At 56.4% G+C, this 115,343-nt stretch carries 103 protein-coding genes, 1 tRNA gene and 5 pseudogenes (2 of these 109 only partly in view); 48 read left to right on the top strand and 61 right to left on the bottom strand.

Features of this window, described 5'->3' with window-relative positions; translation table 11 throughout:
• On the top strand, positions 1-1,257 hold the 3' portion of the coding sequence (gene pdxR, locus AC4OVU_RS03465) for a MocR-like pyridoxine biosynthesis transcription factor PdxR (protein ID WP_047637749.1). It extends 132 nt beyond the left edge of the window; only the last 1,257 of its 1,389 coding nucleotides appear in the window; its start codon lies beyond the left edge, outside the window; the stop codon is at positions 1,255-1,257.
• Between the two features lie 85 nt (positions 1,258-1,342).
• Here pdxR and AC4OVU_RS03460 read toward each other — a convergent pair whose 3' ends face one another.
• Entirely contained in the window at positions 1,343-1,504 is a 162-nt protein-coding gene (locus AC4OVU_RS03460; RefSeq protein WP_015572572.1) for a DUF1127 domain-containing protein, read from the bottom strand.
• 176 nt (positions 1,505-1,680) lie between these two features.
• On the opposite strand from AC4OVU_RS03460, the gene AC4OVU_RS03455 reads away from it, so the two are divergent.
• Positions 1,681-3,096: an aminotransferase-like domain-containing protein gene (locus AC4OVU_RS03455; protein WP_032668118.1), complete on the top strand. Its 1,416-nt coding sequence runs from the start codon at positions 1,681-1,683 to the stop codon at positions 3,094-3,096.
• 76 nt (positions 3,097-3,172) lie between these two features.
• Here the strand turns inward: AC4OVU_RS03455 and foxA are convergent, their stop codons facing one another.
• The 3 genes from foxA to AC4OVU_RS03440 form a co-directional block, all read right to left on the bottom strand.
• Positions 3,173-5,281, bottom strand: coding sequence for a ferrioxamine B receptor FoxA (gene foxA / locus AC4OVU_RS03450; RefSeq protein WP_103557149.1), 2,109 nt, complete (start codon positions 5,279-5,281; stop codon positions 3,173-3,175).
• A gap of 121 nt (positions 5,282-5,402) precedes the next feature.
• On the bottom strand, positions 5,403-6,359 hold the full coding sequence (locus tag AC4OVU_RS03445) for a helix-turn-helix domain-containing protein (protein WP_017694577.1): 957 nt from the start codon (positions 6,357-6,359) through the stop codon (positions 5,403-5,405).
• A 135-nt stretch (positions 6,360-6,494) separates the two neighbouring features.
• A complete protein-coding gene (locus AC4OVU_RS03440) occupies positions 6,495-6,728 on the bottom strand; it encodes a DUF2171 domain-containing protein (protein WP_003863067.1) in 234 nt (77 codons plus the stop codon).
• 219 nt (positions 6,729-6,947) lie between these two features.
• On the opposite strand from AC4OVU_RS03440, the gene AC4OVU_RS03435 reads away from it, so the two are divergent.
• Positions 6,948-7,133 (top strand): hypothetical protein, encoded by a 186-nt coding sequence (locus AC4OVU_RS03435; RefSeq protein WP_015572568.1) that lies wholly within the window; start codon positions 6,948-6,950, stop codon positions 7,131-7,133.
• 38 nt (positions 7,134-7,171) lie between these two features.
• On the opposite strand, the gene AC4OVU_RS03430 is transcribed toward AC4OVU_RS03435, so the two are convergent.
• Together AC4OVU_RS03430 and AC4OVU_RS03425 are read right to left on the bottom strand one after the other, a co-directional pair.
• Positions 7,172-8,293 (bottom strand): ribosomal protein uL16 3-hydroxylase, encoded by a 1,122-nt coding sequence (locus AC4OVU_RS03430; RefSeq protein ID WP_023303029.1) that lies wholly within the window; start codon positions 8,291-8,293, stop codon positions 7,172-7,174.
• 134 nt (positions 8,294-8,427) lie between these two features.
• Positions 8,428-9,033 (bottom strand): annotated as a pseudogene (locus AC4OVU_RS03425) (ATP-dependent Clp protease proteolytic subunit); the annotation flags it as partial.
• An 85-nt stretch (positions 9,034-9,118) separates the two neighbouring features.
• Between AC4OVU_RS03425 and AC4OVU_RS03420 the strand changes: the two are divergent.
• Together AC4OVU_RS03420 and AC4OVU_RS03415 are read left to right on the top strand one after the other, a co-directional pair.
• Positions 9,119-9,505 carry a VOC family protein gene (locus AC4OVU_RS03420; protein WP_017383871.1) on the top strand — a complete coding sequence of 129 codons (387 nt, stop codon included), beginning with the start codon at positions 9,119-9,121 and terminating at the stop codon, positions 9,503-9,505.
• Between the two features lie 179 nt (positions 9,506-9,684).
• Entirely contained in the window at positions 9,685-10,302 is a 618-nt protein-coding gene (locus AC4OVU_RS03415; protein ID WP_103270104.1) for a response regulator transcription factor, read from the top strand.
• 3 nt (positions 10,303-10,305) lie between these two features.
• Here the strand turns inward: AC4OVU_RS03415 and AC4OVU_RS03410 are convergent, their stop codons facing one another.
• The 5 genes from AC4OVU_RS03410 to AC4OVU_RS03390 form a co-directional block, all read right to left on the bottom strand.
• Entirely contained in the window at positions 10,306-15,891 is a 5,586-nt protein-coding gene (locus tag AC4OVU_RS03410) for a trifunctional serine/threonine-protein kinase/ATP-binding protein/sensor histidine kinase (RefSeq protein WP_110292473.1), read from the bottom strand.
• 9 nt (positions 15,892-15,900) lie between these two features.
• Positions 15,901-16,281 (bottom strand): response regulator transcription factor, encoded by a 381-nt coding sequence (locus tag AC4OVU_RS03405; RefSeq protein WP_045348380.1) that lies wholly within the window; start codon positions 16,279-16,281, stop codon positions 15,901-15,903.
• A gap of 23 nt (positions 16,282-16,304) precedes the next feature.
• On the bottom strand, positions 16,305-16,565 hold the full coding sequence (locus AC4OVU_RS03400) for a XapX domain-containing protein (RefSeq protein WP_003863056.1): 261 nt from the start codon (positions 16,563-16,565) through the stop codon (positions 16,305-16,307).
• Complete coding sequence (locus AC4OVU_RS03395; RefSeq protein ID WP_017383875.1) at positions 16,562-16,783, bottom strand: DUF1427 family protein; 222 nt, start codon at positions 16,781-16,783, stop codon at positions 16,562-16,564. Before AC4OVU_RS03395 ends, AC4OVU_RS03400 begins: the two co-directional genes overlap by 4 nt.
• A 61-nt stretch (positions 16,784-16,844) precedes the next feature.
• Positions 16,845-17,531, bottom strand: coding sequence for a hydrolase (locus AC4OVU_RS03390; protein WP_015572562.1), 687 nt, complete (start codon positions 17,529-17,531; stop codon positions 16,845-16,847).
• A gap of 220 nt (positions 17,532-17,751) precedes the next feature.
• Here AC4OVU_RS03390 and AC4OVU_RS03385 point away from each other — a divergent pair, with 220 nt between their 5' ends.
• The 4 genes from AC4OVU_RS03385 to AC4OVU_RS03370 are packed head-to-tail and all read left to right on the top strand — an operon-like array spanning position 17,752 to position 22,498.
• Positions 17,752-19,623, top strand: a complete 1,872-nt coding sequence (locus AC4OVU_RS03385) for an amidohydrolase (RefSeq protein WP_110292475.1) — start codon at positions 17,752-17,754, stop codon at positions 19,621-19,623.
• A complete protein-coding gene (locus tag AC4OVU_RS03380; RefSeq protein WP_017383877.1) occupies positions 19,623-20,030 on the top strand; it encodes a DoxX family protein in 408 nt (135 codons plus the stop codon). Before AC4OVU_RS03385 ends, AC4OVU_RS03380 begins: the two co-directional genes overlap by 1 nt.
• Complete coding sequence (locus AC4OVU_RS03375; RefSeq protein ID WP_110292476.1) at positions 20,027-21,646, top strand: MFS transporter; 1,620 nt, start codon at positions 20,027-20,029, stop codon at positions 21,644-21,646. The genes AC4OVU_RS03380 and AC4OVU_RS03375 overlap by 4 nt, the downstream gene beginning before the upstream one ends.
• 30 nt (positions 21,647-21,676) lie before the next feature.
• Positions 21,677-22,498: an alpha/beta fold hydrolase gene (locus AC4OVU_RS03370; protein WP_023295858.1), complete on the top strand. Its 822-nt coding sequence runs from the start codon at positions 21,677-21,679 to the stop codon at positions 22,496-22,498.
• A 39-nt stretch (positions 22,499-22,537) separates the two neighbouring features.
• Here AC4OVU_RS03370 and AC4OVU_RS03365 read toward each other — a convergent pair whose 3' ends face one another.
• Together AC4OVU_RS03365 and AC4OVU_RS03360 are read right to left on the bottom strand one after the other, a co-directional pair.
• Entirely contained in the window at positions 22,538-23,932 is a 1,395-nt protein-coding gene (locus tag AC4OVU_RS03365; RefSeq protein ID WP_047062287.1) for an MFS transporter, read from the bottom strand.
• Positions 23,933-23,977: 45 nt separating this feature from the next.
• The gene (locus AC4OVU_RS03360; RefSeq protein ID WP_017383880.1) at positions 23,978-25,066 is read right to left on the bottom strand and encodes a cellulase family glycosylhydrolase; all 1,089 of its coding nucleotides are present in this window, start codon (positions 25,064-25,066) and stop codon (positions 23,978-23,980) included.
• A gap of 185 nt (positions 25,067-25,251) precedes the next feature.
• Between AC4OVU_RS03360 and AC4OVU_RS03355 the strand changes: the two genes are divergently transcribed.
• Positions 25,252-26,262, top strand: coding sequence for a LacI family DNA-binding transcriptional regulator (locus tag AC4OVU_RS03355; RefSeq protein WP_110292477.1), 1,011 nt, complete (start codon positions 25,252-25,254; stop codon positions 26,260-26,262).
• 194 nt (positions 26,263-26,456) lie between these two features.
• Entirely contained in the window at positions 26,457-27,458 is a 1,002-nt protein-coding gene (gene trpS, locus AC4OVU_RS03350; protein WP_110292478.1) for a tryptophan--tRNA ligase, read from the top strand.
• 43 nt (positions 27,459-27,501) lie between these two features.
• On the opposite strand, the gene AC4OVU_RS03345 is transcribed toward trpS, so the two are convergent.
• A complete protein-coding gene (locus AC4OVU_RS03345) occupies positions 27,502-27,957 on the bottom strand; it encodes a SymE family type I addiction module toxin (protein WP_110292479.1) in 456 nt (151 codons plus the stop codon).
• Positions 27,958-28,257: 300 nt separating this feature from the next.
• Here AC4OVU_RS03345 and AC4OVU_RS03340 point away from each other — a divergent pair, with 300 nt between their 5' ends.
• From AC4OVU_RS03340 to AC4OVU_RS03330, 3 genes are all read left to right on the top strand, one after another.
• Entirely contained in the window at positions 28,258-29,127 is an 870-nt protein-coding gene (locus AC4OVU_RS03340) for a phosphorothioated DNA-binding restriction endonuclease (protein ID WP_110292480.1), read from the top strand.
• A 162-nt stretch (positions 29,128-29,289) separates the two neighbouring features.
• On the top strand, positions 29,290-30,516 hold the full coding sequence (locus tag AC4OVU_RS03335; protein WP_040118269.1) for a site-specific integrase: 1,227 nt from the start codon (positions 29,290-29,292) through the stop codon (positions 30,514-30,516).
• 292 nt (positions 30,517-30,808) lie between these two features.
• Positions 30,809-31,480: an EAL domain-containing protein gene (locus tag AC4OVU_RS03330; protein ID WP_108367475.1), complete on the top strand. Its 672-nt coding sequence runs from the start codon at positions 30,809-30,811 to the stop codon at positions 31,478-31,480.
• A 33-nt stretch (positions 31,481-31,513) separates the two neighbouring features.
• On the opposite strand, the gene AC4OVU_RS03325 is transcribed toward AC4OVU_RS03330, so the two are convergent.
• From AC4OVU_RS03325 to AC4OVU_RS03280, 10 genes are all read right to left on the bottom strand, one after another.
• A complete protein-coding gene (locus AC4OVU_RS03325; RefSeq protein ID WP_045355681.1) occupies positions 31,514-32,191 on the bottom strand; it encodes a phage baseplate protein in 678 nt (225 codons plus the stop codon).
• Positions 32,192-34,057, bottom strand: a complete 1,866-nt coding sequence (locus AC4OVU_RS03320) for a hypothetical protein (protein WP_045355680.1) — start codon at positions 34,055-34,057, stop codon at positions 32,192-32,194.
• A 332-nt stretch (positions 34,058-34,389) separates the two neighbouring features.
• Positions 34,390-35,421 carry a major capsid protein gene (locus tag AC4OVU_RS03315; protein ID WP_022649287.1) on the bottom strand — a complete coding sequence of 344 codons (1,032 nt, stop codon included), beginning with the start codon at positions 35,419-35,421 and terminating at the stop codon, positions 34,390-34,392.
• Between the two features lie 16 nt (positions 35,422-35,437).
• Positions 35,438-35,800, bottom strand: coding sequence for a hypothetical protein (locus AC4OVU_RS03310; protein ID WP_023306398.1), 363 nt, complete (start codon positions 35,798-35,800; stop codon positions 35,438-35,440).
• Positions 35,797-36,015: a hypothetical protein gene (locus AC4OVU_RS03305; RefSeq protein WP_045355679.1), complete on the bottom strand. Its 219-nt coding sequence runs from the start codon at positions 36,013-36,015 to the stop codon at positions 35,797-35,799. Before AC4OVU_RS03305 ends, AC4OVU_RS03310 begins: the two co-directional genes overlap by 4 nt.
• A 631-nt stretch (positions 36,016-36,646) precedes the next feature.
• Positions 36,647-37,003 (bottom strand): hypothetical protein, encoded by a 357-nt coding sequence (locus AC4OVU_RS03300; protein ID WP_045355678.1) that lies wholly within the window; start codon positions 37,001-37,003, stop codon positions 36,647-36,649.
• Complete coding sequence (locus AC4OVU_RS03295; protein ID WP_193852811.1) at positions 36,996-37,379, bottom strand: hypothetical protein; 384 nt, start codon at positions 37,377-37,379, stop codon at positions 36,996-36,998. Before AC4OVU_RS03295 ends, AC4OVU_RS03300 begins: the two co-directional genes overlap by 8 nt.
• 108 nt (positions 37,380-37,487) lie before the next feature.
• Positions 37,488-37,766 (bottom strand): hypothetical protein, encoded by a 279-nt coding sequence (locus tag AC4OVU_RS03290; RefSeq protein ID WP_045355676.1) that lies wholly within the window; start codon positions 37,764-37,766, stop codon positions 37,488-37,490.
• 11 nt (positions 37,767-37,777) lie between these two features.
• Complete coding sequence (locus AC4OVU_RS03285; protein ID WP_032625258.1) at positions 37,778-38,557, bottom strand: helix-turn-helix domain-containing protein; 780 nt, start codon at positions 38,555-38,557, stop codon at positions 37,778-37,780.
• A 101-nt stretch (positions 38,558-38,658) separates the two neighbouring features.
• A complete protein-coding gene (locus AC4OVU_RS03280) occupies positions 38,659-38,826 on the bottom strand; it encodes a hypothetical protein (RefSeq protein WP_022649293.1) in 168 nt (55 codons plus the stop codon).
• Between the two features lie 2,039 nt (positions 38,827-40,865).
• On the opposite strand from AC4OVU_RS03280, the gene AC4OVU_RS03275 reads away from it, so the two are divergent.
• The 4 genes from AC4OVU_RS03275 to AC4OVU_RS03260 are packed head-to-tail and all read left to right on the top strand — an operon-like array spanning position 40,866 to position 42,124.
• Positions 40,866-41,426 carry a tyrosine-type recombinase/integrase gene (locus AC4OVU_RS03275; RefSeq protein WP_023304377.1) on the top strand — a complete coding sequence of 187 codons (561 nt, stop codon included), beginning with the start codon at positions 40,866-40,868 and terminating at the stop codon, positions 41,424-41,426.
• Positions 41,427-41,436: 10 nt separating this feature from the next.
• Complete coding sequence (locus AC4OVU_RS03270; RefSeq protein ID WP_023304378.1) at positions 41,437-41,631, top strand: hypothetical protein; 195 nt, start codon at positions 41,437-41,439, stop codon at positions 41,629-41,631.
• A gap of 5 nt (positions 41,632-41,636) precedes the next feature.
• Positions 41,637-41,834, top strand: a complete 198-nt coding sequence (locus tag AC4OVU_RS03265; protein ID WP_023304379.1) for a hypothetical protein — start codon at positions 41,637-41,639, stop codon at positions 41,832-41,834.
• Positions 41,816-42,124, top strand: coding sequence for a hypothetical protein (locus tag AC4OVU_RS03260; RefSeq protein WP_180238192.1), 309 nt, complete (start codon positions 41,816-41,818; stop codon positions 42,122-42,124). Before AC4OVU_RS03265 ends, AC4OVU_RS03260 begins: the two co-directional genes overlap by 19 nt.
• Positions 42,125-42,516: 392 nt before the next feature.
• Here AC4OVU_RS03260 and AC4OVU_RS03255 read toward each other — a convergent pair whose 3' ends face one another.
• The 5 genes from AC4OVU_RS03255 to rraB form a co-directional block, all read right to left on the bottom strand.
• Positions 42,517-42,885 (bottom strand): hypothetical protein, encoded by a 369-nt coding sequence (locus AC4OVU_RS03255; protein ID WP_029497222.1) that lies wholly within the window; start codon positions 42,883-42,885, stop codon positions 42,517-42,519.
• A 545-nt stretch (positions 42,886-43,430) separates the two neighbouring features.
• A tRNA-Leu gene (locus AC4OVU_RS03250) sits at positions 43,431-43,512 on the bottom strand.
• A gap of 104 nt (positions 43,513-43,616) precedes the next feature.
• Positions 43,617-44,339, bottom strand: coding sequence for a topoisomerase II (locus AC4OVU_RS03245; protein ID WP_110293121.1), 723 nt, complete (start codon positions 44,337-44,339; stop codon positions 43,617-43,619).
• A 30-nt stretch (positions 44,340-44,369) separates the two neighbouring features.
• Positions 44,370-45,128 carry a tRNA isopentenyl-2-thiomethyl-A-37 hydroxylase MiaE gene (miaE, locus tag AC4OVU_RS03240; RefSeq protein WP_058677508.1) on the bottom strand — a complete coding sequence of 253 codons (759 nt, stop codon included), beginning with the start codon at positions 45,126-45,128 and terminating at the stop codon, positions 44,370-44,372.
• 46 nt (positions 45,129-45,174) lie between these two features.
• On the bottom strand, positions 45,175-45,600 hold the full coding sequence (gene rraB, locus AC4OVU_RS03235; protein ID WP_017694625.1) for a ribonuclease E inhibitor RraB: 426 nt from the start codon (positions 45,598-45,600) through the stop codon (positions 45,175-45,177).
• Between the two features lie 99 nt (positions 45,601-45,699).
• On the opposite strand from rraB, the gene argL reads away from it, so the two are divergent.
• The 4 genes from argL to xynR all read left to right on the top strand — a co-directional run bounded on the left by argL (position 45,700) and on the right by xynR (position 48,599).
• On the top strand, positions 45,700-45,795 hold the full coding sequence (gene argL / locus AC4OVU_RS03230; RefSeq protein ID WP_213083700.1) for a putative translational regulatory protein ArgL: 96 nt from the start codon (positions 45,700-45,702) through the stop codon (positions 45,793-45,795).
• Positions 45,765-46,769, top strand: coding sequence for an ornithine carbamoyltransferase (argF, locus tag AC4OVU_RS03225; protein ID WP_110293122.1), 1,005 nt, complete (start codon positions 45,765-45,767; stop codon positions 46,767-46,769). Before argL ends, argF (AC4OVU_RS03225) begins: the two co-directional genes overlap by 31 nt.
• Before the next feature lie 453 nt (positions 46,770-47,222).
• The gene (locus AC4OVU_RS03220) at positions 47,223-47,657 is read left to right on the top strand and encodes a DUF3828 domain-containing protein (protein WP_032670691.1); all 435 of its coding nucleotides are present in this window, start codon (positions 47,223-47,225) and stop codon (positions 47,655-47,657) included.
• Positions 47,658-47,840: 183 nt separating this feature from the next.
• Positions 47,841-48,599 (top strand): DNA-binding transcriptional repressor XynR, encoded by a 759-nt coding sequence (gene xynR / locus AC4OVU_RS03215; RefSeq protein WP_109937767.1) that lies wholly within the window; start codon positions 47,841-47,843, stop codon positions 48,597-48,599.
• 4 nt (positions 48,600-48,603) lie between these two features.
• Here xynR and AC4OVU_RS03210 read toward each other — a convergent pair whose 3' ends face one another.
• The 5 genes from AC4OVU_RS03210 to AC4OVU_RS03190 form a co-directional block, all read right to left on the bottom strand.
• A complete protein-coding gene (locus tag AC4OVU_RS03210; RefSeq protein WP_110293123.1) occupies positions 48,604-50,214 on the bottom strand; it encodes a glycoside hydrolase family 43 protein in 1,611 nt (536 codons plus the stop codon).
• A gap of 11 nt (positions 50,215-50,225) precedes the next feature.
• On the bottom strand, positions 50,226-51,608 hold the full coding sequence (locus AC4OVU_RS03205) for an MFS transporter (RefSeq protein ID WP_032652345.1): 1,383 nt from the start codon (positions 51,606-51,608) through the stop codon (positions 50,226-50,228).
• A gap of 226 nt (positions 51,609-51,834) precedes the next feature.
• A complete protein-coding gene (gene yagF, locus AC4OVU_RS03200; RefSeq protein ID WP_045344401.1) occupies positions 51,835-53,802 on the bottom strand; it encodes a xylonate dehydratase YagF in 1,968 nt (655 codons plus the stop codon).
• Between the two features lie 14 nt (positions 53,803-53,816).
• A complete protein-coding gene (gene yagE / locus AC4OVU_RS03195) occupies positions 53,817-54,725 on the bottom strand; it encodes a 2-keto-3-deoxygluconate aldolase (RefSeq protein WP_032647056.1) in 909 nt (302 codons plus the stop codon).
• Positions 54,726-54,961: 236 nt separating this feature from the next.
• A complete protein-coding gene (locus AC4OVU_RS03190) occupies positions 54,962-55,414 on the bottom strand; it encodes a YhcH/YjgK/YiaL family protein (RefSeq protein ID WP_110293230.1) in 453 nt (150 codons plus the stop codon).
• A gap of 675 nt (positions 55,415-56,089) precedes the next feature.
• Between AC4OVU_RS03190 and arcA the strand changes: the two genes are divergently transcribed.
• The 5 genes from arcA to AC4OVU_RS03165 all read left to right on the top strand — a co-directional run bounded on the left by arcA (position 56,090) and on the right by AC4OVU_RS03165 (position 61,367).
• Positions 56,090-57,310, top strand: coding sequence for an arginine deiminase (gene arcA / locus AC4OVU_RS03185; RefSeq protein ID WP_015572525.1), 1,221 nt, complete (start codon positions 56,090-56,092; stop codon positions 57,308-57,310).
• Between the two features lie 10 nt (positions 57,311-57,320).
• Positions 57,321-58,232, top strand: coding sequence for a carbamate kinase (gene arcC, locus AC4OVU_RS03180; RefSeq protein WP_110292712.1), 912 nt, complete (start codon positions 57,321-57,323; stop codon positions 58,230-58,232).
• 120 nt (positions 58,233-58,352) lie between these two features.
• On the top strand, positions 58,353-59,357 hold the full coding sequence (argF, locus tag AC4OVU_RS03175) for an ornithine carbamoyltransferase (RefSeq protein WP_003863360.1): 1,005 nt from the start codon (positions 58,353-58,355) through the stop codon (positions 59,355-59,357).
• Between the two features lie 46 nt (positions 59,358-59,403).
• On the top strand, positions 59,404-60,807 hold the full coding sequence (locus AC4OVU_RS03170; protein WP_022646882.1) for a YfcC family protein: 1,404 nt from the start codon (positions 59,404-59,406) through the stop codon (positions 60,805-60,807).
• 80 nt (positions 60,808-60,887) lie between these two features.
• Positions 60,888-61,367, top strand: a complete 480-nt coding sequence (locus AC4OVU_RS03165; protein WP_003863366.1) for an arginine repressor — start codon at positions 60,888-60,890, stop codon at positions 61,365-61,367.
• Positions 61,368-61,370: 3 nt separating this feature from the next.
• On the opposite strand, the pseudogene AC4OVU_RS03160 reads toward AC4OVU_RS03165, so the two are convergent.
• Positions 61,371-61,488: pseudogene (locus AC4OVU_RS03160) on the bottom strand (hypothetical protein).
• On the opposite strand from AC4OVU_RS03160, the gene AC4OVU_RS03155 reads away from it, so the two are divergent.
• The 5 genes from AC4OVU_RS03155 (at position 61,468) to gbpA (ending at position 65,059) form a co-directional block, all read left to right on the top strand.
• Positions 61,468-61,572 carry a pyrBI operon leader peptide gene (locus AC4OVU_RS03155; protein WP_071524139.1) on the top strand — a complete coding sequence of 35 codons (105 nt, stop codon included), beginning with the start codon at positions 61,468-61,470 and terminating at the stop codon, positions 61,570-61,572. The pseudogene AC4OVU_RS03160 and the gene AC4OVU_RS03155 overlap by 21 nt on opposite strands.
• A 34-nt stretch (positions 61,573-61,606) precedes the next feature.
• A complete protein-coding gene (gene pyrB / locus AC4OVU_RS03150) occupies positions 61,607-62,539 on the top strand; it encodes an aspartate carbamoyltransferase (protein ID WP_003863368.1) in 933 nt (310 codons plus the stop codon).
• A gap of 12 nt (positions 62,540-62,551) precedes the next feature.
• Positions 62,552-63,013 (top strand): aspartate carbamoyltransferase regulatory subunit, encoded by a 462-nt coding sequence (gene pyrI, locus AC4OVU_RS03145; RefSeq protein ID WP_003863370.1) that lies wholly within the window; start codon positions 62,552-62,554, stop codon positions 63,011-63,013.
• A gap of 73 nt (positions 63,014-63,086) precedes the next feature.
• The gene (gene ridA / locus AC4OVU_RS03140; protein ID WP_003863373.1) at positions 63,087-63,473 is read left to right on the top strand and encodes a 2-iminobutanoate/2-iminopropanoate deaminase; all 387 of its coding nucleotides are present in this window, start codon (positions 63,087-63,089) and stop codon (positions 63,471-63,473) included.
• A gap of 137 nt (positions 63,474-63,610) precedes the next feature.
• On the top strand, positions 63,611-65,059 hold the full coding sequence (gbpA, locus tag AC4OVU_RS03135; protein ID WP_047731181.1) for an N-acetylglucosamine-binding protein GbpA: 1,449 nt from the start codon (positions 63,611-63,613) through the stop codon (positions 65,057-65,059).
• An 85-nt stretch (positions 65,060-65,144) separates the two neighbouring features.
• On the opposite strand, the gene AC4OVU_RS03130 is transcribed toward gbpA, so the two are convergent.
• Both AC4OVU_RS03130 and mgtA read right to left on the bottom strand, forming a co-directional pair.
• Positions 65,145-67,529 (bottom strand): beta-N-acetylhexosaminidase, encoded by a 2,385-nt coding sequence (locus tag AC4OVU_RS03130; RefSeq protein ID WP_129541595.1) that lies wholly within the window; start codon positions 67,527-67,529, stop codon positions 65,145-65,147.
• A gap of 202 nt (positions 67,530-67,731) precedes the next feature.
• Positions 67,732-70,440 (bottom strand): magnesium-translocating P-type ATPase, encoded by a 2,709-nt coding sequence (gene mgtA, locus AC4OVU_RS03125; protein WP_110292713.1) that lies wholly within the window; start codon positions 70,438-70,440, stop codon positions 67,732-67,734.
• A gap of 386 nt (positions 70,441-70,826) precedes the next feature.
• Here mgtA and treR point away from each other — a divergent pair, with 386 nt between their 5' ends.
• From treR to AC4OVU_RS03105, 4 genes are all read left to right on the top strand, one after another.
• Positions 70,827-71,774 (top strand): trehalose operon repressor TreR, encoded by a 948-nt coding sequence (treR, locus tag AC4OVU_RS03120; protein ID WP_015572520.1) that lies wholly within the window; start codon positions 70,827-70,829, stop codon positions 71,772-71,774.
• Positions 71,775-71,901: 127 nt separating this feature from the next.
• Positions 71,902-73,320 carry a PTS trehalose transporter subunit IIBC gene (gene treB, locus AC4OVU_RS03115; protein WP_020480548.1) on the top strand — a complete coding sequence of 473 codons (1,419 nt, stop codon included), beginning with the start codon at positions 71,902-71,904 and terminating at the stop codon, positions 73,318-73,320.
• Positions 73,321-73,371: 51 nt separating this feature from the next.
• Positions 73,372-75,027 carry an alpha,alpha-phosphotrehalase gene (treC, locus tag AC4OVU_RS03110; RefSeq protein WP_110292710.1) on the top strand — a complete coding sequence of 552 codons (1,656 nt, stop codon included), beginning with the start codon at positions 73,372-73,374 and terminating at the stop codon, positions 75,025-75,027.
• A 134-nt stretch (positions 75,028-75,161) separates the two neighbouring features.
• Positions 75,162-75,908 (top strand): oligogalacturonate-specific porin KdgM family protein, encoded by a 747-nt coding sequence (locus tag AC4OVU_RS03105; protein WP_017694639.1) that lies wholly within the window; start codon positions 75,162-75,164, stop codon positions 75,906-75,908.
• Positions 75,909-75,916: 8 nt separating this feature from the next.
• On the opposite strand, the pseudogene AC4OVU_RS03100 reads toward AC4OVU_RS03105, so the two are convergent.
• Positions 75,917-76,504, bottom strand: a pseudogene (locus AC4OVU_RS03100) (MurR/RpiR family transcriptional regulator); the annotation flags it as partial.
• 58 nt (positions 76,505-76,562) lie between these two features.
• Between AC4OVU_RS03100 and AC4OVU_RS03095 the strand changes: the two are divergent.
• Positions 76,563-77,588, top strand: coding sequence for an IS630 family transposase (locus tag AC4OVU_RS03095; RefSeq protein ID WP_040118421.1), 1,026 nt, complete (start codon positions 76,563-76,565; stop codon positions 77,586-77,588).
• A gap of 2 nt (positions 77,589-77,590) precedes the next feature.
• Here AC4OVU_RS03095 and AC4OVU_RS03090 read toward each other — a convergent pair.
• Positions 77,591-77,674 (bottom strand): annotated as a pseudogene (locus tag AC4OVU_RS03090) (MurR/RpiR family transcriptional regulator); the annotation flags it as partial.
• A gap of 179 nt (positions 77,675-77,853) precedes the next feature.
• On the opposite strand from AC4OVU_RS03090, the pseudogene AC4OVU_RS03085 reads away from it, so the two are divergent.
• The 5 genes and pseudogenes from AC4OVU_RS03085 to nrdG all read left to right on the top strand — a co-directional run bounded on the left by AC4OVU_RS03085 (position 77,854) and on the right by nrdG (position 85,509).
• A pseudogene (locus AC4OVU_RS03085) lies at positions 77,854-79,250 on the top strand (PTS fructose transporter subunit IIC).
• A gap of 10 nt (positions 79,251-79,260) precedes the next feature.
• Positions 79,261-81,858, top strand: a complete 2,598-nt coding sequence (locus AC4OVU_RS03080) for a glycoside hydrolase family 38 N-terminal domain-containing protein (protein ID WP_023295818.1) — start codon at positions 79,261-79,263, stop codon at positions 81,856-81,858.
• A 1-nt stretch (position 81,859) separates the two neighbouring features.
• Positions 81,860-82,432, top strand: coding sequence for a PTS sugar transporter subunit IIA (locus AC4OVU_RS03075; protein WP_015572515.1), 573 nt, complete (start codon positions 81,860-81,862; stop codon positions 82,430-82,432).
• A gap of 368 nt (positions 82,433-82,800) precedes the next feature.
• Positions 82,801-84,939 (top strand): anaerobic ribonucleoside-triphosphate reductase, encoded by a 2,139-nt coding sequence (nrdD, locus tag AC4OVU_RS03070; protein WP_110292709.1) that lies wholly within the window; start codon positions 82,801-82,803, stop codon positions 84,937-84,939.
• A 105-nt stretch (positions 84,940-85,044) separates the two neighbouring features.
• Complete coding sequence (nrdG, locus tag AC4OVU_RS03065) at positions 85,045-85,509, top strand: anaerobic ribonucleoside-triphosphate reductase-activating protein (protein WP_023302982.1); 465 nt, start codon at positions 85,045-85,047, stop codon at positions 85,507-85,509.
• 32 nt (positions 85,510-85,541) lie between these two features.
• Here nrdG and AC4OVU_RS03060 read toward each other — a convergent pair whose 3' ends face one another.
• The 10 genes from AC4OVU_RS03060 to AC4OVU_RS03015 form a co-directional block, all read right to left on the bottom strand.
• On the bottom strand, positions 85,542-87,452 hold the full coding sequence (locus AC4OVU_RS03060; RefSeq protein ID WP_017383912.1) for a BglG family transcription antiterminator: 1,911 nt from the start codon (positions 87,450-87,452) through the stop codon (positions 85,542-85,544).
• Positions 87,453-87,471: 19 nt separating this feature from the next.
• The gene (locus AC4OVU_RS03055; RefSeq protein ID WP_032652328.1) at positions 87,472-88,608 is read right to left on the bottom strand and encodes a lactonase family protein; all 1,137 of its coding nucleotides are present in this window, start codon (positions 88,606-88,608) and stop codon (positions 87,472-87,474) included.
• Between the two features lie 119 nt (positions 88,609-88,727).
• Positions 88,728-89,468 carry a 2-dehydro-3-deoxy-phosphogluconate aldolase gene (gene dagF, locus AC4OVU_RS03050; protein ID WP_040117131.1) on the bottom strand — a complete coding sequence of 247 codons (741 nt, stop codon included), beginning with the start codon at positions 89,466-89,468 and terminating at the stop codon, positions 88,728-88,730.
• Positions 89,465-90,583: a DgaE family pyridoxal phosphate-dependent ammonia lyase gene (locus tag AC4OVU_RS03045; RefSeq protein WP_110292708.1), complete on the bottom strand. Its 1,119-nt coding sequence runs from the start codon at positions 90,581-90,583 to the stop codon at positions 89,465-89,467. Before AC4OVU_RS03045 ends, dagF begins: the two co-directional genes overlap by 4 nt.
• A complete protein-coding gene (locus tag AC4OVU_RS03040; RefSeq protein ID WP_023302980.1) occupies positions 90,567-91,700 on the bottom strand; it encodes an amidohydrolase/deacetylase family metallohydrolase in 1,134 nt (377 codons plus the stop codon). Before AC4OVU_RS03040 ends, AC4OVU_RS03045 begins: the two co-directional genes overlap by 17 nt.
• 42 nt (positions 91,701-91,742) lie before the next feature.
• A complete protein-coding gene (locus tag AC4OVU_RS03035) occupies positions 91,743-92,384 on the bottom strand; it encodes a DUF4310 family protein (protein ID WP_110292707.1) in 642 nt (213 codons plus the stop codon).
• Between the two features lie 13 nt (positions 92,385-92,397).
• Positions 92,398-93,174: a DUF4311 domain-containing protein gene (locus AC4OVU_RS03030; RefSeq protein WP_006810337.1), complete on the bottom strand. Its 777-nt coding sequence runs from the start codon at positions 93,172-93,174 to the stop codon at positions 92,398-92,400.
• Between the two features lie 22 nt (positions 93,175-93,196).
• Positions 93,197-93,496, bottom strand: a complete 300-nt coding sequence (locus AC4OVU_RS03025) for a DUF4312 family protein (protein ID WP_006810338.1) — start codon at positions 93,494-93,496, stop codon at positions 93,197-93,199.
• 2 nt (positions 93,497-93,498) lie between these two features.
• Positions 93,499-93,861, bottom strand: a complete 363-nt coding sequence (locus AC4OVU_RS03020; RefSeq protein WP_006810339.1) for an SFCGS family glycine-rich protein — start codon at positions 93,859-93,861, stop codon at positions 93,499-93,501.
• A gap of 10 nt (positions 93,862-93,871) precedes the next feature.
• Complete coding sequence (locus AC4OVU_RS03015; RefSeq protein WP_026080657.1) at positions 93,872-94,210, bottom strand: PRD domain-containing protein; 339 nt, start codon at positions 94,208-94,210, stop codon at positions 93,872-93,874.
• Positions 94,211-94,626: 416 nt separating this feature from the next.
• Between AC4OVU_RS03015 and AC4OVU_RS03010 the strand changes: the two genes are divergently transcribed.
• Positions 94,627-94,782: a Hok/Gef family protein gene (locus AC4OVU_RS03010; protein ID WP_017383916.1), complete on the top strand. Its 156-nt coding sequence runs from the start codon at positions 94,627-94,629 to the stop codon at positions 94,780-94,782.
• A 70-nt stretch (positions 94,783-94,852) separates the two neighbouring features.
• Here the strand turns inward: AC4OVU_RS03010 and cybC are convergent, their stop codons facing one another.
• Complete coding sequence (cybC, locus tag AC4OVU_RS03005; RefSeq protein WP_010427378.1) at positions 94,853-95,239, bottom strand: cytochrome b562; 387 nt, start codon at positions 95,237-95,239, stop codon at positions 94,853-94,855.
• 43 nt (positions 95,240-95,282) lie between these two features.
• Positions 95,283-96,635: a metalloprotease PmbA gene (pmbA, locus tag AC4OVU_RS03000; protein WP_015572506.1), complete on the bottom strand. Its 1,353-nt coding sequence runs from the start codon at positions 96,633-96,635 to the stop codon at positions 95,283-95,285.
• 95 nt (positions 96,636-96,730) lie between these two features.
• On the opposite strand from pmbA, the gene yjgA reads away from it, so the two are divergent.
• On the top strand, positions 96,731-97,282 hold the full coding sequence (gene yjgA / locus AC4OVU_RS02995; RefSeq protein WP_003856072.1) for a ribosome biogenesis factor YjgA: 552 nt from the start codon (positions 96,731-96,733) through the stop codon (positions 97,280-97,282).
• Positions 97,283-97,386: 104 nt separating this feature from the next.
• On the opposite strand, the gene mpl is transcribed toward yjgA, so the two are convergent.
• Positions 97,387-98,760 carry a UDP-N-acetylmuramate:L-alanyl-gamma-D-glutamyl-meso-diaminopimelate ligase gene (gene mpl / locus AC4OVU_RS02990; RefSeq protein WP_017694649.1) on the bottom strand — a complete coding sequence of 458 codons (1,374 nt, stop codon included), beginning with the start codon at positions 98,758-98,760 and terminating at the stop codon, positions 97,387-97,389.
• 179 nt (positions 98,761-98,939) lie between these two features.
• On the opposite strand from mpl, the gene fbp reads away from it, so the two are divergent.
• Entirely contained in the window at positions 98,940-99,938 is a 999-nt protein-coding gene (gene fbp, locus AC4OVU_RS02985; protein WP_110292706.1) for a class 1 fructose-bisphosphatase, read from the top strand.
• Between the two features lie 37 nt (positions 99,939-99,975).
• On the opposite strand, the gene AC4OVU_RS02980 is transcribed toward fbp, so the two are convergent.
• From AC4OVU_RS02980 to ytfQ, 5 genes are all read right to left on the bottom strand, one after another.
• Positions 99,976-101,544 carry a methyl-accepting chemotaxis protein gene (locus tag AC4OVU_RS02980; RefSeq protein ID WP_045341478.1) on the bottom strand — a complete coding sequence of 523 codons (1,569 nt, stop codon included), beginning with the start codon at positions 101,542-101,544 and terminating at the stop codon, positions 99,976-99,978.
• A gap of 93 nt (positions 101,545-101,637) precedes the next feature.
• A complete protein-coding gene (gene yjfF / locus AC4OVU_RS02975) occupies positions 101,638-102,639 on the bottom strand; it encodes a galactofuranose ABC transporter, permease protein YjfF (protein ID WP_017383921.1) in 1,002 nt (333 codons plus the stop codon).
• Positions 102,626-103,651: a galactofuranose ABC transporter, ATP-binding protein YtfT gene (ytfT, locus tag AC4OVU_RS02970; RefSeq protein ID WP_181419218.1), complete on the bottom strand. Its 1,026-nt coding sequence runs from the start codon at positions 103,649-103,651 to the stop codon at positions 102,626-102,628. The genes yjfF and ytfT overlap by 14 nt, the downstream gene beginning before the upstream one ends.
• Positions 103,652-103,661: 10 nt before the next feature.
• Complete coding sequence (gene ytfR, locus AC4OVU_RS02965; protein ID WP_110292704.1) at positions 103,662-105,164, bottom strand: galactofuranose ABC transporter, ATP-binding protein YtfR; 1,503 nt, start codon at positions 105,162-105,164, stop codon at positions 103,662-103,664.
• Between the two features lie 103 nt (positions 105,165-105,267).
• The gene (ytfQ, locus tag AC4OVU_RS02960) at positions 105,268-106,224 is read right to left on the bottom strand and encodes a galactofuranose ABC transporter substrate-binding protein YtfQ (protein ID WP_110292703.1); all 957 of its coding nucleotides are present in this window, start codon (positions 106,222-106,224) and stop codon (positions 105,268-105,270) included.
• Positions 106,225-106,533: 309 nt separating this feature from the next.
• Here ytfQ and ppa point away from each other — a divergent pair, with 309 nt between their 5' ends.
• Positions 106,534-107,064 (top strand): inorganic diphosphatase, encoded by a 531-nt coding sequence (gene ppa, locus AC4OVU_RS02955; protein ID WP_006810347.1) that lies wholly within the window; start codon positions 106,534-106,536, stop codon positions 107,062-107,064.
• A gap of 157 nt (positions 107,065-107,221) precedes the next feature.
• Here the strand turns inward: ppa and AC4OVU_RS02950 are convergent, their stop codons facing one another.
• From AC4OVU_RS02950 to tamA, 3 genes are read right to left on the bottom strand one after another with little or no spacing between them, the layout of a single operon-like run.
• Positions 107,222-107,566 carry a gamma-glutamylcyclotransferase family protein gene (locus AC4OVU_RS02950; RefSeq protein WP_017383925.1) on the bottom strand — a complete coding sequence of 115 codons (345 nt, stop codon included), beginning with the start codon at positions 107,564-107,566 and terminating at the stop codon, positions 107,222-107,224.
• A 2-nt stretch (positions 107,567-107,568) separates the two neighbouring features.
• Complete coding sequence (gene tamB, locus AC4OVU_RS02945) at positions 107,569-111,345, bottom strand: autotransporter assembly complex protein TamB (RefSeq protein WP_047732957.1); 3,777 nt, start codon at positions 111,343-111,345, stop codon at positions 107,569-107,571.
• The gene (tamA, locus tag AC4OVU_RS02940; protein WP_017694656.1) at positions 111,342-113,075 is read right to left on the bottom strand and encodes an autotransporter assembly complex protein TamA; all 1,734 of its coding nucleotides are present in this window, start codon (positions 113,073-113,075) and stop codon (positions 111,342-111,344) included. Before tamA ends, tamB begins: the two co-directional genes overlap by 4 nt.
• A 224-nt stretch (positions 113,076-113,299) precedes the next feature.
• Between tamA and msrA the strand changes: the two genes are divergently transcribed.
• Positions 113,300-113,941, top strand: coding sequence for a peptide-methionine (S)-S-oxide reductase MsrA (gene msrA / locus AC4OVU_RS02935; protein ID WP_006810351.1), 642 nt, complete (start codon positions 113,300-113,302; stop codon positions 113,939-113,941).
• Here the strand turns inward: msrA and AC4OVU_RS02930 are convergent, their stop codons facing one another.
• The gene (locus AC4OVU_RS02930; RefSeq protein ID WP_045333416.1) at positions 113,942-115,000 is read right to left on the bottom strand and encodes a LacI family DNA-binding transcriptional regulator; all 1,059 of its coding nucleotides are present in this window, start codon (positions 114,998-115,000) and stop codon (positions 113,942-113,944) included. It abuts the gene before it with no gap.
• 192 nt (positions 115,001-115,192) lie between these two features.
• Here AC4OVU_RS02930 and AC4OVU_RS02925 point away from each other — a divergent pair, with 192 nt between their 5' ends.
• Positions 115,193-115,343, top strand: partial view of a Gfo/Idh/MocA family protein gene (locus tag AC4OVU_RS02925; protein ID WP_045141844.1) — the start only. The gene runs 1,001 nt beyond the window's last position; the window shows 151 of its 1,152 coding nt (coding positions 1-151); the start codon lies at positions 115,193-115,195; its stop codon lies off the right edge, out of view.

The raw sequence follows: 115,343 nt of genomic DNA, 5'->3' as shown, positions 1-115,343 counted from the left end.
GAAACAGCCTATGCCATTCTGACGGGGGAAGGATATCTGGTAAGCCAGGGTGCGCGCGGGACGCGGGTGAATCCGGATCTTCTGCTGCCCGCGCAAAACGCTCCGGCAGAACAAGCGACCGGCACGCTGCCGGCGTCGTTGATTAGCCAGCGCGAACGGGCCGGTTTTCTGCGCCCCGGCATTCCCGCGCTCGACAGCTTCCCCTATAAAAAATGGCTGCTGCTGGCAGGCCAGGCGACGCGCGCCATGCGTCAGGATGAAATGCTCAACCCGCCGGTGCTGGGCTGGTATCCGCTGCGCGAGGCAATTGCCCGCTATCTCAATATCTCGCGCGGGTTGTCCTGCACCGCAGAACAGGTGCTGATCACCAGCGGCTACAGCGGCAGCCTGCGCCTGATCCTCGACACGCTCGCCAGCCGCAGCGATAAGGTGGTATTTGAGGATCCGGGCTACTTTATGGGCCAGCAGTTGCTCAAGCGCATTGTGCCCCGCCTGCACACCGTGCCGGTCGATCGCGCAGGGATGGATACGGACTACCTGCTGCGTAATCACCACGATGCCCGCTTCGCCATCGTTACCCCGTCGCACCAGAGCCCGCTGGCGGTGACGCTCTCCCTGCCGCGCAAGCAGCAGCTGCTCGACTGGGCGTCACAAAACGAGGCGTGGATTATCGAAGATGACTATGACGGCGAATTTCACTACACCCGCAAAGTGCTGCCGTCGTTGAAAAGCCTCGACCAGCATGACAGGGTGATCTTTATGGGCACCTTCAGCAAAACCATCATGCCTTCACTGCGCATGGGCTACGTGGTGATGCCCGCCAGCACCGTCGGCGCGTTTACCGACAGCGCGGACATCCTCACCAGCGGCCAGCCGGTGCTGACGCAAAAGATCCTCACAGCCTTTCTCAACGAGGGGCATTTTTTCCGTCATCTGAAAAAGATGCGCGCGCTCTATCAAACCCGCCGCGACTGGATGATTGCCGCCCTGCGTGAGGTCTATGGTGATCTGTTCTTCACCGAGCAAAACGACGGTGGAATGCATATTGTCGCGTTCCTCGCAAAGGGAAGCGCTGACCGGGAGATCGCCCGCTGCTGGCAGGAACAGCAATTGCAGGTCAATGCGCTTTCGGCGTGGTATCGCGGGTCGGGCAAACGCTACGGGCTGGTGATGGGCTATAACAACGTGCGGTCATATCAGGAGGCGGTTGAGCTGCTGGAAAGGCCGAAACGGCAGACGCTTACGCTGTTGAGCTGAAAACCGCCGGGTGGCGGCTGCGCCTTACCCGGCCTACGGTCTCCTGTAGGCCCGGTAAGCGTAGCGCCACCGGGCAACCCTATGCTCACACATCATATCGCGATAACCCGACGTCCTTGAGCTGCTCGTCGCTCATCTGGCTCAGAATACGGCGGGTACGGTTGATGCGATACCAGTTACGCAGCGTTTTCGCTATCCAGACAAACGCGATAAACGGACGTTTTGAACGATTCTCGTAGAATTCCATGATGCTCTCCTCGCTGTGCCAGTGGAGTTATCATCATGGAAAACGGCCAGTACAATACAGATTCAAAAACCGCTTTTGTTTACCATACAGATCCGCTAAAACGGTATCTGCATGGTGGTTTACCCATCAATCTGTACTGGTTTAATGCTCTGTATGGTGAAAAAAAAGGATACAGCATGACGCGCTATCAACATCTGGCCAACCTCCTGGCGGAACGTATCGAACAAGGGCTGTATCGCAGCGGTGAACGTCTGCCGTCGGTACGCACGCTGAGCCAGGAGCACGGCGTGAGCATCAGCACCATACAGCAGGCCTACCAGATCCTCGAAAACCGCCAGCTGATTACGCCTCAGCCGCGCTCCGGCTATTTTGTCTCGAAACGCAAAGCCCAGCCGCCCGTCCCGGCGATGACGCGCCCGGTACAGCGCCCCGTGGACGTCACCCAGTGGGACGAAGTGATGATGCTGCTGGACGCCCGCGCCGACAAAGAGATGATCTCCTTTGGCGGCGGCTCACCGGACATTAACCAACCGAGCCTGAAGCCGCTGTGGCGTGAGATGAGCCGCATTGCGCAGCATAATCCGGGCGAAATGCTGAGCTATGACGTGCTCGACGGGCGCCTGGAGCTACGCGAGCAAATCGCCCGTCTGATGCTGGATGGCGGCTCCACCGTGGCGGCAAACGAGATTGTCATCACCAACGGCTGCCACGGCGCGCTGTCGATCGCTCTGCTCTCGGTGTGCAAGCCGGGTGACATCGTGGCAGTCGAGTCACCATCGTTTCACGGCACCATGCAGATGCTGCGCGGCTTTAACATCAAGGCCATTGAAATTCCCACCGATCCCGAGACCGGGATCAGCATCGAGGCGTTAGAGCTGGCGCTGGAGCAATGGCCGATCAAGGCGGTGATCCTGGTGCCGAACTGCAATAACCCGCTCGGGTTTATCATGCCGGAGTCTCGCAAGAAGCAGGTCTTAGCCCTGGCACAGCGGCACGATATCGTGATTGTTGAGGATGACATTTACGGCGAGCTGGCGGCGGAGTACCCGCGTCCGCGCACCATTCATTCTATGGACATAGATGGCCGCGTGCTCTTATGCAGCTCGTTTACCAAAACCGTGGCGCCGGGCCTGCGCGTCGGCTGGATCGTGCCGGGGCGCTATTACGACCGGGTGATGCACATGAAGTACGCCGCGGGCGGGTTTAACGTGCCGGGCACGCAGATGGCGGTGGCGGCGTTTATTCGCGACGGCCATTACCATCGCCACGTGCGCCGTATGCGTCAGATTTATCAGCAGAATATGGAAACCTATACCTGCTGGGTGCGGCAGTATTTTCCGGCAGAGATATGCGTCACCCGCCCGCAAGGAAGCTTCCTGCTGTGGGTTGAGCTGCCGGAGACGGTCGATATGGTGTGCGTCAGCAAGCAGCTGTGCCGTCTGAAGATCCAGGCTGCGGCCGGGTCGCTGTTTTCTGCCTCCGGGAAGTACCGCAACTGCCTGCGGATCAACGTGGCGTTGCCGCCGACGGAGAAGAACCGCGAAGCGCTGAGGAAGATGGGCGAGGCAATTGTGATTGCGATGGAGGAGTAGTGCGGCCTGTTGCCCTCACCCCAACCCTCTCCCAAAGGGAGAGGGTGGAAACCGCCACCGGGCAATGGTCAACGACTCAGAACTTCCACGAAACGCTGCCCACAATGCTGCGTTCTGCACCGAAGTAGCAGTAAGAGAGCGAGTTACACGCCGCGACGTAGCTTCTGTCCGTCAGGTTATTGACGTTCAACTGCGCGCTCACGCCCGTGAGCCCCACTTTCGACAGGTCATACCCCACGGTCATATCCACCAGCGTGTACGACGGAAGCGTATGGGTGTTCTGGCGATCGCTGGCGATCCCGTTGACATAGCGCACGCCGGAGCCGACGGTCAGGCCATCCAGAGGGCCGGTTTTGACGTCGTAACTCAGCCAGGCGCTGGCCATGTTACGCGGGGCATAAACGGCGCGCTTGCCCTCCTCTTCCGGGCTGCTCTTCTTGTAGCGAATATCCGTGTAGGTGTACGCGGCCTGCATACGCAGGCTGTCGGTCAGCTGACCAATCGCCTCCAGTTCAACGCCTTCGGATTCGATTTCACCGATGGAACGGTACGGATCGGTCGGCTCCTCTTTAGTGGCAATGTTCTTCTGGTTAATGCGGAACACCGAGGCGCTGAACTGGCTGTTCATCCCCTCCGGCTCATACTTCACACCCGCTTCCCACTGCTTGCCCTTCATCGGATCCAAAATGTTGCCCTGCTCGTCGGCAAAGCTGGTCGGCGTAAAGGCGGTAGAGTAGCTGACGTACGGCGCGACGCCGTTATCAAACAGATACAGCAGCGCCGCGCGGCTGCTGAAGTTATTTTTATCCAGATCGCTGCGGGTGTGGTTGAAGTTGTCGACGTTCGACACGCTCACCTGGTCGTAACGCCCGCCCAGCGTGAGGCGCCAGCGGTCAATGGACATCTGATCCTGTAGGTAGTAGCCGGTCTGGCGCAGCTTGTGTTTTTCCCTGCTGTACTGGGTGATGTAGTCCGGCTTCGCGCCGTAAACAGGATGGAAAGCGTCAATCGGCGGGAAGCCGCCGTAGTAGCCAGTGACGTTGTTGGTGCGGTCCTGGTAGTCCATGCCGATCAGCACGCGGTGGTTTACCGCCCCGGTATCGAAGCTGCCGTCGACCTGGTTATCCAGGGTGATGGCGTTCATCTTCTCGTCGGAGCCGGAATAGCCGCGGTTCAGCTCGGTGTCATTCAGCCAGCCTGCGGCATACACCTGGTTCAGCTCGACTTTGGTGTGCAGGTAGCGCAGCTTCTGGCGCACGGACCAGCCGCTGTCAAACAGGTGCTCGATGTTATAGCCGACCATGTTTTCCCGACGATCGTACTTGTCGTAATCGTCCTCGCCCTCGAAGAAGGTGTTGGAGATTTTCTTACCGCTGTGCGGTACAACGGTGCCCTCATATGGCAGGCCGGAGTGGCTGCCGCCTTCCGGATCGCGGTGCAGGTAGGCCATCAGATCCAGACGGGTGTTGTCGGTGATACGCCAGGTCAGGCTCGGCATCAGGGCGTAACGCTCTTCCTTCAGCGGATCGAACTGGGAATCGGCATAGCGGGTCATCCCGCTGAGGCGCACCGCCACGCGGTCGTTATCATCAACCGGGCCAGTGACGTCGAACATCGCCCCACGCTGGTTATTGTTACCGGCGAAGAGCTTGATCTCCCCGCCAGGATCGAACGATGGCTTACGGGAGGTGAGCGCCACAATCCCGCCCGGCGATGAGCGACCATAGAGCACGGAGGCCGGACCGCGCACGACTTCGATACTGTCCAGGAACCACGGGTCAACCACCAGCGAGCTGTGGGAGTTGGTGTCGCCCATCATCTTCAGGCCGTCGAGGTAGACGTTATCCAGGCTGCCGTCCGAGAAGCCGCGCAGCACCATGTAGTCAAAGCGGTTTGACGCCCCGATCTGGTTGCTGTAGACCCCCGGCGTGTAGCTCACGGCCTGACGCACGCTGGTTGCGCCCTGCTCTTCGAACTGCTCGCGAGTGACGATAGAGACCGACTGCGGGGTTTCAATATCCGGTGTTTCAAGCTTGGTGGCCGCAGACTGCATCTGCGAGGTCACCACCACGGTGTCAGTTTTTTGGGCATCCTGCGCCAGTAAAGGAAAAGCAACGCTACCGGTAACCCATCCCACCAGCAGTGCCAGACGCGATTTAACAAACATAACCCTCTCCAGAGATATTTCTTATTGTTAATAAGAATTATTACCTTTTTGAGAGTGCAAACGGCTATGCGTGCCGCCAGGTTACGTATGCGCGATGCTAAACCACACGAAATGCATTCGCGCGACAGGAGAAATTACGTTAGCGGAGTTTGCGCACGTCCCCCGGTGAAATCCCGTAATGACGACGAAACGCGGTGGCAAAGTTGGTGGCATGCTGATACCCGCACATCCAAGCCGCCTGCTGCACGCTGTGGCCTTCCAGCAGATAGCGGCGCGCCAGCGCAAGGCGACAGTCGCGAAGGTAATCGAAGAGCGTGCAGCCGTAGCGCTGACGGAACTTGCTGCGCAGGCTGCTTGGGCTCATTGCGGCAAGGGCTGCCAGCTGCGCGAGAGTATGATCCCGTTCAGGAGACTGTTCCAGCAGGCTCCGCACGCGTTCAAGACGCGCATGCTCAGGCCGGCGCGGGCAAGGCTGCTGGCGCTGGTTGAGGCCATGGCCGAGCAGCTGATACATCAGCCCCTCCAGCAACAGCTTGCGTGAGAGCACGCTTCCCCCCTGCCGCTGCGCATGCAGAATACCTGACATCACAAACTCGGGAACCTGCCAGACAAACGCGGGTGCATTCAGGCTTTGCCATTCCAGAAGCAATGACTCAAGCAGGGCTTCACGTCCGGCATCGTGCGGGTAGACGCCAAACGAGAGCGTTTTCAGCGTGCTGTCGGCATCGTGACGCGCGCTCATCACCTGATCTTCACTCAGACGTGAGCTGAACGCCATGCCCGGGCGGACGGGATAATTGATACCATTGAGCGTGAGCGTGACGCACCCTTCCAGCACCACCAGCATATAGAGCGGGCTGCTGTGGCGAGAGGTGGTTTCATAGGGCTGTAATACACGTACGTCGGAGTGGGTCAGCGAAATGCCGGACGAGAGCATCATCTCTTCAACATTCCCCTGCAACACGGGGCTACCGCTGACCTGCGCCTCTTTTAACTGGGGGAAACGGTAGTCGATGCCGTAGCGCTCGCCGAATACCTGAAAATCTTCAACAAAAAATATGCGTTTCGCTGATCTATTTTCACTCTGGAGCATCATTCGGGGCCTGCATTAGGGAAAGGACAGGCAAAACAGTACCATCCATTTGTAATGGCAGCAATCACCGGGCGCAGACACTATTACGCTCCGGACGAAGCCGGAGCGAAGGCATATATTTCCTTGCGAGAAATATATTTATGCTTCCTGCCACTCAGCAAAAACCTCTTTATGGTTTTTGGTCAGGACAACTTTATTATCTTCGACCTTATCAACCCAGCCGAGAGGAATAAAGTGGTGCTTGCCGCCCGATTCCGGATCGCTCTTCGCAAGCTTGATACGCTCACCATCAAGATGGTCCACAACCCCGACGTGCGTTCCGCAGCTGGCGACAACCTGAGTGTGATCCTTAATTGCGCTTTTATCTACCATAATTATTCTCCTGTTTCGGTTATTTGCCTGTTGCACGAAATTAACTGTAGCGCATAAATTCAGGCTTAAACGTCTTATTAGCATTTTGAAACATCATTGACAGAACCGAATATTAAGTCTACTTAACGCCGAAATGAAAAAATAAGAATGAGATGAATTATTACCGACTGATTATTTCCCGTTCATAATTAAATTATCGCAACCAACGAGGAGGTATTTATGACGATTCGCAATAATCGGGCAGAAATTTCACTGGCTCTTGGTGAAGCGGTTTTAGACATCGTGCAAAAAGGCCATGAAGTATCGCGAGAAAATCTTGCCCGGGCGATGAAAATCAAAGCGGAGAAAGAGCGCGACGATGAGCGGCTTCTTAACTACTGGAAGGCCTGTAATATGCTGGTCTGAACCTGGCGGCGTTTAGCCTGACTAAACGCCGCCTGCTGTTACTCGTCGAAGAACCAGTAGCCCTGGTTAATCAAACCGGTCAGCTCTTCCACAAACGCCGGATTATTCAGCGCATCGCCCAGCTCAGCCTGGCCGAGCTCGGTGAAGCGGCACAGCGCATCCGCACCGTTCACATCCGCCGTTTCCAGCTGTTCGCTGTTGATAAAGACGCTGCCGTTGATGTTCAGCACGCGCAGCCCGCTCAGGCGGGAGAGCGTTTCGCCCCCTTGCAGCGCGTCGAGCACCTCTTCTACGGAATACGGCGGCTCGGCGGCGGCAATATCCAGCTCGTGACGCGGCGTGGAGACGAAGCTGCCAAACCATTTCGTAAAATCATCTGGCTTGCTAATCATGTCGATCATCATCTGGCGAATGCGATCGAGCTCGTACTGCTCCACGCGGCCAGGGTGTTCGCGGCAGGTCAGATCCGGATCGCTGTAATGTTCGCCGCCCAGATCGTTCTCCAGGGCGTAGTCGGCAAAGCTGCTGATCAGATCGCGACCGTTCGGCCCGCGGAAACCGACAGAGTAGTTGAGCGCGGTTTCATGGGTGAAGCCGTCATGCGGGAATCCAGGCGGAATGTAGAGGATATCGCCCGGGGCCAGATCTTCGTCGATGATCGGCTCAAACGGATCGACATGCAGCAGGGCCGGATGCGGACAGAACTGACGCATCGGCAGCTTGTCCCCCACGCGCCAGCGGCGGCTGCCCATCCCCTGGATAATAAACACATCGTACTGATCGATATGCGGCCCAACGCCGCCACCCGGGACGGAGAAGGAGATCATCAGGTCATCAAGACGCCAGTCCGGCAGGACGCGGAACGGACGCACCAGCTCTGCTGCGGGCATATGCCAGTGGTTCACCGCCTGCGCCAGCAGGGACCAGCCGGTTTCACCGAGGTTATCGAAATGCTCAAACGGGCCATTGCTCGCCTGCCACTTGCCGTTAGCATGGCTTACCAGGCGGCTATCAACTTCCGGCTCCATAGCCAGACCCGCCAGTTCATCAGGGGTAATGGGGTCGACAAAATTCGGGAAGGCATTTTTCAGCACAACGGGTTGTTTTTGCCAGTATTTTTCAAGAAATTCCGGCCAGTTCAGGTTCAGTTGATACGCCATGGGTAGCACCAGTGAGAGGGGAGACAGGCGCGATTATAGAAGAGACAGCGAGGGGGGAACTTGTCATGGGTCAATCGAGCGCGCGTAGGTCGGGTAAGGCGAAGCCGTCACCCGACGCACACGCCGGCTTAAACTTAATCCAGGTTCAGCTCGTCATAATGGGTAATCAGTTTACCCACGATGCCGTAGTCCAGCGCTTCCGCCGGTGACATCCAGAAGTTACGGTCGGTGTCTTTCTTCACTTTCTCCAGCGGCTGGCCGGTGGCGTCAGCAATCAGCTTGTTCACGCGCTCCAGCATGCGGATGATCTCGCGCGCTTCGATTTCGATATCCGTTGCCTGACCGCGCACGCCGCCCAGCGGCTGGTGGATCATAAAGCGGGTATTCGGCAGAGCGTAGCGGTGCTCTTTTTTCGCCGCCAGGAAGATGGTGATCCCGGCGCTCGCCACCCAGCCGGTGCCGATCACATGCACTTCCGGACGGATAAACTTAATGAAGTCGTGGATGGTGTCGCCCGCTTCTACATGGCCGCCCTGACTGTTGATGTACAGCTTGATCGGATCGTTGCTGACGCTTTGCAGCAGGATCATCTGAGTGATGACCTTCTGGGCCAGCTCCTGGTTAATCTCTCCGGAGATGACAATCGAACGGGATTCCAGCAGTTTTTGCTGTAGAGCGCCCGCGCCGTTTGTTCCTTCCGCTTTTTCCTTGTCGCTTTCTTTCAGTGTGTAGTGCATTGTTGTTTCCTCAGCTTGTCGCGCTCAAAACCAGAGTGTAGCCTGTTTTACCGGTGAAAGTCCTCACAGACAAATAACGAGGGATCTTATGAATATTGCACATGTCGCACTCTGGACCCGCAGCCTGGACGCGCAGGTTCAGTTCTGGGAAACGGTGTTTGGCGGCCGCAGTAATGACCGCTACGTCAGCAAAAATCGTCCGGGGTTTAAATCTCACTTTATTACCCTGGATGACGGGCCGACCATCGAGCTGATGACGCTGCCGGGCCTGCCCAGTGCACCTTCGCACCCGGAATTTGTCGGCTGGGCGCATATCGCCATCAACGTCGGCAGCAAAGCGCAGGTGGACAGTATGGCAGCGCAGGCGCAGGCAAGCGGCTCCCTGCTCAGCGCCCCGCGTATGACCGGGGACGGTTTCTATGAAGCGGTGATTGCGGACCCGGACGGCAACCGTATTGAGCTTGTCGGTGCATAAAAACAGCGTTTCGTTCCTTCATCGCCTCCGCTCAAGCTCGCTATACTTCATATGGTTATCATATTGCTAAATGATAATGATATTTAATGTGTTAAGATGAAAGTCAGCATAAACAGTCTCTTACGTAGCCATAGTGACTGTTTACATCCTCGACATTTAAATCAACACCGGGGCGGTGAATGGAACACATTGTTTATGTGGTTGATGACGATGACACAGTCAGGCAGTCCGTTGTCAGGCTGCTGGAATCTGCGGATATACATGCCCTTGGCTTTTCCTCAGCAGAAGCCTTTCTCAGCCATCCCTTTGAGGATCTGCCCTCCTGCGTGATCCTCGATATGCAAATGCCCACGATAACCGGGTTTGATGTCGCAGATGCGCTGAAAGACAGCGGGCGGGAAATACCGATCATCTTTCTCACCGGCCACGGCACCATCCCTATGTCCGTCCGGGCGATCAAAGGCGGGGCCTACGAATTTCTCACTAAGCCCGTTGAATCCAGCGCGCTCATCGGCTCCATCGAATCCGCGCTCAGGCTGGCACAGCACAACGCCGCCCGCGTCAAAGAGTACTACGCCCTGAAACAGCGCCATCTGTCCCTCACGCCGCGCGAGCATGAGGTGCTTGAGCTGGCCGTCAGCGGCAAGCTCAACAAGCAGATCGCCGCCGAGCTGGGCGTCAGTGAGATTACGGTGAAAGTGCACCGCCGCCGGGTGATGGAGAAAATGCAGGTCCGCTCCGTGGCTGAACTGGTCAGGGCCGTCGAGCGCCTGACCAAACATCAGCCAGCGGAATAACCGTTACATCTCCTGTCCGGCAAGCGGCAACGCGAAGGTAAACACCGTGCCGTACGGCTCTCTGCGGCGCGCGCTCAGTTTCCCCCGGTGCCGTTCAATGATGCTGGCGCTGATGGTCAGCCCCATGCCCATTCCCTGCGCTTTGGTCGAATAGAACGAGTCAAAGATCCGCTCGGTGAGCTCCGGCTCAATGCCGCTGCCGGTATCGGCGATCTCAAAGATCACCTTCCCCTCGGCGCAGTTCGCGGTGGCGATCGTGATGCTGCACGGGCGATCCGTCACTTCCGCCATCGCTTCCATCGCATTCATCACCAGGTTAAGCAGCACCTGCTGGATCTGCACGCTGTCGCCGATGATAAAGCTGTCGTCAGCGTTCAGAAGATAATCAACGCTTATGTGTCGCAGCTCAAGTTCGCTGCGGGAGAGCATAATGATGTGGTGGATCAGGAAGTGCAGATCGATTCGCGTAAACGTGGGGTCCTGTTTGCGCGTCAGAGACTGAATGCTGCGGATGATCTCCCCTGCCCGCTCGCCCTCGGCGGCGATCTCCTCCAGCCCCTCGCGCACTTTTTCCAGCCGCGCCGGATCGCGGTTGAGCCAGCGCAGGCTCGCGCCGGCGTTCGAGACAATCGACATCAGCGGCTGGTTGATCTCGTGCGCGATCGAGGAGGTCAGTTGCCCGACGGTAGTGGCTCGTGAGACCCGCGCCAGATCCGCCTGCGCCACCCGCATCGCATCCTCCGCCGCCCGCTGGCTGGTGATGTCGGTAATGATGCCGTAATACTCATTCACCTCGCTGCCCACCCCCACCGGATCGCCAATCCCGAGGATGTAACGAACGGAGCCGTCGGTGCGGATGATGCGAAACTCCGCGCGCATCGACAGCCCGTCACGCACGCTCTGATTAACGAGGGTGCTGATCCGGCCATAATCATCCTCATGCACGAAGGTCAAAAACTCCGCCATTGAGATCATCTTTTGCTGTTCCGGCAGGCCAAGGATACGGGCGTACTCTTCGGACATAAACATCAGATCCTGCACCAGTTCCCAGCGCCAGCTGCCGGTATGGCTGATCTGCTCGCCCAGCATCAGTGAGGTCTGGCTGGCGCGCAGCTCTTTCTCCACCCGTCGGCGCTGGATGTTTTCCGCCAGCAGCTCGGCGTAGAGCCGCGCCGTCTCCAGCGAAACCGCCGCCTGCGCGCCCAGCAGGCTGACCACGCGCGAATGTTCGGCGGTAAACACCTCCGGCATCAGGCGGTTTTCCAGATACAGAATCCCCACCAGCCGCGCCTGTTTGAACATCGGCACGCACATCACGGCGGCGCCGGACGTCACCAGATACGGATCCTGGCTGAACGGGTGGAACTCCTCCGGTTTGCCGGTGCGGATCTCCTGCCCGGTGCGGATCACCGCGGCCAGCACCGACAGCGGCATGTCCGTCGCCATCGGTGACGCTTTCAGGATGCGCACCCGCACGCCGTCGGTACTGGTCCAGGCGCTGGCTTCAATCTCCGGGATGTGATTATCGCTGACGCGCAGCAGCAGGCCACGCTGCGCCCCGGCCCGTTCAAGCAGCAGCGTCATCAGGTTTTCGATTAAACGTTCAAGGTTGATCTCTTCGGATAAGGCGCGTGAGGCTTTGATGACGCTCTGTAAATCGCGGATCACCTCGTTCTGGGCAAACGCCGCCGTGTCATACGCGCGGCTCTGCCCGGAGGCCAGCAGATGGGGGAAATCCTGCTCCAGCTGGCGCACCTTGGCCTGCGCCCCGACGCGCCCCCAGGCGGCAATCGCGCCGCGGAAATGGGCGTCGGAGGCGGTCGGGTAGCCGCAGGCCAGCGAGAAACGCCCGGCCAGCTCGTGCGCCAGGGCATTGATCGGGTTAAACCCGCCCTCCCGCGAGAGTCGCACCGCTTTTTCATACTGCTCCAGCGCGATGCTGTTCATGCCGTCCAGACGGACGATTTCGGCATAAATCAGCGCCTCTTTATCGGCAAACGTGCCCGGATTGATCCGCGCCCAGAGGGCAATTTTGTCGTAATGGTGATGAATACTGCGGCGATAATCCGCCGAAAAGGTTTCCGGCGTGAGCTGGCGGGAGAGCGCCAGCGCGCTGTAAAAATGGTAATCCAGCAGATGAATATGACCCGGCGCGGACCACGCATACCAGCCCGCCATTTCTAAATCCGCCTGTGCGTCGGCGTATTCGCCGCAGGAAAAGTGCGCCATCCCGCGATAGAGCCAGTACCAGAAGAGCATGGTCGAGGTCTGCTCGGGCGCCTGCTCCGGCGGCGCGGGCAGCAGATCGTCAGGCAGCGCCTGGGCGGCGCTCCATGGGCCCGTCACCGGCGTGCGTAAAAACTCCACGTAGCGGCGCTGAATGTGCAGAACGGTTTCAATGTCCTGGTAATCCGTTTTGCGCACAAAGGCCAGACCGCGATCGATGCTGGTCAGCACGCCATCCAGATGATCGCCCCGGGAGAGGAAGTTAATGATCTGATGACAGGCCGCGAAGCAGGCCATCGTCATGTCGCCGTGGGTCACCGCTGAGGTAAAGCAGGCCTTGGCGCACTCGATAGTGTACGACAGCGGCTGGGTCCAGACGCTGAGCTGGTCGAGCGGCAGCAGAGTTTTAGCTTCATAGGCATCATAGCCGTGGCGGTTCACCAGCTCACGAGCCAGCGTGCCGTACTCAAACCCGAGACGGTATTCGGCGTAGCGGTGGCCAATCAGCACGCCAAACCAGGCCATCGCCGTGGTGGAAGCACCGGTTATGCCGTGATCGAGCGTGAGGTGCATCATCCGGCACAGGAGTAAAAAGTGCAGGCGCGGGCAGGTAAAGCTGGCGAAAATACTGGCGCTGTAAAGCAGGTTCATCACCGCTTCGGTCTCTGCGTTCTCCATCAGCTTAAGCTGAGAAAACGGGTTCTGCGGCGCGTCGGCGGTGCGTTGACAGAACTGCTGCCAGGCCTCGTCACATTCGGCATTTTCCGGGTAGCGGCTGATCTGGATCCCGAACACGCCCAGCCAGCATAACGACGCCTCCAGCGCCAGGCGGATCTCCGACTGGCGCATATAAACTTCCGCCAGCAGGTTGGCGGCCAGCGCTTTCTCCGTCAGCCCGCCCGGTGAACCGAGGATCGCATCGCACAGCGCACGCGTGCGCTCCAGGTGTCCGAGCGCAAACTCACAGCCCGCCTCTTCGATATCCAGCATAAAGTCCGAGACCGGGCCCGCATTCCCCAGCGCTCTGGCGGTCTGGATATAGCTCAAGGCGGAAAGGTAATCGCCGGTACGCTTCGCACGCCGCGCGGCCTGAAGGCTCAGCTCCCGGAATCGCTGCCGCTGGGGTGCAGGCTGGATGCAGTCCAGCGCGGCGCTGACGTGGTGAACCGCGCGGAACAGCAATTCGTTGCCCGCCGTCTGCCGCGCGGCATCCGCCAGCAGGCTGGCGGTGGTCAGGTGCAGATGGCTTTTCTCGCCCTCATCCAGCAGGGCAAAGGCGGCTTCCTGCACCCGATCGTGGGTAAAAGCGTACTCTTTCTCCGTCAGCACAATCAGCTGAGCGGTCACCGCCGGATGAAGCGCGTAGCGGATTTCCGCCGCCGACCGCCCCACCACGCGGCACAGCATCTCCAGCTCGCCCGTGCAGCCGAGGCAGGCGATGCTGCCCAGCAGGCGGCGCGTCTCGTCGGGCATCTCCTTGAGCTGTTCAAGCACCAGCGTCACCACGTTCTCGGTGTAGTGCCGGGCGCGGATGGCCTGGAGATCGTAATGCCATTTCCCCTGATATTTGTTGTGCACCACCAGTCCGTCATCGACGATGCGGCGGAAAAATTCCTGCACGAACAGCGGGTTGCCGCCGGTTTTTTCATGGATCAGCGTGGCAAGATCGGCGGTACCGGTACTGCGGGCATGAAAAATCCCCCCGAGCCAGCGCGCCACGGCCTTCACCGACAGCGGCTGCGGTACAATCGTCGTGACGTGTTGCGCCGCCTCCGGCAGGCTCGCCAGCGCGGTCTGCAAGGTGGGCTCAGAAAGCGAACTGAGATCGCGGTGCGCCACCACCACCAGCAGCGGGATGGCGCCGCAGGCGCGCAGCAGGTGATCGAGCGTTTGCAGGCTGGCGGCGTCGATCCACTGCACATTATCCAGCAGCAGCACCAGCGGCGCGCCCTGGGTGGCGAAGGTTTTCACCAGCGCCAGCATCATATGGCTGAAGCGCGCCCGCGCGTCGATGGAAAAGGTATCCGCAGAGAAACGCGGTTTGTTCTCAAGGAGTAAATTCAGCTCCGGCACCAGGCTGACGGCCAGCTCCTCGAAGCCTTCCAGCGCGCGCGACAGGCGGATTTTCCACGTCGCTACCTCCCCGGCTGGCAGCCCGAGCAGGTGCAGCGTGAGCGTCCGAAACGCCGAACTCAGCACGCCGTAGGGCAGCGTGGGAGAATATTGATCGACCTTGCCCACCGCCAGCAGCACCTTGCGCTGTTGCAGCGATTTCAGCGTGGTGGCGATCACGGAAGATTTGCCGATCCCCGACGGACCGCCAATCGTCACCAGTTCCGGCGCACCGCTCTGGCTGACCCGCTCAAACGCGGCGATGACGTCGCTGGCCTGCGGATGCGCAGAGAAAAGCGAATCGGCAAGATGGATCGCCGGAGAGCGATCCTGCTGGCCGGGAATAAAGTCGACGATCTCACCTTCGGCGGTCAGCGTCGCCTGGCAGCGCCTGAGGTCGGCAATCAGCCCGTCGACGGTCTGATAGCGATTCTCCGGATTCTTCTCCAGCAGCTTAAGGATAATGGTCGACAGCATGCCGGGTACGTCCGGGCGCACCCGCCCCGGCGCAAGCGGCTCAGAGGCAATGTGGTAATGCGCCCAGTTGGTCTGGTCATCAGCGCTCAGTTCAAACGGCAATCGCCCGGTCAGAAGTTCATAAAGCACGATACCCAGACTGTAGAGATCGCTCCGGCTGTCGACGGCGCGCCGGGTACGCGTAGTGTGTTCCGGTGACATGTAGGCGGGCGTGCCGCCAGACGCGGCAAGCCGGGACTGGGAGAACGCGTCGGAGGTGCCGCAGGAAAGACCGAAGCTGCAAAGACGGCAGGTGGCGTCGTGATGAACGAAGAACGCCCCGGGTTTGATATCGCCGTGGATCAGGTTGTGCAGATGCATCTGGCGCAGGGGACCGCAGATGCGGATCGCCATTTCGATAAAGCGGGCGATCCCGGAAATCGCCTTACCTGCCCGGCACGCCAGCAGTTCAAAGCAGAACGGCGCGTAGACCAGCGCAAAACGTCCACGGTACTGGGTTGAAGCGACGGGCCGGATAGCCCAGCCGTCATGAAGCCGATCGCGCAGGGCAAACTCGTTTTTCAGCAGCCGGGTGGCCCGCTCCTCTTCTTCATCGCTGACCGCGGTGGCAATAATAAACGAACCGCCGGACTGGGGATGCCGCCCGTTCATCCAGGAGATGCCGCCCTCCTGCGCCAGCACGGTAAAAATGACATCCTCTTTCAGAACAAAAGCCCGCCCTTCATGGAGACCTCCCCGGGCGGGCCAAAATGCAGGCGACGTATGTTCGTTCATCCGCGATCCTTATTGTCGGCGGGCCAGCTCCCGCTGAATATGATCCAGCAGAATATCGATGTTAATCGGCTTACGCAAAAATGCAGCGGCGCCCAGACTGAGTGCATACCGCTGCATATTTTCATCAGCATGGCCGGAGATAAACAGTACTGGCGGTGGCGGCGTGGCCAGCAACCGCAGCTTCTCAAACAGCTCGATGCCGTTCATGCCGCGCAGCTTGATGTCGGTGATCACCAGCGACGCGCCGGACAGGGCGAGAGGGTGGCTCAAAAACACCTCTGCCGAATCGAAGGTATCGGTAGCATACCCTTCCGATTGCAGCAGGTTACTGAGCCCGCTGCGAACAGAGCGTTCGTCATCAATGATGGCAATGCGCCACGGCAGCGTCATGCTGTCTTTCCTCAAACAAATCGTTACGCGTCGCGGCTTTCCTTCGCGGGCGCTGGGGGCGCGGTACCGCTGATCTTCGGTACGCATTCATGACGAAACCAGGCCAGGGTCAGCGGTTCGCGGCTCACCAGACGCCGTCCGATGGGGATCAGCTGTTCACCCACCAGCATGCCGAACAGGCCAAGCAGCGCGACGACCGGCGGCGCCGGGGAATGCACGTCGAGCAGGGCGTAAAGTACCCCAGCCGCGACCCCGCACACCAGCGAAATAATCCAGGCCTTCATGATGACGCTCCGGACAGGTGCTGAACGTGGGGAACCGTCACCTGCACGCCCGCGGGATTGTCGCGGGATAAAAGATGACGCATCGCCTGTTCCCCCGCCAGCATCCCCAGCAGGCCAATCAGCGCCAGCGCGGGCGGCGCGGGGGAACGCACCTTCAGCACGGCATACATCAGGCCAATCAACACGCCTGCCGCGAGGGATATCAACCCTGTACTCATTGTGAACTCCAGAGAAAAAGGCAGCGGCGAGCCGGATGAGGGACCAGCCCGCCAGCGGGACTTAGCGTGCCGGAACCGGCGCTAAGGTGCGGTGCTCGCTCTTCTGACGAGACGGCGCTTTGTGCACCATGGTGTAGGCGTAATCCACACCCATTCCGTAGGCACCGGAGTGCTCGCGCACGATATCCATCACCGCGGTGTAGGTCTCTTTGCGCGCCCAGTCACGCTGCCACTCCAGCATCACCTGCTGCCAGGTCACCGGGATCACGCCCGCCTGGATCATGCGCTGCATCGCGAAGTCGTGGGCTTCTTTGGAGGTGCCGCCGGAGGCGTCTGCCACCATATAAATTTCGTAGTCGCCTTCCAGCATCGCGCACAGGGCAAAGCTGTTATTGCACACTTCGGTCCACAGGCCCGCGACAACCACCTTCTTCTTGCCGTTGGTCTTCAGCGCGTCGCGCACCTTCTGGTCGTCCCAGGAGTTCATGGAGGTACGCTCCAGAATGTCCTGGCCCGGGAACACGTCCAGCAGCTCCGGATAGGTATTGCCGGAGAAGCTTTCGGTCTCAACGGTGGTGATGATGGTTGGGATGTTGAACACCTTAGCCGCTTTCGCCAGCGCCACGGTGTTGTTTTTCAGCACCTGGCGGTCAATAGACTGCACGCCGAACGCCATCTGTGGCTGGTGATCGATGAAGATGATCTGACAGTTGGCAGGGGTTAAGACTTCGAGCTTAGAAGTGGTCATAAGATTATCCAGTGAGGTTAAAGGTTAAAATCGCCGCGAACAGCACGCCGATAAAATCGCGTTCATCCTATGACCCACAGCGCTGTGGTGTAATTATCTCTTCGTATAGTTAACCTTAGGTATAGTTATACTTTGGTATACCTATCCTATTGTATAACTGGATCTTTGCCGAAACCGGTTCCCATAATCCTGACCATTCCCCTCTTAGTCTGGAGCTATTATGGTTACCCTCGGTAAAGCCGATCTCATTCTGGTTAACGGCCAGTTTCACACCGTCGATCGCGAGAATCCTGTCGCGGAAGCCGTTGCCGTGCGCGACGGAAAATTTCTGGAAGTGGGTACCGTCGCCGAGGTGATGCAACACCACTGCGACGGCACTAAGGTGGTCGACTTAAAAGGCCACACCGCCATCCCCGGCCTGAACGACTCGCACCTGCATCTGATCCGCGGCGGGCTGAACTACAACCTCGAGCTGCGCTGGGAAGGCGTGCCGTCCCTGGCCGACGCCCTGCGGATGCTAAAAGAGCAGGCCCTGCGCACGCCGTCGCCCCAGTGGGTGCGCGTGGTGGGCGGCTGGAGCGAGTTCCAGTTCGCCGAGCGCCGCATGCCGACCCTGGACGAAATTAACGACGCCGCGCCTGACACCCCGGTGTTTATCCTCCACCTGTACGACCGCGCCCTGCTCAACCGCGCCGCGCTGAAGGTGGTCGGCTACACCAAAGACACGCCAAACCCGCCGGGCGGGGAGATCCAGCGCGACGCCAACGGCAACCCGACCGGAATGCTTATTGCCCGTCCGAACGCCATGATTTTGTACGCCACGCTGGCGAAAGGGCCGAAGCTGCCGCTGGAGCAGCAGATTAACTCCACGCGCCAGTTCATGCGCGAGCTGAACCGTCTGGGGCTGACCAGCGCCATCGACGCGGGCGGCGGCTTCCAGAACTACCCGGAAGATTACGAGGTGATTGCCGAGCTGCACGAGAAAAAGCAGATGACCATCCGCATCGCCTACAACCTGTTTACCCAGCGTCCGGGCCACGAGCTGGAAGACTTTGAAAAATGGACCGACATGCTGACGCCGGGCCAGGGCAGCGATTTCTTCCGCCACAACGGCGCGGGCGAGATGCTGGTCTTCTCCGCCGCCGATTTTGAAGACTTCCTCGAGCCGCGCCCGGATCTCGCACCGGGCATGGAGGACGAGCTGGAGCGCGTAGTGCGCCATCTGGTGGAGCACCGCTGGCCGTTCCGCCTGCACGCCACTTACAACGAATCCATCAGCCGCATGCTGGACGTGTTCGAGAAGGTGAACCGTGACATTCCGTTCAACGGGCTGCACTGGTTCTTCGACCACGCCGAAACCGTGTCGCAGGCCAACATTGACCGCATCAAAGCACTCGGCGGCGGCATTGCCGTCCAGCACCGCATGGCCTTCCAGGGCGAGTACTTTGCCGAGCGCTACGGCATCGAAGCCACCCGCCACACGCCGCCGGTGGCGAAAATGCTCGAGACCGGCGTGCCGGTGGGCCTGGGAACGGACGCCACCCGCGTGGCGAGCTATAACCCATGGACCGCGCTCTACTGGCTGGTCTCCGGCCGCACCGTTGGCGGGATGCAGATGTACGATCACAGCGCCCGTCTGGATCGCGATACCGCCCTGATGCTCTGGACCCAGGGCAGCGCGTGGTTCTCCAGCGAGCAGAACCAGAAGGGGCAGATCAAAGCGGGCCAGCTCGCGGATCTGGCGGTGCTCAGCAAAGATTACTTCCGCGTGCCGGAGGAGGAGATCAAGGGCATTGAGTCCGTCCTCACCGTGGTGAACGGCGATATCGTCTATGCCGCAGGCGCTTTTGGCCCACTCGCGCCGCCCGCCACTCCGGTCCTGCCCGAGTGGTCCCCGGTGGTGAAGGTGCCGGGCCACTACCGCAGCGCGCCGCCGCAGGCCGCACGCGTGGGTATGAGTGTGGCTCACCACTGTAGCGGCCCGTGCGGGGTTCACAACCACCAGCATGACTTTGCCCGCACGTCAGAGATGCAGGTATCCGACGATAACGCTTTCTGGGGTGCGCTGGGTTGCAGCTGCTTTGCATTCTGATGAAACAAAATGACGCTTCGCCCCGGATCGATCCGGGGCTGTTCTTTCTGCGCCTGACCGGCAGCCTGCTGCTGCTGTACGTGCACGGCCTGCCGAAGGTGCTGCACTTCAGCGAAGAGCTGACGCGCATTGAAGATCCGTTCGGCTTCGGGCCTTACGCCAGCCTGATCCCGGCGATCGTCGCCGAGGTGATCTGCCCGCTGTTTATCATTGCGGGCGTGTACACCCGCCTGGCGTGCCTGCCGATTATCGCCGTGCTGCTGGTGGCGATGCTGGCGGTCCACCCGAACTGGTCGATTGCCGAGGGGCAGTTTGGCTGGCTGCTGCTGATTATCTTCACCACCCTCGCCCTTACCGGGCCGGGCCAGTGGCGAGTGCAGCGTAAAACAACGGAGAGGTTCGCATGACCCAGGTAAACGACGTTCGCGACGCACACGTCGAGACGACGCCCGCCCCCGCGGTTTCACCCTGGCAGCCGCTGAGCCAGCCGGTGTTCCGCATGCTGTGGATCGCCACGGTGGTCTCTAACGTCGGCTCATGGATGAGCGACGTCGGTATCAACTGGAGCATGCTGACGCTCAGCGCCGATCCGCTGGATATCGCGCTGGTGCAGGCGGCGAGCAGCCTGCCGATGTTCCTTTTCGCCCTGCCGTCCGGGGTGATGGCGGACATCGTTGATCGACGTAAATACCTGCTCTTCTCCCAGCTGTGGGTGTTCATTGCCGCCGCCGGGCTGACGCTGCTCTCTTTTACCGGACACGTCACCCCCACCGTTCTGCTGGCGGCGACGTTTCTGCTGAGCGTGGGTGCGGCCATGAGTTCGCCGCCGTTTCAGGCGATTGTCCCTGACCTGGTGAGCAAGCCCGAGCTGGGTTCCGCCGTGGCGCTTAACTCGCTCGGGGTCAATATCAGCCGGGCAATTGGCCCTGCGCTGGGCGGTTTTCTGCTGTCGCTTGCCGGGCCGTGGATGGTGTTTGCCCTGAACGCGCTGTCCGTGATGGGCATGGCGTGGGTGCTGTGGCGCTGGCGTCCGGCACCGTCCGTGCAGCGTTTGCCACCGGAGCACTTCTTCTCTGCGGTGCGCTCCGGGATTCGCTACGTGCACGCCGCGCCGGTGCTGCGCAACGTGCTGGTGCGCACCGTGGCCTTTTTTGTTTTCGGCAGCGCGGGCTGGGCATTGCTGCCGCTGGTGGCGCGCCGCGAGCTGGGCTTAGGCCCGGCGGGCTACGGCGTGATGCTGGCGTGTATCGGCCTTGGCGCCATTGCCGGGGCCATCCTGCTGCCGCGTCTGCGCCAGCGGCTGAACGCCGATCGGCTGATGGTGGCCGCCAGCCTGACGTTTGCGATCACCATGCTGGCGCTGGCATTTGTACGTCACTTTTGGCTGCTAAACTTGTTTGAGTTCTTTACCGGCTTCGCGTGGATTGCGGTGCTCTCCACCCTCAACCTTGGCGCGCAGCGCAGCGCCGCACGCTGGGTAAAAGCCCGGGCGCTGGCGGTGTATCTGACGGTCTTTTTCGGTTCGATGACCGCAGGCAGCGCCGTCTGGGGCCAGATCGCCTCGCAGTTCGGCACTCCGGCTTCGCTGGTTGTCGCCACGCTGGGGATGGTGCTGGCGAGCATGACGGTGTTCCGCTGGAAGCTGGAGAAAGATCCGGATTTAAATCTCGACCTGAGCGGGCAGCCGCTGGACGGGGTGGAGATTGAACTCCCGAACGAGCGTGGCCCGGTGCTGGTCTCGCATGAGTACATCATCGACCCGCAGAACGCGAAAGCGTTTTTGCAGGCCGTGCACGAGCTACGCCGGGTGCGCCGCCGCGCCGGGGCGATGAGCTGGGCGGTGTACGAAGATATTGAACGTCCGGGTCTGTTTATCGAAACCTTCCTGATGGGTTCCTGGATCGAGCATCTGCGCCAGCAGGAGCGCCACACCATGAATGACCTCCTGTTGCAGAGCCGCGTTCTGGCTTTTCATCAGGGCACAACATCACCGGCAATTCGTTATCTGGTCGCGCCGGTCTGAACATAACAATCACCTGTAGAGGAACACACTATGGCAACGTTTAAGGCAAAAGATGGTACGCAGATTTATTACAAAGACTGCGGCGCGGGCAAACCGGTTCTTTTCAGCCACGGCTGGCCGCTGGATGGGGATATGTGGGACAGCCAGCTGAACCACCTGGCCGAGCGCGGCTACCGCACCATCGCCTTTGACCGTCGCGGGTTTGGACGTTCAGATCAGCCGTGGAACGGCTATGACTACGATACCTTTGCATCCGACATTAACGACCTGATCACCACGCTGGATCTGCGCGACGTGACGCTGGTGGGCTTCTCCATGGGCGGCGGCGACGTGACGCGCTACATCAACAATTACGGCAGCGAACGCGTGGCCGGTCTTGCCCTGCTGGGCGCGGTAACGCCCATTTTCGGCAAATCCGAAAGCTACCCGGAAGGGGTCGATCAGAGCGTGTTCAGCGGGATTCGCGACGGACTGCGTAAAGATCGCGCTCAGTTCATCAGCGATTTCGCCACCCCATTCTACGGCACCAACGCCGGGCAGACCGTTTCTGCCGGTGCCCTGACGCAGACGCTGAACATCGCCCTGCTGGCGTCCCTGAAGGGCACCATCGACTGCGTAACCGCCTTCGCCGAAACCGACTTCCGCCCGGATATGGCGAAAATCGACGTGCCGACGCTGGTGATCCACGGCAGCAACGACCAGATCGTGCCGTTTGAAACGACCGGCAAGCTGGCGGCAGAGATGATCAAAAACGCCACGCTGAAAGTGTACGACAACGCGCCGCACGGCTTCGCGCTGACCCACCAGGACCAGCTCAACGAAGATCTGCTGGCGTTTGTGAAGTCGCTGTAAGTCATTACGCGAAGCCTGATGGCGCTTCGCTTATCAGGCCTACAAGGGCTGGTCCTGTAGGCCGGGTAAGGCGCAGCCGCCACCCGGCGCTTTCGCAGACGCATTCCGCTCCGCCAGCAGCCGACAAATCTCCGCATGCTTCTCTTCGGTAAAGGTAAAGCGCGACATAAACCCCATTCGGATCAGCGAGCCTATCGCCGGTAACAAACAAATCCCGAAGAACAGTCCCGCCAGTACGCTGTCGCTCTGTGACTGCGCCTGCGGCACATAGTCGATCATCGTCAGAAACACGCCGATGAGCCCGCCGCCCACCGCCACCGACATCTTGCCGGTAAAGGTCTGCCCGGAGAAGGTGATCGCCGCGCAGCGCTTGTGGGTGTGGTATTCCGCGTACTCGATGGTGTCAGCAATCATCGACGAGGTGAGGATGTTGGTCATCATCACGAACAGCGTGCTCAGGCCGAGCAGGATAAACAGCAACGCCGTGTGCTGATAGCCCGTGAACCACATCACCACGCGCACCGCCACGTCCAGCCCGCAGAGGATCATAAACAGCTTCCGCTTCTGCATCCGGCGGGTCAGCAGCGGGGCGACCAGGCACAGCACCGCCGCCACTATCCCCATCACGCCAATTGCCATTTGCAGGCTGCCGTCGCCCATATTGTTGATAAAGAAGTAGATATAGAGACCGCCCGCCACGTTATGGAACACGCAGAAAAAGAACGACAGCAGGACGATAAACAGCGGCTTGTTCTGGCGCAGGTTGTGGAAGGTGTCGCGCATCGTCACCTTTTCCGGGCTCGGCGGCACGCGCTCTTTGATCTGCATAAAGCCGTTGAGCATCAACGGCAGGCCCACCAGCATCATCACCAGCGCCGCCATAAAGTAGCCTTTATCGTTGCTGTACTGGGCAAAGAACGCCGCCAGTTTCGGGAAGAAGATGTTAGCGCAGGCAATGCCCGCGTTCACCCCGAGCATCGCCGCCGTCACCGCGCGGGTGCGCTGGCCGGAGTCGTTGGTCATCACCGATGACATCGACCAGAACGGGATATCGGAGATGGCGTACAGCGTCCCCCACAGGATATACGTCACCCCGGCGTAGAGGATTTTGGTGGTCATATCCGCTTCGATTTTATAGAACGCCAGCAGGGTGACCCCGGTGATCAGCAGCGGGGCGATCAGTAAAAAGTGGCGAAACTTGCCGAACCGGCTGTTAATGGTGTCCATAATGCTGGCAAACAGCGGATCGTGAACCGCGTCCCACGCGCGGGCAATCAGGAAGATGGTGCTTGCCGCCAGCGCCGAGATCCCCAGCACGTCGGTGTAAAAATAGTTAATAAACGAACCCACTAAACCAAAGCTAAAACACTGACCTAAACCATAGCCAAAGTAAGACCACAACTCGCGAGACGGTATTTTCATTGTCATTGCCATAGTGCGTACCTGGTTGCCCGGCGAGAGCGCGCCGGGTCATTATTATTAGCCCTGCGGATTCGGGGCGATTTTGCGCAGCTTCTTCATCAGCGCGATTTCAGCGCGTGAGAACGGGATACCGTTCTCCTCAAACACGTCGTGGAACCACAGGCGGCAGTAGTCCGTGGACTCCTTCATCACTACCGGCCACGGCAGCCAAGTCTGGGTTTTACCGCGCACCAGCCCCCACTGATACGGCGCGACCTTCGCCATGTACATCAGCGGGAGCTGCTCTTCGATGGTGCCGCCCACGTGACGCGCCAGCCATTCGGTGCAGAAGATTGGGCGGCCCAGCGCCTGAAGCTGCTGGATAATCGCCGTCATGCGCCCGGTATTGGTATAGGCGTGGTAGCTCACCACATCTGACAGCGCCAGCGCGGTCTGGTCCAGCGGGTGCTGGTAAAACGTCTCGCCCTCTTCTTCCGCCGGCAGACGCCACGCGCAGATGGTGAGCGGCTGGGTCGGGTCTTCCTCACGCACCCAGCGGAACGCCTGCTTCATCAACTCGTGCGCGCAGGTTTCCAGCTTCTCGTCGTACAACACCTCCTCCGTGCCGGTCGCGAAAATGCCGCGGTTGCCCGGCTCGTTATACAGATCCCAGAGCAATACGCGCTTATCCTCGCGGAACTGGCGCACAACGTCGCGGATATAGCGCTCAATCTGTGGCCAGCAGTCGCGATCGCACACCTTATCGCGTCCCGGGCTCGCTGCCGCCTGGCTGTTGTGCTTGCCCGGTACGGGCGGCTTTTGCGGGCCGAGGTACGGCTCGTCGCCGGAGAACCCGCAGTCGTCCATCAGGGTCAGCATGGTGCTGAACCCATGACCGTCGGCAATCGTCAAAAAGCGGTCGATGCGCGCCATCAGCCCGTCGCGGTCGTGCTCCCAGACGATGAACGGCAGGTTGATGCGCAGGGTGTTATAGCCCGCGTCCGCCGCCCAGCCCAGCTCGCGGTCGATGGTTTCGGCATCGAAGGTCTCTTCCTGCCAGATATCGGTCCAGTTCACCGCCGTCGACGGCAGATAGTTAAACCCGCACAGCCAGCCTTTCTGCTGATACCACGCCTGTGCCTGCTCCCTGCTCCACTGCTCTTTCATTACGCATCCTCTTACTGATAATATTTAGCTAATAAATATTAGTTGCAGAATAAATGCGCAAATCGTGGCGCTCAGAAAAGCGACGCCTCTCACAAAGTTCACGCTTCGATGGATGAGAAACGTGATCGACGGCGCGGAAGCACGCGGTTAGGGTATGATGCAAATTCGCGAAAGGGAGAGAACGGATGAAGCGAAAAACAAAAGTGACGATGAACGATATTGCGCGGGCGGCGGGGGTGTCGCAGGCGACGGTATCGCTGGTGCTCAACCAGTCCCGCAACATCAAGCTCAGCGACGACACCCGCCAGCGGGTGATTAATGTGGCTACCGAGCTCGGCTACGACCGCCTCCCCGCCGTTCACGCCCCGCGCAACCAGGAGGAGATCGCCCTGCTGGTCAGCTCCATGCAGAGCTTCGACCCGTTTATCGACGCCATCAGCCAGGCGCGGGAAGCGGCGTGGCGCAACGAGACCCTGCTCACCGTCTACGACTACGGCGACGACGTGGAGCTGGCCCTGAACATCATCCGCCAGCTGGACAAGCGCAACTGCATCGGGATTATCCTTGCCTCTCCGGTCACGAACGTCGTCGATATGACGGCATTCCAGGACTGCACCCGCATCCCGCTGGTGCTGCTCAACCAGCGCGACCCCGGCTCGCCGCTGCTGCCGTCGTTTATTCCGGACGACTACGCCAACGCTTTCCAGGTTACCAGACACCTCATCGCCTGCGGCGCCACGCGCATCGCCCACATCACCGGCGAGAGCTGGATGGAGGCCTCGCGCCAGCGTCTGGCGGGCTACCAGGCGGCATTACAGCAGGCCGGACTCGCGTGCGACGACGGCCTGGTGCGCCAGACCAACTGGCAGTTCAGCGAGTCCTTTACCGCCACCACGTCTCTGCTGGAACTGGCCGAGCGCCCGGACGCCATCTTCTGCGCCAGCGACTGGCTGGCGATCGGCTGCTACCAGGCGCTGGCGGTGAACGGCGTGCGCATTCCGCAGGATATGCTGCTGGCGGGCTACGACGACCAGAAGATTTCCGAGCAGCTCACCCCGCCGCTGACCAGCATCCAGTTGCCTTACAGCGAGCTGGGACGGCTGGCGGTGGAGTACCTGTGCAATCAGGAAGATGCCGCCACGCACGTGACGCTGGCGGGCAGGCTGAAGGTGCGCGCCTCAAGCAGCGGCGCCTGAGCCGCTTTACCCCTGCGTTTTTGCATGATAGGTTAATTCGATGAACACACGCTCCGCCGTACTCACCATTAAACGCTGGTGGCTGCCTTCTTAAAGGCGGCCCGGAGTTGTTTTCCCCATTTTCAGAGAGCCGCCGAAAGGCGGCTTTCACACATCCAGGACCCCTTTCGGCAATTGCACATTAAGGAGTCTTTATGAACGCACCCACCATCCTCACCGGCGATCGCCCAACCGGCCCGCTGCACCTCGGTCATTTCGTCGGATCGCTACGCCAGCGCGTGGCGCTTCAGCAGACGCACAACCAGTTTGTGCTGATTGCTGACCTTCAGGGGCTGACCGACAACGGCAGCAACCCGCAAAAAATTCGCGACAACATCCCCGAAGTGCTGGCCGACTACCTCGCCGCGGGCATCGACCCGAACCTGACCACGATCTGCCTGCAATCCGCCCTGCCCGCCCTCGCCGAGCTGACGATGCTGTATATGAACATCGTCACCGTCGCCCGCGTGGAGCGTAACCCGACGGTGAAAAACGAGATTGCGCAGAAGGGTTTCGTCCGCTCGCTGCCGGTCGGGTTTATGGCCTACCCCATCAGCCAGGCGGCGGACATCACCGCGTTTAAGGCCGAGAGCGTGCCCGTCGGCGACGACCAGCTGCCGATGATTGAGCAGACCAACGAGATTGTGCACAAGATGAACAGCCTGCTGCCCACCCCGGTGCTGCGCCACTGCAAGGCGATGCTGAGCGACACCAGCCGCCTGCCCGGCATCGACGGCAGTGCAAAGATGTCGAAATCGCTCGGTAACACGCTGCACCTTTCGGCCAGTGAAGAGACGATTCACCGTGCGGTCAGCGCCATGTACACCGACCCGAACCACCTGAAGGTGAGCGACCCGGGGCAGATTGAGGGGAACGTGGTGTTTACGTACCTCGACGCGTTTCATCCGGACAAGGAGAAAGTGGCGGCGATGAAGGCGCATTATCAGGCGGGCGGGCTGGGCGACCGGGTATGTAAGAACGAGCTGGAGGCGTGTTTGCAGGAGCTGATTGCGCCGATGCGGGAGTGGAGGGCGATGTACATGCAGGACAAGGGAGAGTTGATGGCGATGCTGAAGCGCGGGACCGAACGGGCGCAGGGGGTGACGCAGGCGACGTTGCGGGAGGTGAAGGTGGGGCTGGGGGTGCCGGTGTTTTGAAAGCGGTATAAATAATAATCCCGGCGCAGGGCCGGGATATTTATCAGGCGTTACGCTTAATTACCGGAATATCGCCGGTGTCATTTAACGCTCCCGGAAATGTTTTTAACCACTGAGCGACTTTCTGCTTATTAATATTCACCACACTCATACCTTCCAGGCATCCCCATAATTCTCTTGTATGCTGTGGCGTAATCACAATGCAGTCTTTCATGGCGCGGATTTTTACCGGCATGCCGTTGATAAAGCCTGCACGGTTTAACCAGTCGCCGCCCAGAAGAAGGTATTTCATGTCTATGCGCGCATAGAGTTCGCAGCAGGCGGCACTGTCTTGCGGCGTTGCTGCGCGGGGATGAATGGGCGCCGCGTTGGGCTGGTTGCCGTGAAGACGGCGGGCGCTGTTTTTGCGTACCAGCTCGCGGTTTTCAATCATGCCGGTGAAAGCGTCTGATTCTGTTTTGCAAACAGTAAACTCTGGCTTAAAATTCGTCGCAGCCATTTTCAACTCCTGATTAGTTGTTGGTGGTTAGCGGTATGGGGGTGTTGCAGCACCTTCATATCGCGAATTCCTCGTTAAATATTCTTCGATACTTCCTTTGCCGTTCGGCGTAATTTCTGGTGCTCATTATACAGAGCTGAATATAAATACAGCGGTTTGGCGTGGGATAAATTTGGAATTTGCGAGGGGGATTCAGGAAATAGGGTTATGTGCGGTAAGGTCATGTTTTTGTTGATTGTGGGTTGATTGGTCTGAGTTTTGCGAGCATCATCGCAATTATTTACCTTCTTCCGTAACGCGATGGCTTCCAGCAAAACTTTCGAACAGGCGATTACCGACATCACCATCTGGCGCAAAGGCGAACAGCGTGCGCCGCATAAGCCTTTATTGCTTCTGTACGTGCTGGCGAACTATCAGCAGGGGCATGCGCGACTGTTTGATTACGGTACTGAGGTCCACGAACAGTTGCTTAGCCTGCTAGAACGCTTTGGCCCACAGAGGAAGGCGCATTACCCAAATATGCCCTTCTGGCGGCTCAAAGGGGACGGTTTTTGGGATCTGAAGAATACTGAGTTCTGTTCGACCACTGGCAGTAAGCAACCGCCTGTTAAAGAACTTGTGGAACATAACGTCGCAGGCGGGTTTGATGAAGAACACTTTGCGCTGCTGAATAAGAACAAAAATCTGATCGGCTCGCTGGCGCAGCAGATTCTTGAAGCGCACTTTCCTGAAAGCATTCAGGAAGAGATCGCGGATGAGATGGGTTTTGATATTCAACAGATCCGTAAGGTTCGCGATCCGCTGTTCCGCCAGCAGGTGCTGCGAGCTTATAACTATGAGTGTGCAATCTGCGGGTTTAACATGCGACATGATAACGCCTCCGTTGGACTTGAAGCCGCGCATATCAAGTGGAAGCAGTTTGGCGGACCGTGTGAGATCCCGAACGGACTGTCGTTGTGTGCGATTCATCATAAGGCGTTTGATAAGGGATCGATTGGGCTGGATGAAAGTATGCGGGTGCTGGTGTCCGAGGCGGTGAATGGGAGCGGGATTGTTGGACGGCTGTTCTGGGATTTTGCCGGGAAGCAGATTGCGTTGCCGATGGGGAAAGGGAATTATCCTGGGGAGGGGTTTGTGGAGTGGCATCGGAGGGAGGTTTTTAGAGGATGAGTGGAAGGCCGGACTCGAACCGGCACGTATTTCTACGGTCGTTCGCTTGTCTTACAAGCTCCTGTAATCCTTTGAATCAACTGGAAAAACAGGTAAAGACTTCGACATTTCACACTATTCAAAATCATGTGCAAAAGCCCTGACAAAATAGCTGGGGTGAACATGATTTACAAGCGAGATCGTTACTTAGTTTTAGATCCATGCGGAAACTATCTGGTGAGGATCGCCATACCAAAGTACATGCGTCATCTGTTCGGAGGAAGACATAACTATGTGAAGAGCACAGGCACACGCGATGTGCGCGAAGCCCGTCTCTTTCGTGATGCGGTTGCTCTGGAGTGGTTTAAGATTCGTAACCTGATAAAGCCACAGCGTGATCGAGGCTCGAAGGTAGAGCAAATCCTCAATGAACTACGTCAAGTTGGTACGTATGCACATGCAGCACCGGAGCCATTAAGCGCCCCTGTAATGAGTTGCCCTTCCCTCTTGAGGATGCGGGATCAATACATTCTCCAGTTCAGCGAGAAGCGCAAACTCACCACGCTATCAAAGACAAACAAGGCTGTAGAAGTGCTCTTAGAACATCTGAAAAAGCGCGATGTTCAGCTTCGTGACATTAACCGGACCACCGTTACAGGTTGGCTTGATAAGCTCAAGACGGAGAAAGCACCACAGACCATACAAAACTATGTCAGCGCACTGGCTCAAATCTGGGATCTGGCTCGTAACAGATATCACGATGCACCACAGGAAAACATCTGGCGCGGTCATGCGCTGGAGGCCAAAAGTAGCAAGGTGAGCTATGAGGTGTTTGAGCCTGGAGAATTGGCGAAAGTATTCGCTGTGATGGCAGATGATGAAGAGATGCAAAATGTAACGCTGATCGGCATGTATAGCGGTATGCGCCTGAATGAAATTTGTTCATTACGTGCGGCCAACATCCGAGAGATTGAAGGGGTGTTATGTTTCGAAGTGACGGAGGGGAAGACCAAATCAGCAGCCCGTATTATTCCGGTGCATAGCCTGATCACTCCGTTGGTGTTATCGCTTCGTGAGAAGCCCTACAACGGATTTTTGTTCTATCGTGCGTCAATCATTGACCGTGCAGACGGAAAGCGCTCTACGTGGCATTCACAGCGTTTTACGAGGGCTAAACGAAAGGCTTTAGGCGAAGCGGGATCAGAGTTGAAAGTTTTTCACTCGTTACGCCACCAAGTGGCGCAAATGTTCGATAGAAATCAAGTGGTTGAGGACAGAATAGCCCTTCTGCTCGGTCACGAGCGCGGCTCTACAGAGAGTTTCAAGACGTACAGCAAGAATGCCGCCTCTCCTGTTGAGCTACGGCAGTATATAGAATTGCTACGCTATCCAGAGATAGAGAATCAATAAAAAAGGGGCGTAAGCCCCTCGTTAACTTATCGAATAGAACATTATTACATTACTTATATATTTAGGTGAATATGAACCAGTATCAAACAAAAAACCGAGCAAAAAAACAACCAGAAAAACATTGCAAGACTAATATATAACAATCAGCAAACACCCACTATAAAGCAGAAAGGTATGTGATATCAATCACTTAGTCAAAGCCATACATCCGTACCACAAATTTTGGCAATACTATTGCTTTATTGTGATAAAAATTACAATATAATTTTAATTAAAATTTAAGGTATTTGTTATGGATACTACATTCATTGCTGAACCTATAGTGAGCATTGACGAGAGGTTGTTAGGCGTTGAGCTTCTCACTCGCTTCATTACCTCAGATGGACGTCACCTTCACCCTGAGTTCGTAATTTCATCTTGGGATTTAGATAGGAAGCGGCTTTTCCTATACGAACAATGTGGAAACATTGCCACTATGCAAACGTGGTTCGAACGAAAGAATCTATTTTGTACACTGAACATTGATCAGCAAATGGCTTTTTTAATACGTCATGACTACATACTTAGACAAACTTTCGAATCGATGCCATTCATCAAACTTGAACTTTCTGAGCATTTCCCTGGTTTGGACAAGGGATTGAAAAGTCCCTTATTAAAATCGCTGAGCCAGGGTGTAAATGGGCTATGGCTCGATGACCTTGGCGCAGGAAACTCGAATGTAGTTAGTTTGATCGAAGGATACTTTGAGGTTGTAAAGGTAGATCGCTGCTTCTTTAATGAGCAGGTGCAGAAACCAACCTTCAACCAGTTGATTGCATCAATCAAAAAATACTGCGACAAAATTATTATTGTAGGGATTGAGAATAGAGATCATATGGGGTTACTGCGTGAGGTGGGAATTTGGGGATTACAGGGCTATCTTTTTAAATCTGTCCCTTTTAAAAATATGGATTCATTGCTTTAGTGTTGAAACCATCAAAAAAGGGGCATAAGCCCCTCATTTTTTAAACTCCGTCGTAACAGTGTCAGATTCAGTTTTCTTAGGTGCATTGTTCACCACCTTCTGTTTCACCGTACCGCCTACAGATTTATTTCCCTGCGTTTTAGTTGCAATCACATTAACTGTAGCTTTACTGACAAGCCTGATCTGTTCAAATTCAAGATCGAATTGCATCGCGTATTCAGATTTATAATCGTAGGAAATGCCGGAGAGAATAACATTCTCGTACACTTTGTGCTCTGTCACTAATGTGATGGGCTGGCGACTGTCAAACATCTTATCGAGGTATTCGATAGCTTGACTGATACGAGTGCCATTCACACCAGCGCTGTATAACAAATCCTTTTCCAGCCTCACCGGAGTTTCGGAAATAATTCCCGATAGCTTGAATGTATTATTCTTAATCTGAACGTGATCGCTCACCTCTGCCCCGCTCTCAACGGGATAGCTGGTAATGTCAGCCTGTCTGCGTATTCCCGTATCCGTCACGGCATCAAACACTATCGCCTGATAGTTTTGAATGTAGCTATCTGAGGACGAATTATATACAGATGCAAGGATGGTGAAGCCGTTTTCACCTTTGGTGCGGGTAGCACTGCTGTTATTACTGTTCTGAGTTGAATTGATTCGGGAGGCATCGCTGCCCCCGATAGTTAAACTTCCAGGTGTTGCCATTTAGCCCCCCGTCCCTTGTCCAGATGAAACAGCCAACACCATACGCTGATTGTTATCACTGATACGCTGATCAACGGTAGCATTAAGCATGTTTCCGAATGTCGGATCAGGAGAAATAGTTAGATGGATAAGCCCTTCCGGTAGCTGATTCTGCAATACTACAGGCTGCATGATCGGCGCACTGGCTGGCTTAGCTGGCGCTGCTGCACTCTGTTTCAGCATTGAAACAGGAGAGTAATCTCCATTGGTGCTCTGCGCGTAGCTGCTCACGTCCTTAGCGTCGCTTGTCCCGTTCCACCAATCATGGAATGTATCGAACACATTAGGCTGGTGTGTGCCGTCTGCTTTCGGCTGGCTGGCTCCATAGGCGTTAGCCACTGGATTACTTCCAGGCTGTGCAGGTGCTGACGTTGTGCCGTAATGCTGGCTCACCGCCTCTTTAGTGCTGTTGTCACCAGTAAGAAGGTTTAGCTTGCCTGTGATCCAGTTAGTGAGTTTCAGCAATCCTACGGCAGCATCCCCCGCCGCCCGCCCGATCCCCTTGAAAAAGGGTAACGCCTCCTGCATAGCTTCTTTAAACTCTCGCATGGTTTCAGGGTCAATCTCTGACATAAACCCTTCGAAGAAGGCCAGCTTCTGGCTATCGGAGAGAATGCTAAGCTCCTGGTTAAACTTACGGTAGGCTACAAGCTGATCCTGCTGTGCTTCATCCAGCCACTGACCATTACGCTTGAGCACGTCCACTTGATCAGTGAGTGCCTTACCTTGATTAGAAAATGCCTTGTGATACAAGCCTAAATCGTCTGCAAGGTCTTCCAGGTTATGAAGGATTTGCTCTTGTGAATAGCCTTTCCCCTGCATGGTGTTGGTATAAGCAGAAACGAAGCCAAACGGATTGGATTGGTAGGATTTCAAATCCTCTTTAGTGAATCCCATGTTCAGGGCTGTATCTACAGCAGCGTTTCCGCCTTTCCACTGTCCAGACTTCTTATCAAAGGTGCTGTTGGTGTAGCTGTCTGCGATCTTTTCTGAGAGGTCTTTTCCCGAGTCGAGTAGCTTACGTTGTCCTTGCAGCCCCATACCGGAATCAATCCCGTTAGCCGTGGCATACTGGGAAAGTGCCTGGAGGACGTTATAATCTACACCGCCCAAGCGCGCCCTTGCGACGATTTCGCTGCGCTCTTCCTGGGCTGTTACAGCGTCTTTCCCCCATGAATAAGCACCGTAAGCCGCCGCACCAATACCAGCGCCAGCAAGCGCACCAGTGCCTAATCCCATCAGAGAGCCAGAGATCGCCCCTGTAGCTTTACCACCGCCACCAAGAGCGTTAGCCCCTCCCGCCTTTGCCGCTGCCCTACGCTCTGCATTAATGCGTCTGTAGCTCTGCTGTAAGCGCTTAATCTCGCTGTTTTGGCGTTGTAGAGAGATAGTTCCTGCTGCATAGGCTTTGGTGATCCGTGACGCTGCAAGCGCGGCCTGTGTAAGCTCAACATTGGTAAGGTGCTGCATACTTTTAAAGCTGCTGGCAGTGTCCAATAGCTTCAATTCAGCCCGTTCACGGCGCTGTGCGTTTCTTGCGGCCTCTTTCGCTGCCTGAGCCTCTACACGGGCTTGCGCCTTAGCTGCCCTTGCCTTTTCTCGTTCATCGCTATTACGAGGCTTTGACGCTTTCTTATTCAGCATATCGAGTTCCCTTTCAGCAGATTTTAGCCCCTGGCTGAATCTTTTCATGTTCAACGTAGGGTCTTTAATGCCTTTGGATTTCTTCTGAATTTGATCGAAAGCGTCCATAGCTTCCTTCATTGAATTACGATCAACGCTGAATGTCACGGTGTTCTTGATAGAACTTGTGTGGATTTCAAGCATGATTATTCACCGCCTTTCTTTTCGTTCACAAGGTAATTAAGTGCATCTGATACACTCATTCCTCTGAAAATAAGTTGCCTTAGATGTGAATGACTAACATCAAGCGCTCTCGACACGGCTGCTAAATTGAGTATTTGCTCTGCGTTTGTATCATTAAGTTGTAAATGCAAACCTCGACTCTTTAGGATAATTTCCAATTTTATCTTTCCTCATATTCTGGAAATAAAAAGGGGCAAGGGCTGGCGCATTTGCTTTGCGTGTTCCAGTTCCCTACGCCCCTGATTAAAGTTCTTCTTTATTTCCAGACGGGAAGAACTACCGTCTATCGCTCGTTATTCTGAGGCTTTAATGTGAACGGAGAAGTTCAGGCCGTGGTTAACTGGCAGTGCTGAGTTTTCCGAGATCACGTTGATCGTGTTTCCGCGCTCACTTTCGAAGCTCCAGCTATAAACTTCCGCAGGTGCAGCATTAAGGAGTTCGAACGTTGACGAAGCCGCGCCGTAGATATTGGTGTAAATACCACTTCCCTTAGCGAATTGCGGGATGGCGATAGCGTCGGCATCACCCATTTGTGCGATCAGGAGCGGATCTGTCACCTTGATCACATCTACATTTGAGCCAGGGATCGAAAAGGTGCTTACACCTGGAAGTAGTTCACGATGCTGGAACACTACGTTCCCTTCATCAAGTGGGCTGACATAGCGGAAAGCCGCCTCCATCGCAGGACTGAAACGCAGATCGCTATAGAATCCACCCTTGGCGAAAACAATAATTCGCTCCACTGCCGCCGCCTGGCTTTGTGCCGCTTCGGTGATTTGACTCACCATGTCGTCAATCGCACGTAGAGTGCTGCTATCTGTAGCTGACAGATCAAGAGTGGCATTCATCGGGGCTACGCCGAACAGGTCGCCAAAGTCGATTAACAGATCGTCTGTCTTAGGTGTATACACCTGACCAGAGAAGAGTGATCGTGCGAGGTAACTTTCACGGGTTCGCATAAACGCTACAGCGTGTTTACCCATGTAATCGCTGTAAATGTCCGTCACTGTTTCTTGAATATCGCTTCCTGGCTTACGCTTGCCCTGAATATCTGACGGAGTGATCAGATCTTCACGAAGGAAATACGGAAGCTCGATTAGCCATTCTTTGCCGCTCTGACGCTGCGTGGTGTTATGCTCGTTTGAGAAACGCGCCGTAGGCTGGTTGAACAGGCTGGTGTTATCTTCCAGCAGACGGGACACACTAACTTTATGAGAAGAAACGCCCACACCATCAAAGAGATTTAGAGAACTGAGTAGGAAATTTCTGGTGCTGGTTAGCTGGAATAATGGGGAAAGGTCGATACGCTCGTTTCCAATAATCATTATTTATCTTCCTTGCTTAAGAGGTGAAAAATTCACGAGTGGCGAAGCCTTGCGCCTGTAATGCGCTGATCGCTGCTGCGTGGTTAGCTGCGTTGAGATTGTCGCTCTTGAGGGCAACGTATGATCCAACGTTAGGAGCGCGTAGGACGTTCACAGGCTTATTACTACCAGCTTTAACGAAGTCGGACACGACGACATAAGCCACATTCCCAGAGGTATAGAGAGCGCCAGTGATATCGAGCACATCGCCGCACTGCACATCAGCAGGAAGAGAAGCAAACACTTTACTGTCTACTGCTGCAAAATTGTCGGTCGCAGCACTCACAATATCTGTGTAGCTTTTACGTACCGGAAAGACTTCTGATAGGTCAATAATCATTGTTTGGTTGATTCCTTTACTTTACGTGTAATCAAATCCTGAATAGTTGTTTCTTGTTTTGGTGATTCGTCAGGAAAATATTTATCCATCGCTTTGATCACTTCATCAACCGAACAACCAGCATACTGAGCCACCATCTCAATCATCTGAGGATTGACGGTGAGAACATCATTTTTATATTTGAGTACACGCGATTTGTTATTTAATATAAACATCTTTTTTGTTTCCTTCGCGTTGCATTAACTTATTTGTTACTGTGGGATAAAAGAAAGCGGCAATAAAGCCGCTTCTTTGGGACAGCTGGAAATCTTATAAACCAGCCTGGGGATCATTCCGTGTCGTTGCAAAACACGCTAAGGATGAATGATCGCCCTATTGGAATTTCTTATCACTACCAAGCCTTTCGACTTAATAATTAATAAGGAGACAATACAACTCGACTAAAGAAAAATGTTCCAGTGTCTGAATTCTCTGTATTGTCTGACAACTGCGCATTATAAAGACGTATAACGATTTCAGTTGTAAAGAGCAGGATTGCTCTTCTATAAAATCACTCGTTGTGAATTACTACCCTTAGAAGGTGCTCTCCACCGGATATCCCCTATTTACTGTGACAAGCAATAAATAGGGCAGTGGAGATCCCTTGTTAGAAACAAACGAACGTAGCAATAAAGAACACAACCAAAAAATCACAGAAGGAATGATTTTAGAGAAGAGGGCTACCCTACAAGGGAGTAGCCATCTACGGGAGAAGTGATTCGAATACTATCCCTACTTCTTATTCTATAACATTTCTGTTAATTTGTCAATACCCAAACCAACATTTCATTCACTTTTCTTGCATTTTTATTCAAATTCGCTTACTGCGTATTTCTCGGCAATGACTCCTGCCAGTTCCGCAAGTTCGGCGGTGATGTATTGCAGGGAGCAAGCAAGCTCTTCAAGGTCATTGGCAATGCGCCACGCCTGATCCACGGTGACGGTATCCCCGTTCATCTGCACCAGGTGCTTTACAGCAGCATACCAGTGTTCAAGGGCAGTGATTGCCTGTTCAGTGTATTGTATCGCTTCCAGGAGCGCGGAGGGCGTTCTCTCACGCCACGCCCTATTAACAAGCTGCAATGCTGGTAGATGCCAAATATCGTGGAAAGAGTTAATTAGGGTGTTCACGTTGTTCACGGTGTCCATAGTTTTATTATTCATTGTTGTTTTCCTTGTCGTCAAAGAGCATGTCAAAATCTTGTATGTGGTGAGATAAGCCGTTAGTTTGGGAATACCCCACCCAGTCAATATAGTTTTCTGCGTATAGCTGCCACTTCTTAAGATTCGATGAATCAACACGGTATTCACGGCGGCGGCGTGGTTTATAGAAGACGTTATCCGAAGATGCTAAAACATCCTGCAATAGTTCATACTCTGCCCCCACGGGCACCATTGCAGGGTGTTCTATTATTTCGGTGATCCATTCTCCTGGAATAGACTCTCGGGCGAGGTCTTGTAGAGAAGAGGTGTATTTATGTTTGCTGGCGCGAGTGGCTTTTTCGATTCTAACAATGTTACTTCGTTCTTTTCGTCCCATTCATTCCTCGTAGAGGGGAAACTCCATGTCTTGTCATAACGTGAACGCCATAGAATATGGTGAACCACCATAAAGCAGTTATCATAAAAGTTTCCCATTGGTTGTTATTTAGTCGTTCGAATAAATGATCTCATAATCCGAGATCATAGATTTTATTGTTATGTCGAAATGTCCAGCTTCTTTAAAAGCGATCACACCGAAAGATTTAAGAGAATGTAGCCAGAACATCACACCACCTTGCGAACATCCAGAACGTTCGATAATGTCACCAAGTCGGATCTTGGTTGGTTTGGATCTGTAAAAGTATTGCAGGGTTTCTAATACGCGCTTTCCAGCGTCGTTAATCTGAATACGGTCAACACCGTATTTCACTAAGTATTGAATCATAATCCTCCTGGTTAAAATGGTAGATCTTCGAATTCGTCGAAGGTTTCATTCGTTGGTACGGTTAAAATAATCTCACGTCCAAGATGTTTGGTCGCTGTCTGGGAAATAAGTCGGTAGGCTGCTTCCTCATCGCCCATTGTCTCTGTTAACGCCCATTTCAAAGCGGCATCAATGGGATCGCCATTCGGTTTGCAGATAGCTACACCGCCCCAGGGAAGGTCTGGCTTGTCCTGCTGAGTGGGGATCGTTGGTGTTGGTGCTGGCGGCTCCAGGTATTCTGGAGCATCCCAGACAAACGGAAGATCATCAAAATCAGGAACTGAATGCTCCTCTGCGGCCTTCACTGGCTCAGGGGCTGGCACTTCGTCAGACGCTGCTACAGGCTGCACTGTCAGTGCTTCTGGTGGAGTAATGTGCGCATCAGTGATCGGAAACGTGCGGTAAACTTTGGAACGATAACCAGGGTTTTTCTCTTTCGTGATTAGCCCTGCATCTTGCAGCTTCTGAATGAGTTTGCAGGTGTGCTCCCTGGATAAATCGATCACCTTTCCAAGTTCTGTCTGGCTTTCGTAACAGAAATTCCCTGAATTTTCCCATCCCTGAAAATAACAGTACAACTTTTGCGCCTTCGGGCAAAAATCCATGAAACCATTTTCGAGATTGGGAGAATAAATACGTGGAATCTCTCGGAAGTAATGCGGGATGTTGATTGTACGATCTCTTACTTTTCCATCTTTATCGGTGTATTGGTATTTTGGATCTGCCTTAATCTCGGCGAGGGTTTTTGCCATTGTTCTATGCTCCTATGTATGCTCAGTAAATTACGAATGCTCTTCATTTAGCTTTCTCCGCTTCTCATTCGTGGATTGTTGTTAATGCTGTCTCGTGGTTATTACGCGCCAGCTTTCGAATATTTAACCGCCAGGTTTTGACACTCTTCAAGAAGTAGTGCGCTTACGCTCATTTTTCGGCGCTTTGCTTCTTTGAACAGAATCTGGAATGTGGCATCCGGTATCATTAACGATGTGGACGGCGGTAGTTTGGTTTTCTTCTCGATCATTCTGGTTTCCTCCTTCTGGTTTATTCGTTGGTGGTCGAAGTGCGGATTTCATCCCAGCGCTTCAATACTTCTGTGAGAAAGGCTTCCCTCTCGTGGTATCCACGAGCGCGGCAAGCGTTGCGTAGTGCTCGGATGCGGTAACGGTTGGTGGTTCCGTCTTTCAATTGTTGAAGTGTGTCTTCAACGTCAAAGTATCTCAGTGTGGCCTCCTATGGTTGGCGTAAATAAAAAGACACCTTGCAGCCTGACGGCTCAAAGTGCATTAAGAGATTATGTGGATAAAGTTTTATGCTATATGGGTATTCTAACCTATTTCTAAACTTTTGTCAACCCCTTAACGGTGATTATTCGAAATTTTTTTGATTATTTTCAATGCGTTGTATTTTTGCTTTGCGATTTGTGCTCTTTATACACAAAATAAACAGTGGATGTCAATCTGTTTTTGTGGTAGAACTTGCCACCAGAGAAGACAGCCACAAGAACAACGAAAAACAGCCTGTAACGCTCTCTGCGGCGTTCTGACGCTTTCAGGCTACCATTGCATTCCCTACCCTGTTTAAATCGCTCTACGGGCTTCCTGTGCGCCCTCTGGCACTTACCGAAACCAATAGCACAACTACAGAGGGATAACGGTAGTTATCAGGATAGTAGGTGTTGGTATTGGATTGAGGCTGGATGAACTGGAGCTATCAGCGACCAGTGAAGCCTTAGCCACTGACTTACTGAAACCTTGCATGGGTGAACCTTAGTTCATGAATGGATGGTTGAGGTTAGTCAGCTTATCAGATGTTCAATCAACGGTAGTTGGTTGGTCAGATGGTAACAAAGCGCACAGCGCAATGGTATTCGCCCACGGCGAAGTGATCATGTGCAACCGATTCACGGTGGCAAAGCCATTGCACCATACAGAATGTATAGATAACGCTTTGCTGCGTCGTGAGCGGAACGAGGCCAGCCAACGTAGCCCGAAAGGAAGCGAAGTAAGGCTGCTTGCCAGGAGTGACGGCGATAGGCGCCAGGCAAAAGATCTTTGCGACAAGCGCAAAACCATGAAAGATAGTCTTATAGATCTTAGTATTATAGTTAAGTAGTCTTATAGAGTGACATAACGTCACAGATAACGTGCCCCAAGTGTGACGCAGCGTCACAGAAGTAGTTTGTAAGTGTGACATAACGTCACAGATGGGATGATTCGTATGTGTGACACTCCGTCACATAGCAGGGTTTTTCCCGTATGTTCAAAAGTACTGTTTCGTTACTTTACCCAATGATAGATCGTCGCCCTGCTCACTACGAATCGCACATGCAACAATCCTAAGAAAAACCAGAGGCAAATCTTAGATTAACCCTATCGAAACCCCACAGTAATAACGTCAAAACCTATCTTAAATGACAGGTAAAGAATCGGTGTAGATGTAAGCCAAAGTAGATTGTTCACTTTCATTGTCAGAATGATCAGTTTAGCTAAACCGTTGTGTAGTGCGGGATACAGGCTGTTTGTCATGAAAACCACTTTGCACCCGTGCCGGATTCGTTGAACGAGTTTTCTAAATTGAAACGATGTTTCTTTTTTCATGCCAAAACCCGCCAATTCATTAGCATTCTAATCATTTCATGATGCAATCAGTTGCAAGTGCATAAACTCCGCATAATCTGTGCATACAGGCAGGTTAGCGCCGCCCTCGCCTAACGACTCTACATTTATCACCATTAAATCAATGAGATAGATAACAACCACACACAAGCATTGGTAGTGTGATGTTCCGGTGTCACCGCTGTTCTTCTTGCCGATCTGATGATTTGGCAATGTCCAAACACATGTTTATAAATGCCAACCTTATGAATTTGTTGAAGATATTTCAAAATCATGCAGATTTCGATCTGGGTGTGCCTGATCTTCGCGTTCAGCAGTGGACACAATCGCGCCATCTACCACACACAACAACGATCATTTTTTGATCATTTGTATTGCAACTTACTGAAATTGATCATAATATTTATTTCATCGATTTAGATGTGTGACCTTGAAGGAGGGTAAATTGAACAGAGCAGTAGTGTTAGACGAACAGCAAGCTAAAGCGATCAGGGAGTGGCTAAACGCTCATAACAAGAGCCTGATAGCTGACGTTTCGTTAATAATGCAAGCCGCCGTACTGCGTGTGGGTGATGCCGTCGCTTTGCGCTTCGACGAAGTGATCAACGGTGAGATTGACATAGAAGAACAGAAGACAGGGAAGCGTAAAGCCCTCACCCTTCCGGCTCCAGTGGTGCAGATGATCGCACGTCGCCGTGCTGAGTTTCCGCATGATGTGCATGTGTTCAGGAGCCAACGTAACCGCTCGATGAACAAGCAAGCACCTGTACGACGCGAGGAAGTGAGTAAGCAGATCGCAGAAGCCGCTAAAGCTATCGGGATTTATGGCACTGTATCAGCACACAGCTTTCGAAAGGCGGGGGGGAATGCTCTTTATCGGCGTTCTGGAAATAACATTGCCCTCGCTATGACTGTGCTCAATCACAGCAACATCACCGACACCAGACGCTATCTGGATTTAGACAAGCAAGCCGTTAGCCGTGTGATCAATGAGATGGACTTATAAGGAGGTAAACATGAAATATCTTGTGCTGACGCTGGGGATCATGCCAGCCCTGGCGAATGCCGGACAGATAACCCTGATTCTCAGTGATGAACAGGAGACAGATAACGCGAAGATCTGCGTTTACAGCAACGCCAACTATACGGAGACAGTGACGATCAGACCATCGCAGCAATGCCGCTACACAATGACCTTTGAAGAGGAGTAATGAGTATGAAGATTATAGAGATGAACGAACACACCACAGCTTTCAGTCCTATTGAGAGCGAAGAAGAATTGAAATTCGCCGTAGCATTTTTGGACATGTGGCAGAGAAGCCAGGAGCACGGCGTGAACTTTGAACAGGTGTTGAAAGATGCAATTCAACAAGCAACACCGAACGAGGATCGTAAATGGGTGAGTATCAAATGACTAACAGTTACGGATTGAAAACGCCTGAACAATGGCAACAAGAAAGTATTCTTGCCCTGCTGTTTCATTACGACCACGTAGAAGCCTGTTTCATGGCAGACGCTATCAAGGTGTTACCAGAAGATCACGACGTGAACAGAGCGGAGGAGTATTTAGAAAGCCTGATAGAATGGCTGTCTGGTAACACGGACGAAAGCGAAATGAGAAAGGCTATCGAGTGTTACAGCGTCAAAGGCAGCGAAGAGCAAACAGAATTTTTCTTAGGTGCAATTCTCGGAGATGAGTATTGAAAAAGGAAGAAGAGCTAATCACCAGCTTTATCTGGTGTGGTGCTACGGTGTGCGTTTATACGCAGGTAGTGAAGTTTGCAGGGACGACGATACAGCGTCATCTGTTACCGAGAAATTTACGCAATGCTGTTAATAGTGCTGTGCAGGATGCTGAGAACATCCCACACAGCGATCCGACAAACAACAAACCACCACGGAGAGTTAGTAATGTCAGACCATCAGATCATAACAATGAGCCTTCGATTACTGCAAGGGGAAAGCAGGTACGCCAGTACAGGAAAGGCTGATATACGTATTCGTGTTCCGGCGATGAAAGGTAGCCAACTGAAAGCCTTGCTTGATTACATACGCGCGTTGAAGTGAAGAAGCGGGGGGCGAGTTGCCCCCTGACCTTATGCCTTGATTAGCCATTTAGGAGGGATTTCGAGCCATTTCTGACTCTCTTCATCGTAGAAAAATACATCATCTACACCGTGTTCAATCAGATTCACTGGTTTCTCACCTATCGGGAGAGACAACTCCTCAATAAGAACAGCCAAAACACTATTCACCTGATCATTGCCATCCCAGGCAACATTTTTTTCCATGTGTTTTCCATGAAATCCATAGCGGATACGTAACTGCTTGTTGGTCATTACCATCCCCCTACTGTTTGCATTGTCTTGGTACATTGATTCAACAAAATCTCGTTGCTCTCCAGTCAAGGCGAGTATCTCCAACAAAAGAGTTAACTCCCTTCGTATTGATTCCTTATCTGACATACCCACCCTTGAGTGATTAAGATTAATCTCAGGTTATACAGGGTGCAAAAATTGTGCAACTAACAGATTTTGGACAATAGAAGCCTAATGCCCGTTGGTGGTAAGACAACACGCGGAGCCGTTAGGCGACAACATCAGGGATATGTCAGACAGTGAAGTTTATCAGGATGACCATGTACCCGAAGGAGCGAGGCCGAACCGCTGGCAGAGCCTACATATCGTTTGTAGGTACGAACACCACCATAAACCTGTTTATTCCCTGCAACGTCATCAGCGACGTGTGGCATTTGGGAGCATCGGCAAAAAATGCGCTTCACTGTAAGCGTTTGGTATAGGTTTAGAGACGGTGGCACGTCTTCCAGCTTCAAAGGGAAAAGCGATACGAGGTTGAGCCTGGGAACTACTCGCCACTATGTGCTAACATACCAAAGCCATTAACAAACACAGTGGCTTTTGTACGTGATGAAGAATTGACATTTTCTACTGGTCAATGAGACGGAATTTTCACACTAACTCATTGATTTAAAAGAAAATAAGGTACTGAATGCCGAAGGCCGGACTCGAACCGGCACGTATTTCTACGGTTGATTTTGAATCAACTGCGTCTACCGATTTCGCCACTTCGGCACTGAAGGGGATGCGGAAACGTTGTGGATTATACCTGTCGCGCGCCGCCATGCAAGCGACGACGCGCTAAACCCGCGCTAAGTGCCCAAAAAACCAGCGCCCCTTCACTCCAGCTCAGACACCGCCAGCCGAATCACCCTCGCCGCCTTCTGCTCCGGCAGCACCAGCACCTTCGCCCACATCTCCTGCACCATATCGCAGGAGAGCTTCTCTTTGCCCGCCGCCTTCTCCGGCATCTGCAACAGCTGAATGTCCTCGCCGTACTTATCAGCGAGTTCCTTCATAATCGGCCGCACGTCCTCGACGGCAGCCACCCGTTCGGCCTGCGTCACGGTGTGGCGGTTTTTGCCGTAGGCCGCGCGCATCATGTCGGCGTCGGCCTGCATTCGCCGCGTCATCAGGTCTTTATCCAGCATGCGCATCGGATTCACGCCGCCCTTCACCGTCGGGTAGAGGAAGCGGAAGCAGGCGTCGTCGCTCCCCTTCTGGATGGCGGCGGTCTGCTCCATGTTGATGGTCATGTAGTTCACCACGTTGGCGTCCGGGGCGTTTTGCAGGCGCGACATCTGCAAATGCAGGATCTGCGGCTGGATGGTGTCGATAATCTGCTGCTCCGGCTCGCCGGCCTTTTGCAGGGCGGCCATCTGGTCGAGGATGCGCTGATGCAGCGCGGGCTCCTGCTCCTTAATCACCTGCCAGGCAGGCATCGCGTTGAGGGTGGTATCAATCTGCGCTTCCGGAACGCGTTGCCTGTCAAAGAACACCCAGAACGCCACGGCGGCGGCCGCGACAATAACAACGACCGTACTGATCCACGTTTTATTCATCTCGCATCCTTATCCTTGAGTTGTGCCGGTTTACACCGGCACGCCGCTGTGGAAGCGAAACTCGTGGTCCGGTGTCGAGATAAGTGTGGCTTCAATTTCGCCAAAAAGCTGTATGCGCGGTGAGATATCGTCGTCGCTCACCTGCTGGGCCAGCGTCAGGTAGTCCTGATAATGGCGCGCCTCCGAGCGCAGCAGCGAGAGATAGAACTTCTGCAGGTCGTCGTCGAGGAACGGGGCCAGCGCGGCGAAGCGTTCGCAGGAGCGGGCTTCGATGTAGGCGCCGCAGATGAGCTTGTCGATCAGCGTCAGCGGTTCGTGGGTGCGCACTTCCTTCAGCATCCCTTTGGCGTAGCGGCTGGCGGTGATTTTGACGTACGGAATATCGCGGGCCAGCATCGCCTCACGCACCTGCCAGAAATGGTGCAGCTCCTCTTTAATCAGCAGCACCATGCTGTCGATGAGCGCCTGGCCCCACGGGTCGTCGGTTTTGGGCATCACGCTTTTGCCAATCTGCCTGTGCAGGGCGATGAAGTCCGGCTCTGGGCCGTCGCGAAAGGTGAACAGTTCGTAGGGCTTGAGCCAGTCGAGCAGCGCGTCGGCACCACTTTCGTCGGCGACGTATTTACGCACCAGCAGCAGCGCGGTCTGGGCGGCCTTGAGCTCGCACACCATGTGGTCGGTGAGCAGCAGCGGCAGGTTCGCCGGGTCGCGGGCTTTATCAATCCATGCTTGCGGGGTCGGGCACTGGAGGAAGTTAAGTACGGGGGCGAGTATCTGCGGGTAATCCATGGTTCTGCCTTGAAAAAGCGGTGGCGCACGCCACCGCCTGAAACGCTTAGTGACGCACGCCGTCGTCGTCTTCGTCGACGTAGTCTTCGTCGTCGCCTTCTTCGCCGTCTTCACCGTTCGGATCTTCGAAGTAGGTTCCCCAGCCGTCGTATTCCACTTCAAACTTCTCGGCCAGGTTCATCAGCTGTTCTACCTGCGCGTCGATCAGCTCCGCCTTCAGCGCGCCTTCGCTCAGGATATCGCAGCAGATGACGGTGTCGCCCTCTTCCACTTCCAGCTCTTCCGGCTCGGTCACTTCGTAACCCAGCTTGAAGGCTTCCACGGCCATTTTTTCCAGCGCTTCAAAGTCGTCCGCAGAGAAATGGTGTTCGATGGTGTACAGCGCGTCCGGATCGCTACCGTCTTCCAGCAGTTCTTCAATAATCAGACGCGTCTCTTCGCGTTGCTCTTCCAGTAATTCCGGGTTTGCCATGGGTCAATCCTCTTTAAAGTGCGGCAGATACTTCTATTTTCACACACGGACGGGTTTGCCTCCACCTTTGTTGGAAAGATTTGTGAAACGGGGTTGCAAATGAATAATTACACATATAAAGTGAATTTTAATTCAATAAGTGGCGTTCGCCATGCGAGGATAAAATGTCTGATCTGCACAAGAAACACTTTCTGAAATTGCTCGACTTTACCCCTGCACAGTTCACTTCTCTGCTGACCCTTGCCGCACAGCTCAAAGCCGATAAAAAAAAGGGCAAGGAAGTACAAAAGCTTACTGGCAAAAACATCGCGCTCATCTTCGAAAAAGACTCGACCCGTACACGTTGCTCTTTCGAAGTTGCCGCATTTGACCAGGGCGCGCGCGTTACCTATTTAGGGCCGAGCGGCAGCCAGATTGGGCATAAAGAGTCAATTAAGGATACCGCACGGGTGCTCGGGCGGATGTACGACGGCATTCAGTACCGCGGTCACGGCCAGGAAGTCGTCGAGACGCTGGCGCAGTATGCTGGCGTGCCGGTGTGGAACGGGCTGACCAACGAGTTCCACCCGACGCAGCTGCTGGCTGACCTGCTGACCATGCAGGAGCACCTGCCGGGCAAGGCGTTTAACGAGATGACGCTGGTCTACGCGGGCGACGCGCGCAACAACATGGGCAACTCGATGCTGGAAGCGGCGGCGCTGACCGGGCTGGATCTGCGCCTGGTGGCCCCGAAGGCCTGCTGGCCGGAAGAGAGCCTGGTGGCAGAGTGCAGCGCGCTGGCGGAAAAGCACGCCGGGAAAATCACCCTGACGGAAGACGTGGCGGCGGGCGTGAAGGGCGCGGACTTTATCTATACCGACGTGTGGGTGTCGATGGGCGAAGCCAAAGAGAAGTGGGCGGAGCGGATTGCGCTGCTGCGCGGGTATCAGGTGAACGCGCAGATGATGGCGCTGACCGGCAACCCGAACGTGAAGTTCCTGCACTGTCTGCCGGCGTTCCATGACGACCAGACCACGCTCGGCAAGCAGATGGCGAAAGAGTTCGATCTGCACGGCGGGATGGAAGTGACGGACGAGGTGTTTGAGTCGCCGGCGAGCATCGTGTTCGACCAGGCGGAAAACCGGATGCATACGATTAAGGCGGTGATGGTGGCGACGCTTGGGGAGTGATTGGGTCCTCTGAGCGCTGGTGCCCTCACCCCGGCCCTCTCCCACAGGGAGAGGGAGAAAAACCTAAAAACGACAACAGCGTTATCGTCAGGCAGAAAAATTCATTTTACTGACGCTTTCTCAGATACGCATTAACCATAATAGGTATTTATTTTTTTATTAACCATTATTTACTGAGTAGATAATGGTTAATATCAGGTCATTATCAATTACAAAACACCGTATATTATCGGCGTAATATTTCCTTATTGCTGCATTTCATTAATAAGGATTTTTTATGTCATGGAATAAACATGAAGCTGTGTCATACGCCCGTAGCCACGCACTAACCCATACTGGACACTATTGCGCTCGAGCACTCGCCGCCGCCATTCGAGCCGGAGGGCTTAAAATCGAAGGGGCCAACCTATCGCCAACTCCAGCCAGCAATAACCTTATACAGGCATTATTAATATGAATAAGCTCATCTTAATTGCGTTATTCAGCACAGCCGCATTGGGGGCCGAAGATTTTCAGATACCGATGCAGCGCGCCCTTGAATTCAATCGCTGGTACATTAAACAAGTGAACAACAATCGCTATCCCATCCAACAGGGAAATGAAATCGATAAGTTCGTTACGGCCAGCACCATGAAAAAATTACGTCATGCAGACGATCCCCGTTATGCCGACGCTGAATTTTACGAGGCGGATTTTTTTATGAAATCGCAGTATATCGGCGAGGACTGGGCTGAGAATGTGGCTATTGATTCGTATGATTCAGACCCGGTCTGTGTAAACGTGAATATCACGTTTGGCAAAAAGACCCAGCACACCGTCATTGATTGCATGGTGAAAGAAGATGGGATCTGGAAAATCCAGTCTGTCGCCGCTCGGGATAATAATTGATGTCCCCCGCTAACAATAATGTAGCCGCCTTTGTTGCCGGGTGGCGCTGCGCTTACCCGGCCTACAAGTCCCGTAGGCCCGTGCAAGCGAAGCGCCGCCGGGCAAACCGGCTCCATTTCATTGATTTTTCACCCCGAAAAAGGTACGTTTTCGCCTTAATTCCAGCGTGGACATACCAGCATTATGCCGATTATTCAGTCTGTTGAACGTGCGTTGCAGATCCTCGACCTGTTCAACGAGCAGGCCACCGAGCTTAAGATCACCGACATCAGCAAACTGATGGGGCTGAGCAAGAGTACCCTCCACTCGCTGCTGAAAACCCTCCAACTTCACGGCTATATCGATCAGAACCCGGAGAACGGTAAGTATCGCCTCGGCATGAAGCTGGTCGAGCGCGGGCATTTTGTCGTGGGCTCGATGGATATTCGGCAGAAGGCGAAAGGCTGGCTGACGGAGCTGTCCCAGCGGACCGGGCAGACGACCCATCTGGGGATCCTGGACGGGCGTGAAGGGGTCTACATCGAGAAGATTGAAGGCAAGCTGGCCGCCATCGCCTATTCGCGCATCGGCCGCCGCCTGCCGGTTCACGCCACCGCCATCGGCAAGGTGTTGATTGCCTGGCTGGGCGAGCCCGAGCTGAACGCCCTGCTGGAGGGCTATCAGTACACTACCTTTACGCCTTCCACCCTCGCCTCTCGTGAAGCACTAATGAGTGCCCTGGCGCAGACCCGCGAGCAGGGCTATGCCCTGGATAGCGAAGAGAACGAGCAGGGCGTGCGCTGCGTGGCGGTGCCGGTGTGGAACCACGAGTCCCGCGTCATTGCCGCCCTGAGCCTGTCGACGCTGACCTCCCGCGTGGACGACGCTGAGCTGGCTAATTTCCGCGAGCAGCTTCAGCAGGCCGGGCACCAGCTCTCACGCGCGCTGGGCTACCCGGCCTGAGCCGTCAGACCGGCTCGTAGGTGAAGTAGTCGAAGTCAGCGTGGCAGCCGTCGCCGCTGATGTCCTCGCAGTGCAGTCCCACAAACGCGCCGGTGAAGAAGCCGCGCCCGCCGATATAGTCATCCGACAGCTTCCACGCCTCATACGTCACCGGCACGGTGTGCCACGTCTCGCCGTCGAACGAGTAGCTGTAGCGGTAGACCAGCGCATCCACATCCACCCTTAGCCAGACGCTCTTCGCACTCTCCGGCACGGGAATGGGCTGCTCGTGCAGCGGCCACGACGGCACGTTGTGGTCGAGCTGAATAACCTTAATCGTTCTGCCCTGCCCCTCCTCGTAGTCCACAAAGCAGTAGCTCCAGTTTTTGCTGTTGTAGTAGCAGGTCAGCCCCGCGCTCTGCTGGAAGTGCACCGGCGAGAACTGCATCCGCGTCTCGGCCCGGAAGGTGAAGTGCTGCCAGCGGCGCGCCACGGTCGACTGGGTAAAGGTCGAGTTGAGCGAGTCGTTGCCGTATAACCGTAAATAGCCGGGGCGCGCGGTGAGCGAGCCGAGGGTGTCGTCGAACGGAATGCGCAGAGTCTGCAATTCAGGGTCAAGCGTGCTGCTGTCGAAATCATCCCGCCAGCTACCCTGCACGGCGGCGGGCTGCTCCGCCACCTGCGGGCCTTTCACGGTCAGCTGCGCGTGCTTACCGCCCTCCACGTACGGCCAGCCATCGCGCCATTCAATGCGGGCGATGCCGGTCTCGCGCCCGAGCGGACAGTAGCCGCGTCCGCCTGAGGCCAGCAGCGGCACGCCGGGCAGGCGCAGCGGGCGGCTGGTAAGGTAGGCCATATACCACTCCCCGGTGTGGGTTTGCAGCAGCGAGCCGTGGCCGCTCTTTTGCAGCGGGTTCTCCGGCAGGTGCCAGCTGGTCATCATCGTCACATCCGGGTGAAGCTCGTACGGCCCGTCGATGGTTTTTGCACGCAGCACCACGACGGCGTGCTCGTAGCTGGTGCCGCCTTCGGCAACCATCAGGTAGTACCATCCCGCGTGGCGATAAAGATGCGCCCCTTCGGTGTAGCAGAGCGGCGTGCCGGTAAACAGCGTTTTGCGCTCCGGCGAGAGGGTGCCGGTCTGCGGGTCAAACTCCTGCATCACGATGGTGTTGTGCGGGTTGCTGTGATGGCGCGGCCCCCACGGGCGGTAGAGGTAGTATTTGCGGCCATCGTCGTCGTGGAACAGGGACGGATCGAACCCGCCGTTGCCCATCAGGATCGGCTCGCTCCATGGCCCCTCAATGGACGGCGCGGTGACGAGGAAGTTGCGGCCATTTTTCCACGGCGAATCGACAATCTTCACGTCGGTATAGAGCAGCCAGAATTTGCCGTCGGCGTAGCTCAGGCACGGCGCCCAGATACCGCCGGAGTCCGGGTTGCCCTTCATGTCCAGCATCGACACGCGGTCCAGCGGCGTGCTGACCAGCGACCAGTTTTTCAGGTCGCGGGAGTGATAGATGCGCACGCCCGGGAACCACTCGAAGGTCGAGGTGGCGATGTAGTAGTCCTCGCCCTGGCGGCACAGGGACGGGTCCGGGTTGAAGCCGGTGAGTATCGGGTTAGTGATTTCCATGTTGCCTCCGGTTAATGGGATGCGGCTGTCGCGGCGTCGGGAATGGCCTCGCCCTGCGCCGCGCGGTGCTTGATCAGCTGCTGGCTGATGGCCTCCACGCGGGCGTCGGTGAGCTTATAAAACGACAGCATGATGAACATGCCCGCATAGAGCACCACGGGCACCACGCAGAACAGAATTTTGATGGTGGTGAGCACCTCGACCGGCTGCACGCTGCTGCTGGCGGAGTAGTTCACGTATGCGAGGATCCAGCCCACCACCGCCCCGCCAATCGCCAGGCCAATCTTCAGGCTGAACAGGTAGGTGGAGAACACCAGCCCGTCCAGGCGTCGCCCGCTGCGGCTCTCCTCGTAATCCACCACGTCAGAGGCCATCAGCCATTGCAGCGGCGTGGTGGTGTTAAAGACGAACAGGAACAGGATGTTGAGGGCGAAAATCAGGGCAATATGCTCCGCCGGCGTGAAGAAGATCAGCAGGCTAATCAGAGAGTAAGCGACAATGATCCACTTAAAGGCGGTAACGCGGTCGAAGCGGCCCAGCAGACGAGACGAGCAGAGCGAGCCGAACATGGTGGCGAGGCTGCCGTAAAGTAAAAACTGGGTCGCCATCTCCGGGTGATCCATCACGTATTTCACGAAGTAGAGCGTCGCCCCGCCGCGCACCACGTTGGAGCAGGTCGCCATCATCTTGAAGGCGCACATGATCCGCCACTGGCCGTTGCCCAGCAGCAGCTTAAGATCTTTCGCCACCGACGAACCCGGCTGCACCTCAAAGGTGTAGCGCTCTTTGGTGGTGAAGAAGCAGACATAAAGCAGGACTACGCCGCTCAGACCCAGCACGCACATGGCGCCGAAATAGCCCACCTGCTCGTTCCCTTTGCCGATGATGCTGACCAGCGGCAGCGCGATGCCGCTGATGGCGAGCGACCCCGCGGCGGCGAGGAAGAAACGCCAGGACTGAAGGGCATGACGCTCTTTCGGGTCGGCGGTGATCACCCCCGGCATGGCGCAGTAAGGGACGTTAACGAAGGTGTAGACCAGAGTCAGCAGAATATAGGTCACGCAGGCATAGATGATTTTGCCCTGCGCGGAGAAGTCCGGCGTGTAGAAGGTCAGCATGCAGACGATGCCGAACGGGATGGCGCCCCACAGCAGGAACGGGCGGAACTGGCCGTGCCGCGTGCGGGTGCGGTCTACCAGCAGCCCCATCAGCGGATCGGTCACGGCGTCGAGCACGCGGGAAACTAAAAACAGCGTCCCCATTATGCCCGCGGAGAGACCGAACACGTCGGTGTAGAAATAGGCCAGCAGGAACATCGTGGCCTGCCAGACGAAGCCGCAGGCGGTATCACCCAGCCCGTAGCCAATTTTGTCTTTCATGGTTAATTGCGTCATCAGAATTACACCCTTATGTAGTGTGCTGAATTACAACATTGTGTTACTGGAGTGTAATGAGCTGCTCAATTAACCAGCAATGGTCATATCTTATTTCTGAATTACGTTATTTCGCTTTTGTGACGCTAACGATATATCACAAGTCATTGTTTAAATTATCAAATTAAAGGCAAGCAAAAACCGCCCGCGGAATATTTTCCGCAGGCGACTTTCTCTCAAATAATAATTAAAGGCCGAGTGCTTTTTTACCGGCGTTAATTACCTCAATGATTTTATCGGTGTCATAAATACAGCCTTTCCAGGTGCCGCCACTCACGGACTGTAATGCCGCCCACAGCCGGGTATCGTCCGGCAAAAAGTCGTGAGCGTGCAGGTCCGGGTGCGTCTGCCGCCGCGCCAGCTCGCGCGCCCCCTCTTCCGGCGTTAGCGGGTTGTCCGCGGTACCGATGAAGTTCACGCTACCGGTCAGAGTCAGGCGGTCCACGGCAATCTCAATGATGTCGTTATCGCGCAGCTTACCAATCGGCCCGCCCGCCAGCGCCTCCGGCGATACGTGGCCGAAGCAGGCCCCCGTCGACACGCCCGAGAAGCGCGCATCGGTGATTAACGACACCGTCTTGCCCCACGAGATATGCTTCAGCGCGGAGGTAAGCTGGTAGGTCTCTTCCATACCGGTGCCGGACGGCCCGCCGCCGATCACCACCATGATATCGCCCTGCGCAATCTCTTCCCGCTTTATGGCCTTGATGGCCTGCGCTTCCGAGACAAACACCCGTACCCGGCCAGTGTGGCGGTAAACGCCATCGTCATCCACCACCGACGGGTCGATCGCCGTGGCCTTGATCACCGATCCTTCCGGCGCGATGTTGCCCGTCGGGAAGCAGACCGTCGAGGTCAGCCCTTTCGCTTTTGCCTTCTCCGGCGGCAGGATCACGTCATCCGGCTCCACGCCGTCCTGCTCGCGCAGGCACTGGCGGAAGCGCTTACGGCGCTCCGAGCTCTGCCACCAGTCGAGGTTCTCGCCCACTGTCTGGCCAGTGACGGTCATGGCGTCCAGATGCAACAGGCCGAGATCGCGCAGGTGGAGCATCACCTCCGGCACGCCGCCCGCGAGGAAGGCGCGCACGGTCGGGTGATAGTCCGGGCCGTTGGGCAGCACGCTTACCAGGCGAGGCACCCTGCGGTTGACGCGCGTCCAGTGTTCAACGTCCGGGATCGTGCAGCCCGCCGCGTGGGCGATGGCTGGAATGTGCAGCAGTAAATTAGTGGAGCCGCCGAACGCCGCGTGGATCACCATCGCGTTTTCGATGGCTTTGTCGGTGAGGATATCGCGCGTGGTGATGCCACGGTTATCCAGTTCACTGACCGCGCGTGCCGACTGGCGGGCGATCTCCAGCCACACCGCCTGCCCGGACGGCGCCAGTGCAGAGTGCGGCAGCGCCAGACCCAGCGCCTCCGCCACTACCTGCGAGGTGCCCGCCGTACCGAGGAACTGACACCCGCCGCCCGGCGACGCGCAGGCGCGACAGCCCAGCTCGGCGGCCTCCTGCAAGGAGAGCTCATGGTTGGCGAAGCGCGCGCCGATGGTCTGCACTTTGCCCGCATCTTCCCCCACGGTGGGCGGCAGCGTCGCCCCGCCCGGCACCAGAATGGTCGGCAGATCGTGCATGGAAGCCAGCGCAATCATGGTGGCGGGCAGCCCTTTATCGCAGGTTGCCACGCCGATCACCGCCCGGCGCGTCGGCAGGGAGCGGATCAGGCGGCGAAACACGATCGCCGCGTCGTTGCGGTACGGCAGGGAGTCGAACATGCCGTGCGTGCCCTGCGAGCGACCGTCGCACGGATCGCTGACGAAGGCGGCGAACGGGATCCCGCCGTTGCGGGTGATCTCCTTCGCCGCCGCCTGCATCTGCATGCCGATCTCCCAGTGCCCGGTGTGGTAGCCCAGCGCGACCGGGCGTCCGTCTCCGGCGCGGATGCCGCCCTGGGTGCCGATGATCAGCACCTCTTTGCCGGTGAGCTTGTTGGCATCCCAGCCCATCCCGGCGTTCTGCGTCATACCGAACAGGTTGCCGCTGGGGGATTCCATCAGCATCTGCGGTGTCAGCGGCAGCGTGCCCTGCGGCCCCGCCGCGTGGGTGATCACCGCATAAAACGCATCGTCCTGTGGGGTGAAAATTTTCTCAATGGTCATCGTTATCGTCCGGCTCAGCAGAGTTTGAGCTGTTGTAACAGGGTTTTCAGCTGCGCCTTGCGCGGCTCGTCCAGCGGCGAGGCTGGCGGCAGGACGTGCGTAGAAATCGGACGACCGCAGAGCACGATCGCCTCTTTAATGACGTTCACAAACGGCGTATCCAGCTGATACATCTGCGGGATTTGCAGCAGGGTCTGATGATACTCAGCCGCTTTCGCCACGTCGTTATCCCGCCAGGCTTTCAGAAGATTTACCGACACCTGTGGGGCAAAGTTGCCGCTGGCCGAGATCGCCCCGTCGCCGCCGAGCAGCAGGGTATTAAACAGATGATCGTCGTAGCCGCACAGCACCGTGAAATGAGGATGGGCGCCTTTAACGGTGTGGATCATGCTGCGCAGGTGAGCGACGGAGTCGATGGTGTCTTTGATGCCGACGATGTTACTGCGCGAGTCGGCGAGGGTTTTCACCAGTGCCGGGGTCAGATCCTGCCCGGTCAGCGCCGGGAAGTTATAAAGCATCACCGGCAGCGTGACGCTGTCGGCCACCTGCTCGAAATAGCGGATCAGGTTCGCTTCCGATACTTTCCAGTAGTAAGGGTTGATCACCACGATGCCGTCCGCGCCCGCCTGCTGCGCGTGCTGGCTCAGCTCAATGGTTTCCCGGGCGTTGGTGCCGCCGGTGCCGATCAGGACCGGCACACGACGATCGACATGATCGATCGCAAACCGGGCAATGGTTTTACGCTCTTCGGCGCTGAGCTGGGAGAACTCGCCGCCGCTGCCCAGGAAAAACAGGCCGTCGACGCCTGCTTTAATCAGATCGTCGATCAGCGCGGCGGTACCCGGTTTATCGAGCTGGCCATCGGCGGTAAAAATGGTGGAGACAGGGGGAATGATCCCCGTGAACAACGCGGACTGCGGCATGAGATCTCCTTGTTGAAACATTTTGTTCTACATTATAGAACAGTGTTCATTAATTTAACGATCATACTATGACGCAGAAAAAGCGCAGGTAAATGGGAGATGAGGAGGGAGTGCGGGAAGTTTAAGCTGGATCACATTATGCGTGGGTGCGGTCTGGTTCCCTCACCCTAACCCTCTCCCAAGGGGAGAGGGAACTTTTACACCCTCTCCCCTTGGGAGAGGGCCGGGGTGAGGGGTTACTCTACCAGCATCTTCACCACAACCTTACGCACCTGCGCCGGCGCTCCCGCCGCGCACAGCGGCTTATGCACTTCGCCCGGCCAGAACACTACAAAATCCCCTTCGCTCAGCACCACGGTTTTCTCCTGATCGCCTTCCGGCAGGAACGCGATGTCTTTTTCCGCCAGCCAGTCAGTGTCCGGCGTACCGTGCGGCAGGGTGCTGAAGGTCATCCCTTCCTGACCCTTCAGCACAATCTGAATATCCAGATAGCGCGCATGGTATTCAGCGCGACGCTCGGCGAACGGCTGGGTCATGTCCTCCGAAACCAGATAAAACAGGCTGTTGCCGTTGATGTCGTGCTTGCCGGTCGGCGTCGCGTCGCTGACGTGGGCCTTAACGTGCTCAATGGCCTGGCGCAGCTCTTCTGGCAGCCAGGACTGGAGATGATGAATATTGCCAATAATCATGATACAACCCTAAGATTAAAACATTGTTTCATTTTTATGTTTTATACGAGAATTGCCTCTTCCATACCAGCCCTTTTTTGACAAGATTTGCGTCAGCGCATGTTTATCGGGAAATGTGTTAATCCACTGTTAATTGCACACAGGCATTTATGCAGTGGTTATGCATAACCTCATTTCATGCACTTTGCACATAGGATCTAACTCACTGAATTTAAAACATAACTCACAAAACCTGTTGGTGTATCACACTTTACCACTTTGGTTATTTCCTTTAAAAATCCATAATTATTTATTGATTTCTCTTAAGTGAAAAATAGTTAACTGTCATTATTGCATAGCTATTCCCGTGACAACATTTTATCCATTAAAATCAACAACATAACTAAATATTTCAAAGCGTGTGATTCTACAAAATAATAACAACTTCAAATATTGCCACCCGTTCCTGCTTAGCTATTCATCCCTTAATAATATGAAATTAATCATTATCTGATACGAATCATGCAATTGAAAATAAACTACTCAATATCGGTTTTCGCGTGAGCAATGTCACAATAACCATTATTTAAGCGCCTACTATAAATCACGAAATCAATTGAGCTTAGCCGCCATGAAATTAAACACATCACATGGCGCATGCCCTTTTTATTCTGAAAAAAAGTTAAAGGAATAATTATGGAAAAGCATTACGTCGGTTCTGAAATTGGTCAATTGCGTAGCGTTATGCTGCACCGTCCTAATTTAAGTCTGAAACGGTTAACCCCCTCAAACTGTCAGGAGCTGCTATTTGATGACGTGCTCTCGGTTGAACGGGCGGGTGAAGAGCATGACATCTTCGCAAACACGCTGCGCGAGCAGGGTGTGGAAGTCCTGCTGTTGACCGACCTTCTTACGCAAACGCTTGATATTGCTGAAGCAAAAGCCTGGCTTCTTGAAACACAAATCTCCGACTATCGCCTGGGACCAACCTTTGCCGCCGACGTGCGCGGCTGGCTGGCGGATATGCCGCACCGCGAACTGGCGCGCAGATTAAGCGGCGGATTAACCTACGGTGAAATTCCGGCGGCCATTAAAAATATGGTGGTCGATACCCACACGGCGAATGATTTTATTATGAAGCCGCTGCCGAACCACTTATTTACCCGCGATACCTCCTGCTGGATATATAACGGCGTCTCCATTAATCCGATGGCGAAACCCGCCCGCCAGCGTGAAACCAATAACCTGCGGGCAATATATCGCTGGCACCCCGCATTTGCCGACGGCGAGTTTATTAAGTATTTCGGCGACGAGAATATTAATTACGACCACGCCACCTTAGAAGGCGGCGACGTATTAGTGATTGGTCGCGGGGCGGTACTGATCGGCATGTCCGAGCGCACGACGCCGCAGGGCGTGGAGTTCCTCGCCAACAGCCTGTTTAAACATCGCCAGGCCGAGCGCGTGATTGCCGTTGAACTGCCGAAACACCGCTCCTGCATGCACCTCGACACCGTGATGACCCACATCGACGTGGACACCTTCTCCGTTTACCCGGAAGTGGTGCGCAAGGACGCCCAGTGCTGGACGCTCACCCCGGACGGACGCGGCGGCCTGCTGCGCACCCAGGAAACCGACCTGCTGCACGCCATCGAGAAAGCCCTCGGCATTAACCACGTCCGCCTGATCACCACCGGCGGCGACGCCTTTGAAGCCGAACGCGAGCAGTGGAACGACGCCAACAACGTCCTCACCATCCGCCCGGGCGTGGTGATCGGCTACGAGCGCAACGTCTGGACCAACGAGAAGTACGACAAAGCGGGCATCACCGTGCTGCCGATCCCGGGCGACGAACTGGGACGCGGACGCGGCGGCGCGCGCTGCATGAGCTGCCCACTGGAACGCGACGGAATTTAAAGGAGCCATCATGGAACGAAAACCCACTCTGGTTGTGGCCCTTGGCGGCAACGCGCTGCTCAAGCGCGGCGAGCCGCTTGAAGCGGACATCCAGCGCCAGAACATTGAGCAGGCCGCCCGCACCATCGCCGGCTTAACGGAACAGTGGCGCGTGGTGCTGGTGCACGGCAACGGCCCGCAGGTCGGACTGCTGGCGCTGCAAAACAGCGCCTACGACAAAGTCACTCCCTACCCGCTGGACGTTCTTGGCGCCGAAAGCCAGGGAATGATCGGCTACATGCTCCAGCAGGCGCTGAAAAACAATCTGCCCCAGCGCGAGGTCAGCGTCCTGCTCACGCAGGTGGAAGTGGACGCCGCCGACCCGGCGTTCAGCAACCCGACCAAGTACATCGGCCCGGTCTACAGCGAAGCCCAGGCTAAAGCGCTGGCCGCGGAAAAAGGCTGGGTGTTTAAGGCCGACGGCAGCTACTTCCGCCGCGTGGTGCCGTCGCCGCAGCCGAAGCGCATCGTCGAGAGTGACGCCATCACGGGGCTGATTCAGCGCGACCACCTGGTGATCTGCAACGGCGGCGGTGGCGTGCCGGTAGTGGAAAACGCCAACGGCTATCGCGGCATTGAGGCGGTGATCGACAAAGACCTCTCCGCCGCCCTGCTGGCGCGCCAGATCGAGGCCGATGCCCTGCTGATCCTCACCGATGCCGACGCGGTGTACCTCGACTGGGGCAAGCCAACCCAGCGCCCGCTGGCGCAGGTGACACCGGAGCTGCTCAGAGGCATGCAGTTCGACGCCGGCTCGATGGGGCCGAAAGTGGCCGCCTGCCGCGAGTTTGTTGAGGCCTGCAACGGCATTGCCGGGATCGGCGCGCTGGCCGACGGCGCGGAGATCCTGGCGGGCGAGAAAGGCACGTTGATTCGTAACTGAGTCGTTTTCCCCTCACCCTAACCCTCTCCCAAAGGGAGAGGGAATGCACGCCCCCTCTCCCTTTGGGAGAGGGCCGGGGTGAGGGCATCAGACAGCACAAATTTTAAAAAGGATTTCCCCATGACCATTAACCTGAAAAACCGCAACTTCCTGAAACTGCTGGACTACACCCCGGCGGAGATCCAGTACCTGATCGATCTCGCCATCGAGCTGAAGGCCGCCAAAAAAGCCGGACGCGAAAAACAAACCCTGGTCGGGAAAAACATCGCCCTGATCTTTGAAAAAACCTCCACCCGCACCCGCTGCGCCTTCGAAGTGGGTGCGTTCGACCAGGGCGCGCAGGTCACCTACCTCGGCCCAAGCGGTTCGCAGATTGGCCACAAAGAGTCGATGAAGGACACCGCGCGCGTGCTGGGCCGCATGTATGACGGCATCGAGTATCGCGGCTACGGCCAGGCCATCGTTGAAGAGCTGGGCGAGTACGCGGGCGTGCCGGTGTGGAACGGTCTGACCGACGAGTTCCACCCCACCCAAATTCTCGCCGACCTGATGACCATGCTGGAGCACTCTCCGGGCAAAACCCTGCCGGAGCTGAGCTTTGCTTACCTGGGCGATGCGCGGAACAACATGGGCAACTCCCTGATGGTCGGCGCGGCCAAAATGGGGATGGATATCCGCCTGGTTGCACCGAAATCCTTCTGGCCGGAGGCGGGCCTGGTTGAGCAGTGCCGCGCCATCGCCAAAGAGACCGGCGCGCGCATCACCCTCACCGACGACGTGGAGGAAGGCGTGCAGGGCACCGATTTCCTCTACACCGACGTGTGGGTCTCCATGGGCGAGCCGAAGGAGGCCTGGGCCGAGCGCGTCAGCCTGATGAAGCCATATCAGATTAACGCGGACGTGATGAAGGCCACCGGTAACCCGAACGTCAAGTTCATGCACTGCCTGCCGGCGTTCCACAACGAGCACACCAAAGTGGGCCGCGAAATCGAAATGGCGTACGGCCTGAAGGGGCTGGAAGTGACGGAAGAGGTCTTCGAATCACCGAACTCCATCGTCTTCGACGAAGCAGAGAACCGCATGCACACCATTAAAGCGGTCATGGTGGCGACACTCGGCGACTAATCACCGCCCGGCGCGCCGCGGGGTGCGCCGGGTTCAGGAGAACATCATGGGCAAGTTCAAGTTTCCCTCCGCTTACACCATTCTCTTTTTTCTGATTGCCGTGGTTGCCGTGCTGACGTGGATTGTTCCGGCCGGGCAGTACCATATGGCAATGAACGAGGCGCTCGGTAAAGAAGTGCCGGTTGCTGGCACCTACGCGCACGTGGCAGCGCACCCGCAGGGGCTGGTTTCGGTGCTGATGGCGCCGATTGCCGGGCTGTACGATCCAGAATCCGGCCAGGCCGGGGCCATCGACGTGGCGCTGTTTATCCTTATCATCGGGGGATTCCTCGGGATCGTCACTAAAACCGGGGCGATAGACGCCGGGATCGAGCGCGTAACTACCCGACTACGCGGCCGCGAAGAGTGGATGATCCCGATCCTGATGGCGCTGTTTGCCGCAGGCGGCACGATTTACGGCATGGCAGAAGAGTCGCTGCCCTTCTATACCTTACTGGTGCCGGTGATGCTGGCGGCGCGGTTCGATCCGGTGGTTGCTGCGTCCACCGTGCTGCTCGGCGCGGGGATCGGCACCCTCGGCTCCACCATCAACCCGTTCGCCACGGTGATCGCCGCCAACGCCGCCGGGATCCCCTTCACCAACGGCATCATGTTGCGCATCGCGCTGTTGGTGATCGGCTGGATCATCTGCGTGGCGTGGGTAATGCGCTATGCCCGCAAGGTGCGCAAGGATCCGTCGCTGTCGATCGTGGCGGATAAGCAGGAAGAGAATCTCGCCCACTTCCTCGGCAACAAGGGCGAGCAGTCGCTGGAGTTTACCCCGGTGCGCAAACTCATCCTGGTGATCTTCGCCCTCGCCTTCGCGGTGATGATCTACGGCGTGGCGGTGCTGGGCTGGTGGATGGCGGAGATCTCGGCGGTGTTCCTCGCCAGCGCGATTATCGTCGGGCTGATCGCCCGCATGAGCGAAGAGGAGCTGACCTCAACCTTTATCAACGGCGCGCGAGATTTGCTGGGCGTCGCGCTGATTATCGGCATCGCGCGCGGTATCGTAGTGATCATGGATAAGGGCATGATTACCCACACCATTTTGCACAGCGCCGAGGGAATGGTCACCGGATTGTCGACGGTGGCGTTCATCAACGTGATGTACTGGCTGGAAGTGGTGCTGTCGTTTCTTGTGCCTTCTTCGTCCGGCCTGGCCGTTCTGACGATGCCGATCATGGCGCCCCTTGCCGATTTCGCTAACGTCAACCGCGACCTGGTGGTTACGGCTTACCAGTCGGCGTCCGGCATCGTTAACCTGATCACTCCCACCTCTGCCGTCGTGATGGGCGGGCTGGCTATCGCCCGCGTGCCCTACGTGCGCTATCTGAAATGGGTCGCGCCGCTGCTGGGGATTTTAACGGTGGTGATTATGGTGGCGTTAAGCCTGGGCGCCCTGTTGTAATTTGCCGGATGGCGCTGCGCTTATCCGGCCTACGGATCGGTGCGGTGCCACCGGTTATTTCGGGAACTGATATGGGAACTATGATGGATTACGAAGAGTACTCTCCCAAAGAGCAACTACAGCTAACGGTCTGCCAGCGTCTGATCGCGGAAAAGAGCTATCTCTCCCAGGAGGAGATCCGCCGCGACTTACAGGAGCGGGGTTTTGAGACCATCAGCCAGTCCACCGTTTCACGTCTGCTCAAGTTGCTCGGTGTCATAAAAATTCGCAATGCCAAAGGGCTAAAGATTTATTCGCTGAATCCCCAGCTGCGCCCGGCCCCCGACGCGGCGCGTACCGTCTCTGAAATGGTGGTGAGCGTGGAGCACAACAGCGAATTTATCCTTATCCATACCGTCGCCGGATATGGCCGCGCGGTGGCGCGTATTCTGGATTATCACCAGTTACCGGAAATTTTAGGCGTGGTGGCCGGAAGCAGTATTGTCTGGGTCGCGCCCCGCGTGGTGAAGCGCACCGCGCTGGTGCATAAGCAAATTAATTATTTGCTCAGAACGCATTAATATTCATAAAGAACCGTTTGCATTGAGTAAAGCGTGCATTAAATCGCTTGATCCCAAAAGCGAGCTGCGTATAATGCCCGACAATTTGCCGGGAGGAAGCATGGTCAAGCGTGTACGACATATCGTCTTACCGCGTCTGAAATCAGACGCTGGCCTGCCGTTTTTCTTCCCGTTGCTAAACCTATTCCCAGAGCCCCTCATTTGAGGGGCTTTTTTTTGCCCGGCGTCAGGAGATAAACATGAATCCGCTTTATCAAAAACACATCATTTCCATAAACGACCTCAGCCGCGAAGAGCTGGAACTGGTTCTGGAAACCGCGGCAAAACTGAAGGCCAATCCGCAACCGGAGCTGCTGAAGCACAAGGTGATTGCGAGCTGCTTCTTCGAGGCCTCCACCCGCACCCGCCTCTCCTTCGAAACCTCCATGCACCGCCTGGGCGCGAGCGTGGTGGGCTTCTCGGACAGCAGCAACACGTCGCTGGGCAAAAAAGGCGAGACCCTGGCGGATACCATTTCAGTCATCAGCACCTACGTGGACGCGATTGTGATGCGCCACCCGCAGGAGGGCGCGGCGCGTCTGGCGACCGAGTTTTCCGGCGGCATTCCGGTGCTGAACGCCGGTGACGGTGCCAACCAGCACCCGACGCAGACCCTGCTGGATCTGTTCACCATTCAGGAGACGCAGGGCACGCTTGAGAACCTGAACATCGCCATGGTCGGCGACCTGAAATATGGCCGCACCGTCCATTCCCTGACCCAGGCGCTGGCGAAATTTAACGGCAACCGCTTCTTCTTCATCGCGCCGGACGCGCTGGCGATGCCGCAGTACATTCTCGATATGCTGGACGAAAAAGGCATCGCGTGGAGCCTGCACGCCAGCATAGAAGAAGTGATGGGCAACGTGGATATTCTCTACATGACCCGCGTGCAGAAAGAGCGTCTTGACCCATCCGAGTACGCCAACGTGAAGGCGCAGTTCGTCCTGCGCGCCAGCGACCTCGAGGGCGCGCGCGACAACATGAAGGTGCTGCATCCGCTGCCGCGCATCGATGAGATCACCACAGACGTGGATAAAACGCCGCACGCCTGGTACTTCCAGCAGGCCGGAAACGGCATCTTCGCCCGCCAGGCGTTACTGGCACTGGTTCTGAATCGCGAATTAGCTCTGTAAGGGGAGACGACCATGACACACGATAACAAACTCCAGGTTGAAGCCATCAAGCGTGGCACCGTGATTGACCACATCCCTGCGCAGGTGGGCTTTAAGCTGCTGACGCTGTTCAAACTGACTGAAACCGACCAGCGCATCACCATCGGCCTGAACCTGCCGTCGGGCGAAATGGGCCGTAAAGACCTGATCAAGATCGAGAACACTTTCCTGACCGACGAGCAGGTCAACCAGCTGTCTCTGTACGCGCCGGACGCCACGGTTAACCGCATCGACGATTACGACGTGGTGGGCAAATCCCGCCCAAGCCTGCCGGATCGCATCGAAAGCGTGCTGGTCTGCCCGAACAGCAACTGCATCAGTCATGCTGAGCCGGTTTCCTCCAGTTTCGCAGTGAAAAAGCGCGCCAATGACATTGCACTCAAATGCAAATACTGCGAAAAAGAGTTTTCTCATTATGTGGTGCTGGCCAACTAATTGAGGTTGGTAATGAAATCCCGGCTGTTATAATGGCCGGGAACATTCTTAACGCTGTAATTCTGGAGAAAAAATGAGCAAAGTACTCGCGACGGAAAATGCACCAGCGGCTATCGGCCCATACGTTCAGGGCGTTGATCTGGGCAGCATGATCATCACTTCTGGTCAGATCCCAGTGAACCCAAAAACCGGTGAAGTGCCAGCCGACGTAGCGGCGCAGGCGCGTCAGTCGCTGGAAAACGTGCAGGCGATCGTCGAATCTGCCGGCCTGAAAGTGGGCGATATCGTCAAAACCACCGTGTTCGTGAAAGATCTGAACGATTTCGCCACCGTTAACGCCACTTATGAAGCGTTCTTCACCGAGCACAACGCCACCTTCCCGGCGCGCTCCTGTGTGGAAGTGGCGCGTCTGCCAAAAGACGTAAAAATTGAAATTGAAGCGATTGCCGTACGTCGCTAATTTATTTCAATAAAAAGAAGGCAGCTCAGGCTGCCTTTTTTATTGCGACCATTTTTACTCTCTCCAGGCAATGACGCATCCCCCACTCCATTAATAGACTGACGCTGCCTTGTTATATTCTAATTAATGGATGAAGAATGAAACTCTCTAAGATCGCGCTGGCCGTTGCCACATTAGCGGTTGCGTCTTCCGCACTTGCACACGGATATATAGAATCCCCCGCCAGCCGCGCTTATATGTGTAAGCTCGGCCAGAATATTGACTGTGGCTCTGTACAATATGAACCGCAGAGCGTAGAAAAGACCTCCGGCTTCCCGACGGGCGCAATGCCGCCTGACGGCCAGCTTGCCAGCGCCGGTATTGCCAGCTACTCCCAGCTTGATAAGCAGAGCCTGAACGCCTGGACTAAAAGCCCCATGACGGCAGGCCCGCATGAATTTGTCTGGCACCATACCGCGCCGCATAAAACCACCAACTGGCGTTATTACATTACCAAACAAAACTGGGACCCCAATAAACCGCTGACCCGTGACCAGTTCGAATTAACGCCGTTCTGTACTATTAACGGGAATGGTCAGGCACCGTCCATGACAAAATCCATGACCTGTAATGTCCCGGAACGTACGGGCTACCAGGTTATTTATGGCGTGTGGGAAATTGCGGATACCACAAACAGTTTCTATCAGGCCATTGACGTTGATTTCGGTAACGGCGGCAACGTCACGCCGGACGATACCCCAGCGGTAATATCCCAGTGGAGTAAAACCCTGAGCGGACAGATTGCCGGGAATAACCTGAACGTGGGCGATAAAGTGATTGCACGCTTCTTCGACGCCAACGGGGAAGTTGCCGCCCTGCGTACTGAAATGACCATCGGCTCTTCAGAACAAGGCGACGCTAACCAGTGGTCCTACGATCTGGCGCAGAAGATCAACACCGCTCATAGCGATGTCCGCGTCGGTGTGAAAGATGAAGCCGGTGAAATCAGCCCGATTCACGGCGCCAACAGCGTATTCGTGAAAGACGGCAGCACGCTGAGATCCGTTGCCATCTCTTATGAAGAGCAAAAGGCGCAGGTGAGCGAGACCATCGCCGTTTCCGATCTGCAATACAGCAAAATCGAACATGGCAATGTGATTGTGACCTTCCATGTGAACACGCAGGGTGACGTTAATTTTGAAGCGCACGTGATGAACCACCACGGTGCCGAAAAAGGTTACCTGAAGCAGGATATGAATAACGTCAATCAAAACGTGACCATGACGCTGACTGACGTCACGGCGGGCCACCATATGCTGAAATACTACGCCACCAACAAAGACGGCACCCTGTTCGCGCAGGACGTGCTAAACCTGATGCTGGAAAGCGACGCGGCGGACAGCAGCGGCCCGCATGACTTTATCTTCCCGGACAGCATTGCCTCCTACAAACCGGGCACCGTGGTGTTACAGCCTAAAAACGGTAAGACCTACGAGTGTAAACCGTTCCCGTATAGCGGCTACTGCGTGCAGTACAGCCCAACCGCAAACCAGTTTGAGCCGGGCGTGGGCGCGCACTGGAAAGAGGCGTGGGTGCTGAAGAACTGAGTTGCCTTCACGCCCGGCGGCACTTCGTTTGCCGGGCCTACACGTCACGTAGGCCCGGTAAGCGTAGCGCCACCGGGCGCATTTGTTACTGATTCCGCGTCGCCCTAAGCAGCGTCTCCAGCGGATATACCGCCGCAATCACCACCTCGTCCTGGATCGTCGCCGCGTTATCCAGTTCGCTCTGGATCGACGCGATCTCGTTGTCGTCCAGCGTGCCCTGACGCGCCACCAGATCCGTCAGCCTCAGGCCAATCGAGGCCAGTTTATCCACCTCCTGGATCACCGGCTTAATGGCCTTCAGCTGATAGCTGTTTTCACTCAAGGCCAGCGCATCGCTGGTGTTGTTCTGCCAGCGGTTAAAGACGTGGCGCAGCGCGTCGGCGCTTTCCGTGTCTTCCGCGTCGCTCACCAGACGGTCCGCCCATTTATTCATCTGACGCACGGTCGCACTTTCCGCGTTTAGCGCGTCAGCGAGCCGGTTGAGCGGCTCAAACTGATGATAGTTTCCGGCCTGGAACTTAAGATGCTGGCGGGTGTAATACTGCGCCGGTTCAAGCGCCTGGGCGAGAATTTGCAGCGGAAGGGTATCCGCATTGTTGGCGAGGCGCGTGAACTGCACCTGCTGCTGGGTATGCTGCTGTAGTCCAGCCGACACCGTGGACCAACTGTCCATCGCCTGGAGCCGGGTATACATGTTGTCGATGTCGTTGACGTCCTTTGCCGACCATAGCCGCTCCGCCACCGCAAAGGCGCGCGGCCACAGACGGATATCCAGCACCGGCGCGACCACGTTTTCCGCCCACAGCGCGGCTTCACCGCCGAGCAGATTGGCCTCGTCCGCCGGGTCCGGCACCACCGGCGGTATGCCTTTTGGCACCGCGTCCAGACGCGTGCCGTCGATCGGGTAGCGGGCGTTACCCACCAGGAAATAGCCGCTGAGCTTATCGTTCTCAACAGAAACGACCGGACGCGTTTCACCCATCCAGGTATCAACGGTAAACGTTACCTGGTTGTCGTCCCGCCACTGAATGTTATCCACCGCCCGACGCGATTTTCCAGCAAAATCAATAAATCCACGCCACCCGGCATCGCCTTTCACCAGCGTAAAGCTGCCTTCCACCGGCTTGCCTTTCAGACGCGGCATGGAGAAAGCCCAGCTCTGGACGCTGTCGGTGTCCGCTATCACATCCACGCCGTTCAGCCCCTGCGGCACAATTTCATTGCGGTAGTGGTAGGCGGTGGATTGCGGCTGATCGAGGTAGAAACCGGTTGAGAGAATGCCCTTATAGCCGTTCTGCGCCACCTGCCCCAGCGCGTCCTGTCCCTGCCAGGACTGGATCAGAATGCTTTTCGGCAGATCGGGATGGTAGATCTCATCCCAGCCAACCATCTGCCGGTGGTGCTTCTCAAGGATCGTCTCCAGCTTGCGGTTGAAATACGCCTGCAACGCGTGGCTGTCCGCCAGTTTGTTGTCGCGCATAAACGTCTGGATCGTAGCGTTCGCTTTCCACTGGCTGTCGTCAACCTCATCGCCGCCAATATGCAGATACGGATCCGGGAAGATCGCCGCCAGTTCGCTGACCATCGCGTCGGCAAAGGTATAAGTTGCCGCTTTGGTTGGATCCAGCACCGGCTTCAGCACGCCCCAGTGGCGCTCCATGGCGTACGGCCCCGGCGCGCTCATCAGCTCCGGGTAGGCGACGGCAATCGCCGAGGCGTGGCCCGGCATATCAATTTCCGGCACCACGCGTATGCCGCGCTCGGCAGCGTAACGCACAATCTCGCGCATCTGCTCCGGGGTGTAGAACAGCCCATCGCTGGCAAGCTGGGTTAATTTTGGATAACGCTTCGAGGTAAAGCGCCAGCCCTGATCGTCCGTCAAATGCCAGTGCAGGACGTTGAGTTTGGCCGCGGCCATGCCGTCGATCTGGCGTTTAATATCCGGAATCGGGAGGAAGTGGCGCGCCGAATCGAGCAGCAGCCCGCGCCACGGGAAGCGCGGCGAATCTTCAATGGTCACCCACGGGATCGAGGTGTTTTCGGCGCCGTTCTGCATCAGCTGAAGCAAGGTTTCCATGGCGCGCAGCGCGCCAAAGCGGGTGTTGGCAGAGATATTTACGCCGTTGGCGTCCACCGTGAGTTTATAGCTCTCATCGCTGTCCGGCAGCGGCTGCGGCTTCACCTTTTTGGCGATGGCGATGCGGATAGTCGGCTTGTCCGGTTTTTCGGCCTGCGGCTGTAGCGTCCAGCCGGTTTGCAGCGCAATGCGCTGGCGCAGGCGGTTGACCGCATCCCCCAGATCGTCGCCGCTGACGCTCACGGAGAGTTGATTGTTAAGCACCAGCGCGCCCTGAGTGGTCGGGCGTTCAACCTTCGCAGGCCAGGGCATTAAGGGAAGGTCGCCTGCCGGGGCGGCAAAGGCGGAAGCGCCGAGCATAAGCCCGGCGGTTAAGAGACTGTACCGTAACATGAATGTTCCTTATCTGACGGGCCAAATAAAGGCAAAACATTCTGTTAACATGCGCTCAAATTGTCGTCAAGCGAATGCGCCGACAGAGATCACAGGTTGTTGAATTTGGGAGGAAAGCTATTGCCCGGTGGCGCTGCGCTTACCGGGCCTACGTTTCGGGAGTAGGCCGGGTAAGGCGAAGCCGCCACCCGGCAAACATAATTTACTGCCACCCATACCGACGGCTATAGAACCCTTTCACCATCTGCGTCAGTACCATGTAGCCCGCGAGGATCGCCACCAGCCACGGGAAGTAGCTCAGCGGCAGCGCCTGAAGTTGCAGGTAGCTTGCCAGCGGCGAGAACGGCAGCGCGATCCCGAGCGCCATCACAATGCCCGTCATCACAATCAGCGGCCACGCGGCACGGCTCTGGATAAACGGAATGCGGCGGGTGCGGATCATGTGCACAATCAGCGTCTGCGACAGCAGTCCCACCACAAACCAGCCGGACTGGAACAGCGTCTGGTGTTCCGGCGTGTTGGCGTGGAACACAAACCACATCAGGCAGAAGGTCAGAATGTCAAAGATGGAGCTGATCGGCCCAAAGAACAGCATAAAGCGCCCCAGATCGGCGGGGTTCCAGCGCTGCGGCTTCTGGATCTGCTCGTCGTCCACGTTATCAAACGGGATCGCCACCTGAGAGACATCGTACATCAGGTTCTGGATCAGCAGATGCAGCGGCAGCATCGGCAGGAACGGCAGAAACGCGCTCGCCACCAGCACGCTGAAGACGTTGCCGAAGTTGGAGCTGGCGGTCATTTTGATGTATTTGAGCATATTGGCGAAGGTGCGACGCCCTTCGATGACGCCCTCCTCCAGCACCATCAGGCTCTTTTCCAGCAGAATGATATCCGCCGCTTCACGGGCAATATCCACCGCGCCGTCCACGGAGATACCGATATCCGCCGCACGCAGGGCTGGCGCATCGTTGATGCCGTCGCCCATAAAGCCCACTACGTGCCCTTCGCGACGCAGCAGAGTGACGATGCGTTCTTTATGCATCGGCGTCAGGCGGGCAAACAGCGTGGTGCGTTGGGCAAGCTCGGCCAGCTCATCGTCGGTCAGGTGCTCAATGTCGCTCCCCACGACGACGTCACCCGCGTCCAGGCCGACTTCGTGGCACACTTTGGCCGCCACCAGCTCGCTGTCGCCGGTCAGGATTTTGACGGTGATCCCGCTCGCTTTCAGCGCTTTCAGCGCGGGCGCGGTGGTCTCTTTCGGCGGATCGAGGAAGGCGATGTAACCTTCGAGGATCAAATCGGATTCATCGATACGCTGGTAGTCCCCTTCCCGCGCGGGCAGGAACTTGCTGGCTACCGCCACCACGCGCAGCCCCTGACGGTTCAGGTTATCGGTGACGCGTTTGATGCGGCGCAGCATGGTCTCATCCAGCGGCACGATCTCCCCGTTATGGCGCACCTGCGTGGAAACATTCAGGATCTCCTGCAATGCCCCTTTGCAGATCAGCTGATGCACCTCCGGCTGCTCGCTGACCACCACCGACATGCGGCGCCGTTCAAAATCGAACGGGATTTCATCCACCTTCTGCCAGCGGCCGGAGAGCATGCGGGCAGACTCCTCGTCCACCCCTTCCAGCACCGCCACGTCGAGCAGGTTTTTCAGCCCGGTCTGATAGTGGCTGTTCAGCCAGGCGCTGTGGAGCACGCGCTCGCTGGTTTTTCCGGCGATGTCGGTGTGGTTCTCCAGCACGATTTTGTCCTGCGTCAGGGTGCCGGTTTTATCGGTGCAAAGGATGTCCATCGCGCCAAAGTTCTGGATGGCGTCGAGGTGTTTAACGATCACCTTTTGTTTAGAGAGTTTGACCGCCCCGCGCGCCAGCGTGGACGTGACAATCATCGGCAGCATTTCCGGCGTTAAGCCAACGGCCACGGAGAGCGCGAACAGCGCCGCTTCCCACCAGTCGCCTTTGGTGTAGCCGTTGATCAGCAGGACAATCGGCGTCATGACCATCATAAAGCGGATCAGCAGCATGCTGACGCGGCCAATGCCTTTCTGGAACGCATTCGGCTCGCTCTCCTGCTCGCTGACGCGTCCGGCAAGCTGTCCAAACCAGGTATTGCCGCCGGTGGCGGTGACAATCGCCTGCGCGGTGCCGCTGACCACCGTGGTGCCCATAAAGCACAGGGTGTCGCACTCCAGCGGGTTCATCTGCTGCGGATCGCGGGTCCGCGCTACCTTCTCTACGGGCAGGGACTCACCGGTGAGTGACGCCTGCGCGACGAACAGATCCCGCGCCTGGATGACGCGTAAATCCGCCGGGATCATGTCCCCCGCCGCCAGCTTCACCAGATCGCCCGGCACCAGCTGGTCAATGGGAAGCTCAATCCAGGCGTTCTCGCCGAGGTCGTTAATCACGCGCGACACGGTGGCGGTGTTGCTGACCATCGCTTTCAGGGCGTCCGCCGCTTTGGTGGAGCGCGCTTCCTGAATAAAGTTCAGCAGCGTGGAGATCCCCACCATCAGGGCAATCACGCCTGCGGCAAACAGATCTTCAGTGGCGTAAGAGATAATCCCGAGCACAGTCAACAGCAGGTTGAACGGATTGCGGTAGCAGAGCCACAGGTGGACCCACCAGGGAGAGGTTTTCTGCGCCGGGATCTGGTTATCGCCATGTTCCGCGCGGATTTTTGACACTTCTTGCGCGTTCAGCCCTTCCGGGTGGCCGCCAAAGGCGCGCCAGACTTCGTTTTCATCCATCGCCGCCACGTTCAGGCAGCGCTCGGTCAGGGAAGCGGGGATTGCCGCTCCCGCCATGGTGTTGGCATTTGGCAGCGGATCGCGCGCAATCAGGCGATGTGGCAGGTGACGGCTCAGCAGCGCTTGCAGCTGCCGGGTGATATTCTTCAGCATAGTCATTCCCCCGCATCCGCAAAGGCGGACGCAGTTTTCCCGCAGGCGTGGCAAAGCCGTACCTGTCAGGCACTTAATTTATCAAGCAGGAACGTATGAACGTTGCTGCCTCACGCCGGTGAGACAGCAAAAGGCTGGCTTACCGGAAAGAAGGTTTTCTCCTGGTCAGGAGAGGTGTGGGATCGGGATCCATGTGGCCTCCGGTAAGTAAAAAGTTGGGTATCGGCACGCAGTATAGTGATTTATCCATACCGTTTGTGACTAATCGGGCGGTATTATAACGCCCTGCAAATAAACCAAACGTAAACCAGACTTTGCCCATAGCGAATTCGCAGGATAGCATTAGGCTCAATTGATTATTTTATCGATGTTACAGGGAATACAGCATGCAGAACCGCCTTACGATTAAAGATATCGCGCGTTTAAGCGGCGTGGGGAAATCGACTGTCTCACGCGTGCTGAACAACGAAAGCGGTGTCAGCGAGCGCACACGCGAGCGCGTCGAGGCGGTGATGAATCAGCACGGTTTTTCCCCTTCCCGCTCCGCGCGCGCCATGCGCGGGCAGAGCGATAAAGTGGTCGCCATTATTGTCTCGCGTCTGGATTCCCTCTCCGAAAACCTCGCCGTACAGACGATGCTGCCCGCGTTCTACGAGCAGGGCTACGATCCGATCATGATGGAGAGCAAGTTCTCCGCGCAAATGGTGGAGGAGCATCTCGGCATGCTTCAGCGCCGTAATATTGATGGGGTGGTGCTGTTCGGATTTACCGGCCTAAAAGAGGACGTGCTTAAACCCTGGCAGCCGTCACTGGTGCTGCTGGCGCGCGACGCCAGCGGGTTTGCCTCTGTCTGTTACGATGACGAAGGGGCGATCGTGATCCTGATGCAGCGCCTGTATGAACAGGGCCATCGGCATATTAGCTATCTCGGCGTGCCGCATGCTGACATCACCACCGGCAAGCGTCGCCATGAAGCGTACCTGGCGTTTTGTAAAAAACACAATCTCCCCGCCGTGGCTGCGCTGCCTGGTCTGGGTATGAAACAGGGATATGAACAGGTCGCCAGCGTGCTGACGCCACAAACCACCGCCCTGGTATGCGCCACGGATACTCTGGCATTAGGTGCGAGCAAATATTTACAGGAGCAGCGCATCGGGGAGCTGCAATTAGCGAGCGTGGGAAGCACGCCGCTGATGAAGTTCTTACACCCGGAGATTATCAGCGTTGATCCGGGTTATGCCGAGTCTGGCCGGCAGGCAGCCGCGCAGCTGATCGAGCAGATTACCGGGCGTACCGAACCCCGTCAGATCGTTATTCCTGCCCATCTCTCATAATTCTTTTGAATAGATTATTGTGATCTTCGCCCGATTTCGGGAACGTTCCCATTTTCGCCGTCACGTTGAAGGAGTAGGCTTGCGCACAGGTCATAACCCCTATCACCATCTGTCATGAGGTTTCATGATGAGTAAAGTCAAACAAACAGATATCGATCAGCTGATCGTCCTGGTCGGCGGACGCGATAACATCGCCACCGTCAGCCATTGCATTACCCGCCTGCGCTTCGTGCTTAACGATCCGGCCAAAGCCAACCCGAAGGCCATTGAAGAGCTTTCTATGGTTAAAGGCTGCTTCACCAACGCCGGGCAGTTTCAGGTGGTGATTGGTACCGAAGTGGGCGATTACTATCAGGCTCTGCTGGCGACTACCGGGCACTCTTCCGCCGATAAAGAGCAGGCGAAGAAGGCCGCGCGCCAGAATATGAAATGGCATGAGCAGCTGATTTCCCATTTTGCGGAGATCTTCTTCCCGCTGCTGCCAGCGCTGATCAGCGGGGGCTTAATTCTGGGCTTCCGTAACGTCATCGGCGATGTGCCAATGAGCGACGGCAAAACCCTGGCGCAGATGTACCCGGCGCTGCAAAGCATCTATGACTTCCTGTGGCTGATTGGCGAAGCGATCTTCTTCTATCTGCCGGTCGGGATCTGCTGGTCCGCGGTGCGCAAGATGGGCGGAACGCCAATTCTCGGTATCGTGCTCGGCGTGACGCTGGTCTCTCCGCAGTTAATGAACGCTTACTTACTTGGTCAGCAAACGCCAGAGGTGTGGAACTTTGGCCTGTTTACCATCGCCAAAGTCGGCTATCAGGCGCAGGTGATCCCGGCATTGCTGGCGGGCCTGGCGCTGGGCTTTATTGAGACGCGCCTGAAGCGCATCGTGCCGGATTACCTCTATCTGGTGGTGGTCCCGGTCTGCTCGCTGATCCTGGCAGTGTTCCTGGCGCACGCCTTTATCGGTCCGTTTGGCCGCATGATTGGCGACGGCGTGGCCTTCGCGGTCCGTCACCTGATGACCGGCAGCTTCGCGCCAATCGGTGCCGCGCTGTTTGGCTTCCTCTACGCTCCGCTGGTGATCACCGGCGTGCACCAGACCACGCTGGCGATTGATATGCAGATGATCCAGAGCCTCGGCGGTACGCCTGTCTGGCCGATCATCGCCCTGTCTAACATTGCGCAGGCCTCGGCGGTAACCGGCATCATCATCGTCAGCCGTAAGCACAACGAGCGAGAGATCTCCGTTCCGGCTGCCATCTCCGCTTACCTCGGCGTCACTGAACCGGCGATGTACGGTATCAACCTGAAATACCGCTTCCCGATGCTCTGCGCGATGATCGGCTCCGGTCTGGCGGGCTTGCTGTGCGGCCTGAACAGCGTGATGGCGAACGGGATTGGCGTCGGCGGCCTGCCGGGTATCCTCTCCATTCAGCCCGCGTTCTGGCAGGTATTTGCGCTGGCGATGGCGGTGGCGATTATCATCCCAATGGCGCTGACTACTGTGGTTTACCAGCGTAAGTTCCGTCAGGGCACGTTGCAGATTGTTTAATTCTCTCTTTCGGGGCGCAGTTGCGCCCCTTCGCATTTGCAGGAACGTACTATGAATACCCTTCCTCACTGGTGGCAGAACGGCGTCATCTATCAGATTTACCCAAAGAGTTTCCAGGACACCACCGGCAGCGGCACGGGCGATCTGCGCGGCGTGACGCAGCGCCTGGACTACCTGAAAACCCTCGGCATTGACGCCATCTGGCTGACGCCGTTTTATATCTCCCCGCAGGTGGATAACGGTTACGACGTGGCGAACTACACTGCCATCGATCCGACCTACGGCACGCTGGACGACTTTGACGAGCTGGTTGCCCGGGCGCATGAACGCGGCATCCGCATCGTGCTGGATATGGTCTTTAACCACACGTCCACGCAGCACGCCTGGTTCCGTGAGTCGCTGGATAAAGCGATTCCGTACCGCCAGTTCTATATCTGGCGCGACGGTACGCCGGATACGCTTCCCAACAACTGGCGCTCCAAATTTGGCGGCAACGCCTGGCGCTGGCACGCCGAAAGCGAGCAGTATTATCTGCACCTGTTCGCACCGGAGCAGGCGGATCTCAACTGGGAAAACCCGGCGGTGCGCGCCGAGCTGAAAAAAGTGTGCGAGTTCTGGGCCGATCGCGGCGTGGACGGCTTGCGTCTGGACGTGATTAACCTGATTTCAAAAGATCAGGATTTCCCGGACGATACCCTCGGCGACGGTCGCCGCTTCTACACTGACGGGCCGCGCATCCACGAATATCTCCAGGAGATGAGCCGCGACGTCTTTACGCCGCGTAATCTGATGACGGTGGGCGAGATGTCCTCCACCTCGCTGGAGAACTGCCAACAGTACGCGTCTCTTGACGGCCGCGAGCTGTCGATGACCTTTAACTTCCACCACCTCAAGGTAGACTACCCCGGCGGCGAAAAATGGACGAAGGCGAAGCCGGACTTCGTGGCGCTAAAAACCCTTTTCCGCCACTGGCAGCAGGGGATGCACAACAAAGCCTGGAACGCGCTGTTCTGGTGTAACCATGACCAGCCGCGCATCGTGTCGCGCTTTGGTGACGAAGGGGAACACCGCGTGGCGGCGGCGAAAATGCTCGGCATGGTGCTGCACGGGATGCAGGGCACGCCGTATATCTACCAGGGTGAAGAGCTGGGTATGACCAACCCGCATTTCAGCCGTATCACCGACTACCGCGACGTGGAAAGCCTGAACATGTTCGCCGAACAGCGGGCTAACGGTCGCGATACGGATGAACTACTGGCGATTCTGGCGAGTAAGTCACGCGATAATGGCCGCACGCCGATGCAGTGGGACGCCTCGCATAATGCGGGCTTTACCGAGGCCGAGCCGTGGATTGGCGTCTGCGACAACTACGAAACCTTGAACGCCCGCGCGGCGCTGGACGACCCCAATTCGGTGTTTTACACCTATCAGTCGCTGATTCGCCTGCGCAAAACCCTGTCGGTACTGACGTGGGGGGATTATGAGGATCTCCTGCCTGACCACCCTTCCCTGTGGTGCTACCGCCGCCAGTGGCAGGGACAAACGCTGATGGTGGTGGCTAACCTGAGCCACGCGCGCCAGCAGTGGCAGCCCGTCCCCGTAGAGGGAGCATGGCGGGTGGCACTCAGCAACTATGAAGAGGTTCCCTTCCGACCCGATACGTTGCTATTGCGCCCGTTTGAAGCTATCTGGTGGGTGCAGGAATAAACCTCAGGAGATACAGCATGCTGTATCTCTTTTTTTATGTTTAGCGATACGCTAAATGTACGACGATAACTTTTACAATATGGCGCACTCAAAATAAAAATAGCCTGCCAATTAAATAACCTCGGCAGGATATTATGAAAAAGATAATTATTAAAGCAACGTGTATTAGCGCATTATTATTGAGCACACAGGGATGGTGCGGGAATACGTCCGTCGACCTTCGCTTTGGTCATAATACGCGCTCAGACGTAAATGATTCACGCATTAAGGTCATGCATCAGGCGAATAACGGTTTTTACTTCTCCGTTGAAGCCGCACAAAACCATAATGATACGTTTTTTGGTGATACCGACAGATATAATCCCGACGACAAGGGGTTAACGGAAGCGGCACAGGAAATCGAAACGCGCTGGCGTTTTGATCTGGGAAATGGTTTCGCCGTTGCGCCTGGCATGGTGACGGTTTTCACCGCCAGCAATACGCATTACCGCCCCTTCATTCAGGGCTGGAAAGCCTTCGATAACGGTCTGAATCTCTCCGCCCGTTACCGCTATAACACCGTCAATGACGCGCACAGCGATAAAGAACTCGACGGCAGCGGTTATACTCGCCGCCAGTCACACCAGTTCGACATTTGGTTCGCGTATAACATCGGCAAATTCGGTATGTCCTATAACCCGCGCTTCCGCTGGCAGGATAACGTCGATCAGGGAACCGGGGATGACACCTACTGGGAGCATACCGTCGCGTTCAACTACAAGCTCGACGATGGCTGGACGCCATACGTCGAACTGGTTTCACTGGATAAAACGTACATCAATAATGACGGCAACCATGAAAATGATTATGCCGTACGTCTGGGAATAGTGAAGCAGCTCTGACGGCCTGACTACACCGTATCGTGCTGTAGCAGCCTACAGCCGATACGGTCCACGGCGCTTAACAGTTCAAGCTGCCCTTCCCGCTGATACAGCGAAACCGCGTTAATGTCGATTGGTAACGGCCAGCATAGCGTTGAGATCGACGCCAGTGTCGACCCCTGACGGGTAATCGCAATAATCTTCAACCCTTTGCGCAGCGCGTTACGCGCCATTTCAATCAGCGACTGCGTCTCCCCGGATTTACTGATCAACACCAGCGTCCCCTTCGATACGCGTGTCAACTGGTGCATGTCATTCAAAATAAGGTGCGGCAGGCTCGCCAGCGACAAAAAGCGCGACAGGTAGTTGAGGCTGGTGAGCGAGGCTCCCCGTGCGTAAAGATAGATATGGCTGGAATGCGTAAGCAACCTGGACACGTCTGTCACAATATCATCCGGCTGCGGCCCCACGTCGGGTGTAGCAGGTGCAGGTGTAAAATGGTCGCGTAAAAAACGGTACCGAAGCTCGGTATAGCTTTTATAGCCCATTTTTTTACATACACGATTAACGGATGTTGTCGTGGTAAAGGTATCACGGGCAATCTCTTTTGCCGATATATACCCGTGATCATTGAAGACGCTTGATTTTTCAGCAACAGGAGATCATGCTGTCCCCATGAAAATCTTTATCACTGACCAACAAAAAGCTGAACTTGAGCGTCTTCATGACTCCAGTCGTGATAAGCGCGTTTGCGATCGCATTAAAGCCATTCTTCTGGCCTCCGAGGGCTGGAGTTCGGCCATGATCGCTCAGGCTTTACGCCTGCATCAGACTACTGTTGACCACCATATCAGCGAGTTTCTGAACAAAGGCAAGCTGAAGCCCGAAAATGGCGGCTCAGACAGCAAACTCAGCGCTGAACAAACGGCTTTTTTAATCAGCCACTTATCCGACAATTTATTTTACCATACCCGTGATATTGTCGCGTTTGTCGCGCGGACATGGAACATCGTTTTCAGCATTCCGGGAATGAATAAGTGGCTGCACCGGAACGGCTTCACCTATAAAAAACCGTCAGGCGTCCCGCATAAATTCAGTGAAGAGAAACAAAAGCAATTCATTGAATATTATGAGGAACTCAAAGCCACCGCAGGTGATGAACCGGTTCTTTTTATTGATGCTGTCCATCCGACTCAGGCCACCAAAATAGGTTATGGCTGGATACGTAAAGGCCAGAGAAAAGCGGTAAAAACAACAGGTAGTCGTACACGGCTGAATATCATGGGGGCGCTGAATCTGAAGGCCCCGGAACATCCGCTAATCTGCGAATATAAAACGGTTAATGAATACAACGTATCTCGTTTTTTCAATGAGATACGTAAAATTTATCCAGATTATCAGCAGAAAGTTCATGTTATTCTGGATGGTGCTGGTTATCACCGTTCACAGTTAGTGAAAGACTGGGCGGAGGTGGTAAATATAAAACTTCATTACCTCCCGCCGTACAGCCCGAACCTGAATCCGATAGAACGAATGTGGAAGTTAATGAACGAACATGCCCGGAATAACCGCTACTTCAGCAACAGCAGGGAGTTCAGGGATGCAATATCTGAATTTTTCAGCCATACGTTACCGGGGATAGCGGGTTTTCTGACGTCCCGAATTAACGATCATTTTCAGGTGCTCAAACCTGCATCTTGAGGTTTATTGGGTATATTAGAAATATTACACGCATGATGCTGAATGTATTCAAATATCAAACGTTCACTTCCCTGGAATGAATTCATCTATTACGCCCCGTTTAATCCCGAGATGATATTAACACAACAGAGAAATAGTCTCTGGAAGGCGCTTCACACATTGCATTTACGCGTATCACCATACGTAATTAGTATTAGCAAACATTAAAAACTGTTTTAGGTTCTCTTTATACTTCCCCTGTTTTCACATCCAGGGAATTATGACAATGACGAAACAAAAAGTTGTCGCGGTAACGGCCTGCCCGACAGGTATCGCACACACCTTTATGGCGGCGAATAAAATTATTGCATGGGCTAACGAGCACAATATTGAGGTAAAGGTCGAAACGCAGGGCAGCGACGGCGTTAAAAACCGCTTAACAAAACAGGATATCGCCTCCGCCACGGCCATTATTCTGGCAACCGACGTTCCCATTCAGGATGCCGAGCGTTTTGAAAACATTCCTCACCTTCAAACCCGCACACAAGAGCTGATCAAACATACCGATCGCTATCTGCGTCAGGCGCTGGCAAAGGAAAAAAACGTCACCACTGTCGCACAAGAAGACGATCTTCAGCGTTCGGCTTACCAGATTTTTATTGGCCATATTATGGCGGCCATCAGCTATATGCTGCCGGTGGTGGTGATGGGCGGGCTGATGATGGCGACGGCCAAAATAACCGGGCAGTTTATTAACATCGAACATTCGCCGTTCAGCGTGCTGGATAAAGTGGGCTTTATGACCATTAAGTTCATGTATCCCGTTTTTGCGATGTATCTGGCGTTTTCCATTGCCGGTAAACCGGCACTCATCCCCGGTCTTATTGGCGGCATCATGTCAGACGAAGTCTATAAGCGCTTCTTTGATATCGAAGGCTTTATGCCATCCGGCTTTTTCGGCGCCATTGGTATCGGCTTTTTTGTGGGCTATCTGGTGCGCTGGCTCAATGATTCGATTCACGTCCGCCAGCAGCTCACCACAATTAAAACCATGCTGCTCGTCCCGCTGATCACCGGCATTACGCTGGTGATGGTCATGGAATATTTGATTAACCCGATTTTTGGCTCGCTTAACCAGCTGATGGTGGTCTTTTTTACCTCGGCAGGTGACACCGGGCGCGGGTTCTATTCCGCGATGATTGCCGCGGGCACCGCGTTCGACCTGGGCGGTCCGGTCAACAAGGCGGCAGGCTCGGTCGCGCTCGGCCTGAATGGCATGAGCGAGACGTTTGATTTAACCGCCCGCGAACTCTCCATCGTGATCCCCTCCATTGGCGTCGGCTTTGCTGCGTTCCTCAACGGCCGCTTTGGATTACCGGATGTCTTTAGCCAGGAAGAGAAAACCGTCGGTAGCACCTCGTTGTTGCTGGGCGTGATTGGGATCTCCGAAGGCGCGATCCCGTTCATCCTGAAAAACCCACGTCTGATCCCGGTGTTCATGACCGGTGCCGTCGCCGGCGCGCTGGTCGCCTTACCCTTGGCGTGAAGCAGACGCTGCCTCTGCCAGCCGTCTGGGGCTGGCCGCTGGCAACCAACGTGGCGGGCTACCTGGCGAGCGTCTTTATTGGCGCACTGATTTGCGCCCTGGGCGTGCTCTATGTCAGCCCAAAGAACGCCAGATAAGGGGAACGTCATGAATCAGATCCACGTCATTGCCCATACGCACTGGGATCAGGAGTGGTATTTCACCCGTCAGGACAGCATGGTGCTGGCGTCATATAATTTTGCGGACGTCATCAACACGCTGGAGCAGGACTCCGCTTACACCTGCTATCACCTTGACGGACAGATGGCGGTAGTGGAGGACTTTCTCGCCATCAATCCTGATTATCGCGCCAGGCTGGAAAAGCTGGTCAGAGAAAAAAGGATCTTCGTAGGGCCATGGTATACCCAGACGGACACCTACAACGTGCATGGCGAATCGATTATCCGCAACCTGAAGTACGGCATTTTTTCTGCCCGGACGCTGGGGCATGCGATGCAGGTTGGGTATCTTCCGGATACCTTTGGCCACAATGCGCAAATGCCCACGATCTTGCAGGGCTGCAATATCGACAATATCGTATTCTGGCGCGGTATCGATCACGACAGGCACGCCAAAAGCAGCCAGTTCCTCTGGCGCGCACCCTCAGGTGCGACCGTCATCGCCTGTGCGATGGCGCTCGGTTATGGCGCGGCTAAAAACATGCGTTCGGAAGCCTCCCATCTCCGGGGAAAAATCTACCCGATGACCACACTTTTGCGTTCACGGGCCGGTCTAAACGACCTGCTCCTGCCCTGCGGCGGCGATCAGGTCAGCATCGACCCGGCGCTACCGAAAATCCTGGAGGTCGCCAGCGCACAGTCCCCGGATCAGGACCGTTACTTCATCAGCTCTCTGGAGCGTTATGTAGAAACCCTTCGCGCGCAGCGTGAACAGTTTGAGCTCCTGGAAGGAGAGCTGAAATCGCCGCGCTACACCCGCATCCATAAAACGATCGGCTCCGTGCGCTACGACATCAAAAAGAAAAACGATGAGGTTGAACAATTCATCCTGCGACAGCTGGAGCCGACAATCGCAATGGCGCGTCACCAGGGGATTCCGGTCAACCTCGCGGTAGTCGACACCCTCTGGAAAAAGCTGTTGCGAAACCATGCCCACGATTCCATTGGCGGCTGTAATAGCGATGCCACCAACCGCGACATTCTGCATCGTATGGAACAAACCGAACAGCTGTGCCATAGCCTGTGGAATCTGGTGGTGAAAACCCTGGCCGCCGCCTGCGTTCAGGATGGCGACCTGCTGATTTTTAACTCGCTGGCTACCCCAACGCAGCGCGTGGTGATAGCCACACTGTATAGCCGGGCGGATAATATCGCCCTGACGCATCAGGGGCAGCCCATCCCTTTCGACGTCCTGGAAAGAGACATTCTGCCCGGCGGAACGGCGATCTCCCTTACCGCCGAGGGCGAGTGCGAGACGCCCCTTCTCCCTTATTACCGCTGGCACGTTGCGGTAAAGACACCGGTTCTGCCGCCGATCGGCTATCTCACCGTTAACGTTGAAGAAGACCCTGCGCCTTTCCTGGCGTCTGAAAAGATAAAGGGCAGCGAGATTGAGAATGCGCATTATCGACTGTCGCTGGATGCCGGAACGCTTACCCTGCATGACAAACGCAGCGGCAGACGTATCCCCTCTTTCTTTACCTTTGAAGACTGCGCGGACGCGGGCGACAGCTACGATTTCTCACCGCTTGCGGGCGACGCGCCGACGCGCTGTTCGCATTTTACGCTCGTCGACGGCGTAAAAACGCCGCTTGTCGAAAAGCTGACCGTCGAGGCCACAATGCGTCTTCCGCAGGATCTCGCCAGCCGTCAGGATACGGCCCGAACGCCGTTATCCATTCGTCTGGTCTGCGAATTACGCCACGACGATCCGAATCTGTATGTCGAGGCTTCGCTGGAAAACAGCCACTGCGATCACCGGCTACGTTTACTGATCGGCAGCGATGTTCACACCCGTCACGCTATCGCCTCACAGCCCTTCGCAATCATCCAGCGCGAAACGGGATATGACGGTGAACACTGGCAAGAACGCTATCGCGAGAAGCCCGTGGATATCGAAACCAGCGAGGGCATTATCGCTGTCACGGAACCGGGTAAAGCGCTGGTTGTGACTAGCCGTGGCATGAAAGAATTTCAGATTATCGGCAGCGAACCCGCTGCTATTGCCCTGACGATGTTTAAATCGACGGGCGTGCTCGGACGCAGCGATCTCGAATGGCGACCGGGTCGGGCCTCCGGCATCAATAATACGGTGGTTGAGACTCCTGATGCCCAGTTGCTGAAACCGTTGCGCTTTTCATTCACCGTCGCGCTGGCCGACAACGCCGACCACCTCACGCTGCGCCAGCTGGAAAATCAGGCGGCTGGACAGCCCTTCACCTACCAACGGCAAACGCTACACACGCTCGATCACCGTCTTGAGCGCTTTTCGTTGCGTCTGCCCGAGCGCAGGCTTCCGGCAGAGTTCTCGCTACTGACCGTGCCGGAGCCGCTCATCCTTTCCGCTCTGCCCCATGCGCAGCTGCTGCATGGCACCGTCTTACGCGTATTTAACGCCGGGACACAACCGGCTCCCGTCCCGGAAAGTCTGGCAGTGTTACGGCAGATCAACTATCTGGAAGAGCCGATGCAACCGGTAACGGCGATCCTCCCCTCCGCAACCTGCGATTTTTTGATTGAGGCTTAATATGAACTTGCTGGCATTGACGCATCCCGATCTGGTGTTTATCAACCCGCCCCAACGTACGCCGGAAGCAGTGATCCGTTGGCTCACCGAGCCGCTCGCCAGGCGGAAGGTCATCAACGATCGAGAGGCATTTATCGAAAGCGTTTTACAACGTGAAAGTGAAGGCCCTACCGCGCTGGGTGAAGCGCTCGCCGTCCCGCACGGTAAAACCGAGGCGGTGCAACAGGCGGCATTTTGTCTGGCGCTCTTTGACGATCCGATATGCTGGCCGGGGCTGGAGGGTGATGAAGAGGTGAGGATGGTTTTCCTGCTCGCCATTCCGCCAGCGGAAGCAGGCAGTACGCATATGCACCTGCTGACGACGCTGACCAGCAGACTCACGGATGAGCGGGTGCGTGAGCAATTGCTGGCGGCGCGTACGCGGGAAGAGGCGATGTCTGCGCTGAGTAATGAAGGTTCTCAAAAACAGGACGATGCCCCCGAAAGCTCTCTTCTCATCCCGTTGGTACTGGGCTGCATCGTTACCGTAGCCTTTTTGCAGGCAGGGTTGAGCTGGGCCTGCGGGGTGAGTTAATCGAGCAGCGCTCAGCACAGGCTCTGCTGAGCGCTTGTTTTTGTTGAATAATTAATCAGATTTTTCCTTCGAGTCTTTACAATTGCCCCAGCGCCCGCCGTATGTACTCTCGTCTTTTTACTTTGTTCTGCATCAAAAAAATCGCAAACTTGTTTGATGCAAATCACTATATGTAGCACTTAAAATGCACGCCGACCCAACATCTTGTATTTATCGTCTACTATTCCAACAACAAGACGGCGCGAACGCTAGCCGGAATTGTGGATAACACGAGCTGGGCACGCGGGAAGTCTTTGCCGCGGCGAGGAATACGTCCGGTGAATACTTCTCCACCTTTGTGGATAACCTGTTTTTAAAATGGAGTGATCATGACACCGCATGTGATGAAACGTGATGGCTGTAAAGTGCCGTTTAAATCAGAGCGCATCAAAGAAGCCATTCTGCGTGCAGCTAAAGCAGCGGGAGTCGATGACGCAGATTACTGCGCCACCGTCGCAGAAGTCGTTAGCAGCCAGATGCATGAACGCAGCCAGGTGGATATCAACGAGATCCAGACCGCGGTTGAAAACCAGCTGATGTCTGGTCCGTACAAGCAGCTGGCGCGCGCCTACATTGAGTATCGTCACGACCGTGACGTCCAGCGTGAGAAACGCGGTCGCCTGAACCAGGAGATCCGCGGCCTGGTAGAGCAAACCAACTCGTCGCTGCTCAATGAAAATGCCAACAAAGACAGCAAAGTGATCCCAACCCAGCGCGACCTGCTGGCCGGTATCGTCGCCAAGCACTATGCCCGCCAGCACCTGCTGCCGCGCGACGTGGTGTCTGCGCACGAGCGCGGTGAGATCCACTATCACGATCTCGACTACTCGCCGTTCTTCCCGATGTTTAACTGCATGCTGATCGACCTGAAAGGCATGCTGACCCACGGTTTTAAAATGGGTAACGCCGAGATTGAGCCGCCGAAATCCATCTCCACCGCGACGGCGGTCACGGCGCAGATCATCGCCCAGGTGGCAAGCCACATCTATGGCGGCACCACCATTAACCGCATCGATGAAGTGCTGGCCCCGTTCGTGGCCGAGAGCTTCAACAAACACCGTAAAACGGCGGAAGAGTGGCAGATCCCGGATGCCGACGGTTACGCCCGTTCCCGCACCGAGAAAGAGTGCTACGACGCGTTCCAGTCGCTGGAATATGAGGTAAACACGCTGCACACCGCCAACGGCCAGACGCCGTTTGTGACCTTCGGGTTTGGCCTCGGCACCAGCTGGGAATCACGCCTGATCCAGCAGTCTATTCTGCGCAACCGCATCTCCGGCCTCGGTAAAAACCGTAAAACGGCGGTGTTCCCGAAACTGGTGTTCGCCATTCGTGACGGCCTGAACCACAAGTTTGGCGATCCGAACTATGACATCAAGCAGCTGGCGCTGGAGTGCGCGAGCAAGCGTATGTACCCGGACATCCTCAACTACGACCAGGTGGTGAAAGTCACCGGTTCGTTTAAAACGCCAATGGGCTGCCGCAGCTTCCTCGGCGTGTACGAAGATGAGAACGGCGAGCAGATCCACGACGGGCGCAACAACCTGGGCGTCATCAGCCTGAACCTGCCGCGCATCGCGCTGGAAGCTAAAGGGAATGAAGCGGCCTTCTGGACGCTGCTGGATGAACGTTTACAGCTGGCACGTAAGGCGCTTATGACCCGCATCGCCCGTCTTGAAGGGGTGAAAGCCCGCGTCGCGCCAATTCTCTATATGGAAGGAGCCTGCGGCGTGCGCCTGAAGGCGGACGATGATGTGTCGGAGATCTTCAAAAACGGTCGCGCATCGATCTCTCTTGGCTATATCGGCATTCACGAAACGATTAACGCGCTGTTTGGCGACAAGCACATCTATGACAACGACGCCCTGCGTGAGAAAGGTATCGCGATTGTGCAGCGCCTGCGCGATGCGGTAGACCAGTGGAAAGAGGAAACTGGCTACGGTTTCAGCCTGTACAGCACGCCGAGCGAAAACCTCTGCGATCGCTTCTGCCGTCTGGACACCGCCGAGTTCGGCATCGTGGAAGGCGTGACCGACAAAGGTTACTACACCAACAGCTTCCACCTCGATGTGGAGAAGAAGGTGAACCCGTACGACAAGATCGACTTTGAAGCGGCCTATCCGCCCATTGCGAACGGCGGTTTTATCTGCTACGGCGAGTACCCGAACATTCAGCACAACCTGAAGGCGCTGGAAGACGTGTGGGATTACAGCTATCAGCACGTGCCGTACTACGGAACCAACACGCCAATTGACGAGTGCTACGAGTGCGGCTTTAGCGGTGAGTTCGAATGCACCAGCAAAGGCTTCACCTGCCCGAAATGCGGTAACCACGACGCAGCCCGCGTCTCCGTGACCCGCCGCGTGTGCGGCTACCTCGGCAGCCCGGATGCCCGTCCGTTTAACGCCGGTAAGCAGGAAGAGGTGAAGCGCAGGGTGAAACATCTGGGGAATGGGCAGATCGGGTAATCCGCTGCCACGTTAATGCCCGGTGGCGCTGCGCTTACCGGGCCTACGGACCGCTCTCTTTTGTAGGCCGGGTAAGCGCAGCGCCACCCGGCGTGGTTATTCGCGATGAACTATCACCAGTACTACCCCGTCGACATCGTCAACGGCCCCGGCACCCGCTGTACCCTGTTTGTATCAGGCTGCGTTCACGAGTGCCCCGGCTGCTACAACAAAAGCACCTGGCGCCTGAACTCGGGTATGCCGTTTACCGCTGAGATGGAAGACCGCATCATCAACGACCTGAACGACACGCGCATCAAACGCCAGGGGATCTCGCTCTCCGGCGGCGACCCGCTCCATCCGCAAAACGTGCCGGCGATCCTGAAGCTGGTAAAACGCATCCGCCGCGAGTGCGCAGGAAAAGACATCTGGGTCTGGACGGGCTATAAGCTGGATGAACTGAATGCGCAGCAGATGGAAGTGGTGGATCTGATTAACGTCCTGGTCGACGGCAAGTTCGTGCAGGATCTAAAAGATCCTATGCTTATCTGGCGCGGCAGCAGCAACCAGGTTGTGCATCATCTGCGTTGAATGAAGGCGGATATCCTCTGTCCGCCTGAACGTCAAAACCGACTCAAACTCTCCATCGCCTCAGCCTTAAACGCCGCAAAATTCTCGCACTGGCACAGGCGCGCCATCGCGCGTTCACGCAGGAAGGTGACAAAGATGTCGTAAATCGCCATTGCCTCTTCGTACTCGCTTTTGCTGATGGCGAGCAGGAAGATGACATGAGCGGTTTCATCTCCCCACTGAATGCCCTGCGGCGCCAGCACGGTGTAGACCACCGTTTTTTGCGCCAGCAGCCCGAGGGAGTGCGGCAGCGCGATGCCGTCGCCGAGCATGGTGCTGACGATGGCTTCACGCTCGATAACCGATTCCAGAAACTCCGCGCCGACAAAACCTTCCCCTTCAAGCTGCCCGCACAGTTCGCGGAACAGCGTTTGCTGGTCGACAGGCTTGTCGAGAATGCGGAAATGGGCCGCGTCGAAGTATTTTTCCAGCATCCACGGGCGGGTGCGATCCACCAGCACCAGCTTGCCGATCTGCTCTAACTGATAATCGGTCGGGAACGGGGCGATCATCACCACCGGTTTGGATTTTTCGCTCACGCGGGCGGTGGAGATCACGAAGTCTTCGCCAATGGCATCGGCAAGCTCGTACTCACGAAGGGTGAGCGTGCGCGTCACCTCAATCTGCGGATATTTACGCTGAAGTACCGCCTCGATCATGCGCACCATCGCGTTACCGGCGTCGCACACCAGCAGCACCCGCGGCTGGCGCTGGTAGCCGATATTGTAATGGCGCTCCAGCCCGACGCCGATATGCAGCACCAGAAAACCAATTTCGTTTTCGCTGATCACATACGGGGTGTATTTGCCCCAGCTCGACACCGCCGCGAGGGTCATATCCCACGCCATCGGGTAGTGCTGCTTGATGTTATCCAGCAGCGGATTGGGGATCATGATTTGATACCGCACGCGGGTAATCATGGTTTTGATGTGCGTGAGCAGATCTGCATGCAGTTGCTCATCGCTCAGCAGGTTGTAGTTATAGTGGGTGTTGATGTAGCGCAGAATGTAGTTGACCAGCGCTTCATCGTCGTCGGCGTTAATCGCGCTGGGGGCGATCTCCTGGATCTGCCGCGCCGCAATGTGCACGCACAGCCAGCTCTCTTCTGACGGCGAAAGCGCTTTGCCCGCCAGCTCCTGGATAGCCACCGCGATATCTTTCGCCGCCTCGCGCACGTTCTCTTCCACGTCCTCCGCGTGGAATTCCGGCAGCGGATACCCCTCGCTGATGCGCCGCACCGACACCGCGCAGTACAGGCGCAGGAATAGCTCCCCTTCGTCGGTCAGGCGAATGTGATGGCGCGTCAGCGCATCGTGCAGCACCGGCACCATCTTTTCCGCTACGCCCGCGTTCAGCGCCACGTCGGTCACCAGCGGGTTCAGGCTGTCCTGCTGCGCCAGCTCCCACAGGAGGTCGGTCAGGCAGGCGCGGATCGCCATCTCGCTGCCAAACAGCTTCATGCCGTGGCGCGGGCGGGTTTCCAGCGTCAGGTTGTAACGGTGAAACCACTCGCGCACTTCCACCATGTCGCTCTGCAACGTGGCCCGGCTAACGAACCACTCATCGGCCAGATCCTCCAGCTTGAGGGAAAAGGCTGACGTCAGAAAACGCACCACCAGATAGTGCACGCGCTCCGGTCCGGTTCGCGGAATACGCAGCGCGCGCGGGTGGGACGCCTGCAATTGTTGATAGCGCACCACATCATTAATTTTGAGCTGATAACCGTTGCCCCGGCTCAAAATGAACTGCGCGCCGTGGCTGGCCAGCAGCGCGTTCAGGGCGGTGATATCCGCCCGGACGGTTCGCGTGGAGACCGACAGCCGCTGCGCCAGCTCATCCTGTGGCAGCGTCTCGTTTTGCAACAGATCGAAAAGTTGCGCTAAACGTTGGTTCGGAAATCGCACGTCGTTGTCCTCTTACTGCTCAGGGTGAAATGACCATCTGGGATGGGCTGCCGACCGGGGTATAGTCTGGCTCGGCGCTCAGCTTGCCGTCCGGCGCCACGCGGAAACGGGTAATGTTGTCGCTGCGCTGGTTCATGACGTACAGCCAGCGACCCTGCTTATCGAGCGTCAGGGTGCGCGGATAGTCGCCGCGCGTCCAGACATCATCCTGATGCGTCAGCGTACCCTCCGCCGTTACGGTAAAGTGCCCGATGCTGTTATGCAAACGGTTAGCGACATACAGCTGTTTCCCGTCGGCGCTTAGCGCCAGCCCGGCAGCAAAACTGGTGCCTTTATAACCGTCCGGCAGGGCTGAAACCGTTTTACCCTCTTTCAGCCTGCCATTACTGTCCAGCGCATAATGGGTGAGCGTAGACGCCTCTTCGTTAATCAGCCACAGGGCATCGCCTTTCGGCGTAAAGACGAAGTGGCGCGGCCCGGCCCCTTTTGAGGAGGCGCTGATAAATGGCGGATCGTTCGGAGTCAGCTTCCCGGTTTGATCGTCAAAACGGTACTGATAGATGCGATCCAGCCCCAGATCGGTGGAAAAAACGTATTTCCCGCCCGGATCGGCGGCGATCATGTGCGCATGTGGGCCGTTATGATCGCTGATGGCGAAACTGCCTTCGACGGCAGCTTCCGGCTTCGCCGCGCCCGGTTCGCCTTTGTCCTGATGGGTGTCCGTAGCATCGCCCAGGCTGCCGTCTGCGTTAACGGGCAGCACCGCGACAGTTCCGCTGACGTAGTTTGCCACCAGCAGATGTTTGCCGTTCGGCGTCAGGGAAAGATACACCGGCCCCGCGCCGCCGGAGGACACCTGATTCAGCTCGTTCAGCGCGCCGTTATCACCGATGCGCAGCGCCTGCACCACGCCCTGCTCCACTTCGCTTGCCAGATACAGCGTTTTGCCGTCGTGTGAGACGGTTAACTGCGCGGCGTTCGGCAGTTTGCTCACCAGTGTTTTATCGTTCAGCGCACCGGTTTGCGGATCTACGGTAAAGCGGTACAGCCCTTCACCGTTCGGATTATAGGTGCCCACCCAGGCGTACTGGGTTTGAGCGATTGCAGAGGTAGCAAGTAAAGAGAGTGAAGCGACAAGCAGGGTACGGGTGTGCATGGTGGCTCCTTCGGGTGTGTGCGGTTTGTTTCCCCTCACCCTAACTCTCTCCCCAAAGGGGAGAGGGGACGATTACACCCTCTCCCCTTTGGGGAGAGGGCTGGGGTGAGGGGCAGGTTCTACTTAACCAGCTTCTTCGTCATCGCCAGCAGCGTGCGCACATCTTCCGGACGCGTGTCGCCGCTGGCCTTGTCGATAATCGAGCTGTAGATATGCGGGATGATTTTGCTCACGCCCGCATCCAGGGCGATCTGCAAGATCGCCTCGAAGTTCTCCAGATCGATTCCCCCGGTCGGCTCCAGCCAGAAGTCGTGACGGGCGCAGGCTTCCGCCACCGCCTGGTATTCGTCACGGCATTTCAGGCCGCCCATCGGGAAGTACTTGATGGAGCTGCCGCCGAAATCTTTCAGCAGGGCGATAGCGGTTTCAACCGGTACGATGCCGTCAGGCGCGTTGCTGCTCAGCGGGCCGGTGGAGATTTTCACCATCCCGACGGTGCCGGTCGGGGAGACCAGACCGTTGACCACCGACTCATTCTGCCCCAGCAGCGCGCGGCTGGTGGCCACGCCGGTAAAGACCTGGTTAACGTGCTGCGGCTGCACCTGGCGGGAGATTTCACTCACCATCGCCGACTGGTTCGGGTCGCCCGCGCCCAGCCCCACGGAGAGCGCATTATCAATCAGCGCGGCGTATTCGCGCATGTCCGCAACCGCGCTCGCCACGTCCGGGTAATTTTTGGAGAGCACGCCCACCAGCACATGACCTTCCGCCGCCTCGTAAATGGCGCTGGCGTTGGCCTTTGAGCCTGCCAGCACGTTCAGGCAGACGCGGTCACGGTAAAAGTTGGGGGTCAGTTTCATGCTTTTTTCTCCTGTCCTAATACTTCGCTAATGCGGCGGTACACGATGTTCAGCTGGTCAGCATTCACGCTGCGCACGTCCGCCTCGATAATCCCTTCGTTGGCCTTATAGCCACGGAAGTAAATGGCGTATTCGCCCTGTTTCAGCTTCGCCACCAGATCGCCCGTGCCGACGCCCGTAGCGGCTTCGTCGAACTTAATCTCGGTACGGGCGATATCGCGACCGGCGCTGTCCCAGACCACGCGCGCGGTCACGCCGTTCAGGGTGTTCAACGCGTCGATAAACGGCGTCATCTTCGCCACCATCTCGGCCCCGCTCTCTTTGGTCGCCGTCAGGTAGTGTTCGATGGCGCAGGTCAGGCCCAGGATACCCTCTTTGCCCACTTTCATCGCGCGACCAATGCCCGCCGTCTGGCGCTTCACCCACTCAACGTACTGGGTTTTGCCGATCACCAGCCCGCTGGTTGGCCCTTCGATCGCCTTCGCGCCGCTGTAGATCACCAGATCGGCACCGGAGCGGTAGTAGGTGTGCAGATCTTCTTCCGCCGCCGCATCGACGATCAGCGGGAGATCGTGCTTGCGCGCCACGACCGCCGCCTGCTCGACGCTGAGCATGCTTTTCTGCACGCAGTGGTGCGATTTGATGTAGAGGATCGCCGCCGTGCGCGGAGTGATCGCCGCCGCCAGCTGATCGGCAGAGCATTCGTTGGCGTAGCCCGCCTCCACCAGCTTGCCGCCGCCCAGCGCCACCATGGTGCCCACCGGCGCGCCAAAGTTCACGTTGTGGCCTTTCGGCAGGACGATTTCGTTGTTTTCAATCGGTGTGACGTGCAGGTTTTCCAGCAGCCAGTCGCTGTCTTTCACCAGCACCGCCGCCACGGACTGGGCAACGCCCGCCGACGCGCAGGAGACCACCGTCGCCCCTTCCACCTCCAGCAGCTTCGCGATGTATTCCCCGGTTTTATTGACCAGATCCTTCATCTCGAAATAGTGATTCATGCCGTCCATCGCCGCCTGCACCACTTCTGGGCGCGGCGTGGAGACACCCAGCGCCGTCATGCGGCCAGAGGTGTTGATAACCTGCTTTAAGTTGTACTTCTCATAAATCGAAGGCATGTTCCGTGCTCCCTTGTTCGGTCATGTAGCCCTTGCCCGCGCGGATCGCGGCAAGCGGCATCAGAATGTGTTCAGCCTGTAGGCTGTCGTTTTCGGCATCCGTCAGCACCGTCGGCTGGCGCTTGAGCGTAAACAGCGTCAGATCGGCGTCGAGGCCAGGCTGAATGCGGCCTTTGCGCGCCAGGCGCAGGCCGTCGGCGGCGTTGGCCGTGACACAGTCAATCACCTGCGGCAATGACATGCCGATGGCGAGGAATTTCGACATCACGCTCGCCAGCGAGCCGACCGGGCCGTTGATGCGGTTGCGGCAGTAAATATCCGAGCTGATGGTATGCGGCAGAATGCCCATCGCAATGGCGCGCTTCGCCACTTCAAAGCTGAAGCTCGCCGTGCCGTGGCCGACGTCCAGGCGCACGCCGCGCTTCAGTGCAGACGTAATGGAGGCGCGTAGCTCGCCGGAGGGCGTCAGAATGCGGTTAGGCTTGCCGTTGTAGCAGTGGGTGATGATGTCGCCGGAGCTCAGCAGTTCGGCAATCTCATCGAGGTTAGGCGGGTTGTTGCCGATGTGCACCATCAGCGGCAGGTCGCCGTTCTCTTTCTGAATCGCTTTCGCGCGCTCCAGCGGGGTGATGCCGTTTTCACCGACCACGCTGCTGCTCATGCGCGCCTTCAGGCCAACGATAAAATCCGGGTGGCGCGTCACCGCCTGCTTCACCGCATCGGCGTCAATGTTCGCCATGTTGGCCAGCTCGTTCTGGGCGATCAGCCCCACGCGGGAGATGTTCAGCAGGGCAAACACCTCGGTGGAGGCTTTGCGGGTGATGGCGTAAAAATCGTCCACGTCGTCGGCTCCGGTACTGCCCGCGTCCACCACGGTGGTGACGCCGGTGGCAATGCCCACGCTGTCCGGCTCGTCGTGGTAAATCGGGGAGTTCGGGTAGCAGTGGACGTGGGAGTCAATCCAGCCCGCGCTGACGAACACGTCGCCGTTCAGCTCAACCGTTTTGCGGGCGGGAGCGTCAATGTCGCCTGTCGCGGCAATCTTCCCGTCCTGGATGGCGATATCGGTCAGGGTATCGTCGGCGAGGCGCGCACGGCGCAGGAGTAAATCAAACATGAGGATCTCCTGATAAAGCGGGCACCGAAGCGCCCGCGGGTATTAAAGGGCGACCGGGAACAGCCAGCCCAAAATCATTGCGCCGAGGATGGCGCCACCGGTAATCGGCTTCTGCCAGATGTAGAACAGCAGCGCGCCTGCCATGGAACCGACGCCGATTGGAATGGAGGCGGTCATGGCGCTGAGGATAATCAACGGCCCGAGGAAGCGGCCGGAGGCGTTACCCGCGCCCATCATCACATCTGCGCCGTAGGTGGAGTTGCTCTGATTGATGGTGAACTTACGCGCCAGGATGATGACGTAGCCAATCGCCAGGCCAATCACCAGGCCGGTAATCAGCGCGGCAATGAAGTTGGTCACCGGGAACATGATCCCCGCGCCCAGCAGCAGCGCCGGAACGCCGAGGCCCACGCCGGTCTGGATCGCACCGCCGATATCGAGAATACCCACCAGCGAGCCTTCGATAATACGGGCGAACAGGAAGCTCGCGCCAAATGCCGCCACCGCGCCGTAGACGCCGGTATCGATTCCCGCTTTCAGCATCGCCACGAAGGCCACTTCGTTAAACGCGCCGATGCCGTAGAGGTAGTACATGTGCGTCCCGGCGAAGACGCCGGAGGAGAGCAGGCCAACGAAGATCGGGAACGACCAGTCGGCATACCAAAAACCTTTATTCTGTTCCATTTAGAGGCTCCTGTTATTTACCGCTGAGCGAGTTGTGGATCATGTCGAGCCAGTTCGGCACGGTCAGATGGAAGGATTCGATCATCTTCATGTCGAAACCGCGGAAGAAGCCGCTCAGCACGAAGAGCAGGACGATCGCCGCCATCATCACTTTGGTGACGTGGTTCCAGCCACTCTCTTCAACACCTTTACCAATCAGAATACCCAGTACCAGACCCGGTACGGCGTTACCCATGATCAGCTGTGCCGCGCCGCCAAAGATGGTGGCCCAGAAGCCCGATTTTTTACCCGCGTCGATGGCCGCCAGCCAGAAGATCACCGGCATCACGGTGTTGACCAGCAGGTTCGCCGCCGGTACCAGCACCTTCACGGCGGTCACCTGAAGCGCTGCCGGAACGGAGGAGGCGGTCAGGTTAAGGAAGGTCACGACAATCATGCCGATGATGCCGCAGGCAATCGCCATTTTGCGCGGGTCATGCAGCGTTTCACCGACGTTACGGTTTTTAATCATCAGTGCAGCAGCACCCCAGTTCGGGATGATGCGGTGGTCAACGTCCTGTGTGAAGGCACCTGCGGCCACGGAAGAGGCCCAGGCGTTAAAGAAGAAACCTAACCCAAAGGAGAAGTGGGACGCCGGATCCCCTTCGCAGGAGTTCAGTTCCCCCAACGTACGAAACGCGCCCATACCCTGAGTGGTAGGCGCATGAAACATGCGTGCAGCCCCGGCGCCAACACCGACGCCAACCAGGCCGCCAATGATGAGCGATTTTATTAATATAATTAAGAACATCAGTCTGCCCTTTTATGAATAATCAGCGTTGCGTGACGAAATCCACCTGGTCGAGATTGATGGCGGTCACGTTGACGGTCACATCCAGCTCCACGCTGTAGGTGCGTCTTTCCCGGCGCAAAAAGAAGAACAGAAACGCTTCTTTTCGCACCGCTTCTTGCGCCTGAACAACCTGCACATCCTGTGGCTCAATACGCAGTAAGATATGCGGTGAGGCTTTCATCACCGCAGCCTGAACGTGGTTGAGGGCGTCGGCAAAGGCGCGCGCTTTGGCGTCGCCCTTCCCCTTCACTCTCACCGTGGTTGTGAACTGTTCTTTCATGCTTACGCGCCGTATTTCTTCTGCCACGCCTGTACCAGACGCTCGCCCAGCTCTTCTTTATCCATAAAGCCAAAGCCCAGCACGTTGCAGCCTTCGTTGATGGCGGTCACCCCCTCATCCACGGAGCGCATGCCGTATTTGGCCTTGTAGCCATATTTGGTCTGAGCGGTGATGGCGCCCGCGCCGCCGCTGCCGCAGAAGGAGATCCCGAAGGTGGCGTTTTCTGCTTTCATCACGTCACCGAGCTTCATATCCGCTGCCATGCCCGGTACGACAACCGCGCGTCCGCCGGCTTTTTCCACACCCGCAGCCACTTTCTGACCTTTACCCAGGCGATCGCCAATCACGACTGTAATCTGTTCCATGTGTTGCTCCTTAAAGGTTGTCTTTCGCGACTTCGAAGTGAACGGAGAGCAGCCAGGCCTCTTCATCAGGAAGGTTGCCGAACTGCGCTACCACTTCACGGGCGAGTTGCATTGAATCTGGTGAAATTTCGTCGAACAGCTCTGCTTCAACCTCCGGCAGCGGCTCGCCGGTCACGGACCGGTGCGCCATTGCGCGAACGTGGGAGGTCAGCATCTGCTCCTGTACCGCGTTGGGAATGATGTTGTGCCGGGCCAGCAGGGCGTAGACCTGCTGAAGCATGGTATTCGCGAGCTGTTCTGTTTGCACCGCCTGTTCCCCAACGTCGTTCATTACCGCTCCGTTAATCACTCGTCTTACCCCGTTAATGGCTCTGGAATAAAACTAACGTCGAGGGGGAATTGTTTGTAGCGAGTTGTTTTCCACTTCGAAGTGGAAAGGCGAGCAGCGGCAGTGATCTGTGCCACATAAATGCGGTGAATCTGTATAAATCGCTGGATTTACGTGATGAATATCACGCTATTACGCGGCATTAGACTGGTAAGCGGAGTGGAAAAGATTACGAGCAGGCTCGTAGAAATGTGACGTGGATAAGGTTTTCTTATGGGGATCCGCTAGAGTGGCGGCGGGTGCTTGAGACTGACCGTCTCAGGCATGGGACGGAAAGTGGAAAGCCCCGCCTGATAAAAAATCAGGGCGGGGGCTCGAAACGACACGTCACACCGTGGAGTTCGCTACCTCGCCCGCTTAAAAGCAAGGAGGCATCCATGAAACGCAGAAACCCAAGTATCGGGGTTTTGATGATTATTTCTTTGACAATAATCATCTTAACGCTGGTGACGAGGAAAACACTGTGCGAGATCCGTTTTCGTAACGGCTCGCTTGAAGTGACAGCGCGGATGGATTGTCGCTCCGGCAAGTAGGGAGCAACGATGCGGGGGCGCATCATGCGCCTCCGCATACGGGGAGAGGACGTACAGCTCAGGCACCCAATTAACGATACTTTTTGTGGTACGTGTTGCGGGTCGCGACAAACTGATCGGCTGCCGCCTGGGCTTCCTTCACTTTGCCTTCGTTCGCCAGCTTCAGCGCGCCGTCAATCTGGCCGACCAGCACGTCAAAACCGTGGCGGTAGTCTTTCATCTCGGCGCTGTCTGCCGCTTTGCTTTCCAGCTTCGGCGGCGTCGCTTTTTGCGCATCCAGCGCGGCTTCACGCATTTTAGTCAATGCGTCTTTCATGTCCGCCGCATTGTCCGTTTTCTGCACCACCTTCAGGTTTTCACTGAGGATGTCCATGTTGTCTTCGAGATCGGCAGCAAACGCAGACGAGCCAAGAACCAGCGTTGAAGCCGCGACGATCGCTAACAGGTGTTTACGCATTGCTCACTTCCTTTTTTTATTATTAATCACGCTTTTACGGGGATTATTGCCCGGCGATTTTCATCTCCGGCAGTAATACAGAACCACACTGAATATTGCTGCGTGTTTCAATATCGTTACCGACCGTAACAATATTGCGCCACATGTCCTTCAGGTTGCCGGCGATGGTGATTTCGCTCACCGGATACTGAATTTCACCGTTTTCGACCCAGAAGCCCGCTGCGCCGCGAGAGTAGTCGCCGGTGATACCGCTCACGCCCTGCCCCATCAGCTCGGTGACCACCAGGCCGGTGCCCATCTCTTTCAGCATCTGTTCAAAATTCAGGCCCTGTCCGGCAATGCGCCAGTTATGAATGCCGCCCGCGTGCCCGGTGCTTTTCAGCCCCAGCTTACGCGCGGAGTAGTTGGTCAGCAGCCACTGGGTCAGAATGCCGTCTTTCACGATATCACGACGTTCCGTGCGCACGCCTTCGCTGTCGAACGGCGTAGAGGCCAGCCCTTTCAGCAGGTGTGGGTGCTCTTCGATGGTCAGCCATTCCGGCAGGATCTGCTTGCCCAGCGAGTCGAGCAGGAAAGTCGATTTACGGTACACCGAACCGCCCGCAATCGCTCCCACCAGATGACCAAACAGGCCGGTTGCCACTTCGTTGGCAAAAATGACCGGCGCTTTCATGGTGGAGAGTTTACGCGGCGAAAGGCGTGACAGCGTGCGTTCGGCGCACGCTTTTCCCACCCACTCCGGAGACTGCAAATCTCCTAGCGCGCGGCCAATGGTATACGCGTAATCACGCTCCATATCGCCGTTTTCTTCGGCAATGACGCAGCTGGAAAGCGAGTGACGGGTTGAGCAGTACCCCTGCAACATGCCATGGGAGTTACCAAACACTTTGATGCCGTAGTGGCTGTTAAAGCTGCCGCCTTCGGTATTGGTGATGCGTTTGTCAGCCTGCAAAGAGGCCTGCTCGGCTCGCGCGGCCAGCTCAATGGCTTCGTCCGGCGTCACTTCCGCGGGATGGAACAGATCGAGATCCGGCGCGTCAAACGCCAGCAGCTCTTTATCGGCCACGCCAGCGTAAGGGTCCGGGGAGGTGTAACGCGCGATATCCAGCGCCGCCTGCACCGTACGGGCGATGGCATCCGGGCTGAGATCGGTAGACGACGCGCTGCCTTTACGATTCTGGTGATACACCGTGATCCCCAGCGCGCCATCGCTGTTAAATTCTACATTCTCCACTTCGCCATAGCGGGTGCTCACGCTAATGCCGGTGGTTTTGCTGACCGCCACTTCGGCGCCATCTGATTTACCTGAAGCGAGCGTCAGCGCGGTGGAGACGGCTTCTTCCAGGATCTTACGCTGCGCTTCAACTTGTGAGGTTACTTTCATCGCAAATGCCATACTGTAAGAGAGAGTTAAGTGAAGTCTAACAGAGAACCGTTTTTCAGTGCGCGTCTTAACTGGTAACATTAGCCTCTTTTTTTAAGGAGCCTGACATGACTAAGCAGCCCGAAGACTGGCTCGACGACGTTCCCGGTGATGACATCGAAGACGAAGATGATGAGATCATCTGGGTCAGTAAAAGTGAAATTAAACGTGACGCCGAAGAGTTAAAACAGCTTGGCGCAGAAATGGTAGAACTGGGTAAAAACGCGCTGGATAAGATCCCGCTCGACCAGGATCTGCGTGATGCCATTGAACTGGCACAGAAAATCAAAAAAGAAGGGCGTCGCCGCCAGCTTCAGCTTATCGGGAAACTGCTGCGTCAGCGCGACGTGGAGCCGATCCGTCAGGCGCTGGACAAACTGAAAAACCGCCACAACCAGCAGGTTGCGCTGTTCCATAAGCTGGAGCAGATCCGCGATCGTTTGATCGAGCAGGGTGATGACGCAGTACCTGAAGTGCTGAACCTGTGGCCGAATGCCGACCGCCAGCAGCTGCGATCGCTTATCCGCAACGCGAAGAAAGAGAAAGAAGGGAATAAGCCGCCGAAGTCTGCGCGCCTGATTTTCCAGTATCTGCGCGAGCTGTCTGAGAACGAAGAGTAATCTGTGCGGGTTTGCGCCGGATGGCGGCGTAAACGCCTTATCCGGCCTACAAGGTCGTGCGAAAAAATGTAGGCCCGGTAAGCGCTAGCGCCACCGGGCTTTTTTTACTCTGCGGCCGCGGCTTTCTTCGCCAGACCGTCCAGCAGCTTCTGATGGATCCCACCAAACCCACCGTTGCTCATCACCAGAATGTGATCGCCAGGCTGTGCGGCTTTCACCACCATATCCGCTAAGACATCCACGTCCGCACTCCAGTGCGCCGGCTGAATGCAGGCGTCTGCCACTTCGGCCACCTGCCACGGAATATGCTGCGGTTGCAGCAGGAAGACCTCGTCGGCACGCCCTAAGGACGGTGCGAGATCGTCTTTGCAGATGCCCATTTTCATGGTGTTCGAACGCGGTTCCAGCACGGCCAGAATGCGCGCGGTGCCGCCAACTTTGCCACGCAATGCGGCAAGCGTCGCCAGAATGGCCGTTGGGTGGTGCGCGAAATCGTCATACACCGTCACGCCGTGGGCTTCACCGCGCAGCTCCAGACGGCGACGGGCGTTGATAAACGAGCCCAGCGCATTGGCGGCATCCGCAGGCAGTACGCCCACGTGACGCGCCGCGGCGATCGCCATCAGGCCGTTGTGCATGTTGTGCTCGCCCACCAGGCCCCACTTCACCTCGCCCACTTTCTCACCGTCGAGCAGCACTTCCCATTCGGAGGCATCCGCGTTGAGCTTTTTCGCCTGCCAGTGCCCCTGCTCGCCAACCAGCTCCTGCTCGCTCCAGCACCCCATCGCCATAGTCTGCTTCAGGTTGATGTCGTTCTCCGGCAGGATAATGCGGCCCTGACCCGGAACAATGCGCACCAGATGGTGGAACTGTTTCTGAATCGCTTTCAGGTCGTCAAAGATATCCGCGTGATCGAACTCAAGGTTGTTGAGGATCAGCGTGCGTGGGCAGTAATGCACGAACTTGGAGCGCTTGTCGAAGAACGCGCAGTCGTATTCATCCGCTTCAATCACAAAGAACGGGCTGTCGCCCAGACGCGCGGAGACGTCGAAATTCCCCGGTACGCCGCCGATCACGAAGCCCGGCTTGTAGCCGCAGGCTTCGAGGATCCAGGTCGCCATACCGGCGGTGGTGGTTTTGCCGTGCGTCCCGGCAACGGCGACAACCCAGCGGTCGCGCAGGACAAAATCATGCAGCCACTGCGGGCCAGACATGTACGGGATATTGCGTTCCAGCACCGCTTCAACGCATGGATTCCCACGGGTCATGGCGTTACCCACGATCACCAGATCCGGCTGCGGCTCCAGCTGGCTGGCGTCATATCCCTGAATCAGAGAAATTCCCTGCTTCTCGAGCAGCGTGCTCATCGGCGGATACACATTGGCGTCCGAACCTGTCACTTCATGGCCCAGCGAGCGCGCCAGCATTGCCAGTCCGCCCATGAAAGTGCCACAAATCCCCAATATATGAATGCGCATACGTCACTATCCTTCTTCAATGTGGCGCACATTTTACTCACATGTCAGCGGCTGTGAAACGCATTTCAGGTAAATCCGTATTTTGCTGGCGCGATTCACCTCTGCGCTAATATTTGAATGTTTGTTAAGATTGTTGGACATCAACCGCTTTACTCAACATAAGATGCAGGGAAAGTGTTATGAAAACGTTAGGTGAATTTATTGTCGAAAAGCAGCACGAGTTCTCTCATGCTACGGGTGAGCTCACTGCTTTGCTGTCGGCAATAAAGCTGGGCGCTAAGATCATCCACCGCGATATCAACAAGGCCGGTCTGGTCGATATCCTGGGTGCCAGCGGTGCCGAGAACGTTCAGGGTGAGGTTCAGCAGAAACTCGACCTGTTCGCCAATGAAAAACTGAAAGCTGCACTGCGCGCGCGCGACATCGTTGCGGGTATCGCCTCTGAAGAAGAAGATGAGATCGTCGTATTCGAAGGGTGTGAACACGCGAAATACGTTGTTCTGATGGATCCGCTGGACGGCTCCTCCAACATCGACGTTAACGTTTCTGTCGGTACCATTTTCTCCATCTACCGTCGCGTCACGCCGGTTGGCACACCGGTGACGGAAGAAGACTTCCTGCAACCGGGCAGTAAACAGGTTGCTGCCGGTTATGTGGTGTATGGCTCGTCCACCATGCTGGTGTACACCACCGGCTGCGGCGTACACGCCTTTACCTACGATCCGTCCCTGGGCGTGTTCTGCCTGTGCCAGGAGCGTATGCACTTCCCGGAGAAGGGCAACACCTACTCCATCAACGAAGGCAACTACATCAAATTCCCGAACGGCGTGAAGAAGTACATCAAATTCTGCCAGGAAGAGGATAAAGCCACCCAGCGCCCATACACCTCGCGCTACATCGGCTCGCTGGTGGCGGATTTCCACCGTAACCTGCTGAAGGGCGGTATTTACCTCTACCCAAGCACCGCCAGCCACCCGGACGGAAAACTGCGTCTGCTGTACGAGTGCAACCCGATGGCATTCCTGGCCGAACAGGCAGGCGGCAAGGCGAGCGACGGTAAAGAGCGTATTCTGGATATCGTGCCGGAAAGCCTGCACCAGCGCCGTTCATTCTTCGTCGGCAACCGCCATATGGTGGATGACGTTGAACGCATGATCCGCGAATTCCCGGACGCGTAACGCACGAAAAGGGGAGCCAGGCAGGCTCCCCTTTTTTTCAGACCGTTTGCATCGTCAGCTTGAAGGAGGCCATCGCTTCCATCAGCTCGCGCGACTGTTCCTCCAGGGAACGAGTTGCCGCAGATGATTGCTGGACCAGCGCCGCATTTTGCTGCGCCGTTTCATCCATCTGATTGACGGCGATATTCACCTGCTCAATACCGCGGCTCTGCTCCTGGGACGCCGTCGCAATTTCACGCATCAGTTTGGTCATACGCAGTACTTCGGTGGCGATCTCGTCCATCGTCTCACCGGCCTGCTGCGCCAGCTCGCTGCCCTCGTTCACGTGGGTTTGCGAATCGCTGATAAGCGAGCGGATCTCTTTCGCCGCATCAGCACTGCGGCTGGCGAGATTACGCACCTCACCCGCCACGACCGCAAAACCTCGCCCCTGCTCACCCGCACGCGCCGCTTCAACGGAGGCGTTCAGCGCCAGAATATTGGTCTGGAAGGCAATGCCGTCGATGACGCTCAGGATATCGGCGATGCGCGCCGAACTGCCGGAGATGTCGCGCATCTTCTCAATGACATAGCAGACCATTTCACTGCCGTGATCGGCGGTATCGGAGACCGACTTCGCCAGCTGGTGCGCCTGCTCGGCGTTATCGGCGTTAAGTTTCACCGTGGCGGTGATCTCTTCCATGCTGGCGGCCGTCTGCTCCAGCGAGGTGGCGGTGGATTCCGTGCGCTGGGCCAGGTTCATATTCCCGGCCGTCAGCTCGCGGCTGCCGGTATCAATCTGCGAGCTGGCGTCACGCACCCGCAGAACCGAGTCCATCAGCGACTGGCGCATCCCTTCGATCGCCGCGTTAAGGCGATTAAATTCCTGGCTCGCCGGCGCGTTCAGGGTATGGGTTAAATCCCCGGCCGCCACATGTTCCAGCTGGGCAATCGAGGCTGAAAGCGGCTTGAGCAGCATATGGCGCAGCACCAGCCAGGCCAGCACGATAATGCCAGCCGTCAGCAGCGCCGCGACGATAATCAGGATCAGCACGCGGGTTTTACTCGCCTGCACAGCGCTCACCTCCGCTTTACCGCGCGCCTCGCTCCATGCCTGGAACGCCTGCATATCGTTATCAAACTGCTTCGCCACCGGGACCAGCTTGTTTTCCAGCAGATCGTAATAGCTGTCCGCGCTTTGCTCGTTCAGGGCTTTCAGCATCGGGCTGATACCCTGCTGGTTGTACACCGCCAGACTCGCGGCAACGTTATCCAGCAGCTTTTGCCCCTGCTCATCCGCCACGCCGCTGCCGATCACGTCCTTCAGCGTTTTCTGTGCCAGCGCCACTTCCTGGTTAATGGTTTTGACCGCCCTGGCCGCATCGTCCAGCAGGCCGACCTCCATCATGCGGACGGCCTGCCCCGCTTCGTTACGCGCGCGCAGGATCAGCGTATAGCCGGCATTCAGCTGCACCATCTGTTCACCCTGAAGATGATTGATGCGCTGGAGAGAAGCGGAACTTTGTGTAAGGGCATAAATGCCGATGCCGCTGACAATCAGCAGCAGAAGGGTCATAACGGCCAGTAAAGAGAGCAAGCCGGTACGAATCGATAGCGTTTTAAGCATGATGTTATTTCCGGTAGCGAGATATTTCTGGGCATAAAAAAAGAATATCGGCCGCTACCGGAAAATGTTTAGAGTTTAAGCAATTTCAGCATGTTATCGCTCTGTTAAAGATGTATTCACCCGGGTAACAGGTGAGCTCTGGCGGTTCTCCCACAGCACCGTCAGGCCGCGCTGGAGCGCGATAAAAATAAACAGCAGAATGCCGATGGCGATTTTGGTCCACCAGGAGCTGAGCGTGCCGTCGAAGTTGATATAGGTCTGAATCAGCCCCTGGATCGCCACGCCAAACAGCGTGCCGAGGACTGTCCCCACTCCGCCGCTGAGCAGCGTACCGCCAATCACTACCGAGGCAATGGCGTCCAGCTCAACGCCCACCCCCGCCAGGGCATAGCCTGCCTGGGTATAAACCGAGAATACAATCCCCGCGAGGGTGGCCAGCCCGGTCGAAAGCATGTAGATGCGAATAGTCGTGCTGCGCGTGGAAATTCCCATCAGGTTCGCGGACGTGGCGCTGCCGCCAATGGCATAAACCTGGTTACCAAATCGGGTACGGTGGGCGAGGAAGATCCCGATCACCACCACGCCCAGCATCAGCAGCCCCATTGCGCTCAGGCGCCCCCCGCCGGGGATTTTCCACGCCAGACTGGAGAGCGTGTCGTAGATCGGATGGTTAATCGGAATTGACTCCTCCGACACCAGATAGCTCACGCCGCGCAGGAAGAACATCCCGGCGAGGGTGATGATAAAGGCCGGGATTTTCAGCGCATCGATCAAAAGCCCCATAAAGGCGCCGAACGCGCAGCCCATGACCAGCACCAGCGGAAAAGCCAGCAGCGGCGAAATCCCCCAAAAGCCAATCGCCTTGGCAAGGAACACGCCGGTAAAGGCGATCACCGACCCAACGGAGAGGTCGATCCCGCCGGAGAGGATCACAAACGTCATGCCGACGGCGATAATGCCTAAAAAGGCGTTGTCGGTCAGGATGTTGCAAATCACCCGCGTGGAGGCGAAGCCCGGGAACTGGGTCAGGCAGTAGAGGTACCCCAGCACGAACACACCCAGCGTGATCATTAACGGCAAATTACGTTTTATCATGACCGCGGAACCCCTTAATGAGAGTGATAAAGCGCGGCGACTGCACGATAAGCACGATAAGCACCACGACCGCTTTGACGACCTGATTCAGCTCCGGCTGGAACCCGGAGAGCAAAATACCGGTATTCATACCCTGAATAATCAACGCTCCCACCACCGAGAGCAGCAGATTAAAACGTCCGCCCATCAGCGATCCACCGCCGATAACCACCGCGAGGATCGCATCCAGCTCGAGCCAGAGTCCGGCGTTATTGGCATCCGCTCCGCGAATATCGGCGGCCACGATCACCCCGGCAATCGCAGCACAGACGCCGCTCAGCACGTAAGTCAGCATCACCATCAGCCGCGTATTTACCCCGGCGTTTTTCGCGGCCCGAATGTTAATCCCCACCGCTTCGATGAACATCCCGAGCGCCGTTTTGCGGGTGAAAAGCCAGAACACCACCAGCGTCAACAGCGCGACGATCACCGGCGTCGGGAAGAACAGAAAATTACCGCTGCCGATCCACGCCAGGCTCGGGGAGTTAAAGGTGACGATTTGACCGGAGGTGATAAGCTGCGCCACACCGCGCCCGGCCACCATCAAAATCAACGTCGCGACAAACGGCTGGATCTTGAGCACCGCAACCAGAATGCCGTTCCACAGCCCGGCAAGCACGCCGGAACCCAGCGCGGCCAGCAGGACCACCGGCAGGCTGTGCCCGGCGACGGTCATCGAGGCGGCGGTGGCGCCCGCAATCGCCATTACCGCACCGACGGAGAGGTCGATCCCGCCGGTGGCAATGACCAGCGTCATACCAATCGCCAGCAGCGCCACGGGCGCGGCACGGTTTAAAATGTCGATCGGGCTACCAAACAGGCGGCCATCCTGCACGACGATCTGGAAAAAATGCGGAGCCACCAGGCTATCCACCAGCAGCACCAGCAGCAGCGCCACGATTTGCGGCGTGCCGGTCGGCCAGGTGAAGCGGCGCTTCGCTTCGCCAGTTTGCGAAAGAGAACGGGACATCACATTTGACTCCTTACGCCGCGATGGCATTCATGATCGCCGGTACCGACAGTTTATCCAGCGGGATCTCTGCCACCTGCCTGCGATCGCGCATAATGATGACGCGATCGGCATAGCCGACCAGCTCCTCCAGCTCGGACGAGATCACCAGCAGCGCCAGACCGTCGGCGCAGAGCGTTTCGATAAGCCGGATGATTTCGGCGTGCGCGCCCACGTCGATACCGCGCGTGGGCTCGTCGAGGATCAGGAATTGCGGCCTGGTGAGCAGCCAGCGCGAGAGGAGAACCTTCTGCTGGTTACCGCCCGAGAGGAACTCGATGGGCTGTTCCGCGCTCGGGGTACGTATACCGAGCTGGCGGATGAAGCGCTCGGCAATCGCGTTCTGCTCGCGCTTAGGGATCGGACGCAGCCAGCCGCGCTGGGCCTGTAGCGCCAGAATGATGTTTTCCCGCACCGAGGCGGCGGCAATAATCCCGTCCGTTTTCCTGTCCTCCGGACAGAAGCCCACCCCGAGGCACGACGCCTGATGCGGTGAACGTAGCGTTTGTGGTTTGCCTTTGATCAGCGCCGTTCCGCTGTCGGCAGGTTTGATCCCGAAGATGACTTCGGCGGTTTCGGTGCGCCCGGAGCCTAACAGCCCCGCCAGACCCACAATTTCACCGGGGCGTACCTCGAGGTTAAACGGCGCGATGGTCCCTTTTCTGCCGTAATCGTGAAACGCGGCGATCGGTTTTTCGCTCAGCAGCGTACGGCCCGCGCGCTGAAGCGCGTTGGTCTCGAGCTCGCGGCCCAGCATCATTTTGACCAGCTCTATCTGCGGCAGCTCGCGGGTTTCCCGGCAGCCGACAAAGCTGCCGTTGCACAGCACCGTTATACGGTCGCTCACCTCGTAAACCTGATCGAGGAAATGCGTCACGAAAATCAGGCTGACGCCCTGATTACGCAGCTGGCGCATCAGGGTAAAAAGCATCTCCACTTCCTGGGTATCGAGGCTGGCGGTGGGTTCATCGAGGATCAGCACTTTCGCCGAGAGATCGATAGCGCGACAGATCGCGACGATTTGCTGCATCGCTACGGAAAAACGGTTCAGCGGTTCGCGCACGTCGAGAGAGAAGCCATACGATTCCATCAGCTTCGCGGCGCGCGCTTCCATCTCTTTGCGGCGCAGCAGGCCAAAACGTCTGGGTTCGCGGCCAATAAACAGGTTATCCGCTACCGACATGTTTGGCAGCAGGTTCACTTCCTGGTAGACCGTGCCGATCCCCAGTTGCTGGGCATGCGCGGTGTTTTTGGGCGAAATGGCGTTACCTTCCAGCCAGATAGCGCCGCGATCGGCGTGATAGACCCCGGTCAGGGTTTTAATCAGCGTCGACTTCCCCGCCCCGTTTTCGCCGAGCAACGCCATGATCTCCCCACGCCGCAGGCTGAAATCAACGTTATCCAGCGCCTTAACGCCAGGGAAAAATTTACTCAGGCCCTCTGTGCGGAGGATTTCCTGGTGTTGTTCGGTGGTCATGGTTTCCCCCTGCATCAGGCCGGATGACGCTACGCTTATCCGGCCTACAAAAGAGCGTATCGTAGGCCGGGTAAGCGCAGCGCCACCCGGCAATTTCACTGGATCAGTAGCCCATATTTTTCTTCTTCTCTAACTCTTCTTTCGCCGTGTCCGGCAGGTAGAGCGTGGATTTGGTGATGGTCAACTTCTCAGGCTGGGTGCCGTCCTTCTTGAATTTCTCCAGCGCATCGAATGCCGGGCCCGCCATATTTGGCGTCAGCTCCACGCTGGCGTTCGCTTCGCCGTCAATCATCGCTTTGTAGATGTCCGGTACGCCGTCGATCGAGCCGGTGAGGATATCTTTGCCCGGCTTCAGGCCCGCTTCTTTGATGGCCTGGATGGCGCCGATCACCATGTCGTCGTTGTGGGCGTAAACCATGCAGATATTTTTGCCGTTATTTTCTGCCTTGATGAAGCTTTCCATGACCTCTTTACCCTTACTACGGGTGAAGTCGCCGGACTGAGAACGGATGATCTTAATGTTTGGTGCTTTGGCGATGGCCTCCGCGAAACCTTTCTTACGGTCGATAGCCACGCTCGCCCCGACGGTGCCCTGCAACTCAACCACGTTACACGGCTTGCCATCCACCTGCTTCACCAGCCAGTCACCAATCAGTTTGCCTTCCAGCACGTTATCGGCGGTGACGGTGGTCATATAGAGAGATTTGTTTTTTACGTCGATGGAACGGTCGAGCAGGAAGACCGGAATTTCAGCATCTTTGGCTTCCTTCAGCACCGGCTCCCAGCCCGTGGCGACAACCGGGGCAATAAAGATGGCATCCACGCCCTGAGCGATAAACGAGCGCACCGCTTTAATCTGGTTCTCTTGCTTTTGCTGACCATCGGCGATTTTCAGCGTAATACCGCGCTTTTCGGCCTCACTTTTCGCCACATTCGTTTCAGCGGCGCGCCAGCCAGATTCAGATCCGACCTGCGAAAATCCAACGGTTAAGGGTGCGGCCATCGCCATAGACGACATGGCTGCCGAAACTGCTGTAACAAGAAGTAAGCGCTTCCACATATGAACGTCCTCGTAGGGTAGGTTATTGTTGGTTAAAAGATGTTCCGCGGATGAACTATAGCCAATGGAATATGTTACGGATTGCGTTACATCACACTTCAGAAAAGTGAATAAAACGTTAATCACAAGTTTGTAATCGCTTTCATTTCAACATTTAAAATGCGGCTGAGTTTATGGATTATCCTGTCATGGAAACGGTCTGAAAAGTGAAGGCGCGAGGGAGAGAAGACGAAAACAGGCGGAGACTTTCAGCGCCAGTTGGCTATAATACCTGCCACTTGTTTACCATCCATTTTAAAGGACACCGACATGAGCTTACTCAACGTCCCTGCGGGTAAAGAACTGCCAGAAGACATCTACGTTGTGATCGAAATCCCGGCCAACGCAGATCCAATCAAATACGAAATCGACAAAGACACCGGTGCGCTGTTCGTTGACCGTTTCATGTCTACCGCCATGTTCTATCCGTGCAACTACGGCTACATCAACCACACTCTGTCTCTGGACGGTGACCCGGTTGACGTACTGGTCCCAACGCCATATCCATTGCAGCCAGGCTCCGTCATTCGCTGCCGTCCTGTTGGCGTGCTGAAAATGACTGACGAAGCGGGTGAAGATGCGAAACTGGTTGCCGTACCGCACACCAAGCTGAGCAAAGAGTACGATCACATTAAAGATGTGAACGACCTGCCAGAGCTGCTGAAAGCGCAGATCGCCCACTTCTTCGAGCACTACAAAGATCTCGAAAAAGGCAAATGGGTTAAAGTTGAAGGCTGGGATAACGCAGAAGCGGCGAAAGCAGAAATCATCGCCTCTTTCGAGCGTGCGGCTAAGAAGTAATTCTTACTGCTGAGACTAAGCCCCGCGCGTCGGGGCTTTTTTGTGCCTGTCGCTCCTGGTAACCCGTGCGATTGAGGAGTATCGCCCGGCGGCGCTACGCTTGCACGGGCCTACGGCGCAAAACGACAACGCCACCTTACGGTGGCGTTGTCGTTTTTCAGAACTGGTCTCTGTCTAACCAGTTACCGCTTTCAATCAACGTTAACCCGTCGACCGAACGTTGGTACACGTACATCCATGCACTGCCGTAAGGCGTCTGGATCAACTGGCGAGCGTATTCACCGCCCCTGGTGCGCAAGGCATCAAGTTCGGCCAGCGTGGCATTATCAATACGATAAACCTCACCCTGTACCGTTCCGTTCCCCGGAACCGCGCCTGGATAGTGGCCCAGACTGTACAACTGGTAGTTTTCGATTGTGTAATTTCCCAGCAACTGGGCGTTGGTCATCCAGTGGCTGTTGCCTTGCCTGGTTCGTAAACTGCCGTAAACAAATATTCGCATTGCTAAAACTCAAACTGATAGAGCAGATCAAGTGCCTGGTCTACGCCGGACACTGCTTCCAGATATAGCTTAGGCATCAGGCGATAACGTAACGTGAGTGTAGCCAGTGAGTCAAAGATCCCCACGCCATATTTTACCTGTAGACCCGGCAGTACATAGCCGCTGACCACTACCTGCGAAGAGTCACCCACGCCCTGAGTGTCCAGCGCCAGATTGCTTACGCCAAACGTCTCGCCGATTTTACCCACAACCTGACCACTTTGTGCAACCCCCAGACCAACTAACATTGATGTCATTGCCGCACCATCGCCCTGTTGGCTATCCAGACCCTGGCCGCGCAGGAGGTAAGAGAGCGCTTCCTGTTGCGACATGGCCGGGTCAGAGAAGATCTCTGCCTTAGGTTCATCGGCGGAGCCCGTCACGCGCACGCCTGCAATCACATCATCTTCGGTGGCTTCCGGGTTACGGATCGCTTCGATATTGAGTACCGGCTGATCCGGTGGACCGGAGAACAGCAGCTCGCCTTTACGCACAATCAAATCCTGACCGTAGGCATGGAAGCGCCCTTCAGGAATATTGATTTGTCCATTGAGGCCAAGCCCCTGTTGATCCTGCGCCACTTTCAGGTCACCCGTGAGTCTCGCCTTCAGCCCAAACGCGTCCAAACGCACGTTATTCCCCACGTGCACGATAAGATTACTATTGATCGGTATGCCAGCGCTCTTCTGTTCAACAGGTTTCAGATTTTCATTGAGCATAACTTCGTCACTGGAGACGCCAACCGCGCTTTCCGGCACCTCGTGAACCACGATGCGCGCCCACGGTACGTCAACACGGCCATCCAGGGTGAAGAGACTCGGCGTTGCCTCAAAGACCACGTCTGGCGACACGTCCAGGCGCACCATCGGCGGTACCGTGATACGCACCCTGCTGCCTTTGGCCGCAATACGGGCGCGCCAGTTGTCGAGCTGGCTCCAGTCTGCGTCACCGCTCAGGTTGATTTGTCCCTGCTGCGTCAGCACTGAGCCACTGAGGGTTGAGCTTTGGCCGTTAAAGTTCATCGCCAGCTGGCTTGGCTGCATATCGAACGGCATAAAGTTACCGTCAATGTCCACGCCGTTTAACCGCATCTGGCCAAACAGCTGCGGGCTTTGCGCATCCCCCGCCAGACGCAGGTTGGCGCTGAGCATCCCCGCCGCCTTTTCTCCCCGCGAGAAGATCGGATTCACCATCGCCAGGTTGAAGTTGCGAATATTGACGTTGCCGCCGAGATTGCGCCGCCCTTGCGGATCGGTAATTTGCACCTGTCCGTCAAACTGACCGTTGTTGGTCAGGCGGATCAGCCATCCCAGTTCCGCACGATTGTTACGCAGGTCAGCGTTCACATTCAGGGTGTCGAACGCCACCGGCAGCGGCGCGTCATTGACCTCCTGCGTCACCTTCACGTTACGCCCGGAGAGGGTAACGCTGCCCTGCGGCAGTCCCTCTTTGGTGGTGTCCCACGCGACGTCCGCTTTACCGCTGAAGACCCCGCTGGCCTGGGTGGTTTCCGGCATAAACGGTTTCAGCATCGCCAGGTCGAAACGGTTGAGGTTGATCTGCGCGCGTCCTTCCGCGCCTGCATCAATGGTCTGCGGCACGCACAGCTCAGCATTCGGGTTGGTCCAGCAGTGTGGCCCAATGCTGATCTTTTGCTCCGCGTTGCGGTAATCCAGCGCGACAGACCGCGACAGCACCAGCGGGCCGACCGGCGTGCTGAAGCGGGTGTTATCCAGCACGCCTTTCCAGCGCGTCGCCTGGCGGTCAAAACTGCCCGTCAGGTGCAGCTGCCCGGAGACCGGCTCGCCCTGCACGCGTAGCTGGAGATCGTGCTGCTTTTCGTTACCTTTTGCCGCCAGCGTGACCAGACTGATGTTCACGTCCGGCTGAGAGATACGCTCCACGCGCAGATCCAGGTTTCCGCCGATCTGATCGGTGGATTTCACGTCCCCCTCGACGCGTACGCGGGCAATAGAAAGTTCCTGCCAGCGCAGGTTATTGGCGGTGATGTCCGCCAGCAGCTGCGGCGCCTCCACCGTACCGCGAACCTTCACTAACCCCTTCGCCGTGCCGCCAAGACCCGGCAGGGCGTTATCAAGATTTGGCGCGTCGATGGTGGCATCCAGATTGAGGTCTTTCACGCCCAGCTCGCCTTTAATATCCGCCGTGTTGCGACCCAGCGCCACGTGCAGGCCCGGGATCACCCACTGGAGATAGCTGTTGCCCTTAAGCGAGCCCTCTACGTTGACTTTGTTCTGCTTCACGTTGCCAGTGAGCTTGAGTTCCGGCACGTCCATCTGCCAGGTGCCACCGTACAGGCTACCGCGGGTTTTGATCAGGCCATCCAGTTTTGACGGCCAGTCCGGGACCTCTTTAGCGGTGTTGATCCCGGTCAGCTTCAGCTCGCCGCGCCAGCTGATCGCCTGCTGCCAGTCGAGCAGCGCGGTCAGCTCGGTTTTTCCTTCCAGCGCCGCCACGGTCAGCTTGTCGAGGTTAACCTGCAACTCGTTACCCTTCGCGTCCAGGATGATATCGGCGGGCGGTACCCCCTGCCCCTTCACTGCCGTGCGGAACGACAGCGTGTAGTCGGTCATTTTGCCACTCAGCTTCAGCTTCAGATCGTCAGCCTGGAACTGTTTTTCGCCGGTGAACGGCCAGTAAAGCTGCTTGCTGACAACCTCAAGGTTGAGCGGTAAACCGGCCTCTGCCAGCTGGATTTGCCCGCGCAGCACCATATCCACCGGTCCGGAGAGGTTCACGCCGAACTCCAGCTTCTCGCGCAGCGCGCCGCCGACTTTCACCTTCACCTTTTCGCCTTTCAGCGGATCGATGTTCAGGGCGCTGTTCAACGTAATATCTACCGGCCAGTTGTCGCGCAGCAGCGCATTGCCTGAGGCGTTGACCGACCCCTGGTTAGTATCAATATCCAGCGCGTCGAGCTTCATGTTGCCGTCGATACTGCTGACTTTAAGCAGCATGTTGAAGACCGTCAGATCGGTATCGCCGGTCAGACGCAACTGCTCGCCCTTAAACTCTTCGATATTGAGGTTCAGCGGCAGATGCACGTCGGTCATCTCCGGCAGAACCGGTTTCGAGAAGAGATCTTTCAGCGTTTCGCCCAGCGGTTTTTCTTCCGGCTGCGGGTTCTGGATCTTCGGCTCGACGATCTCTTCCTGCGCCACGTCGGCCACCTTCGGCAGCGCAATCAGCAGCCCTTGCAGGGAGGTTGGGGTCAGGGTGAGGTTTTTCTCCTGCCAGCGCAGACCGGAGGTGAAATCCATCACGGATACCGTCGTGTCGTCGATTTTGATATTCACGTTATCCAGTGCGACCCGGTAAAGCGCAATCGGGTACGGCGTGGAGAGGTTCAGCGGGCCGCTGTCCTCTTCTTCGACAGGCTCGGACTTCGGCATTTTTTTGGAATCTATCGCCACGTTAACGTCTTTTAGCGACAGATCGTTTACGCACAGCTGGCTGTCCCGCAGGCAGCCGAGCTTGACCGCCAGATGAAACTCGCCCGCGTTCACCGCCACACCGGGCTGTTCATAACGGATATTTTTCAGGCGCAGATCGCGCCAGCCGCCCGTGACCTGGCCGATTTCCAGCCCTGGCACCCAGCGGTTCGCGGCGTTAAACAGCAAATGCAGGCCCGTGGTGGTGCCCACCAGAAACGCCACCGTACCGAGCAGTAATACGATAAAAATCAGCACCCCGAGGCTTATCTTCTTCCATAAACTCATAATTCAGGCCCCAGACCGATGTAAAACTGTAAACCGTGTTCGTCTTTGTCGCCCACCGGAACGGCGAAATCGAGCTTGATGGGCCCGACCGGTGACTGCCAGCGCACGCCTACGCCCGCGCCGGTTTTGAAATCGCTGCGGCGGATATCGTTCACCGCTTCACCGCCGTCAACGAACATCGCTCCCCACCACTTGCCGCTGACGTTGTACTGGTACTCCAGCGAGCCAGTCGCCAGTTTTGACGCCCCGGTCAACTGGCCTTTGTCGTTTTCAGGTGAGATCGATTTGTACTTATACCCGCGAATGCTGCGGTCGCCCCCGGCGAAGAAGCGCAGATCCGGCGGGACGCGTTCGAAATCACCGGTTTCGATCCAGCCGAGATTACCGCGCATCACAAAGCGGTGTTTGTCGTACAGCGTGCGGATCCAGACGTTTTGCGCCTGAAAGACGGAGAAGTCTACGTCGGAGCCCCAGGCGGTGTTGGAGTAATCGATGGAGTAGCGCTGAGAATCGCCCCAGGTCGGCATCAGGCCACCGCGCGAGCGGGTACGGCTGATCATCACGCCCGGATAAAGCAGCATGGTGGTGTTGGTGACGTTTGCCTGGGTAAAGTGGTCGAGGCTCCAGCGCAGGTTAATGGCGCGCTGCCAGCCGCTGGAGAGATCCCAGAAGCGTGATACCGCAAGCGTCGTCGAGTCCTGCTCGGTATCGTTCAAATCGGTACGCTTAAAGCCGCCCTGCACGAGGTAGTATTGCTCAAGCGGATTTTTCAGCAGCGGCATTTTATAGCTGAAGTCCAGCTGCTGTTCAGGCGCAGACAGGCTGACGCTGGTGGTCAGGCTGTGGCCGTAGGAGTTCATCCACGGTTTTTTCCACGAGGCTTTCACGCGCGGGCCGACGTCCGTGGAGTAGCCGACACCGGTCTCAATGGTGTTCTCGGTGCGCGGAGAGACCACGCCATGCAGCGGTAACACTTTCGTTTTACGGGATTTATCAAATTCCGGTGCTACCACCACGGAGTTAAACCAGCCCGTCGCGGACAAACGACGGTTCAGCTCGCCCAGGTCGCTGGACTGGTAGTAGTCGCCCTTTTTAAACGGCACCAGATTTTGCAGATACTCGTCACGGATTTGCGATCCTTCGAAGGTCACATCGCCAAACCGGTAGCGCTCGCCGCTGTCGTAATCGATATCCCAGAATGCCTGACGTCGCTCAAGCGCAACGCCCAGCTGGCTTTTGTTGAACCGGCTGTCGAAGTAGCCTTTGCGCAGCGAAACGCTGGTTAAGGATTTTTTAAAACGATCGTAATCCCCGTGATTGAGCACGGTGCCCACTTTCGGACGGGTGCTGAGCAGATCCAGGTAGTCCCGATCGGTGCGCGCACCGCCGCGCAGCACCACGTTCGTGCCGCCAATCAGGACGGGTTCGCCCGGCGAGACGCGGGCAATCAACACCTGGCGTCCTTTCGCCGGCGGCGGGCGTAAATCGAAATCGATGGTGGGTTCATAGTACCCCAACGCCTTTAAGCCTTCGCGGATGGCGTCATCCACGCGCGCGCGAAAACGCCGATCCGGCGTGACCTCATCGCTCTGGATGGTAGAAAGCTGCGCACGCACGTTTTTTTCCAGCGCCCCGGATAACCCCTCAACCTGCAAACGGACATTCGCCGCGCTGGCAATCCCGCTGGTCAGCATTAAACTGACTAAACATAACTGGCGGATCTTTGTCACGTTTTCTCCTGAATATCCCTGTTTCCACCCTGGAAGCAAATGCAGTGCCGCTCCGCGGCAAAATACGGCCTGAAAGCCAAAAACCCAAATTACGGGTTGAAAAAGGGTGTAACACCCAAATATTTCTTATGATTAAATCTAGACTCATTCATCGCATTTATTGTGTTCAATTAAACGCTTCGTGACAACCTTAACCGAAACAACGCTACCCCGGAGGCCCCACCGTGAGTTTATTTGATAAAAAGCATCTGGTATCACAAGCCGATGCGTTACCGGGACGCAACACCCCTATGCCAGTGGCGACATTACACGCCGTAAACAACCATTCAATGACAAACGTTCCTGATGGAATGGAGATCGCCCTGTTTGCCATGGGCTGCTTCTGGGGCGTAGAACGCCTGTTCTGGCAACTGCCGGGCGTGTACAGCACCGCTGCGGGCTACACCGGAGGATATACGCCTAACCCAACCTACCGCGAAGTCTGTTCCGGTGAGACCGGTCATGCTGAAGCGGTGCGTGTGGTGTATGACCCGAGCGTCATTAGCTATGAACAGCTGCTCCAGGTGTTCTGGGAAAACCATGACCCGGCGCAGGGCATGCGTCAGGGTAACGATCACGGCACCCAATACCGTTCGGCCATCTACCCGCTCACCCCAGAGCAGGAGGCCGCCGCCCACGCCAGCCTGACGCGTTTCCAGGAAGCGATGCAGGCGGCCGGTGATAAACGTCAGGTCACGACGGAAATCGCTACCGCGAAACCGTTCTACTATGCCGAAGACGACCACCAGCAGTACCTGCATAAAAATCCGTACGGCTACTGCGGTATCGGCGGCATTGGCGTTTGCCTGCCTCCCCAGCAGGCCTGATTACTGCAACAGCGCCACGCGAGCCGCGTGGCGCGTGGCATTACTCACCGAACCGTAATCAATGACTTTCCCCTGCAACAGCAGGTTAAACACTGGCGCCTGTGGCCGGTTTAGCCGCGTTTGCAGCAAATGCACCGCTTCTATGCCCAAATCCCGACAGGGCACCGTGATCCCCGTAATGGGCTTTTCAAGCCGGTTTGCTAAATTCCACGCAAAATCGGTGGTGATGATGGAGATGTCTTCCGGCACGCGCAGCCCATGCCGCTGTAACGCCTTCAGCACACCCTCGGTCATGCTGGTGCTGTTGGGAAAAATGACCTCAGGCCACTGCGCTCTGTCGTGACGTAACAGCCACGCATCCAGCTCGCGCTCAGCCTCTTCAGCGGTAAACCACTCCGTGACCAGTAAATCCCGCTGCGGCTCAAACGCCACATGAAAATGCCGGTACGCTTCTTTAATTCCATCCAGCCGGGCATAGAGCGTGTCCCGGCGTAAACAGGTGATGGTCAGCACCCGGCGATGCCCCTGCTCGAAAAGATATTGCATCGTGGTAAAGCCGATTGCGCGATGATCGGGCGAAACCGAATCCAGCACCCGGTCCCGGTCGACGGAATTAATTAATACACAGGGTTTATTCAGCGTGCTGGCCAGCTTAAATATGGTGGAATCATCCGTACCAATGATAATTATTGCGTTAATATTTTTATGGCTTGCCTTTTCCATAAATAATTTCACGTCCGCATTTTGTTCCTCTAATCCGCAATAACTGATCCAGACATTATGTGGCGCGCTGGCTTCCGCAATGCCTTTGGTCACTTCCAGATAAAAAATATCCCCACGCCCCTGAAACGTTCTTTCAGGCGCAAATACAGCGATTCCGTTAATTAAAAGCCGTCCGCTCGCCATCGACTCCAGCACGCCAAGCTCCCGCGCGGTGCGGACAATGGCTTCCCGGGCCTTATCGCTGGTATAAGACTTGCCGCTCAACACCCTGGAAACCGTGCTCACGGAATATCCCGTCAGGGATGCGATCTCCTCCATTTTTAACTTGCCCGGCATAGTGTGACCTCGCTCTCAATCAGTTTTTGCAAATATTTGCAGAAACAGCGCTTTGATTTTAAAACCAAATTTCAAAATGGTTGGAGTTTACTTATTCACCTTGCGAGTATTCTCACAAAAACACATTGTCGCTACGTCTCGCCTTTCCTATTTTTCGGTCATCACGCTTTTTGACTGAAATTAAGGTGAGAAATGGAGAAGGTACGTTTTGGCATTATTGGTATAGGTAATATCGGTACGGTCCACGCACGCTATTTACTGGCCGGAACCGTCAGCGACGCCTGCCTTACGGCGGTGTGCGATAACGCGCCGGAAAAGCATCCGGCCATTCGGCAGCTGGTTG

The organism is Enterobacter sp. 6722112, assembly GCF_058661685.1.
This window is presented reverse-complemented; position numbering and strand designations above follow the sequence as displayed.

Coding starts and splice junctions, on each gene's coding strand:
- AC4OVU_RS03165 (WP_003863366.1), top strand. CDS start 60,888: ATGATGGATTACGAAGAGTACTCTCCCAAAGAGCAACTACAGCTAACG.
- treR (WP_015572520.1), top strand. CDS start 70,827: ATGCAGAACCGCCTTACGATTAAAGATATCGCGCGTTTAAGCGGCGTG.
- AC4OVU_RS02950 (WP_017383925.1), bottom strand. CDS start 107,566: ATGCGAATATTTGTTTACGGCAGTTTACGAACCAGGCAAGGCAACAGC.
- pyrB (WP_003863368.1), top strand. CDS start 61,607: ATGAATCCGCTTTATCAAAAACACATCATTTCCATAAACGACCTCAGC.
- AC4OVU_RS03260 (WP_180238192.1), top strand. CDS start 41,816: ATGGGTGAGTATCAAATGACTAACAGTTACGGATTGAAAACGCCTGAA.
- AC4OVU_RS03385 (WP_110292475.1), top strand. CDS start 17,752: ATGGTTACCCTCGGTAAAGCCGATCTCATTCTGGTTAACGGCCAGTTT.
- AC4OVU_RS03020 (WP_006810339.1), bottom strand. CDS start 93,861: ATGGAACAGATTACAGTCGTGATTGGCGATCGCCTGGGTAAAGGTCAG.
- AC4OVU_RS03395 (WP_017383875.1), bottom strand. CDS start 16,783: ATGAGTACAGGGTTGATATCCCTCGCGGCAGGCGTGTTGATTGGCCTG.
- yjfF (WP_017383921.1), bottom strand. CDS start 102,639: ATGATAAAACGTAATTTGCCGTTAATGATCACGCTGGGTGTGTTCGTG.
- cybC (WP_010427378.1), bottom strand. CDS start 95,239: ATGCGTAAACACCTGTTAGCGATCGTCGCGGCTTCAACGCTGGTTCTT.
- AC4OVU_RS03320 (WP_045355680.1), bottom strand. CDS start 34,057: ATGCTTGAAATCCACACAAGTTCTATCAAGAACACCGTGACATTCAGC.
- treC (WP_110292710.1), top strand. CDS start 73,372: ATGAATACCCTTCCTCACTGGTGGCAGAACGGCGTCATCTATCAGATT.
- AC4OVU_RS03325 (WP_045355681.1), bottom strand. CDS start 32,191: ATGGCAACACCTGGAAGTTTAACTATCGGGGGCAGCGATGCCTCCCGA.
- AC4OVU_RS03400 (WP_003863056.1), bottom strand. CDS start 16,565: ATGAAGGCCTGGATTATTTCGCTGGTGTGCGGGGTCGCGGCTGGGGTA.
- dagF (WP_040117131.1), bottom strand. CDS start 89,468: ATGAAACTGACCCCCAACTTTTACCGTGACCGCGTCTGCCTGAACGTG.
- AC4OVU_RS03245 (WP_110293121.1), bottom strand. CDS start 44,339: ATGAATAAAACGTGGATCAGTACGGTCGTTGTTATTGTCGCGGCCGCC.
- nrdG (WP_023302982.1), top strand. CDS start 85,045: ATGAACTATCACCAGTACTACCCCGTCGACATCGTCAACGGCCCCGGC.
- treB (WP_020480548.1), top strand. CDS start 71,902: ATGAGTAAAGTCAAACAAACAGATATCGATCAGCTGATCGTCCTGGTC.
- pyrI (WP_003863370.1), top strand. CDS start 62,552: ATGACACACGATAACAAACTCCAGGTTGAAGCCATCAAGCGTGGCACC.
- ytfQ (WP_110292703.1), bottom strand. CDS start 106,224: ATGTGGAAGCGCTTACTTCTTGTTACAGCAGTTTCGGCAGCCATGTCG.
- miaE (WP_058677508.1), bottom strand. CDS start 45,128: ATGGATTACCCGCAGATACTCGCCCCCGTACTTAACTTCCTCCAGTGC.
- AC4OVU_RS03305 (WP_045355679.1), bottom strand. CDS start 36,015: ATGTTTATATTAAATAACAAATCGCGTGTACTCAAATATAAAAATGAT.
- xynR (WP_109937767.1), top strand. CDS start 47,841: ATGCCGATTATTCAGTCTGTTGAACGTGCGTTGCAGATCCTCGACCTG.
- AC4OVU_RS03255 (WP_029497222.1), bottom strand. CDS start 42,885: ATGTCAGATAAGGAATCAATACGAAGGGAGTTAACTCTTTTGTTGGAG.
- mgtA (WP_110292713.1), bottom strand. CDS start 70,440: ATGCTGAAGAATATCACCCGGCAGCTGCAAGCGCTGCTGAGCCGTCAC.
- AC4OVU_RS03390 (WP_015572562.1), bottom strand. CDS start 17,531: ATGACCACTTCTAAGCTCGAAGTCTTAACCCCTGCCAACTGTCAGATC.
- gbpA (WP_047731181.1), top strand. CDS start 63,611: ATGAAACTCTCTAAGATCGCGCTGGCCGTTGCCACATTAGCGGTTGCG.
- arcA (WP_015572525.1), top strand. CDS start 56,090: ATGGAAAAGCATTACGTCGGTTCTGAAATTGGTCAATTGCGTAGCGTT.
- AC4OVU_RS03290 (WP_045355676.1), bottom strand. CDS start 37,766: ATGATTCAATACTTAGTGAAATACGGTGTTGACCGTATTCAGATTAAC.
- trpS (WP_110292478.1), top strand. CDS start 26,457: ATGAACGCACCCACCATCCTCACCGGCGATCGCCCAACCGGCCCGCTG.
- AC4OVU_RS03295 (WP_193852811.1), bottom strand. CDS start 37,379: ATGGGACGAAAAGAACGAAGTAACATTGTTAGAATCGAAAAAGCCACT.
- ytfR (WP_110292704.1), bottom strand. CDS start 105,164: ATGACCACCGAACAACACCAGGAAATCCTCCGCACAGAGGGCCTGAGT.
- AC4OVU_RS03265 (WP_023304379.1), top strand. CDS start 41,637: ATGAAGATTATAGAGATGAACGAACACACCACAGCTTTCAGTCCTATT.
- AC4OVU_RS03410 (WP_110292473.1), bottom strand. CDS start 15,891: ATGAACGAACATACGTCGCCTGCATTTTGGCCCGCCCGGGGAGGTCTC.
- tamB (WP_047732957.1), bottom strand. CDS start 111,345: ATGAGTTTATGGAAGAAGATAAGCCTCGGGGTGCTGATTTTTATCGTA.
- AC4OVU_RS03280 (WP_022649293.1), bottom strand. CDS start 38,826: ATGATCGAGAAGAAAACCAAACTACCGCCGTCCACATCGTTAATGATA.
- AC4OVU_RS03170 (WP_022646882.1), top strand. CDS start 59,404: ATGGGCAAGTTCAAGTTTCCCTCCGCTTACACCATTCTCTTTTTTCTG.
- pmbA (WP_015572506.1), bottom strand. CDS start 96,635: ATGGCATTTGCGATGAAAGTAACCTCACAAGTTGAAGCGCAGCGTAAG.
- ridA (WP_003863373.1), top strand. CDS start 63,087: ATGAGCAAAGTACTCGCGACGGAAAATGCACCAGCGGCTATCGGCCCA.
- AC4OVU_RS03420 (WP_017383871.1), top strand. CDS start 9,119: ATGAATATTGCACATGTCGCACTCTGGACCCGCAGCCTGGACGCGCAG.
- argL (WP_213083700.1), top strand. CDS start 45,700: ATGAATAATTACACATATAAAGTGAATTTTAATTCAATAAGTGGCGTT.
- AC4OVU_RS03340 (WP_110292480.1), top strand. CDS start 28,258: ATGGCTTCCAGCAAAACTTTCGAACAGGCGATTACCGACATCACCATC.
- AC4OVU_RS03300 (WP_045355678.1), bottom strand. CDS start 37,003: ATGAATAATAAAACTATGGACACCGTGAACAACGTGAACACCCTAATT.
- AC4OVU_RS03370 (WP_023295858.1), top strand. CDS start 21,677: ATGGCAACGTTTAAGGCAAAAGATGGTACGCAGATTTATTACAAAGAC.
- argF (WP_110293122.1), top strand. CDS start 45,765: ATGTCTGATCTGCACAAGAAACACTTTCTGAAATTGCTCGACTTTACC.
- yjgA (WP_003856072.1), top strand. CDS start 96,731: ATGACTAAGCAGCCCGAAGACTGGCTCGACGACGTTCCCGGTGATGAC.
- AC4OVU_RS03105 (WP_017694639.1), top strand. CDS start 75,162: ATGAAAAAGATAATTATTAAAGCAACGTGTATTAGCGCATTATTATTG.
- AC4OVU_RS02980 (WP_045341478.1), bottom strand. CDS start 101,544: ATGCTTAAAACGCTATCGATTCGTACCGGCTTGCTCTCTTTACTGGCC.
- nrdD (WP_110292709.1), top strand. CDS start 82,801: ATGACACCGCATGTGATGAAACGTGATGGCTGTAAAGTGCCGTTTAAA.
- AC4OVU_RS03080 (WP_023295818.1), top strand. CDS start 79,261: ATGAATCAGATCCACGTCATTGCCCATACGCACTGGGATCAGGAGTGG.
- AC4OVU_RS03435 (WP_015572568.1), top strand. CDS start 6,948: ATGACGATTCGCAATAATCGGGCAGAAATTTCACTGGCTCTTGGTGAA.
- AC4OVU_RS03035 (WP_110292707.1), bottom strand. CDS start 92,384: ATGGAACAGAATAAAGGTTTTTGGTATGCCGACTGGTCGTTCCCGATC.
- AC4OVU_RS03040 (WP_023302980.1), bottom strand. CDS start 91,700: ATGTTTGATTTACTCCTGCGCCGTGCGCGCCTCGCCGACGATACCCTG.
- AC4OVU_RS03220 (WP_032670691.1), top strand. CDS start 47,223: ATGAATAAGCTCATCTTAATTGCGTTATTCAGCACAGCCGCATTGGGG.
- AC4OVU_RS03430 (WP_023303029.1), bottom strand. CDS start 8,293: ATGGCGTATCAACTGAACCTGAACTGGCCGGAATTTCTTGAAAAATAC.
- AC4OVU_RS03460 (WP_015572572.1), bottom strand. CDS start 1,504: ATGGAATTCTACGAGAATCGTTCAAAACGTCCGTTTATCGCGTTTGTC.
- AC4OVU_RS03025 (WP_006810338.1), bottom strand. CDS start 93,496: ATGAAAGAACAGTTCACAACCACGGTGAGAGTGAAGGGGAAGGGCGAC.
- AC4OVU_RS03355 (WP_110292477.1), top strand. CDS start 25,252: ATGAAGCGAAAAACAAAAGTGACGATGAACGATATTGCGCGGGCGGCG.
- AC4OVU_RS03210 (WP_110293123.1), bottom strand. CDS start 50,214: ATGGAAATCACTAACCCGATACTCACCGGCTTCAACCCGGACCCGTCC.
- AC4OVU_RS03365 (WP_047062287.1), bottom strand. CDS start 23,932: ATGGCAATGACAATGAAAATACCGTCTCGCGAGTTGTGGTCTTACTTT.
- yagF (WP_045344401.1), bottom strand. CDS start 53,802: ATGACCATTGAGAAAATTTTCACCCCACAGGACGATGCGTTTTATGCG.
- AC4OVU_RS03055 (WP_032652328.1), bottom strand. CDS start 88,608: ATGCACACCCGTACCCTGCTTGTCGCTTCACTCTCTTTACTTGCTACC.
- AC4OVU_RS03270 (WP_023304378.1), top strand. CDS start 41,437: ATGAAATATCTTGTGCTGACGCTGGGGATCATGCCAGCCCTGGCGAAT.
- AC4OVU_RS03335 (WP_040118269.1), top strand. CDS start 29,290: ATGATTTACAAGCGAGATCGTTACTTAGTTTTAGATCCATGCGGAAAC.
- AC4OVU_RS03455 (WP_032668118.1), top strand. CDS start 1,681: ATGACGCGCTATCAACATCTGGCCAACCTCCTGGCGGAACGTATCGAA.
- AC4OVU_RS02930 (WP_045333416.1), bottom strand. CDS start 115,000: ATGCCGGGCAAGTTAAAAATGGAGGAGATCGCATCCCTGACGGGATAT.
- AC4OVU_RS03330 (WP_108367475.1), top strand. CDS start 30,809: ATGGATACTACATTCATTGCTGAACCTATAGTGAGCATTGACGAGAGG.
- AC4OVU_RS03030 (WP_006810337.1), bottom strand. CDS start 93,174: ATGTTCTTAATTATATTAATAAAATCGCTCATCATTGGCGGCCTGGTT.
- rraB (WP_017694625.1), bottom strand. CDS start 45,600: ATGGCAAACCCGGAATTACTGGAAGAGCAACGCGAAGAGACGCGTCTG.
- AC4OVU_RS03445 (WP_017694577.1), bottom strand. CDS start 6,359: ATGATGCTCCAGAGTGAAAATAGATCAGCGAAACGCATATTTTTTGTT.
- AC4OVU_RS03310 (WP_023306398.1), bottom strand. CDS start 35,800: ATGATTATTGACCTATCAGAAGTCTTTCCGGTACGTAAAAGCTACACA.
- ppa (WP_006810347.1), top strand. CDS start 106,534: ATGAGCTTACTCAACGTCCCTGCGGGTAAAGAACTGCCAGAAGACATC.
- yagE (WP_032647056.1), bottom strand. CDS start 54,725: ATGCCGCAGTCCGCGTTGTTCACGGGGATCATTCCCCCTGTCTCCACC.
- AC4OVU_RS03095 (WP_040118421.1), top strand. CDS start 76,563: ATGAAAATCTTTATCACTGACCAACAAAAAGCTGAACTTGAGCGTCTT.
- AC4OVU_RS03010 (WP_017383916.1), top strand. CDS start 94,627: ATGAAACGCAGAAACCCAAGTATCGGGGTTTTGATGATTATTTCTTTG.
- AC4OVU_RS03045 (WP_110292708.1), bottom strand. CDS start 90,583: ATGCCTTCGATTTATGAGAAGTACAACTTAAAGCAGGTTATCAACACC.
- AC4OVU_RS03190 (WP_110293230.1), bottom strand. CDS start 55,414: ATGATTATTGGCAATATTCATCATCTCCAGTCCTGGCTGCCAGAAGAG.
- AC4OVU_RS03415 (WP_103270104.1), top strand. CDS start 9,685: ATGGAACACATTGTTTATGTGGTTGATGACGATGACACAGTCAGGCAG.
- AC4OVU_RS03205 (WP_032652345.1), bottom strand. CDS start 51,608: ATGACGCAATTAACCATGAAAGACAAAATTGGCTACGGGCTGGGTGAT.
- AC4OVU_RS03375 (WP_110292476.1), top strand. CDS start 20,027: ATGACCCAGGTAAACGACGTTCGCGACGCACACGTCGAGACGACGCCC.
- AC4OVU_RS03155 (WP_071524139.1), top strand. CDS start 61,468: ATGGTCAAGCGTGTACGACATATCGTCTTACCGCGTCTGAAATCAGAC.
- AC4OVU_RS03315 (WP_022649287.1), bottom strand. CDS start 35,421: ATGATTATTGGAAACGAGCGTATCGACCTTTCCCCATTATTCCAGCTA.
- arcC (WP_110292712.1), top strand. CDS start 57,321: ATGGAACGAAAACCCACTCTGGTTGTGGCCCTTGGCGGCAACGCGCTG.
- AC4OVU_RS03405 (WP_045348380.1), bottom strand. CDS start 16,281: ATGACGCTGCCGTGGCGCATTGCCATCATTGATGACGAACGCTCTGTT.
- AC4OVU_RS03380 (WP_017383877.1), top strand. CDS start 19,623: ATGAAACAAAATGACGCTTCGCCCCGGATCGATCCGGGGCTGTTCTTT.
- AC4OVU_RS03360 (WP_017383880.1), bottom strand. CDS start 25,066: ATGAAAGAGCAGTGGAGCAGGGAGCAGGCACAGGCGTGGTATCAGCAG.
- AC4OVU_RS03075 (WP_015572515.1), top strand. CDS start 81,860: ATGAACTTGCTGGCATTGACGCATCCCGATCTGGTGTTTATCAACCCG.
- AC4OVU_RS03285 (WP_032625258.1), bottom strand. CDS start 38,557: ATGGCAAAAACCCTCGCCGAGATTAAGGCAGATCCAAAATACCAATAC.
- argF (WP_003863360.1), top strand. CDS start 58,353: ATGACCATTAACCTGAAAAACCGCAACTTCCTGAAACTGCTGGACTAC.
- fbp (WP_110292706.1), top strand. CDS start 98,940: ATGAAAACGTTAGGTGAATTTATTGTCGAAAAGCAGCACGAGTTCTCT.
- AC4OVU_RS03345 (WP_110292479.1), bottom strand. CDS start 27,957: ATGGCTGCGACGAATTTTAAGCCAGAGTTTACTGTTTGCAAAACAGAA.
- mpl (WP_017694649.1), bottom strand. CDS start 98,760: ATGCGCATTCATATATTGGGGATTTGTGGCACTTTCATGGGCGGACTG.
- AC4OVU_RS03440 (WP_003863067.1), bottom strand. CDS start 6,728: ATGGTAGATAAAAGCGCAATTAAGGATCACACTCAGGTTGTCGCCAGC.
- AC4OVU_RS03130 (WP_129541595.1), bottom strand. CDS start 67,529: ATGTTACGGTACAGTCTCTTAACCGCCGGGCTTATGCTCGGCGCTTCC.